The organism is Novosphingobium sp. (genome assembly GCF_027486195.1).
Classification (GTDB): domain Bacteria; phylum Pseudomonadota; class Alphaproteobacteria; order Sphingomonadales; family Sphingomonadaceae; genus Novosphingobium.
This window is the reverse complement of sequence record NZ_JAIXPP010000073.1, coordinates 1-115,343: the sequence shown is the minus strand read 5'-3', so window position 1 is coordinate 115,343 and position 115,343 is coordinate 1. Positions and strand designations below refer to the sequence as shown.

General features: G+C 66.2%; 93 protein-coding genes and 1 pseudogene (1 of these 94 running past the window's edge). 60 read left to right on the top strand and 34 right to left on the bottom strand.

Annotation, left to right across the window (positions count from 1 at the left end; genetic code table 11):
* A protein-coding gene (locus Q0071_RS13965; protein ID WP_298170510.1) for a multidrug efflux RND transporter permease subunit crosses the window boundary here: on the top strand, positions 1-1,712 show its 3' portion. 1,480 nt of this gene lie to the left of the window's left edge; 1,712 of the gene's 3,192 nt are visible here — the last part of the coding sequence; the start codon falls outside the window, past its left edge; the stop codon is at positions 1,710-1,712.
* The gene (locus Q0071_RS13960; protein ID WP_298170507.1) at positions 1,709-3,121 is read left to right on the top strand and encodes an efflux transporter outer membrane subunit; all 1,413 of its coding nucleotides are present in this window, start codon (positions 1,709-1,711) and stop codon (positions 3,119-3,121) included. Before Q0071_RS13965 ends, Q0071_RS13960 begins: the two co-directional genes overlap by 4 nt.
* Positions 3,122-3,159: 38 nt before the next feature.
* Here the strand turns inward: Q0071_RS13960 and Q0071_RS13955 are convergent, their stop codons facing one another.
* Positions 3,160-4,071, bottom strand: coding sequence for a LysR family transcriptional regulator (locus Q0071_RS13955; protein ID WP_298170505.1), 912 nt, complete (start codon positions 4,069-4,071; stop codon positions 3,160-3,162).
* A gap of 116 nt (positions 4,072-4,187) precedes the next feature.
* On the opposite strand from Q0071_RS13955, the gene Q0071_RS13950 reads away from it, so the two are divergent.
* From Q0071_RS13950 to Q0071_RS13940, 3 genes are read left to right on the top strand one after another with little or no spacing between them, the layout of a single operon-like run.
* Positions 4,188-5,885: an ABC transporter ATP-binding protein gene (locus Q0071_RS13950; RefSeq protein WP_298170502.1), complete on the top strand. Its 1,698-nt coding sequence runs from the start codon at positions 4,188-4,190 to the stop codon at positions 5,883-5,885.
* On the top strand, positions 5,869-6,975 hold the full coding sequence (locus tag Q0071_RS13945; protein ID WP_366886539.1) for an HlyD family efflux transporter periplasmic adaptor subunit: 1,107 nt from the start codon (positions 5,869-5,871) through the stop codon (positions 6,973-6,975). The genes Q0071_RS13950 and Q0071_RS13945 overlap by 17 nt, the downstream gene beginning before the upstream one ends.
* Before the next feature lie 15 nt (positions 6,976-6,990).
* Positions 6,991-8,436 (top strand): TolC family protein, encoded by a 1,446-nt coding sequence (locus Q0071_RS13940; protein WP_298170499.1) that lies wholly within the window; start codon positions 6,991-6,993, stop codon positions 8,434-8,436.
* 74 nt (positions 8,437-8,510) lie between these two features.
* Here the strand turns inward: Q0071_RS13940 and Q0071_RS13935 are convergent, their stop codons facing one another.
* The gene (locus tag Q0071_RS13935) at positions 8,511-9,566 is read right to left on the bottom strand and encodes a fatty acid desaturase (RefSeq protein WP_298170496.1); all 1,056 of its coding nucleotides are present in this window, start codon (positions 9,564-9,566) and stop codon (positions 8,511-8,513) included.
* A 400-nt stretch (positions 9,567-9,966) separates the two neighbouring features.
* Positions 9,967-10,449 carry a hypothetical protein gene (locus Q0071_RS13930; protein ID WP_298170494.1) on the bottom strand — a complete coding sequence of 161 codons (483 nt, stop codon included), beginning with the start codon at positions 10,447-10,449 and terminating at the stop codon, positions 9,967-9,969.
* A gap of 303 nt (positions 10,450-10,752) precedes the next feature.
* Between Q0071_RS13930 and Q0071_RS13925 the strand changes: the two genes are divergently transcribed.
* Positions 10,753-12,015 (top strand): amidohydrolase family protein, encoded by a 1,263-nt coding sequence (locus Q0071_RS13925; RefSeq protein WP_298170491.1) that lies wholly within the window; start codon positions 10,753-10,755, stop codon positions 12,013-12,015.
* On the opposite strand, the gene Q0071_RS13920 is transcribed toward Q0071_RS13925, so the two are convergent.
* Entirely contained in the window at positions 12,016-12,819 is an 804-nt protein-coding gene (locus Q0071_RS13920) for an acetoacetate decarboxylase family protein (RefSeq protein WP_298170488.1), read from the bottom strand.
* Between the two features lie 128 nt (positions 12,820-12,947).
* Between Q0071_RS13920 and Q0071_RS13915 the strand changes: the two genes are divergently transcribed.
* Together Q0071_RS13915 and Q0071_RS13910 are read left to right on the top strand one after the other, a co-directional pair.
* Complete coding sequence (locus tag Q0071_RS13915; RefSeq protein ID WP_298170485.1) at positions 12,948-13,835, top strand: fumarylacetoacetate hydrolase family protein; 888 nt, start codon at positions 12,948-12,950, stop codon at positions 13,833-13,835.
* Between the two features lie 42 nt (positions 13,836-13,877).
* Complete coding sequence (locus Q0071_RS13910; protein WP_298170482.1) at positions 13,878-14,894, top strand: AraC family transcriptional regulator; 1,017 nt, start codon at positions 13,878-13,880, stop codon at positions 14,892-14,894.
* Between the two features lie 24 nt (positions 14,895-14,918).
* Here Q0071_RS13910 and gabT read toward each other — a convergent pair whose 3' ends face one another.
* From gabT to Q0071_RS13895, 3 genes are read right to left on the bottom strand one after another with little or no spacing between them, the layout of a single operon-like run.
* Positions 14,919-16,214, bottom strand: a complete 1,296-nt coding sequence (gene gabT, locus Q0071_RS13905) for a 4-aminobutyrate--2-oxoglutarate transaminase (protein ID WP_298170479.1) — start codon at positions 16,212-16,214, stop codon at positions 14,919-14,921.
* Positions 16,211-17,620, bottom strand: coding sequence for an NAD-dependent succinate-semialdehyde dehydrogenase (locus Q0071_RS13900; RefSeq protein WP_298170476.1), 1,410 nt, complete (start codon positions 17,618-17,620; stop codon positions 16,211-16,213). Before Q0071_RS13900 ends, gabT begins: the two co-directional genes overlap by 4 nt.
* A gap of 24 nt (positions 17,621-17,644) precedes the next feature.
* Positions 17,645-18,820, bottom strand: coding sequence for an MFS transporter (locus Q0071_RS13895; protein WP_298170473.1), 1,176 nt, complete (start codon positions 18,818-18,820; stop codon positions 17,645-17,647).
* 210 nt (positions 18,821-19,030) lie between these two features.
* Here Q0071_RS13895 and Q0071_RS13890 point away from each other — a divergent pair, with 210 nt between their 5' ends.
* Entirely contained in the window at positions 19,031-20,047 is a 1,017-nt protein-coding gene (locus Q0071_RS13890) for an AraC family transcriptional regulator (protein WP_298170470.1), read from the top strand.
* A gap of 15 nt (positions 20,048-20,062) precedes the next feature.
* On the top strand, positions 20,063-20,896 hold the full coding sequence (locus Q0071_RS13885) for a type 1 glutamine amidotransferase (RefSeq protein WP_298170467.1): 834 nt from the start codon (positions 20,063-20,065) through the stop codon (positions 20,894-20,896).
* A gap of 780 nt (positions 20,897-21,676) precedes the next feature.
* On the opposite strand, the gene Q0071_RS13880 is transcribed toward Q0071_RS13885, so the two are convergent.
* The gene (locus Q0071_RS13880; RefSeq protein ID WP_298170465.1) at positions 21,677-22,531 is read right to left on the bottom strand and encodes a 3,4-dihydroxyphenylacetate 2,3-dioxygenase; all 855 of its coding nucleotides are present in this window, start codon (positions 22,529-22,531) and stop codon (positions 21,677-21,679) included.
* Between the two features lie 153 nt (positions 22,532-22,684).
* On the opposite strand from Q0071_RS13880, the gene Q0071_RS13875 reads away from it, so the two are divergent.
* From Q0071_RS13875 to Q0071_RS13865, 3 genes are read left to right on the top strand one after another with little or no spacing between them, the layout of a single operon-like run.
* Complete coding sequence (locus Q0071_RS13875) at positions 22,685-23,950, top strand: cytochrome P450 (RefSeq protein ID WP_298170462.1); 1,266 nt, start codon at positions 22,685-22,687, stop codon at positions 23,948-23,950.
* 11 nt (positions 23,951-23,961) lie between these two features.
* A complete protein-coding gene (locus Q0071_RS13870; RefSeq protein WP_298170459.1) occupies positions 23,962-25,302 on the top strand; it encodes a glutamine synthetase family protein in 1,341 nt (446 codons plus the stop codon).
* Between the two features lie 11 nt (positions 25,303-25,313).
* Positions 25,314-26,774, top strand: a complete 1,461-nt coding sequence (locus Q0071_RS13865) for an aldehyde dehydrogenase family protein (protein WP_298170456.1) — start codon at positions 25,314-25,316, stop codon at positions 26,772-26,774.
* On the opposite strand, the gene Q0071_RS13860 is transcribed toward Q0071_RS13865, so the two are convergent.
* Positions 26,771-27,436 (bottom strand): TetR/AcrR family transcriptional regulator, encoded by a 666-nt coding sequence (locus Q0071_RS13860; RefSeq protein WP_298170453.1) that lies wholly within the window; start codon positions 27,434-27,436, stop codon positions 26,771-26,773. The genes Q0071_RS13865 and Q0071_RS13860 overlap by 4 nt on opposite strands.
* Before the next feature lie 139 nt (positions 27,437-27,575).
* Between Q0071_RS13860 and Q0071_RS13855 the strand changes: the two genes are divergently transcribed.
* From Q0071_RS13855 to Q0071_RS13795, 13 genes and pseudogenes are all read left to right on the top strand, one after another.
* Positions 27,576-28,757 carry an amine dehydrogenase large subunit gene (locus Q0071_RS13855; RefSeq protein ID WP_298170450.1) on the top strand — a complete coding sequence of 394 codons (1,182 nt, stop codon included), beginning with the start codon at positions 27,576-27,578 and terminating at the stop codon, positions 28,755-28,757.
* Positions 28,757-29,245: a MauE/DoxX family redox-associated membrane protein gene (locus Q0071_RS13850; RefSeq protein ID WP_298170447.1), complete on the top strand. Its 489-nt coding sequence runs from the start codon at positions 28,757-28,759 to the stop codon at positions 29,243-29,245. The genes Q0071_RS13855 and Q0071_RS13850 overlap by 1 nt, the downstream gene beginning before the upstream one ends.
* Positions 29,245-29,847 (top strand): methylamine dehydrogenase, encoded by a 603-nt coding sequence (locus tag Q0071_RS13845; protein ID WP_298170444.1) that lies wholly within the window; start codon positions 29,245-29,247, stop codon positions 29,845-29,847. The genes Q0071_RS13850 and Q0071_RS13845 overlap by 1 nt, the downstream gene beginning before the upstream one ends.
* Before the next feature lie 3 nt (positions 29,848-29,850).
* Complete coding sequence (locus tag Q0071_RS13840) at positions 29,851-30,426, top strand: methylamine dehydrogenase light chain (protein ID WP_298170441.1); 576 nt, start codon at positions 29,851-29,853, stop codon at positions 30,424-30,426.
* Positions 30,423-30,896, top strand: coding sequence for a cytochrome c (locus Q0071_RS13835; protein ID WP_298170438.1), 474 nt, complete (start codon positions 30,423-30,425; stop codon positions 30,894-30,896). The genes Q0071_RS13840 and Q0071_RS13835 overlap by 4 nt, the downstream gene beginning before the upstream one ends.
* On the top strand, positions 30,893-31,372 hold the full coding sequence (locus Q0071_RS13830; RefSeq protein ID WP_298170435.1) for a cytochrome C: 480 nt from the start codon (positions 30,893-30,895) through the stop codon (positions 31,370-31,372). The genes Q0071_RS13835 and Q0071_RS13830 overlap by 4 nt, the downstream gene beginning before the upstream one ends.
* Positions 31,353-31,883: pseudogene (locus Q0071_RS13825) on the top strand (Plug domain-containing protein); the annotation flags it as partial. The gene Q0071_RS13830 and the pseudogene Q0071_RS13825, both read left to right, overlap by 20 nt.
* 114 nt (positions 31,884-31,997) lie before the next feature.
* Positions 31,998-33,620 carry a TonB-dependent receptor gene (locus tag Q0071_RS13820; RefSeq protein ID WP_366886553.1) on the top strand — a complete coding sequence of 541 codons (1,623 nt, stop codon included), beginning with the start codon at positions 31,998-32,000 and terminating at the stop codon, positions 33,618-33,620.
* An 11-nt stretch (positions 33,621-33,631) separates the two neighbouring features.
* Complete coding sequence (locus Q0071_RS13815; protein ID WP_298170429.1) at positions 33,632-35,266, top strand: AMP-binding protein; 1,635 nt, start codon at positions 33,632-33,634, stop codon at positions 35,264-35,266.
* 452 nt (positions 35,267-35,718) lie between these two features.
* Entirely contained in the window at positions 35,719-41,199 is a 5,481-nt protein-coding gene (locus tag Q0071_RS13810) for an AMP-binding protein (protein WP_298170426.1), read from the top strand.
* Positions 41,200-41,319: 120 nt separating this feature from the next.
* The gene (locus tag Q0071_RS13805) at positions 41,320-45,018 is read left to right on the top strand and encodes an SDR family oxidoreductase (RefSeq protein ID WP_298170424.1); all 3,699 of its coding nucleotides are present in this window, start codon (positions 41,320-41,322) and stop codon (positions 45,016-45,018) included.
* Between the two features lie 10 nt (positions 45,019-45,028).
* The gene (locus tag Q0071_RS13800) at positions 45,029-45,961 is read left to right on the top strand and encodes an acetyl-CoA carboxylase carboxyltransferase subunit alpha (RefSeq protein ID WP_298170422.1); all 933 of its coding nucleotides are present in this window, start codon (positions 45,029-45,031) and stop codon (positions 45,959-45,961) included.
* A gap of 2 nt (positions 45,962-45,963) precedes the next feature.
* Entirely contained in the window at positions 45,964-46,365 is a 402-nt protein-coding gene (locus Q0071_RS13795; protein ID WP_298170419.1) for a cupin domain-containing protein, read from the top strand.
* Here Q0071_RS13795 and Q0071_RS13790 read toward each other — a convergent pair.
* Positions 46,362-47,003 (bottom strand): TetR/AcrR family transcriptional regulator, encoded by a 642-nt coding sequence (locus tag Q0071_RS13790; RefSeq protein WP_298170416.1) that lies wholly within the window; start codon positions 47,001-47,003, stop codon positions 46,362-46,364. The two genes, Q0071_RS13795 and Q0071_RS13790, sit on opposite strands and share 4 nt — an antisense overlap.
* Before the next feature lie 103 nt (positions 47,004-47,106).
* On the opposite strand from Q0071_RS13790, the gene Q0071_RS13785 reads away from it, so the two are divergent.
* From Q0071_RS13785 to Q0071_RS13770, 4 genes are read left to right on the top strand one after another with little or no spacing between them, the layout of a single operon-like run.
* Positions 47,107-48,138, top strand: a complete 1,032-nt coding sequence (locus tag Q0071_RS13785; RefSeq protein ID WP_298170413.1) for a VOC family protein — start codon at positions 47,107-47,109, stop codon at positions 48,136-48,138.
* Positions 48,135-48,974 (top strand): fumarylacetoacetate hydrolase family protein, encoded by an 840-nt coding sequence (locus Q0071_RS13780; protein WP_298170410.1) that lies wholly within the window; start codon positions 48,135-48,137, stop codon positions 48,972-48,974. Before Q0071_RS13785 ends, Q0071_RS13780 begins: the two co-directional genes overlap by 4 nt.
* Positions 48,975-48,978: 4 nt before the next feature.
* Positions 48,979-50,439 (top strand): bifunctional 3-(3-hydroxy-phenyl)propionate/3-hydroxycinnamic acid hydroxylase, encoded by a 1,461-nt coding sequence (locus Q0071_RS13775; RefSeq protein WP_298170406.1) that lies wholly within the window; start codon positions 48,979-48,981, stop codon positions 50,437-50,439.
* 49 nt (positions 50,440-50,488) lie between these two features.
* Positions 50,489-51,601, top strand: a complete 1,113-nt coding sequence (locus Q0071_RS13770) for a PLP-dependent cysteine synthase family protein (protein ID WP_298170403.1) — start codon at positions 50,489-50,491, stop codon at positions 51,599-51,601.
* Positions 51,602-51,613: 12 nt separating this feature from the next.
* Here the strand turns inward: Q0071_RS13770 and Q0071_RS13765 are convergent, their stop codons facing one another.
* Both Q0071_RS13765 and mdlC read right to left on the bottom strand, forming a co-directional pair.
* On the bottom strand, positions 51,614-52,138 hold the full coding sequence (locus Q0071_RS13765) for a VOC family protein (protein ID WP_298170400.1): 525 nt from the start codon (positions 52,136-52,138) through the stop codon (positions 51,614-51,616).
* Positions 52,139-52,153: 15 nt separating this feature from the next.
* The gene (mdlC, locus tag Q0071_RS13760) at positions 52,154-53,710 is read right to left on the bottom strand and encodes a benzoylformate decarboxylase (protein ID WP_298170397.1); all 1,557 of its coding nucleotides are present in this window, start codon (positions 53,708-53,710) and stop codon (positions 52,154-52,156) included.
* Positions 53,711-53,908: 198 nt separating this feature from the next.
* Here mdlC and Q0071_RS13755 point away from each other — a divergent pair, with 198 nt between their 5' ends.
* The 10 genes from Q0071_RS13755 to Q0071_RS13710 all read left to right on the top strand — a co-directional run bounded on the left by Q0071_RS13755 (position 53,909) and on the right by Q0071_RS13710 (position 64,846).
* Complete coding sequence (locus Q0071_RS13755) at positions 53,909-54,853, top strand: alpha/beta hydrolase (RefSeq protein ID WP_298170393.1); 945 nt, start codon at positions 53,909-53,911, stop codon at positions 54,851-54,853.
* Positions 54,854-54,878: 25 nt separating this feature from the next.
* A complete protein-coding gene (gene uraH, locus Q0071_RS13750; RefSeq protein ID WP_298170390.1) occupies positions 54,879-55,277 on the top strand; it encodes a hydroxyisourate hydrolase in 399 nt (132 codons plus the stop codon).
* A gap of 103 nt (positions 55,278-55,380) precedes the next feature.
* Entirely contained in the window at positions 55,381-56,283 is a 903-nt protein-coding gene (locus Q0071_RS13745) for a 3-keto-5-aminohexanoate cleavage protein (RefSeq protein WP_298170387.1), read from the top strand.
* A gap of 10 nt (positions 56,284-56,293) precedes the next feature.
* Positions 56,294-57,793 (top strand): carnitine 3-dehydrogenase, encoded by a 1,500-nt coding sequence (locus Q0071_RS13740; RefSeq protein ID WP_298170384.1) that lies wholly within the window; start codon positions 56,294-56,296, stop codon positions 57,791-57,793.
* A 30-nt stretch (positions 57,794-57,823) separates the two neighbouring features.
* Positions 57,824-59,230 carry a cytosine permease gene (locus Q0071_RS13735; RefSeq protein ID WP_298170381.1) on the top strand — a complete coding sequence of 469 codons (1,407 nt, stop codon included), beginning with the start codon at positions 57,824-57,826 and terminating at the stop codon, positions 59,228-59,230.
* The gene (locus tag Q0071_RS13730; protein ID WP_298170378.1) at positions 59,227-60,294 is read left to right on the top strand and encodes an alpha/beta hydrolase; all 1,068 of its coding nucleotides are present in this window, start codon (positions 59,227-59,229) and stop codon (positions 60,292-60,294) included. Before Q0071_RS13735 ends, Q0071_RS13730 begins: the two co-directional genes overlap by 4 nt.
* Entirely contained in the window at positions 60,278-60,844 is a 567-nt protein-coding gene (locus Q0071_RS13725; RefSeq protein WP_298170375.1) for a thioesterase family protein, read from the top strand. Before Q0071_RS13730 ends, Q0071_RS13725 begins: the two co-directional genes overlap by 17 nt.
* A complete protein-coding gene (locus Q0071_RS13720; protein ID WP_298170373.1) occupies positions 60,844-61,992 on the top strand; it encodes an acyl-CoA dehydrogenase family protein in 1,149 nt (382 codons plus the stop codon). Before Q0071_RS13725 ends, Q0071_RS13720 begins: the two co-directional genes overlap by 1 nt.
* On the top strand, positions 61,989-64,070 hold the full coding sequence (locus Q0071_RS13715; protein WP_298170370.1) for an acetate--CoA ligase family protein: 2,082 nt from the start codon (positions 61,989-61,991) through the stop codon (positions 64,068-64,070). Before Q0071_RS13720 ends, Q0071_RS13715 begins: the two co-directional genes overlap by 4 nt.
* The gene (locus Q0071_RS13710; RefSeq protein ID WP_298170367.1) at positions 64,067-64,846 is read left to right on the top strand and encodes an enoyl-CoA hydratase-related protein; all 780 of its coding nucleotides are present in this window, start codon (positions 64,067-64,069) and stop codon (positions 64,844-64,846) included. Before Q0071_RS13715 ends, Q0071_RS13710 begins: the two co-directional genes overlap by 4 nt.
* A gap of 99 nt (positions 64,847-64,945) precedes the next feature.
* On the opposite strand, the gene Q0071_RS13705 is transcribed toward Q0071_RS13710, so the two are convergent.
* From Q0071_RS13705 to Q0071_RS13670, 8 genes are all read right to left on the bottom strand, one after another.
* Positions 64,946-66,181: an MFS transporter gene (locus tag Q0071_RS13705; protein ID WP_298170365.1), complete on the bottom strand. Its 1,236-nt coding sequence runs from the start codon at positions 66,179-66,181 to the stop codon at positions 64,946-64,948.
* Positions 66,171-66,911, bottom strand: coding sequence for an aldolase (locus tag Q0071_RS13700; protein ID WP_298170362.1), 741 nt, complete (start codon positions 66,909-66,911; stop codon positions 66,171-66,173). The genes Q0071_RS13705 and Q0071_RS13700 overlap by 11 nt, the downstream gene beginning before the upstream one ends.
* Positions 66,911-68,290 (bottom strand): peptide MFS transporter, encoded by a 1,380-nt coding sequence (locus tag Q0071_RS13695; protein ID WP_298170358.1) that lies wholly within the window; start codon positions 68,288-68,290, stop codon positions 66,911-66,913. The genes Q0071_RS13700 and Q0071_RS13695 overlap by 1 nt, the downstream gene beginning before the upstream one ends.
* Before the next feature lie 95 nt (positions 68,291-68,385).
* Positions 68,386-69,369 (bottom strand): NADPH:quinone reductase, encoded by a 984-nt coding sequence (locus Q0071_RS13690; protein WP_298170355.1) that lies wholly within the window; start codon positions 69,367-69,369, stop codon positions 68,386-68,388.
* Entirely contained in the window at positions 69,369-70,166 is a 798-nt protein-coding gene (locus tag Q0071_RS13685; RefSeq protein ID WP_298170353.1) for an SDR family oxidoreductase, read from the bottom strand. The genes Q0071_RS13690 and Q0071_RS13685 overlap by 1 nt, the downstream gene beginning before the upstream one ends.
* Before the next feature lie 27 nt (positions 70,167-70,193).
* Positions 70,194-70,310: a cytochrome bd-I oxidase subunit CydX gene (gene cydX / locus Q0071_RS13680; protein WP_298170350.1), complete on the bottom strand. Its 117-nt coding sequence runs from the start codon at positions 70,308-70,310 to the stop codon at positions 70,194-70,196.
* 14 nt (positions 70,311-70,324) lie between these two features.
* On the bottom strand, positions 70,325-71,473 hold the full coding sequence (cydB, locus tag Q0071_RS13675; protein ID WP_298170347.1) for a cytochrome d ubiquinol oxidase subunit II: 1,149 nt from the start codon (positions 71,471-71,473) through the stop codon (positions 70,325-70,327).
* Between the two features lie 12 nt (positions 71,474-71,485).
* Positions 71,486-73,075 carry a cytochrome ubiquinol oxidase subunit I gene (locus Q0071_RS13670; RefSeq protein WP_298170344.1) on the bottom strand — a complete coding sequence of 530 codons (1,590 nt, stop codon included), beginning with the start codon at positions 73,073-73,075 and terminating at the stop codon, positions 71,486-71,488.
* A gap of 84 nt (positions 73,076-73,159) precedes the next feature.
* Here Q0071_RS13670 and Q0071_RS13665 point away from each other — a divergent pair, with 84 nt between their 5' ends.
* From Q0071_RS13665 to Q0071_RS13655, 3 genes are all read left to right on the top strand, one after another.
* Entirely contained in the window at positions 73,160-74,686 is a 1,527-nt protein-coding gene (locus Q0071_RS13665) for an ATP-binding cassette domain-containing protein (RefSeq protein ID WP_298170342.1), read from the top strand.
* 5 nt (positions 74,687-74,691) lie between these two features.
* Positions 74,692-76,278 (top strand): ATP-binding cassette domain-containing protein, encoded by a 1,587-nt coding sequence (locus tag Q0071_RS13660; RefSeq protein WP_298170340.1) that lies wholly within the window; start codon positions 74,692-74,694, stop codon positions 76,276-76,278.
* Positions 76,279-76,362: 84 nt separating this feature from the next.
* Positions 76,363-76,716: an EthD domain-containing protein gene (locus tag Q0071_RS13655; protein ID WP_298170339.1), complete on the top strand. Its 354-nt coding sequence runs from the start codon at positions 76,363-76,365 to the stop codon at positions 76,714-76,716.
* Between the two features lie 8 nt (positions 76,717-76,724).
* Here Q0071_RS13655 and Q0071_RS13650 read toward each other — a convergent pair whose 3' ends face one another.
* Both Q0071_RS13650 and Q0071_RS13645 read right to left on the bottom strand, forming a co-directional pair.
* Positions 76,725-77,402 (bottom strand): TetR/AcrR family transcriptional regulator, encoded by a 678-nt coding sequence (locus Q0071_RS13650; protein WP_298170337.1) that lies wholly within the window; start codon positions 77,400-77,402, stop codon positions 76,725-76,727.
* A gap of 91 nt (positions 77,403-77,493) precedes the next feature.
* Positions 77,494-78,339, bottom strand: coding sequence for an AraC family transcriptional regulator (locus Q0071_RS13645; RefSeq protein ID WP_298170335.1), 846 nt, complete (start codon positions 78,337-78,339; stop codon positions 77,494-77,496).
* A 132-nt stretch (positions 78,340-78,471) separates the two neighbouring features.
* Here Q0071_RS13645 and Q0071_RS13640 point away from each other — a divergent pair, with 132 nt between their 5' ends.
* Genes Q0071_RS13640 through Q0071_RS13630 form a run of 3 tightly spaced genes read left to right on the top strand, consistent with a single transcriptional unit; the run spans position 78,472 to position 83,011 of the window.
* On the top strand, positions 78,472-79,281 hold the full coding sequence (locus Q0071_RS13640; protein WP_298170332.1) for a phytanoyl-CoA dioxygenase family protein: 810 nt from the start codon (positions 78,472-78,474) through the stop codon (positions 79,279-79,281).
* Complete coding sequence (locus Q0071_RS13635) at positions 79,278-80,840, top strand: alpha-amylase family glycosyl hydrolase (RefSeq protein ID WP_298170330.1); 1,563 nt, start codon at positions 79,278-79,280, stop codon at positions 80,838-80,840. The genes Q0071_RS13640 and Q0071_RS13635 overlap by 4 nt, the downstream gene beginning before the upstream one ends.
* Entirely contained in the window at positions 80,837-83,011 is a 2,175-nt protein-coding gene (locus tag Q0071_RS13630) for a GH92 family glycosyl hydrolase (protein ID WP_298170327.1), read from the top strand. Before Q0071_RS13635 ends, Q0071_RS13630 begins: the two co-directional genes overlap by 4 nt.
* Here Q0071_RS13630 and Q0071_RS13625 read toward each other — a convergent pair.
* Entirely contained in the window at positions 83,008-83,868 is an 861-nt protein-coding gene (locus Q0071_RS13625) for an enoyl-CoA hydratase (RefSeq protein WP_298170324.1), read from the bottom strand. The two genes, Q0071_RS13630 and Q0071_RS13625, sit on opposite strands and share 4 nt — an antisense overlap.
* A gap of 147 nt (positions 83,869-84,015) precedes the next feature.
* Between Q0071_RS13625 and Q0071_RS13620 the strand changes: the two genes are divergently transcribed.
* Complete coding sequence (locus Q0071_RS13620; protein ID WP_298170321.1) at positions 84,016-84,804, top strand: SDR family oxidoreductase; 789 nt, start codon at positions 84,016-84,018, stop codon at positions 84,802-84,804.
* A gap of 128 nt (positions 84,805-84,932) precedes the next feature.
* On the opposite strand, the gene Q0071_RS13615 is transcribed toward Q0071_RS13620, so the two are convergent.
* From Q0071_RS13615 to Q0071_RS13605, 3 genes are all read right to left on the bottom strand, one after another.
* Entirely contained in the window at positions 84,933-86,657 is a 1,725-nt protein-coding gene (locus Q0071_RS13615; RefSeq protein WP_298170318.1) for an amidohydrolase family protein, read from the bottom strand.
* Between the two features lie 4 nt (positions 86,658-86,661).
* Complete coding sequence (locus tag Q0071_RS13610; protein WP_298170314.1) at positions 86,662-87,066, bottom strand: MAPEG family protein; 405 nt, start codon at positions 87,064-87,066, stop codon at positions 86,662-86,664.
* Positions 87,067-87,156: 90 nt separating this feature from the next.
* Positions 87,157-88,728, bottom strand: a complete 1,572-nt coding sequence (locus tag Q0071_RS13605) for an AMP-binding protein (RefSeq protein ID WP_298170311.1) — start codon at positions 88,726-88,728, stop codon at positions 87,157-87,159.
* 132 nt (positions 88,729-88,860) lie between these two features.
* Between Q0071_RS13605 and Q0071_RS13600 the strand changes: the two genes are divergently transcribed.
* Positions 88,861-90,318, top strand: a complete 1,458-nt coding sequence (locus tag Q0071_RS13600) for a DUF87 domain-containing protein (protein WP_366886520.1) — start codon at positions 88,861-88,863, stop codon at positions 90,316-90,318.
* Between the two features lie 9 nt (positions 90,319-90,327).
* Here the strand turns inward: Q0071_RS13600 and Q0071_RS13595 are convergent, their stop codons facing one another.
* Entirely contained in the window at positions 90,328-92,679 is a 2,352-nt protein-coding gene (locus tag Q0071_RS13595; RefSeq protein ID WP_298170306.1) for a TonB-dependent receptor, read from the bottom strand.
* Positions 92,680-92,965: 286 nt separating this feature from the next.
* Between Q0071_RS13595 and Q0071_RS13590 the strand changes: the two genes are divergently transcribed.
* The 4 genes from Q0071_RS13590 (at position 92,966) to Q0071_RS13575 (ending at position 97,238) form a co-directional block, all read left to right on the top strand.
* Complete coding sequence (locus Q0071_RS13590; protein ID WP_298170304.1) at positions 92,966-94,195, top strand: LLM class flavin-dependent oxidoreductase; 1,230 nt, start codon at positions 92,966-92,968, stop codon at positions 94,193-94,195.
* Position 94,196: 1 nt separating this feature from the next.
* On the top strand, positions 94,197-95,072 hold the full coding sequence (locus tag Q0071_RS13585) for an alpha/beta fold hydrolase (protein ID WP_298170301.1): 876 nt from the start codon (positions 94,197-94,199) through the stop codon (positions 95,070-95,072).
* On the top strand, positions 95,072-96,043 hold the full coding sequence (locus Q0071_RS13580) for a 3-carboxyethylcatechol 2,3-dioxygenase (protein WP_298170298.1): 972 nt from the start codon (positions 95,072-95,074) through the stop codon (positions 96,041-96,043). The genes Q0071_RS13585 and Q0071_RS13580 overlap by 1 nt, the downstream gene beginning before the upstream one ends.
* 88 nt (positions 96,044-96,131) lie before the next feature.
* Positions 96,132-97,238 carry an NAD(P)/FAD-dependent oxidoreductase gene (locus Q0071_RS13575; protein WP_298170295.1) on the top strand — a complete coding sequence of 369 codons (1,107 nt, stop codon included), beginning with the start codon at positions 96,132-96,134 and terminating at the stop codon, positions 97,236-97,238.
* Here Q0071_RS13575 and Q0071_RS13570 read toward each other — a convergent pair.
* The gene (locus Q0071_RS13570) at positions 97,228-98,145 is read right to left on the bottom strand and encodes an SMP-30/gluconolactonase/LRE family protein (protein ID WP_298170292.1); all 918 of its coding nucleotides are present in this window, start codon (positions 98,143-98,145) and stop codon (positions 97,228-97,230) included. The genes Q0071_RS13575 and Q0071_RS13570 overlap by 11 nt on opposite strands.
* 130 nt (positions 98,146-98,275) lie before the next feature.
* Between Q0071_RS13570 and Q0071_RS13565 the strand changes: the two genes are divergently transcribed.
* Both Q0071_RS13565 and Q0071_RS13560 read left to right on the top strand, forming a co-directional pair.
* Positions 98,276-99,037 (top strand): glucose 1-dehydrogenase, encoded by a 762-nt coding sequence (locus Q0071_RS13565; protein WP_298170289.1) that lies wholly within the window; start codon positions 98,276-98,278, stop codon positions 99,035-99,037.
* A gap of 25 nt (positions 99,038-99,062) precedes the next feature.
* Entirely contained in the window at positions 99,063-100,154 is a 1,092-nt protein-coding gene (locus Q0071_RS13560) for an alkene reductase (protein ID WP_298170286.1), read from the top strand.
* Here the strand turns inward: Q0071_RS13560 and Q0071_RS13555 are convergent, their stop codons facing one another.
* Positions 100,155-102,965, bottom strand: coding sequence for a LuxR C-terminal-related transcriptional regulator (locus tag Q0071_RS13555; RefSeq protein ID WP_298170283.1), 2,811 nt, complete (start codon positions 102,963-102,965; stop codon positions 100,155-100,157).
* A 219-nt stretch (positions 102,966-103,184) separates the two neighbouring features.
* Here Q0071_RS13555 and Q0071_RS13550 point away from each other — a divergent pair, with 219 nt between their 5' ends.
* From Q0071_RS13550 to Q0071_RS13525, 6 genes are read left to right on the top strand one after another with little or no spacing between them, the layout of a single operon-like run.
* Positions 103,185-103,859, top strand: coding sequence for a response regulator transcription factor (locus tag Q0071_RS13550; protein WP_298170280.1), 675 nt, complete (start codon positions 103,185-103,187; stop codon positions 103,857-103,859).
* Positions 103,856-104,881 carry a HAMP domain-containing sensor histidine kinase gene (locus Q0071_RS13545; protein WP_298170277.1) on the top strand — a complete coding sequence of 342 codons (1,026 nt, stop codon included), beginning with the start codon at positions 103,856-103,858 and terminating at the stop codon, positions 104,879-104,881. Before Q0071_RS13550 ends, Q0071_RS13545 begins: the two co-directional genes overlap by 4 nt.
* Positions 104,882-104,910: 29 nt before the next feature.
* Positions 104,911-106,023, top strand: a complete 1,113-nt coding sequence (locus Q0071_RS13540) for an efflux RND transporter periplasmic adaptor subunit (protein WP_298170275.1) — start codon at positions 104,911-104,913, stop codon at positions 106,021-106,023.
* A gap of 13 nt (positions 106,024-106,036) precedes the next feature.
* Positions 106,037-109,114, top strand: coding sequence for a CusA/CzcA family heavy metal efflux RND transporter (locus Q0071_RS13535; protein WP_298170272.1), 3,078 nt, complete (start codon positions 106,037-106,039; stop codon positions 109,112-109,114).
* Positions 109,107-109,406, top strand: a complete 300-nt coding sequence (locus Q0071_RS13530) for a DUF3240 family protein (RefSeq protein ID WP_298170269.1) — start codon at positions 109,107-109,109, stop codon at positions 109,404-109,406. Before Q0071_RS13535 ends, Q0071_RS13530 begins: the two co-directional genes overlap by 8 nt.
* Entirely contained in the window at positions 109,403-110,677 is a 1,275-nt protein-coding gene (locus Q0071_RS13525; protein ID WP_298170266.1) for a TolC family protein, read from the top strand. Before Q0071_RS13530 ends, Q0071_RS13525 begins: the two co-directional genes overlap by 4 nt.
* A gap of 9 nt (positions 110,678-110,686) precedes the next feature.
* Here the strand turns inward: Q0071_RS13525 and Q0071_RS13520 are convergent, their stop codons facing one another.
* From Q0071_RS13520 to Q0071_RS13500, 5 genes are all read right to left on the bottom strand, one after another.
* Complete coding sequence (locus Q0071_RS13520) at positions 110,687-112,348, bottom strand: NAD(P)/FAD-dependent oxidoreductase (protein WP_298170263.1); 1,662 nt, start codon at positions 112,346-112,348, stop codon at positions 110,687-110,689.
* Between the two features lie 79 nt (positions 112,349-112,427).
* Positions 112,428-113,540, bottom strand: coding sequence for an NADH:flavin oxidoreductase (locus Q0071_RS13515; RefSeq protein WP_298170260.1), 1,113 nt, complete (start codon positions 113,538-113,540; stop codon positions 112,428-112,430).
* Between the two features lie 20 nt (positions 113,541-113,560).
* A complete protein-coding gene (locus Q0071_RS13510; protein WP_298170257.1) occupies positions 113,561-114,364 on the bottom strand; it encodes an alpha/beta fold hydrolase in 804 nt (267 codons plus the stop codon).
* A 26-nt stretch (positions 114,365-114,390) separates the two neighbouring features.
* Entirely contained in the window at positions 114,391-114,852 is a 462-nt protein-coding gene (locus tag Q0071_RS13505) for a nuclear transport factor 2 family protein (protein WP_298170254.1), read from the bottom strand.
* Positions 114,852-115,343: acyl-CoA dehydrogenase family protein (locus Q0071_RS13500; RefSeq protein ID WP_298170251.1), on the bottom strand; the 492-nt coding region annotated here is incomplete at its 5' end. The genes Q0071_RS13500 and Q0071_RS13505, both read right to left, overlap by 1 nt.

Genomic DNA, 115,343 nt, shown 5'->3' with positions numbered 1-115,343 from the left:
CGCTCGCCGCGCTGATCCTCAAGCCCAAGAGCCACGAGGAAACCGCACCCCCGGCAGGCTGGCGCGGCCTGCCGGTTCGCTTTGCTCGCGGCTTCAACAACGGCTTCGAACGCCTGTCGGTGCGCTACGGCAAGCTGACCGCGCGGCTGGTGCGCGCGCTTGGCATGATCGGCATCGCCTATGTGCTGCTCCTCGCCATCGCCGGCTGGCGCTTCTATGCAACGCCGACCGGATTCATCCCCGCGCAGGACCAGAGCTACCTGATCGGCGTCGTCCAGCTGCCGCCGGGTGCCTCGCTCCAGCGCACCGACGAGATCGTACAAGCGGCCGCCAAGATCGCGCGCGAAAATCCGGCGGTGAAGACCACCATCGCGTTTGCCGGCTTCGACGGCGCGACCTTCACCACCGCGCCGAACGCAGGCGCGATCTTTATCACGCTCAAGGATTTCGACCACCGCACCGCCTCGTCGGATCAGGTCGCGAACGAACTGCGCAAGGCCTATGGCGCGATCACCGCGGGCAATGTTCTCGTCGTCCCGCCGCCCCCGGTGCGCGGCATCGGCACCGGCGGCGGCTTCAAGATGATGATCGAGGACCGCTCGGGCGCAGGCTACGCCGCGCTCGAAGGTGCCGCCTTCAAGATGATGATGGCCGCCAATCAGGAACCCGGGCTCAATTCGGTCTTCACCACCTTCAACACCAAGACCCCGCGCCTCAAGGCAGACATCGACCGCGAGCGCGCCGAGCAGATCGGCGTGCCGGTCGAGCGCGTGTTCTCCACGCTCGGCACTTATCTGGGCAGCACTTACGTCAACGACTTCAACTTCCTCGGCCGCACCTTCCGCGTGACGGCGGAGGCAGACGCGCCCTACCGCGACGATATCGGCGATATCCTGCGGCTCAAGACCCGCTCGGCCTCGGGCACGATGGTGCCGCTCGCTGCGGTAATGACGCTCAAGAACGATAGCGGCCCCTACCGCGTCGTGCGGTTCAACCTCTATCCCGCCGCCGAATTGCAGGGCGATACCACGCGCGGCTTCTCCTCGGGCCAGTCGCTCACCACCATGGACAAGCTAGCTAAGGCCAACTTGCCCGCCGGGTTCACCTATGAATGGACCGAACTTGCCTTCCAGCAGCAGCAGGCGGGCAACACCGGCAGCCTCGTCTTCGGCCTCGCGGTGATCTTTGTGTTCCTCCTGCTCGCCGCGCAGTATGAAAGCCTCGTGCTGCCGCTGGCGGTGATCCTGATCGTGCCGATGTGCCTGCTCGCTGCCATCGTCGGCGTCGGCCTGATGGGGCGTGACAACAACATCCTCACCCAGATCGGCCTCGTCGTGCTGATCGGCCTCGCCGCCAAGAACGCGATCCTCATCGTCGAATTCGCGCGGCAGGGCGAGGATGATGGTCTTGAGGCCCGCGCCGCCGCCGAACGCGCCGCGCACCAGCGCCTGCGCCCGATCCTGATGACCTCGATCGCCTTCATCCTCGGCACCCTGCCGCTTGTCATCGCCACAGGCCCCGGCGCGGAAATGCGCCAGGCACTCGGCATCGCGGTGTTCTTCGGGATGATCGGGGTGACCGGCTTCGGCCTCCTCTTCACGCCGTCGTTCTACATCATCAGCCGCAATTTCGGCGAACGGGTCGGCGCCATGCTGCGCCGCAAGCCCAAGCCAGTTGACGAGCTTCCAGCCGCTCCGGAGAGCGAGGCATGAAGCGTCTCGCCGCGCTGATCCCTGCGCTTCTCGTTGCTGCCTGCGCCGTGGGGCCAGACTACAAGCGCCCCGCCGCGCTGCCGCCGGAACAAGTGCGCCTCACCGAAGCGCTCGAAAACGGCACGGTCACGCCCTCGCCGCTGCCGGACCAGTGGTGGCAGTTGTTCAAGGATCCGGAGCTCGACCGGCTCGTCACGCAGGCGCTGGCAAAGAACACCGATCTGCGCGTCGCCGCCGCCAATCTCCAGCGCGCCCGCGCAGCGCTCTCCGAAGCGGGGGCCGCGCGCCTGCCCACCTCGACCACCAGCGCGCAATACAGCCATAGCCGCCAGGTCATCCCCGCCTTCGGCCGCGCGATCACCAACGATTTCTTCACGGTAGGCTTCGATGCGTCCTACGAAGCCGATCTCTTCGGCGGGGTGAGCCGTTCGATCGAAGCCGCGCGCGCCGATGCGGCTTCCGCGCAGGCTGCCGTCGATGCCGCGCGCGTTGCCGTCGCCGCTGAAACGGCGCGCGCCTATGCGTCGGCCTGCGGTTTCGGCGAACAGGCCGACGTCGCGCGCGAGACCGAGGCGCTTCAGGCCCGCACGCTCGAACTCACCGAACGCCGCCTTTCCGCCGGCAGAGGCAAGCGCAGCGAAGTCGATCAGGCCACCGTCCTTGTCGAGCAGGCCCGCGCGCAGGTGCCCGTGTTCGAAGCCGAGCGCCGTTCCGCACTTTATGCGCTCGCAGTCCTCACCGGCGATCCCCCCGCCGCGATCCTGGGCAGCGCGGCGGCCAAGTGCCGCACCGTGCCCGCAGCGAGCGAACCGCTCCCCGTCGGCGATGGTCAGGCCCTCCTCGCGCGCCGCCCGGATGTGCGCCAGGCCGAACGCACGCTGGCCGCCGATACCGCGCGCATCGGCGTCGCCACCGCCGCGCTCTATCCCTCGATCAGCTTGCTCGGCAGCGTCTCGCTCGGCGCCACGCGCTTCAGCAATCTCGGCAATTCAGGCTCGGTCGGCTATTCCGTCGGCCCGCTGATCAGCTGGAACTTCCCGCTGAACGGCGCCGCGCGCGCCCGCGTCCGGCAGAGCGAAGCGACCGCGCAAGGCTCGCTCGCCCGCTTCGACGCCGCTGTTCTCAACGCGCTCAAGGAAGCCGAACAGGCCCTCGCCCGCGCCGGCGGGGCCACAGCCCGCGAAGATGCGCTGCGCCGCGCAATGATCGCCAGCAGCGATGCCGCCCGCCTTTCGCGCACCCGCTTCGACTACGGCGCGGACAGCTTCCTGCAACTCCTCGACGCCGAACGCCAGCGCGCCCAGACCCGCGCCGCGCTCGCCCAGGCCGAAGCGGACCGCGCCGACGCCCAGATCAGCGTGTTCAAGGCCCTCGGCGGCGGCTGGCAGGCCGCAAGCACCGCCCCCTGATCTTCGTCATTCCCGCGCAGGCGGGAATCCAGAGCGGCTCAACCCAGTTCCCGCTCCAGCATCCGGCGGGCCGAGCGCTGCACATGTTCCGCAATCACGCGAAACGCCGCTTCCATGCTCGTGCCGCGCCGCCAGGCCAGCGCCACCGACCGGTGCGCCTTCCAGCCTTCCACTTCGACGACGCTCAGCCCCGAAAGTCCGCCCACGTCGCTCTGCAAATAGAGCCGCGGCAGCACCGTGAGGCCAAGGCCCGAGGCCGCCATCATGTGCAAGCTATCAAGGCTCGTGCCTTCGTAGTCCGGGCTCAGCGCCATGCCATGGGTCTCGGCAATCTCGCGCGTTTCGCGGTGCAGGTGATGCCGCGTATCAAGCGATAGCAGCACTTGCCCCGCCAGTGCCGAAGACTCCACCGGACCGCGCGCCAGCGGGCTGTCCACTGCCGCCACCAGATCGAGCGGCTCACGGAACAAGGGCTCGATCTCGAGATCGTCGCCCCGGATCGGCAGCGGCCCCAGCATCACGTCAAGCTCCCCGCGCGAGACCTGCAGCGCCTGCTCGTCGGGAATCCCCTCGCGCACATAGAGCCTGAGGCCCGGTGCCGCGCGGTGGAGGTCGGCGATGATCGGCGAGAGCAGATAGGGCCCCAGCGTCGGCGTCGTCCCCAGGCGCAAGGTGCCGGTGAGGCCCGTCGCGGCGCTGCGCGCCAGTTCCTCGATCCCGCGCACTTCGCCCAGGATCCCGCGCGCCTTGGAAACGATGCTCCGCCCGATCGGCGTCAGGATCGCGCCGGTGGTGGACCGGTCAAGCAGCCGCACCCCCAGCCGCTCCTCCAGCGCCTTGACCTGCTGGCTCAGCGCCGGCTGCGAAACGTGGCTGATCCGCGCGGCCTCGGCGAACGAGCCTTCGTCGGCAAGCGCGACGAGATACTGCAACTGGCGGATGGTGGTCATTGAGGACCATAACCACAGGTTATAGTCTCCAGACAAGAGTTGTAATTGGCGCTGCGGTGCACAATGGCTTAGACAGGCATTACCGTTTCGGAAAATCAGAGCTCTCAGGGAATTTCATGGCTGCACCAACGCGGGTCGAACTGCGCGATGCAATACGCTGGCTGGCCGAAATCATCGGGCCAGATGCCGGCTATCTGCGATTGGCAGCGGTATACGGCATAGCCATCGGCTTGCTGTCGCTCGCCACGCCCATTTCAGTTCAGCTGCTCATCAACAGCGTCGCCTACACCGCACTGCCAGCACAGTTGTGGACGCTCGCTGTCCTCCTCTTCACACTCCTCTTCGTCGTCGCGATGCTTTCGGCGCTGCGCGTCTACATCATGACGCTGTTCGAGCGGCGCCTGTTTGCCCGCATCGTCGCCGAGATCACCATTCGCGCGGTTCATGCGCGCGATCCCTTCTTCGGCGATGCGCGGCGGGCAGACCTGTTCAACCGCTTCTTCGATCTCACCGTCGTGCAGAAATCGGTGCCGAGCCTGCTGATCGGCGGCTTCACCATCGTGCTGCAATCGGCGGTCGGCCTGATCGTCACCAGCTTCTATCACCCGTTCTTCCTCGCCTTCAACGTGGTGCTGCTGCTCGCGCTCCTCGTGATCTGGCTGCTGTGGTCACGCGGCTCGATGACTAGCGCGGTCGCCTTGAGCCACGCCAAGCACGATACCGCGCGCTGGCTCGAAAGCGTCGGCGGCTCCAACGGCTTCTACAAGTCGAGCCGCCATGTCGGCTTCGCGATGGACCGGTCGGAGGCGATGACCGCCAACTACATCGCCAAGCACAAGGGCTACTTCCGCTACAGCTTTGCGCAGACGCTGGCGTTCTTCACGCTCTACGCCACCGCCTCGGCCGCGCTCCTTGCGCTGGGCGGCAACCTGATCCTCGCGGGCGAGCTCACCATCGGCCAGCTCGTCGGCGCCGAGCTCATCCTCTCCAGCGTGTTCTACGGCGTCGGCCAGCTCGGCTGGTACCTCGATACCTTCTACGATCTCGTCGCCAGCTGCGAGGAACTCTCGCTGCTCTATGGCATCACGCAGGAAAAGCTGCCGATCCCCAGCACCCAGGGCCCGCGCGACGGCGCGATTGCGCTGCGCGACGTCAAGCTCGGCGAAACGCACCTCAACTTCTCGCTTCACGCCGGCGAGCGCGTCGTCACCGTGCCCGAAGCCGGGGTGGAGCGCACGCTTTCGATGCTTCTCAAGCGCCATGTCGCGCCCGATCACGGCCTTGTCACTGTCGGCGGCTCGGATCTCGGCGGGCTCAACATGTACATGTTGCGCTCCGAAATCATCGTGCTTGACCGGCCGACGATCGTCGAGGTCACCATCCGCGAGTACCTCAATCTCGCGATCTCCGATGCAACCTCGGAGAGCATCCTCGATGCGCTCGATGCGGTCGGCCTCAGCGAACGCATCGCCAGCCTGCCCGATGGACTCGACACGCCGCTTGCCAATTCGGGCTGGCCGCTCACCGTGGGCGAGGTAATGGAGCTCAAGCTCGCCAACGCGCTGCTTGCCTGCCCCAAGGTGCTCGTGCTCGCGCCGGTGTTCGATGTCATGCCGCCCGCGCAGCTGTTCGGCGTACTCGAACGGCTCAAGGCCGCCGGCACCACCGTGATGCTGTGCACCTCCCGCCCCGGCTCGTTAGCGCTCGATGGCTGGCTCTGGCTCGGCAAGCAGGAACAGCTCCGCTTTGCCTCCGCCGCCGAACTGCAGGCCCATGTGAAAGAACGGGAGGCCGCACGTGCCCTATCGGCTTGAACACATCGAACATTTCCCCACGCTCGCCCGCATGAAGGCGCCGCGCGTGGTGGTCATCACCGCGTGGATGGTCGCTCTCGCGATCACCGCCGCCGCGCTGGTCATGGCCTTCGTGCCCTGGGTGCAGACCGCCAATGGCGACGGCCTCGTCGTCGCGCTCAATCCCGATGACCGCTCGGCAGACGTCTCCGCGCTCGTCAGCGGGCGCATCACCGAATGGTACGTCAAGGACGGCGAACTGGTCGCAGCCGGGCAGCCCATCGCCCGCGTGGTCGATCTCGATCCTGATTACCTCACCCGCCTCGCCGCCGAACGCGCGCAGATCGAAGCGGAAATCGGCTCGGTCACCCAGTCGCGCGCCACCGCCATGCTCGATGTGAACCGTGCGCAAGCGCTGTTCCGCGAAGGCCTGATCGCCCGGCGCGATGTCGAACTCGCGCAGATCAAGGTCGCCGAAGGCGGCGCCAAGCTCGCAGAATCGCGCGCCAAGCTCCAGCGCATCGACGTGCAGCTGGCCCGCCAGTCCAGCCAGCTCGTGCGTGCGCCGCGCGCCGGCCGCGTGCAGACCGTCAACGCCGGCCTCAGCGGCGGCGTCGTCTCGCCCGGCTCGGTGCTCGCCACAATCGCCCCCGAAACCGCGACCCGCGCCGTCGCGCTCTACATCGATGGCCGCGATATCGCGCTGGTGCGCCCCGGCCAGCAGGTCCGCCTCGAATTCGAAGGCTGGCCGGCCATCCAGTTCAGCGGCTGGCCCTCGGTCGCGCAGGGCATCTTCGATGGCCGCGTGCGCGCCGTCGATCCCACCTCCGGCTCGGGCGGCCTGTTCCGCGTCCTCATCGATCCCGCGCCCGGCCAGCGCCCCTGGCCCGACCTGCGCTTCACCAAGCTCGGCGCCAAGGTGCGCGGCTGGATCCAGATGGAAACCGTCTCCGTCGGCTACGAACTGTGGCGTCAGCTCAACGATTTCCCGCTTGAATTCAGCAAGGACATCAAGGCCTCGATCAGCGGCAAGGATGCCAAGGGCGGCGATGGAGACAGCGTCTCGAAGGACGACGACGCCACCGTGCGCAAGGCGGGCAAGCCCAAGTGACGGGACCCCGCTAACATGCGCCTGATCCGACCTGTCCTCGCCGCGCTCGCGCTCGGCTGCGCATGGCCGCTCGCCGCGCAGCTGCCCGCCGATCCGGCACCGGCGGCGAGCCCCGCGTCCGGTCCCCTCACGCTGGGCGAAATCCTGGCGAGCTCCGCCGCGCAGGCACCCCAGATCGTTGAGGCGATGGCCCGCGTCCGCCAGGCGGAAGGCCGCGCGCTTTCCGCCGAAGGCGCGTTCGACACCGTGTTCGATGTCGATGCCGGAAGCCGCGTCCTCGGCTACTACTCAGGCTCGTATCTCGAAGGAAAGGCCACCAGACCCCTCACGGACAACGGCGGCTCGATCTACGGCGGCTACCGCGTCAGCAGCGGCACCTTCCCGATCTACGAAGACAAGGCCTATACCGACCGCCTTGGCGAACTGAAGATCGGCGGCCTGTTCTCCCTCCTGCGCGACCGCGCGATCGACGAGCGCCGCGGCCGCATTGCCATGGCCGCACGCGATATCGATGCCGCGCGCCTCGAACGCGAGATGGTCGCGATCGGCGTCCAGGCGCGCGCCGCCGCCAATTATCAGAACTGGGTCGCCGCCGGCCTGCGCCTCAAGGCCTATCAGGCCCTCCTCGATCTCGCCGAACAGCGCCGCGCCGGCATCGCCCGTCAGGTCCAGCTCGGCGCGCGCCCTGCCATCCTCCTCACCGAGGCCGACACCAACATCGTCCGCCGCCGCGCGCTCGTCGTCCGGTCCGAACAGGAATTCGGCGCCGCCGCCAACGCGCTCTCGTTCTTCTACCGTGACGAGAATGGCGAGCGCATCCTCGCCGGCCCCGAACGCCTGCCCGCCAGCCTCCCCGGCTTCCGCCCCACCCGCCCCGGCCAGCCGATTGACCGCCCCGACGTCCAGACCATCAGCGCCCGCCTCGCCCAGTCCGAACTCAAGCTCGCGCTCGCCGAAAACGAGCTGAAACCGCGGCTCGATCTGCGCGGCGAGCTGTCCTACGATCTGGGCAGGACCGGCCCCGGCGGCAAATCCCGCGATGGCGAGGAAGCCATCGTCGGCGTGCGCCTCACCGTCCCGCTCCAGCGCCGCAGCGCCAAGGGCAAGATCGCCGAGGCCCGCGCCGAAATCGATGGCCTGCGCACCCGCCAGCAGCTCGTGCGCGAACAGATCGCGGTCGAAGTCAAGGGCATCGGCATCGCCGTCGATGGTGCCGCCAAGACCGCCCGCCTTGCAGATGATGAAGCCCGCCTCGCCGACGACCTCGCCGCCGCCGAACGCCGCCGCTTCGATCTCGGCGCGAGCGACTTCTTCCTGCTCAACATGCGTGAAGAGGCTGCAACCGACGCCCGCGTCCGCCTCCTTGATGCGCAGGCCCGCGCGGCCCTTGCTGGCATAGACCTTGCCGGCGCGACCGCAGACCGCGCCGCGCTCGGCCTGCCGGACGGGCCGCTTCCTTAAGCAGCGCTAGTACGAAAAAGCCCCTCCCGCCTGCGGGAGGGGTCTGGGGTGGGCAGCCGCGCAGCGCCCGCGGATCACACAGAGCCCGCCGCCTCGCGAAACGAAACCATCCCGCGCCGGTCCTCGTCCCACAGCGCCAGCCGCAATGTTCCGCACGCCTGCAGCGCGTTGAACCGGTTCAGATCGCGCAAGGCCGGATGCTGTTTCAGCACTTCAGGCAAGCGATAGAAGGGGATCTGGCTCGATAGATGATGGACATGGTGGATCCCGATATGCCCCGTGAACCAGCCAAGAATGCGTGGCAATTCAAGGTACGAACTGCCCAGCAATGCAGCATCGTAGAACGACCAGTCCGCCCGCTGCTTCCAGTACGCGTCCTCGAACTGATGCTGCACGTAAAACAGCCAGACCCCCAGCGATGCCGCACACAGCAGCACAGGGAAGAACACCAGCGCCGTCACACCAAACCCGAAAAAATAGAGCGGCAAGGCCAGCACCAGCGCGGTCACCGCATTGGTGGCCATGGCGCTCACCCAATAAGTCCAGCCTTCGTTCATCAGGCCGATCGGCAACCGGTGGCGCAGCAGGAACAGATAGGCTGGCCCCAGTCCCAGCAGCACCGCCGGATGACGATAGAGCCGATACGCGAACCGTCCCAGCCAGCTACGCTCCCGATACTCGCGCACCGTCAGCATATCCACATCGCCGAACCCGCGTGCCTCGAGATTGCCGGTGCCAGCGTGGTGCAGCGCATGCGAGCGCCGCCAGCAATCATAGGGCGTAAAGGTCAACACGCCCAGCGCGCGACCGATCCAGTCATTGCTGGTGCGGTTGCGCAAGAAGGCACCGTGCCCGCAATCATGCTGGATGATGAACAGCCGCAGCAGAAACAGCCCGGCCAGCGGAGTCGCCGCCAGTGCCAGCCAATAGCCCGCTTTCACCGCAATCGCGATCAGCGCAAACAAGGCCATGAACGGCACCAGCGTGATCGCCAGTTCCCACCCGCTGCGTATGGGGACCGGATCGCGGAAGGCCTGCAAATCGCGCGCGAGCTGCCGCGGATCAATCGGCGCAGCGGCAGTGCGCTCGATAAGGGATTCGGCGGGCTTCTGGAGTTCTAGTACGGTCACCTCGATCAGCTAACCGCCCCCGCGGAATTTGTCACCCCGCTTCAAGGTGCGGTCCACAGGCACTAAGGGCGGAAGTCCAGACCTCCCCCCACGTCATCCCTCCCCATCGCCCCGTGCTTGACACGGAGCTTGGCTTTCGCATTCGCGCCCCTCCCCCCAATGGCCGTGCCGGGCCATCCGTGGTTCCGGTGCAATGACAGCTAACGGGGAGTGCCTTAGGGAACGCAGATGGCAGCATTTGGCGGGAAGCTGGCGGTCCAACTTTTCGTTTTCGTCATTCCCGCGAAGGCGGGAATCCAGTTCCCACGTTTCAGCTTGAACCCGCTTATCGTTCCGGTGCGCCATGCCGCTCTGGATTCCCGCCTTCGCGGGAATGACGAGGGTTGGGGTGTTCTGGTGGTTAGTTGACCTTCGCGGCAGAGCGAATGAAGTGACCCTTGATAAAGGTCCAACGTACCCGGTGCGGCGGAGCGATGCCGCTGTCGCCTTCAAAGATTTCGATCACTGGCCGACCATTTGCGTCGGACAGAAAGTTGGGTCTACCCCGGCTGGATAGTTCGACAACTTTCTGCACGCTGGTCCCAGCCACCGACCAAACCATCACGCGATAGGCTGATCCTCCGGACCAGATGGAGAACACTAAGCCGTTCTGATCACGAGAAAACAGCCCTAGGGGCGCATCACCGGTTGTCTCGCGATAGTGAATCGCCTTTGCGCAGTTTTCAGTGCAATCAATCGCAATCTGGTAGCCACCGGTAAGTCCTTCCGTGACCTGTACCGTAAATGCTGATGCATCTGCCTCAACCCTCAAGGCCGCGACCACCGACGCGGCGGTCGCATCAATGGGCAGCAGCGATACGACGAAGAGGAACAGTCTCATCATGTGAGGCTACCACCTCACGCGATGTCCGCAATGGGGTCGCTTACAGAACGGCAGCATTTGCCACGAAACACCGCAAAGCCGACCGCACCGCAATGGGCAGGACAGCAAAGCCTGCCCAGCGCCCCTGTCCTACAGCATCGCTCTGCGATACACTCCCCGCATGATCAGAAACCCCTGCAATTCCGTCACCCGCTCGGCCCCGCCGGCCGCCAGCGCCCCCGCCGGAAAAGCCCCCGCGAGTTTCTCCTCTGGACTGTGTCAACTGTGTCAACCTGACCTGAATTCAAACGGAGCGCACCGCGCATGAAGGCCCATCTCACCACCGCGCTCGCGCTTGTCCTCGCCCTCCCCGCCGCCGCAGGCGCTGCCGAACCGCAGCGCACCCTGCTCCGCCCCGCAGCTGTGTTCGATGGCACCGATCCCGCGCCCCATCTCGGCTGGCAGGTGCTGGTTGAGGGCGACAGGATCGCCGCCGTCGGCCCCAACCTCACCGTGCCGCCGGGCACCGCCACCGTGGACCTCCCCGGCCAGACCCTCATGCCCGGCCTGATCGAGGGCCACGGCCACTTGTTCCTCCACCCCTACAACGAGACGCCGTGGGACGATCAGGTCCTCCACGAGTCCCTCGCCCTGCGCACCATCCGCGCCGCCAAGGCCGCCGAAACCACGCTGCGCGCTGGCTTCACCACGGAGCGCGATCTTGGCACTGAAGGCGCGGGCTATGCCGATGTCGGCCTCAGGAAGGCGATCGACGGCGGCCTCACCCCCGGCCCCCGCCTCCTCGTCGCCACCCGCGCCATTGTCGCGCAGGGCGCCTATGGCCCCAAGGGCTTCGAACCCGGCGTCGCCGTCCCGCAGGGCGCCGAGGAAGCGAGCGGTGTGGAGGGCGTTGTCCGCGCCGTCCGCAATCAGATCGCGGCGGGCGCAGACGTCGTGAAGCTCTATGCCGATTACCACTACCGCCCGGGCGAGCCGAGCCTGCCCACTTTCAGCCAGGCCGAAATGGATGCCGCCACCGCCGCCGCGCACGATGCGGGCCGCACGGTCGCGGTCCATGCCGTAACGGCGGAAGGCATGCGCCGCGCCATCAATGCCGGGGTCGATACCATCGAGCACGGCGATGAAGGCACGCCCGCCGTGTTCAAGGCCATGGCCGCCAAGCGCATCGCCTTTTGCCCCACGCTCGCCGCCGGGGAGGCCATCGCGCGCTATCGCGGCTGGACCGATCCCGAACACCCGCCCGCCGGCGTCGCCGAGGGCCGTACCGCCTTCCGCACCGCGCTCGCTGCCGGGGTTCCGATCTGCATGGGCGGCGATGTCGGCGTCTTTGCCCACGGCGAGAACGTGCGCGAAATGACCTCGATGGCCGCCGCCGGGATGAGCCCCGCCGCCGTCCTCATCGCCGCCACCTCGGGCAATGCGCAGGCCTTCCACCTTACCGACCGCGGTGCGGTCAAGCTCGGCCTGCTCGCCGATCTGATTGCTGTTGAGGGCGACCCGACGCGCGATCTTTCCGCGCTTGCCCGCATCAAGCTGGTGATGAAGGGTGGTGCGGTAGTCCGGTGATCAGACGAGGTTGTTCCGCGCAAGCGTGGTGCCTGCCCGCCACGAAACGCCGACTTCGTGCCAGTACCCGGCGATCTTCTCCTGCGGCGCGATATCGAGCAATTCCTCGACCGGGGAATCGAAGTACGTGAGATCGAAATCGCCCTTGAAGCAGCGGCCGAAGTCCACGTCGTAGCTCGACATGGTGACCACTTCGTCGAGGCTCTGGGTGCCGTCGGTCTCGATCGCGGGCATCCAGCGGTTGTGGACCATTGGCAGGCCGTTGACGAAGCCGGGCTTTTCCGCCGCCTCGGTGATGGTGAAGCGCCCCTCGGCCAGCCGCCGGTCGAACGCCGCCAGCGTCACGCCGAACGTGCCGCCCGGCTGCAGGCGCGGGCCAGCCTTGCCGACGTAGACCGGGCGGCTCATCTGGATCGAGCCGAGCTTCTTCGGATACCCCTGATGCTGGCCGCGCAGCATCGCGAATTCCTTGTCCACCCAGATATAGACGCAGCGCGACCAGGTCTTGCCCTGGAACTGGCACCGCACCACGATGAACATCTCCTTGTACTGCACCCGCACCGGATCAAGGATCTGCAAGGGATCGTCGGAGGTCGATTGCCAATCCGCCCAGATCGCCGCGACCGCGCCGGGATCTTCGTCGGCCAGCGTGAAGCCCTCGGGCAGCAGCGCCGCAATCTTCGCAGGGTCAGTGCGGTATTCCAGCGTGATGAGCTCGCCCGAATAGTGCCACGGCACCGGCGGTACGATGCTCGCCTTGCCGCTCGGCGTGCGGGGATAGAACAGGCCCTTCAGGTCGCTCATCATTACCTCGTCTCGATGCTGTCACCTGCTTCTAGCGCCCCCGCCCCGCCAAGCTTGGCCGCAGCGGCCAATGCCTGTGGCGCGTGAGGACGCTAAGGCTTATCACAAATGGAAACGAGGGCCTCACGATGACCACCGAATACCGCCGCATCCTGCTCGATGGCTATCCCATCCTGACCACCCGCCACGGCGACGAGCTTGTCACCAAGGACGGGCGCAGCATTGGCGTCGATGAAGCAGTACATCTGGCGCCCTGCAACCCGAGCAAGATCATCTGCGTCCATCTGAACTACATCAGCCGGGTCAAGGAGTTCATCACCAAGCTCCCCGCCGCGCCGACCTACTTCCAGAAGCCGCTGACCGCGCTCAACACCCACAAGGGCGCAGTCGTGCGCCCAGAACGCTGCAAGTACCTCAACTACGAAGGCGAAATCGCCATTGTCATCGGCAAGAGCTGCCGCAACATCTCGCCGGATGAGGCCGCCGACTACATCCTCGGCTACTCGGTCGCCAACGACTACGGCCTCCACGATTTCCGCGATACCGACGCCGGCTCGATGCTGCGGGTGAAGGGATCGGACACGCTCTGCCCGATCGGCCCCGGCCTCGTGACGGGCTGGGATTTCCGGAACAAGCAGATCCGCACCATCGTCAACGGCGAAGTCCGGCAGGACGGCAATACCAGCGAGATGGAGTGGGACATGCACTACCTCGTCGCGGATATTGCCCGCACGATCACGCTGGAGCCGGGCGACGTGCTGCTTTCGGGCACGCCTGCCAACAGCCGGCCGGTGCAGCCGGGTGATGTGGTGGAAGTGGAAGTCGAAGGGCTCGGCAAACTCACCAACACCATCGTCCATGGCCCCACCCCGATCCGCGACGATTGCGGCGCGCAGCCGACCGAGTCCGAGGAAGTGATCTCCACCGCGATGGGCGGTGACTGGGAATTCCGCGGCAAGCGCGCGGCGGGCGGCCAGGGCGCGGCGTTCTATGAGTCCGCGCTCGACAAGAAGTAGCCGCGCCTTGCCTGCACGGTCGCTGCTGATAGGCTAGGTCGCATGGCCGAACCCCAGATCGCCGCGCAGTTTCTGCGCCACGTGGCCAATTGTGTCGAGCTGACCGGCCATTCGGCGGCGGGACTGCTGGCGCGCATCGGCGTGACGCGTGAGGTGCTGGAAGATCCGGACGGGCTGATCCCGCTGGCAAGCTTCGTCTCGTTCTTCGAGGACGCGGCGGAACTGGTGCGGAACCCGCACTTCGGGCTGCATGCCGGGCGGCTTTCGGGATCGGACAGCCTCGGTCCGCTCAGCTTCCTGTTCCTCAGCGCGCCAGACCTGCGCACCGCGTTCACCAGCTTTACCCGCCACCTTGCAACCATGCAGCAAGCAAGCCGGAACCAGTTCGCTGATGAAGGCGGCTGGGCCACGTTCTCCTACGGCGTGCTCGATCAATCGCTCACGCGGCGGCGGCAGGATGCAGAATACTCGATAGGCGCGATGGTCAGCCTTGCGCGGCAATTCACCGGCGGCGAGATCGAGCTGCGCGAGGTTCGCTTCGAGCACGAACGGGTGGGAGACTACGCGCGCTACCGCGACTTCTTCGGCTGCGACGTGTTCTTCGAGCAGGACTGCAACGCGATTGCGATGGATGGGCGCTATCTCGATGCACGCGGCCGGGTGCTGAGCCCGAGCCTCCATCCGATCCTCGAGGAACATCTCCAACGGTTGGCCGGTCGCGGGACGGCGGCATCGCTGTCGGAACAGGTCCGCGCGATGATCGAGCAGGCACCGCTCGATGCACCGCCCGACCTTGCCGAAGCGGCCCGGCGGCTGGACCTTTCCGTGCCCACCTTGCACCGCCGCCTGACCGCTGAGGGCACAGGCTGGCGCAAGCTGGTGCATGAACACCGCATGGAAACCGCCGCACGCCTGCTGCGCAACAGCCGCCGCAATGTCAGCATGATCGCGCTCGACGTTGGCTTTGCCGAAAGCGCGAGCTTCACCCGCGCCTTCGCCCGCCATTTCGGCGTTCCACCGGGACGCTACCGAAAGGGAGAGGGCGCGGCGCAAAAATAGGGACAGTCCCTATTTCCAATCTGGTTATCCAGCCACGCGACGCATCAGTCCGCTCAGCCGGTCCATGGCTTCGTTCAGCAGATCATCGGGCATGGTCAGTGCCGGCAGGAAGCGCACGACGTTGCCGCGCATCCCGCAGGAGAGCAGCAGCAGCCCGTCCTTCGCGCCTTCCTGGACGATAGCCTTGGTCAGCTCAGGATTGGGCCGGTCCGGATCGCCATCGTGGACAAGCTCCATTGCGATCATCGCGCCGGGGCCGCGCACATCGCCGATCACGCGCATGCCGCCCTGCTGCAGCGCGCGAAGGGTGCCCTTGATCGTGTTGCCGATGGTGACCGCGCGTTCGCAAAGCCCATCCTCGGCGATGATCTTGAGCACTTCCAGCCCCGCCACGCAGCCGAGCGGCGAGCCGCCATAGGTGCCGCCGAGGCCGCCGGCATCGGGTGCGTCCATGATATCGGCGCGGCCCATCACGCCCGAAATCGGGAAGCCGCCCGCCATGGCCTTGGCGATGGTCATGATATCGGGCGTCACGCCGGTCGCCTCACGCACCCAGTCCATCGCGAAGAGGCGGCCTGTGCGCGCGAAGCCCGACTGGACCTCGTCGGCAATCAGGAGGATGCCGTGCTTGTCGCAGATATCGCGCAGGGCGCGGAAGAAAGCGTAGGAGGCGGTGTAGAACCCGCCCTCGCCCAGCACCGGCTCGAGCACGATGGCGGCGACTGCGGCGGGCTCGATCGTCGAGGCGAACAGCGCTTCGAGCGCGGCTACGGCCTGCTTTTCGTCAAAGCCGTGGTAGGGGATCGGGAAGCGGGTGTGGAACACATCACCGGGCAGCGGGCCGAACCCGGCCTTGTAGGGAAGCACCTTGCCGGTCATCGCCAGCGTGAGCAGCGTGCGGCCGTGATAGCCGCCCTGGAAGGTGATGATGCCGCGCCGTCCTGTTGCCATCCGCGCGATCTTCACAGCGTTTTCCAGCGCTTCCGCGCCGGTGGTCAGGAAAATCGTCTTGACCGGGCCTTCGATGGGCGCCGCCGCGTTGAGCTGCTCGGCCAGCGAAATGTAGCTCTCGTACGGCGTCACCTGAAACGAGCAGTGCGAGAACTGGTCAAGCTGGCGCTTCACCGCATCGACAATGCGCGGGTCGGAATGGCCGGTGTTGCACACCGCGATGCCGGTCGCGAAGTCGATATAGCGGTTGCCGTCTGCGTCAAACGCTTCGGCATTCACGCCGCGCTCGAAGAAGCGCGAGTGGATCGAGGAGACCCCGCGCGGCACGGCGGCTTCGCGGCGGGCCCAGAGGTCCTGATTGCTGGTCATCGGCCAATTCCCCCCATGAGGCAGTATTTGAGTTCGAGATATTCATCGAGGCCATGGCGCGAACCTTCGCGGCCAAGGCCGGACTGCTTGATGCCGCCGAACGGCGCAACTTCGGTCGAGATGATGCCGTCGTTCACGCCGACCATGCCGTATTCGAGCGCTTCCATCACGCGCCAGACGCGGCCCAGATCGCGCGCGAAGAAGTAGGCGGCGAGACCAAAGGGTGTGTCGTTCGCTCGGCGAACGGCGTCATCCTCATCGGCGAAGCGGATCAGCGGCACCACGGGGCCGAAGATTTCGGAGCTGGCAATCGCCATGTCGCCGCGCACGCCGGAGAGGAGCGTCGGCTCGAAAAAGCCGGGTCCGGCGTTCGAGCGGTTGCCGCCCATCAGCGCGGTGGCGCCGCTCGCCAGCGCGTCGGCGACAAGGCTTTCGACCTTGTCCACTGCGGCCGCATTGATCAGCGGGCCAATGGTCGTGCCGGGGGCCGCACCATCGCCGACAACCAGCGCGGCGACCTTCGCGCGCACCTTCTCGACAAAGGCATCGTAGACGCCGTCCTGCACCAGCACGCGGTTGGCGCAGACGCAAGTTTGCCCGGCGTTGCGGAACTTGGAGGCCATCAGGCCATCCGCGGCGGCATCGAGATCCGCATCATCGAACACGATGAACGGCGCATTGCCGCCGAGTTCGAGGCTGAGCCGGGTGACGTTTTCCGCCGCCTGCGCCATCAGGATCTTGCCGACGCGGGTCGAGCCGGTGAAGCTCAGTTTGCGCACTTTGGGATGCCGGCAGAACAAGGTGCCGACGCCCGCCGGATCGTTGGAGGGGGTAACGCGGAACAGGTCTGCGGGCACCCCTGCCTCGCGCGCCAGTGTTTCCAGCGCGAGGGCAGACAGCGGCGTCGCCTCGGCGGGCTTGACCACGATCGAGCAGCCCGCGGCGAGCGCCGGGCCAACCTTGCGGGTGATCATCGCGATGGGGAAGTTCCACGGCGTGATCGCGGCGCAAGTGCCAACCGGCTGCTTGATGGTGAGGACGCGCTTGCCCGCCGCGAAGGTTGGCACCGTTTCGCCATAGGCGCGCTTGGCTTCTTCGGCGAACCACTCGATGAACGAAGCGCCGTAGGCCACCTCGCCGCGCGCTTCGGCGAGCGGCTTGCCGCATTCGGCGGTGATGAGCGCGGCGAGTTCCTCCTGCCGTTCCATGATGAGGCCGTACCAGCGGCGCAGCACGGCTGCGCGGGCCTTGGCTGTTTCGGCTGCCCAGGCGGGGCGTGCGGCATCGGCGGCATCGATGATCGCGGCGATCTCGGCGGGTGCATAGTCGCGCACGGTGGCGATCAGCGCGCCGGTCGCCGGGTTATGGACAGCAAGGCCGGTGCCTTCGGGCACGGTTTCAAACACGCATGAGCTCCTCTTGAAACGGAATCAGGTTGGAAGCGCGGATAGCGCCTGATGCTTGCGAATGGGAACCAGCAACAGTGCATAGCTTACGATGAACAGCGCCACGCAAAGCAATTCTGCCGAGCGGTAGCCGCTGCCATCAAGCAGCTGCGCCGCGATCAGCGGCCCGCCGCCGAGGCCGATCATCTGCATCATGATCGCGAACGACATCATCCGCCCGCTTTCATCGAAATCGCAGACGCGGCCAAGGATGAACGGCAGCACGAAGTTCCACAGCACGTTGAAACCGCACACACCGACCACGAAGAGCATCAGCGTGGGCTTGCCGATCAGCAGCGTGATGCTCGCCGCACCAGCAAGGATGCCGAACGCGATGGCACCATTGCGGCTGATGCGCCCCGCGAGGAACACCGAAGCGAGCGCGCCGCCAACGGCGAGGATCTGCGAGAGGAACAGCGCGTCTGCGACAGACTGCTCGGCCAGCCCTGCGCCGATGCCGACGAGGAACAGGACCGCCCAGGCGATCCCTTGCGCGATGTTGTAAGCCAGCACCCCGGCCAGTGCGACGACCAGCATCGGCGTCGCCAGTTGGCGGGCTTCGGGATTGACCATTTCCTCGGGCGAATAGGCGTGCGGCAGGAACGGCAGAGTAGCGAGCGAAGCCAGCGAGAGCACCGCGAAACCGATGAACATGCCGTCAAGGCCATGGCTGCCCAGGAATTCCGGGAGATACCACAGCCCAAACGCGCCATAGGTGAGCAGCAACGTGAGATAGAGCGCGAGGTTGCGTTCGGCGCGAATGGTCACGCCGACAAAAGTGAAGCTGATCGAGGTGATCGTCCCCTCGCCGAGCCCTGTGACAAAGCGCGCAATCTCGAAGGGGCCGCCCTGCGGGGCACCGAGCGAGGCAAAGTTGCCGAGTGCTGCAACGACAAGTCCCGCCGCCACAACCCAGCGCCAGTTGATCCGCGTGCCCCACACCGCCATGAAAATCGTCGCCAGCGCGACCCCCAGCATCTCGACGCCCGCGAGGTTGACCGCAGTCGCCTCGTCCACATGAAGCTGCGTGACATAGCCTTGCACCACGCCCGGCTGGATGATGAACGAGAGCACGCCGATCGTGCCGAGGATCACCGCGCAGAGGATCGCCGGCCAGCCATTGACGTCAATGTCGCGCCGCGCGGGCGTTGCGTTCGCCATCTGCCGTTTGTCTCCCCGTCTATCCCCGGTGCCCTTGCATGGCAGGGGCGCGCCCGCTTGGCAGGATCGGACATTCCGGCCGCCGCGTCCATGCCCAAGCCCACGATTATTTGGATCATGATTTGATGATTTGGATCAATATCCCTAAGCTGCGAATCGCTTAGCCTCGCAGCACAAGAACACGCCTACGCGTGCCCCCGGGGAGACAGCATGGCACCAGCGACCGTACGCGCCGCCGCAATGAACGGCTGGGAGAGCTTTCTGGAAGACCGCGCCGCCGCGCCCGTGCTGGGCGATGGCCCGCTGGCGGATGAGCTGCAGCCAGAATCCATGCCGCTGGCGGAATTTGTCCGCTTCTCGGAAGCCGTTGTCGCCCGCACCCGCGATGTGGCGATCCCGTGGCTGGCCGGGGGCAACTACGATCTCGCCGCGCTCGGACCGCTGGGCGATGCGATCAACTCGGCAGGCCGCGTGGGTTCGGCCCTGCGGCGGCTGGTGGACTACTTTTCGCTGTTGCAGGACTGCACGGATATCCGCCTGGGGCTTGAGGACGACATGGCCTCGGTCAGCTACCGTATCCTCGATCCCGATATCTGGCCGCGCCACCATGATGCGATGTTCACGCTGGGGATCGTCAGCCAGATCCTGAAGCGCGGGCTCCATGGCCACTTGGGCGGGCACTGGGACAAGATCGAGTTCGCATTCGAGGCGGAAAGCCACGAGATGCGCGGCGATATCGGCAAGGTGGTCTGCGCGCCCTGCACCTTCGGCGCGGATACCAATCAGATCCGCTTTCCCGCCGCGCTGCTCGACCTCGCACTTCCGGCGCAGGCCAATCCGCCGGTGGCGGATGTGCGCCAGCTCACCCGCTCGATCGTCGCCAAGCGGCGCGAGACCCCGCTGGTCGACCGGCTGAGCCAGATGGTGCTGCGCGATCTCAATTCCTGCGCCATCGAGCAGGAACGCTTTGCCCGCGAGATGGGAATGTCGAGCCGCACCTTGCGCCGCAAGCTGACCGAGCAGGGGAGTTCGTTCCAGCAGGTGCTCGATGAATGCCGGATGCGGCAGGCCGTGTTCGAATTTCGCGTACGCCCCGATTTGTCGATCGCGCAGATCGCGCTAAGGCTGGGCTATGCCGAGCACAGCAATTTCACCCGCGCTTTCCACCGCTGGAGCGGGATTTCCCCGCAAGCGTTCCGGACGAACCTGGCCGGCACGGCGCACTGATTTTCAGGACAGACCATGACCCGACTGCTGCTGCTTGAAGGCAACACCGCGCCCAAGCGCGCCCGCGCCCATGAACTCGGCGTGCGCACCTCGAGCGAGATCTATATCGAGGCGATTGCCGCGCATTACCCCGATATTGCACTCGACGTGCTGAACGGCGCGGATGAAGGCGAGACGATCCCCGGTGGGCGCACGTGGTCCGACTATGCGGGCTTTGTCGTCACCGGCTCGGCACTCCATGCCTATGATGCAGAGTTTGCGGTGACCAACCAGATCGCGCTGCTGATCGAGGCGGCGGAGGCGGGCCTGCCCATCTTTGGTTCGTGCTGGGGCTTGCAGATCGCGGCGGTCGCGGCGGGCGGCGAAGTCGCCTTCAACCCCAAGGGCCGCGAAGTGGGTTTTGCGCGCAAGATCCTGCTGAACGAGGCTGGCCGCGCGCACCCGATGTTTAAGGGCAAGGCCCCTGTGTTCGACGCGCCCTGCATCCATTATGACGAAGTGATCCGCCTGCCCGAAACCGCGACGCTGCTCGCTTCCAATGCGCACAGCGAAATTCAAGCGGCGGTGATCCCGCTGGCCAACAGCGAAGTCTGGGCGGTGCAGTATCACCCCGAGTTCGATCTCGGGCAGCTCGTGCAGCTCTACACGCTCTACGCCGAAGACATGGTCGCGCAGGGGTTCTTTGCCGATATGGCTGAACTGGTGACCTACCGCGAGAAGCTGGCAACGCTAGCGGCCGATCCGGCAAATTCCGGTCTCGCATGGCAGCTTGGCGTTGACGAGGATGTGTTGGACAACCGCACCCGCCGCGCGGAAATCCTCGCCTGGATCGAGGCGAAGGTGCTTTAATCGACCAATCCGCTAGCATACAAACCTTCGTCATTCCCGCGAAGGCGGGAATCCAGAGCGGCAAGCGCGGCGTTTGGAGCTCTGGATTCCCGCCTTCGCGGGAATGACGAAGGTGTGTGGAGGTGCGCCGCGATCCCGGAGGCACACAACCCTTGACAAAATGAACCATATAGGTTATACGCCCCGCCCAGATCGGGAGCAGGCTTGGCCGGCCTCGCCCTCGCTCCTTTGGCCGTAACAGGCCAACGCGACCGGTGCGGGCTGCGGGTTCAAGGTGGGGCGGTTTCCCCAAAGTCCTTGGCCAGGCACTTACCGCGCCAGCACAGGATCATGGCTCCCGTCCCGCTTCTGCCGGACGCGAGCAAAGACCGGCACGCCTGCGAGCCGCTACCCCGGTCCCGGGCCATGATCGACACAAATGGCTGCGCCGGACCTCTTCCGCAGTCCGGCCACTCGCACCCGGCGGAATACGACGCCCCTCCCGCAGCACCTGTGCAGGTGCCGCACCGGTCGCGCGATCACTCCCCATTGCCCGAACAGCCCACCGCCGCGCCGCCAAATCCAACAGCCGCACTGCATTCAGGTTTCTCGCAGAGACGCAAAGGCGAGCAGAGGGCGCAGAGACGTCCTGCTGCGCCGCAGGCGCTCGTCCAGAATCGCCATGCCCAGAGCCGCTACGCGGCGGTGCCCCAATCACACCCTCTTCGCGCCCTCTGCGTGCCTCCGCGTCTCTGCGCGAAACGCCTTCTTCTTGAACCCGAAACGCTCCGGAACCAAACCCTACATATCAAACCAAACATGCACCTGGCTGGTCCCGGTCGCGTTCTCATAGTCCGAAAACTGCCGGCCCCTGGCCTTCCATTCGTGCCCGCCGCAGGCCGCCGCCATCATCAGGTAGTGACCGAAGCGCGCCTCAGGCGCGTGGCGGAGGTAGTCGGGCATCGTGTCAATCACTGCAGCGTGATTGCCCTCGGCAAACCAGCGCAACCGCTCAAGATCCGCCTCGCGCGCCACGGGCGAGGAAATGTGGATGGGATCGGAGGCTTCGTGCTGCGCGATCTGGTCGAAGGGCCAGAAGCGGTGGCTCATCGAGCCGCTGGCAATGAGCACCACGCGCTTGTCGGATTCGCGGATCGCCTGCCCGATCCCTGCGCCGACGCCGAGGAAATTGTGCGGCTCAGCCGAATAGGCGTGGCTCACCGAAATCCACTTTTCCTCGCCTTGCAGGAAGGTCGAGAGATTGACCGTGGGATAGTGCATCGGGAGGTAGGGGTCATCGTTCGCCGTGGTACGCACCCCGTGCTCGGTCGCGCGCTGCGCCATTGCGGCGGCGAGTTCGGGGCAGCCCGGAATATCGTAGGGAATCTGCTTCATGCCGCGCGGCAGTTCGTCCGATGTGAAGAGCCCCGTCCGGCGCGCGTGCGCGGCGATGCAGAACTCCACGATGGTGAACCAGTGCGTATCGAACAGCACGATTACATCGGGCTTCAGCACATCAAGCACTTCGCTCTTCAGCCGCCGCAATCCGGGCACGAGGCTGATTTCCTTGCCCTCGTTGAGCTCGTAGCGGTCCGCCTCGGACATCATGATGGTCGGCGCGTGTGCAACGAGCCCTGCTCCGATGATCTCACCCATGTTGCGGTTCCTTGTGCTGTGATGAGCGCTCAATAGGCCCGCTGCGCGCGGACAAGAAGGCCCCCAAGCCGGACACAGCGCACTCTGTCCGGTTATGCCAAGTCCCTCGGCCCAAGGTGGGACTAGCACGGCAATCGAACAGGAGAGGTTCCCATGCCATTTGCATTCTCGCGCCAGGCTGACGCGCACGTCGATCTGTCCTCGCTCGATGCCTTCAACGACGGCGCCCCTTTCGAAACCTTCGCGCGGATGCGCCGCGAAGTGCCGATGGCGTGGTCTGAAATGACGAGTGGCGAGACGGGCTTCTGGTCAGTAACGCGCCATGCCGATCTGCTCGAGCTCAACCGGCAGGCCGATCTCCTCTCCTCAGCGCGCGGGATCCGCATGGAAGACCAGACCATGGAGGAAGTCGAGGCGCGCAAGACCTTTCAGGAAACCGATGCGCCGCATCACCGGGGCTTTCGCGCGCTCGTTTCCAAGGCCTTTGCCAAAGGCACCGTTGCCCAGTTCGAGGACCAGATCCGCAAGATCGTGACCGAACTGCTCGATGTCGCGCTTGAGGAAGGCGAGTTCGACGCGGTCGACCGCATCGCGCGGCGCTTGCCCATGCAGATGCTGGCGCAGATCATGGGCGTGCCGCAGGAAGACGGCCCGTGGCTCGTCGAAAAGGGCGATGCGCTGATTTCCAATGCGGATCCGGACTATACCGATTTCGTCGTCGACCAGCTCGATAGCGATGCCTACCGCATGCTCCCGTTCCGCTCGCCGGCGGCGATGGACTTGTTCGACTATGCCAACAAACTGCTCGACCGCATGGATGCGGGCGAACAGATCGGCGTGCTCAATCTGGTGCGCGAGCCGACCAACAGCGGCGCGCAAATGTCGCGCGACGAGTTCCGGAATTTCTTCTGCCTGCTGGTGGCGGCGGGGAACGACACGACGCGCTACTCGATCTCCGCCACGATCCATGCACTGGCGAATGATCCGGCGCTGCTCGGCCAGTTGCAGCGCGGGGAATTTCACAGCTGGGAAGCGGCGGCGGACGAAATGATCCGCTATGCCTCGCCCACAACCCATTTCCGCCGCACCGCGACCCGCGATTTCACCTTCCATGACAAACAGGTGCACGAAGGCGACAAGGTGCTGCTGTGGTTCATTTCCGGCAACCGCGACGAGATGGCGATTGCCGATCCCTATCGCATCGACCTGAGCCGGGAGCGCAATCCGTTCCTCTCGTTCGGCCAGGGCGGCCCGCATATCTGCCTCGGCATGTGGCTTGCCAAGCTTGAAGTCGCTATCGTCATGCAGGAACTGGCCAAGCGCCTGACCGCCATCGAACAAGTGCGCGATCATGCCTTTTTGCGCAGCAATTTCATTCACGGCATAAAGCATCTGCCGGTACGCGTAAAAGCGCGCTGAAGGGGAGAGAGATGAACCGCATGTCCAAGATCGAACCGCAGCAGGTGCGCGCCGAGAGCTTCGAACCCAAAGCCTTCGAAAGATGCCGGATTCTCTTCGCCGACCAGCTCAATCTCGCGCGCGGCAAATATGTGCCGATGAGCGAGGCGGCCAAGGGCCATGCGCGCATGTGCGTCGGCACCTTTGCGGTGACCTATGACAAGGCGCTGGTCGCAGCACCGGGCGGCGGGCTGCTGACAGGTCTGCCCGATATGGAAGTGACCTTCGATCCCGCGGAAATGCGCCCCTCGTGGGAGGCAAATACGCAGATCGCGCTGGGCGCGCTGCGCTTCAAGGGCGAGCCGTTCGCGCTGTGCGGTCGTTCTGCGCTCGCCCGCGCGATCGAGGCGTGGCGGGCGCGCGGACTTGATCCGATGGTGGGCATCGAGATGGAAGCCTATGTCTTCCAGCGCGCGCCGGACGGCTCGTGGGTGCCCTATGACACGCCGGGCGGGTTCGTTTACGGCACCGGCCCGTTCGCCGATCCGGCTGGCCTGATCGAGGAAGTCTGGGCGACGGCGGCGGCCTGCGGCATCCCCATCGAATCCATCAATGCCGAATTCGATGCGCCGCAGTTCGAGCTTACCCTGCGCTATGCCGATGCGATGAAGGCGGCGGACGATGCCTTCCTCTTCCGCCAGATGGCGCGCGAGGTGCTTTACAAGCGCGGCTACCTGCTCTCGTTCCTACCCAAGCCCTTCGCCGAAAAGAGCGGCAGCGGGCTGCATTTCAACCTCAGTTTCACCCAGGCGGACGGCAGCAATGCCTTTGCGAACGATGTGGCGAGCGGCACGCTTTCGCCCACGATGCAGGGCGCGATCGCCGGAATGCTGCAGCACCACGAGGCTCTGTCCGCGATCATGGCGCCGCTCACCCAGAGCTATGCAAGACTCCAGCCTGCCAGCCTTTCCGGCTATTGGGCCAACTGGGGCATCGATCACCGCAGCGTGACCGTGCGCGTCTCGGCCGAGACCGGCCCTGCCGCGCGCATCGAGCACCGCATGGCAGACTGCGCCGCCAGCCCCTATTTCGCAATGGCCGCGATGCTGCAGGCAGGTCTGCTCGGTCTCGACAACGGCTACGAACTGCCGCCGGAGGAAGTGAACGACGGGCTGGAGACGATCAGCACCGATCGCCACACCCCGCACGATCTCGGTGCCGCGCTCGATGCGCTGGAGGCGGACACGGTGCTTTCCGGCGCGATCGGGCAGGATCTGGTCGACAACTTCATCGCCATCAAACGCGAGGAAGTGCGCATTCTCGAAGGCAAGTCGGCCGAGGAACAGCTCGCCTACTACCTCCACTACATCTGACGGGAAGCGCCATGCGCGAACGCATCGATATCGGCGGCTTTGCCGTCTCGCCCGACCATTTTATCGGCGGCAAGCGGGTCAGCTCGCCCGAAACGTTCGAGACGCGCTGTCCGTTCGAGTGGGACCGCAAGCTGGCCGATATGGCGCGCGGCGATGCGCAGACGGCGGTCCTTGCTGCAGAAGCAGCGAGCGCAGCATTTCCAGCCTGGGCAGCACTGACTGCGGCTGAACGGGGCGCATATCTGCACCGGCTGGCGGACCTGATCGAGGCCAATGTCGAAAAGCTGGCCACGGTCGAATGCCTCGACATGGGGATGCTGCTCGAAAGCCTGCGCCTGCGGGTGATCCTGCGCGGCGCGACGAATTTCCGCAACTATGCCGATCTGGCGACCGATCACGAAGAACGAGTCTGGTCCTCGCGCGGCACGCTCAACCGGGTGATCCGGATGCCTGCTGGCCCGGCGCTGATCATCACGCCGTGGAACGCGCCATTCATGCTTTCAACGTGGAAATGCGCGCCTGCGCTCGCCGCTGGTAATACGGTGATCCTCAAGCCCGCTGACTGGTCGCCGCTCTCGGCCTCGATCCTCGGTGACCTGATCGCGGAAGCGGGCTTTCCAGCGGGCGTGTTCAACATCGTGCAGGGCCTTGGCGCGGAGCTTGGCAATGCGCTGACGTCCGATCCGCGCATCAAGCGCATCAGTTTTACCGGCTCCGTGCCGACTGCGCGGGTGATCGGCAAGGCGGCGGCAGAGAACATCGTGCCCTTCACCGCTGAGCTTGGGGGCAAATCGCCGCTGCTCGTGTTCGCGGACGCCGATATCGATGCTGCGGCAAAGAAGGCGGCGGGCCAGTTCGATGACAGCGGGCAGGTCTGCATGGCCGGCACGCGCATCATCGTCGAGGACAGCGTGAAGGACGAATTCCTCGCGAAATTCCACGCCTACACCGACGCGCATGTGATGGGCGACAGCCGCGATCCCGCGACCACGATGTCTGCGCTGATCCATCCCGTCCACGCGGAGCGCGTCCTCGGCTTCATCGACCGCGCCCGGGCGGCGGGCGATACCATCGTGCGCGGCGGCAAACGCTGGAAGGAGGGCGCGAACTGGATCGAGCCGACGCTGATCGTGCCGAAGGACAACCAGAGCGAAGTCGTCCAGAGCGAAGTCTTCGGCCCCGTCCTGACCTTCCAGACGTTCAAGGACGAAGCCGAAGGTGTGATGCTAGCCAATTCGACCGCCTATGGCCTCTCCGGCATAGTCTACACCGGCAGCGAAGAGCGTGCCCAGCGCGTTGGCCGGGCCGTGCGCGGGGGCACGGTGTGGGTGAACACCTTCCTGGTGCGCGATCTTACCGCGCCATTCGGCGGCATCGGCATCTCTGGGATCGGGCGCGAGGGCGGCGATTATGCGCTCGATTTCCACTCGGACCTCAAGACGCTGCAGATCCTCGAAGGCAGCGTCGCCTAGGCCGGGTTGAAGCTGCGCACGATATCGATGAAGGAGCGGACCGCGATATGCTCCACCGCCGGCATCCGCTGCGCAAACGGCATCTGATACCCGGCGAAAACGGTAAGCCCCTCCATGGAGGCGGAGATGAACAGCGCAAGGTCAAGACGCGCCACTTCCGGCAGATCGGGGCGCATTTCCGCGATGATTTCGACCAGTGGCGCGCGGGCGCGGTCATAGAGTTCGTGGACGCGTTCGTAGACGAAGGCATCGTGGTTCGCGAGCGCCCAGAGCTCGGGAAACAGGCGCGTCGTCTTCTTGCTGCCGATATCCTCGATGATGAGACTGCACAGACGCGTGAGGCGTTCTTCCGGTGCAAGGCCGGGGGCATGGACAATCGCGCCGAACTCGACCTCGTAACTGCTGATCACCGCATTGAGCAATTCGCGCACGAGATCCTCGCGCGTCGGGTAGTGATAGGTGAGATTGCCGAGGCGCATGCCGCAAGCCGCCGCGATCCGGCGCATCGACATGGCGCGGTAACCCTCTTCGATCAGGATATGCAGCGAGGTGCGCAGGATGAGTTCGCGGGTCTCATACCCCTTGGCATATCCGCCGTCGCGATCGGGCATCATCAGGTCGGTCACCAGCTTCGGGATACCGTCCATATCAGTCTCCGGCATGGCGAAGTGCCATTTGAACATCCTAACCCAGGTTGAATTTATGTCCATCGTCCAATTTAGGACAGTTGACAATTTTATGCTGGTTGGGCCATTTTGCGGACGGGAAAGCGGGGTCCGCCCGTTTCGAAAGGGAAATAGAATGCGATTGATCGCACCCGTTTTCGCATCTGCGCTGTGCCTCTCCGCTGTTCTGGCCTCACCCGTCATGGCGGCCGAAAACCGTTTCCCGCAGCCACTGGCCGAAGAAACCCTCCCCAGCGTCGCAAAGCTGCCCGCCACATGGCCGCAAAGCTGGGTCACGATCCACGATTTCCACTTCAACGCGATCATCGATGGCCGCATCGCGGTGGTTGATACGGCCGATACGGTCCAGCCGCTCAAGGGCCTCGTCCGCGCGTCGCAGTTTGCCAACTTCCTCATCGCGAAGGATCGCGGCGAACTCTACACCGCCGAGACGTTCTACACCCGCCTGACACGCGGTGAGCGCACGGACGCGATCACCATCTGGGATGCCTCGACGCTGCAGCCCAAGGGCGAGATCGTGCTGCCCGGCGGCAAGCGCCAGCAATCGGTTACTTATCCGCACCTGTTCCAGCTGACCAACGGCGGCAAATGGGCACTCGTGGCCAACTTCACGCCGGCCCAGTCCGTCACCGTGGTCGATCTGGCCGCGCGCAAGGTGCTGGGCGAGATCGATCTGCCCGGCTGTTCGCAGATTTATCCCACCGGTGAGCGCGGTTTTACCAGCCTCTGCGCCGATGGCTCGCTTTTCAGCGTGGCGCTCGATGCCAATGGCGCGGCCGCTTCGTCGAAGTCGGTGCCCAAGGTGCAGGATATCGACAACCAGGCGCTGTTCGGCACCCCGGCCATGGTCGGCACGACAGCGTGGTTCGTCAGCTTTCATGGCATGATCCAGGGCTTCGATCTTTCGGGCACCGTCGCCAAGCCCCTCCCCGGCAGCTTCAGCGTCGGCACAGCCGATGGCGGATCGCCGGAATGGCGTCCCGGCGGCTGGCAGGTCATCAACGCCGATGCCGCGGGCAAGCTCTATGTGCTGATGAGCCCCTACGGCAAGGAAGGCAGCCACAAGGACGGCGGCAGCGAAGTGTGGGTGGTCGATCCAGCCAAGAAGGCCCGCACCATGCGCATTGCGCTGAAGGGCCAGTCTGTCGCCATTGCCGTGACGCGTGAGGCGACACCGCATCTCGTGGTCGCACAGGCCGGCGGTGCGATCGACATCTATGATGCGGCAACGGGCGCCTTCGTGCGCACGCTTGGGGCCACCGTCGCGGCCAATCCGATCGTGATCCAGGTGCCCTGATGGCCGCATTGGTCCTCTTCTGCGCGGGCCTGCTCGCGGCCTCGGCCTTGCACAAGGTTCTGGCCCGTGATCGGCTGGCTGAGGCGACCGCGCGGCTCGTTGGCGTCGGCGCGGTGCCGGGTCAGCTGCTGCTGGTGCTTGCCGGGACGCTGGAACTTGTGGCCGCCGCCTGCCTGCTGGCTGCGCCGCTGCGCCTTGCCGGCGCGGTCATCGCGGCGCTGGTCTGGGGCACATATGCCCTCGCCCTTGCCCGCCGCCGCGGCGAAACGCTCGATTGCGGGTGCGATCTTGCTGCGCGCCCCAAGCCCGTCAGCACGGCGCAAGTGCTGCGCGCGGGCGGTCTCGCGCTGCTGGCCGCAGGCGTTGCCCTGTTTCCGGACGCGCCGCTCACGCTCGATGCCCCGTTCGCGGCGGCCGGGCTCCTTGCACTCTACCTTGGCGCCAGCGAACTTCTCGCGATCCCGGCGCCGCAATGGAAAGCAGCCTGATGCTGACAAGTCAGATCCTCCTGTGGGCGGCGGTCATCGGCCAAGCCCTGCTGATCGCCGCGCTCGCGCGTCAGGTCGGCATCCTCCACGAACGCATCGCCCCGGCCGGCGCGCTTACGCTGCACCAGAAGGTTGCGCTGGGCGAAAAGGCCACACCGATGACGCTGGCAGACGTGAACGGCGCAGGCGTTGCCATCGGCGGGACGCGCGATGGTCGCAGTCAGCTTCTGTTCTTCGCCTCGCCCGATTGCCCGATGTGCAAATCGCTGCTCCCCGTGGTGAGGAGCGCCGCGCGCGCCGAGGCTGGCTGGCTCGATATCGTGTTGGCGGGCGACGGCAGCAAGTCCGGCTATCTCGCGATGGCGCGCGAACACGGGCTGGAGGCACTGCCGATGGTTCTGTCCGAAGCGCTGGGCCGCGCGTTTGGCGTTTCCAAGTTGCCCTATGCCGTGCTTCTCGACGAGGAAGGCCGCGTCGCCTCGCTCGGCCTCATCAATAGCCGCGAACATCTGGAAAGCCTGTTCGAGGCAAAGGAACGGGGCGTCGCCTCGATCCAGGAATTTCTCTCTCGCCGCCAGGCGCACAACCATCAGGAGGCCTGACCCATGGCGCGTTTCGACAAGCTCACTGAAAACCTCGCGCGCGGGATTGCCCGTGGCACCTCGCGCCGTTCGCTGCTCGCCTTTCTGGGCGCGGGGATGACCGGCGCGGCCTCCATCCCGCTCCTGCCCGTTGCCCGCGCGGCAACCCCGGCCCCGGAAGCGCCGCACGGCGCACACGGCGCGGGCGCTGCCCGGCCTGCCGTTGTCTCCGGGCTGGAGCAGGATCCGGGCGATCAGTCGTCTTGCGATTACTGGCGCTACTGCGCCATCGACGGGTTCCTCTGCTCATGCTGCGGCGGCTCGGTCAACACCTGCCCGCCGGGCACCGAAATGTCGCCCATCACCTGGATCGGCACCTGCACCAACCCAGCCGATGGCCGCGCCTATGTCATCAGCTACAACGATTGCTGCGGCACCTCCTCTTGCGGGCAGTGCCTGTGCAACCGCAACGAAGGTGATCGCCCGCAGGTCCGGCCGCAATCGAACAACGATTACAACTGGTGCCTCGGCTCGGAGAGCTCGGTCTACAATTGCTCGGTGGCGGCGGTCATCGGCGTAGCGCTACCGGCGGCCAAGTGAAGCGCGCGGCCGCCCTCGCCCTCGTCGCTGGCGGCGCTGCGGCCCTCGCCGGCCTGACGCTGCCGGTCCACGCGGCTGCAGATGGCGCGGCGATCTATGGCCGGTGCGCAGCTTGCCACACCAAGACCGGTGCAGGCGTGCCCGGCGTCTTCCCGCCGCTTGGCGAGGACTTCCGCGTCATGGCATCAAGCGATGCCGGGCGCCGCTATCTCGCACTCGTCGTCACGCGCGGGGTCAGCGGCCCGATCAAGGTCGGCGGCAAGCCCTATGCCGGGGTGATGCCCGCGCAGGCGACGCTCGATGATGCCTCGGTGGCGGCGGTGCTCAACCATGTCGGTACCGAGATTGCCAAGACCGGACCCGCCTTCAGGCCTTTCGCCGAAGCCGAAGTGGCGACAATCCGGGCGGGCGGCGCTTCGCTTTCCGCGCAAGATGTCGGCAAGCTCCACGCCGCTGCGGGCGGCCAATGAAGCTCGGCCGCCTTGCCCTTCTCGCAGGCCTTCCGCTTGGCCTTGGATTGGCGGCAAGCGCGGCAGTGAAAGCGGATGAGGCGGCCATTCCCGGCGTGCGCGATGCCTATCAGGCCCGCACCGACTATCAGCTCAAGTGCCAGGGTTGCCATCGCCCGGATGGTGGCGGCGATGACCATTCGAACCCGCCGATGCGCGGCATTGTCGCGCGCTTCCTCAGCGTGCCGGGCGGGCGCGAATTCATCGGCCGCGTGCCGGGTGTCGCCACGGTCGATCTGCCCGATGACCGCCTGGCCAATCTCGTCAACTGGACCTTGTTCCGGTTCGATCCGGCGCATGTGCCGCAGAATTTCCAGCCCTACACGGCCGAGGAAATCGGGCGCCTGCGCCAAAACCCGCTCCGCCTGGAACGCGCCGCCATGAGAGCGCGTCTGGTGGCCGGTTTTGCCAAGACGCATGAGCATCAATCACAATAATCAGCGAAGTTTGAAAAGAAGCGAGGGAAAACCCATGAGGACTGTATTTCTTTCCAGCGCCGCGCTGGCCGCGCCGATGGCGTTGATGCTGGCGGTGCAACCCGCCTACGCTCAGCAGGCAGCACAGGCGACGACCGGTACCGAGGCGCAAGACTCCGGCGAAATCGTCGTGACCGCCGCCAAGCGTTCGGAAAACCTGCAGTCCGTGCCGATTTCGGTTTCGGCAATCGGCGGCGAAGCGCTGTCCAAGTCGCGCATCACCAGCGTAGACAGCCTCGTCAACAAGGTCGCCAACCTCCAGCTGACCTCGACCGTGGGTGACAACACCCCGATCTTCGCGCTGCGCGGCGTCTCGATGTCGGACTTCAGCCTCAACCAGTCGAGCCCGGTCGCGACCTATTACGACGAAGTCTACTAGGGCAACTTCGCGTTCCTCGGCATCGCGCTCTACGATATCGAGCGCGTCGAGGTGCTGCGCGGGCCGCAGGGCACGCTCTACGGCAAGAACACCACCGGCGGTGCGGTCAACCTGATCAGCCGCGATGCCAAGCTCGGCGAAACCAGCGGCTATTTCAATGCTGGCTACGGCAACTACAACCGCGTCGATCTCAACGGCGCGGTCAACGTGGCACTGGGCGAGAAGGCCGCACTGCGCATCGCGGGCACGTATGCCAAGGCGGATGGCTGGTTCAAGAACGTCAACCCCGGCTTTCCCGATCTCGCCAGCACCGATGAATGGGGCCTGCGCGGCACGCTCAAGCTGGAGCCGAGCGACCGGGTGAAGATTACCCTGCGCGCCTCGCACAGCTTCCAGAACCCGCAGAACTACGGGATTTACGCCCAACCCGAAGCGGTCAACCGCCCCGGCCTCGGCCAGTTCCAGATCGCCTCCAACGTGCGTGACAAGCGCCGCGCGGTGACCACCTCGGTGGCGCTCACCGTGAACTACGATGTTTCGGATACGCTCGCCGTCACCAGCATCACCAGCTATGACAAGGGCTCGCTGTTCTTCAAGGAAGACACCGACGGCATCACCGCCAGAAACCTTGAAGTGCCCTACTTCGACCGGGCCAGCCAGTTTGCGCAGGACCTGCGCCTGACCAGCAATACCGGCGGGCCGTTCGATTTCATCCTCGGCGCCTATTTCAACCGCGAGAAGGTCTACAACCAGACCACGCTTGAGGTGTTCAACGATACCGACGTGAACGAGGACGGCGTGATCAACGCGGCGGATTGCGCTGCGGGCCTGCCGGTGGCCTGCAAGGTCCGCAACCAGTTCGATCAGGTCAAGAAGAGCTTCGCGCTCTACACCGATCTCAAGTACAAGCTCACCGATGCACTGACCGTGCGCGGCGGCCTGCGCTATACCCACGACGATGGTGAGCAGACCGGCTTCTCGTCCGATGCGCTGGGCGTTGACGACAGCTTCGTCGCGAACCTCATCCCGCTCTCGAACTTGCGCTTCAAACAGAACAACCTCTCGGGCAAGATCGGGCTGGATTACAAGCTGGCGAGCGGCGATCTGCTCTACGCCAGCGTCAGTCGCGGCTACCGTGCGCCCAGCTTCAATGCCCAGGCCTTCTTCACGCCGACCGAACTCGGCGTCGCCAAGGCTGAACAGGTCACCGCGTTCGAGGCCGGTGCAAAGACCCAGTTCTGGGATCGCCGCATCACGCTCAACATGGCTGCGTTCTACTACACCTACAAGAACCAGCAGTTCATCAACGTGAACCCGGCCGATGCCTCGCAGCAGCTGCTCAACATTCCCAAGTCCGAGCTCTACGGCGCCGAGGCCGAGCTGACCGTGCGGCCCAGCGATACCTTCACCTTCCACGGCGGGCTTGGCCTGCTTTCGACGAAGATCAAGGAAGGCATCGTCAGCGGCATCAACGTCTCCGGTAACCGACTCTCCAATGCGCCTTCGCTGACCTTCAACGCGAGCTTCGACTGGACCGTGGTACAGGGCGGCTTCGGCGCGTTCTCGGTCCACCCCGAAGTGGCCTATCAGGCGAGCCAGTTCTTCGAGAACATCAACATCCCGCGCCTGCGCCAGGAATCCTACGCGCTCTTCGGCGGCCACATCGATTGGAACAGCAACGACGGGCGCTACAGCCTCTCGGCCTGGGCGCGCAATCTGGGCAACAAGTTCTACTTCACCTCGCGCATCGATCTCACCGGCTTCGGGCTCGATTACAACCACATCGGCAATCCGCGGATGTACGGCGTAACCGCAGGCGTTAAGTTCTGAGTACTGCGGGCGTGCACGGTTTGTCCTATGCCAAGGGGCCGACCGAGGTACCCCTGCTCGATACCACCATCGGCACGGCGCTGCGCCACGCGGCGGAGCGCTGGGCCGATGGCCTGGCCCTTGTATCGCGCCATCAGGGACTGCGCTGGACCTGGAGCGAGCTCGATGCGGCGGTAGACCGCGTCGCGACGGGGCTGCTACGGCTCGGGGTCACGGCGGGAGACCGTGTCGGCATCTGGGCACCCAACTGCGCGGAATGGACGGTGATCCAGTTTGCCACCGCGCGGATCGGGGCGATCCTCGTCACGATCAACCCGGCCTACCGGGTCAACGAAATCGAATACGCGCTCAACAAGGTCGGCTGCAGCCTGCTCGTCACCGCGGTGCGCTTCAAGACCAGCGACTACCTTGCGATGCTGCGTGAGATCGGCCCGGCCAAGCTGCCCCATCTGCGGCATATCGTGACCATCGGCGCAGACGCGCATGAAGGTTTCCTGCCGTGGGATACGCTCGACACAACAGCCGATGCAGACGAGCTTGCCGCAGCGGGCGCTGGCCTGGGTGCTGATGACGCGATCAATATCCAGTTCACGAGCGGCACGACCGGTTTTCCCAAGGGCGCCACGCTCACCCACCGCAACACCCTCAATAACGGCTACTTCACCGCGCAGACCATCGCGCTGACGGAGGCGGACCGCATCTGCATTCCGGTGCCGCTCTACCACTGTTTCGGCATGGTGCTGGGCAATATGGCGGCGCTGACCAGCGGCGCGGCGATGGTCTATCCCGGTGAGGCGTTTGATCCGGCGGCTGTTCTGCAGGCCGTGGAAGCCGAGGGCTGCACCGCGCTTTATGGCGTGCCGACAATGTTCATCGCGGTGCTCGGCCAGCCTGCGCTGGATACGACCGATGTCTCCACCCTGCGCACCGGCATCATGGCAGGCTCCCCCTGCCCCGTAACGGTGATGCGGCAGGTGATCGACCGGCTCTGCATGCGCGAAGTCACCATCGGTTACGGCATGACCGAAACGAGCCCGCTGACCACGCAGACCGCTCGCAACGATCCGCTGGAAGAGCGCGTCGGCACTGTCGGGCGGGTCCATCCCCATGCCGAAGCGAAGATCGTCGGGCCGGATGGGCAGACCCTGCCGATCGGCGAGCAGGGCGAATACTGCTCGCGCGGCTATGCCGTCATGCTCGGCTACTGGGACGATCCGGCCAAGACCGCCGAGGCAATCGACGCCGATGGCTGGATGCATTCGGGCGATCTCGCCACGATGGACGCCCAAGGTTATGTGCGCATCACCGGCCGCATCAAGGACATGATCATTCGCGGCGGTGAGAACATCTACCCGCGTGAGATCGAGGAGTTCCTCCTCACCCACCCGCATGTAGCCGACGCGCAGGTCTTCGGCGTGAGCGACGAGAAGTACGGCGAGGAAGTCTGCGCCTGGGTGATCGCCCGCGCCGGCGCCGCGCTGGGGCCGGACGACATCCTCGGCCACTGCCGCGGCCGCATCGCGCACTACAAGGTCCCTCGCCATGTCCGCGTGGTCGAAAGCTTCGCGATGACTGTCACGGGCAAGGCGCAGAAGTTCGAGATGCGCCGCATGATGGAAGCTGAGCTCGGACTTTCCGCCCGCTGAAACCGCGCAAATGTGCGTCTATGCTGCAACAGACGGCGTAATTCGCCCGGTTCGTCGCACATGCCCCAAGGGGCATTTCCCGAGGACCATTTCTAACCGCAATCTACGATTTCGGTGCGTGACGGTCGGAGTGAGCGGGTCGGGAAAGGGATAACGGAAAGTTACATTCGGGAAAAAATTGCGCCACTTATCCTGTGGATAACCCTTATCGGAGGGCTTGTCTCGACCTCCAGCAATTAACCCATTTGGATATTTAATTGCTGTTCCAGCGAACCAGCATGCTCAACGCCTCTGTTTCGGACATGGTGCGAGAAACAAACGATATTTCGCATTCAGTCCAGATTTTCGTTGTTTCTTGCGCATTCGTGCGCGCCCGCGTGATGATATTGCCAAGACTGCGATGTTGAGGCTCCCTGTCGCTTCAACACCAAAAAGGGAGAGGCGATTCGGTCATGACCGAGGGCCAAGTTATCGAGAAGGCCCCGCAGGCCGAAATCAATCCGGTGCGTACTCGCGCGGATTGGGAAGCCATGCGCGCTGCTGCGCTCGCCGATCCCGGCGCATTCCACGGCGATATCGCCGCGCGGCGCATCCACTGGTTCGTTGCCAATTGCGGGCCTGACGGCGCGTGGCTCACCAAGGACGATGCGGGCACCTGGGCCGGATGGGATGCCGCCACCGGCGCGCCCGTTACCCCCGAACTCCCGGCAACCTTCGCGCCCTGGACCAGGGCGTTTGACGACAGCACCCCGCCCCACTGGCGCTGGTTTACCGGCGCGCGCACCAATGCTGCGTTCAACGAGATCGACCGCCATGTCCTTTCGGGACACGGCGCCGAAGCCGCGCTGATCTTCGAGGGCGACCGCTGGGACATGGCGGCGGACGGCGGGCGCGGCGCGCCGGTCGATACCTTCACTGTCAGCCGCAAGCGCCTGCTGCTTGAAGTTGCCAAGTGCGCCATCGCCTTGGAGGGCCTCGGCCTCAAGGCGGGCGATCGCATCGCGCTCAACATGCCGAGCATCGTGCCGCAGATCTTCTGGACCGAGGCGGCCAAGCGGCTGGGCATCGTCTACACAGCCGTTTTCGGCGGCTTCAGCGACAAGACCCTGTCGGACCGCATTGCCGACGCCGGTGCGCGCGTCATCGTGACGTCTGACGGCAGCTACCGCAACGCGCAGGTTGCCGCCTTCAAGACGGCCTATACCGACCCGGCGCTCGACAACTATGTGCCGGTGAGCACCGCGCTTGCCGTTCTCGCCGCCACCGACCTCGGCCTTGATGCGGCGGACGCTGCCGTCATCACCGATACCGTTGCGGAAACGCTGGCGGGCGAAGTCACCGTCGAGCGCTCCGATGTCATGCGCGGCGTTGGCCGTGCGCTCATCAAGCTCGGCGAATCCGGCCGCATCGGCGCCAGCGATGCCGCGCGCGTGCGCCTTGCCATCGCCTCCAGCCTCGTCACCCTGCCGCCGCGCGTCGATACCGTGATCGTGGTGCGCCACACCGCGCAGCCCGATATCGTCTGGCGCACCGAGCGCGATCGGTGGAGCCACGAACTCACCGACGCAGCGCTCGAAACCATCCTCGAAAAGGCCAATGTCGCAAGCGAAGATGCGCTGATGGCGCTGCCTGACGGAGAGTTTGTCCGGGCGATCTGGGCCAGCTCGAAGCCGCTTCCGGTCGATTCCGAATATCCGCTGTTCTTCATCTACACCTCGGGCTCCACCGGAAAGCCCAAGGGCATCGTCCACGTTCACGGCGGCTACACCGCCGGCATCGCGGAATCGATGCGGGTCGCCTTCGATGCGCGCCCGGGTGACACGATGTTCGTGGTCGCCGATCCGGGCTGGATCACCGGACAGAGCTACCAGATCTCCGCCTCGCTTCTGTCGCGCGTCACCACGGTCGTTTCCGAAGGTTCGCCCGTGTTCCCGCATGCGGGCCGCTTCGCCTCGATGATCGAGCGCCACAAGATCACGATCTTCAAGGCGGGCGTCACCTTCCTCAAGTCGATCATGTCCGATCCGTCGAACCTCGCGGATGTGCAGCGCTATGACATGAGCGCGCTTCGTGTCGCGACCTTCTGCGCCGAGCCAACCAGTCCCTCCGTGCAGGCCTTCGGCATGGAGAACGTGACCCGGCAGTACATCAACAGCTACTGGGCGACCGAGCACGGCGGCATTGCCTGGACGCATTTCTACGGCAACGCCGATTTCCCGCTCAAGGCCGATGCCCACGCCTTCCCGCTGCCGTGGATCGTTGGCGAAGTCTGGGTGGAAGACGAAGCCGCCACGCCCGGCAAGAGCCCGTTTACCCGCTCCGGCAGTGAAGGTGTCGCCTGGCGACGCGCCGAACCGGGCGAAAAGGGCGAGATCGTCATCGCCGCCCCCTATCCCTATCTGGCCCGCACGATCTGGGGCGATGCTCTGAACTTCAACGTCAAGGACGGCACCGTTCAAGGCGACTGGAAGGGCGATGCCGGACGCTGGGAATCCGGCTACTGGAGCCGCTGGCAGGGTGCGTGGGCCTATACCCAGGGCGATTTCGCCATCGCGCATGATGATGGCTCGTTCTCGTTCCATGGCCGCTCGGATGACGTCATCAACGTTTCGGGCCACCGCATGGGGACCGAGGAAATCGAAGGCGCCGTGCTGCGCGACAAGGCGCTCGATCCCAATTCACCGGTCGGCAACGTCCTCGTCGTCGGCGCGCCGCACCGCGAGAAGGGGCTGACCCCGCTCGCCTTCGTCGTCCCCGTGGCGGGGCGCAAGCTCACCGAGGAAGACCGCCAGCGCCTGTTCAATCTCGTCCGCACCGAAAAGGGCGCCGTCGCGGTACCGGCCGATTTCATCGAAGTCAGCCAGTTCCCCGAAACGCGTTCGGGCAAATACATGCGCCGCATGGTCCGCGCGCTGGTCGAAGGCGGCGAACTGGGTGACGTCACCACCTTGCGCAACCCGGAAAGCCTGACCGAGCTCAAGACCGCGATTGACGCGTGGCAGCGCCAGCAGCGCCTTTCGGAAGAGCAATCGCTGTTCGAACGCTACCGCTACTTCCTCATCCAATACAATGCAGTAGCCCCCGGCAAGCGCGTCGCCACCGTCACCGTTACCAACGCGCCGGTCAACGCGCTCAACGAACGCGCGATCGACGAACTGGTGATCGTGGTCGAGCACCTCAGCCGCAAGGACGATGTCGTCGCGGTCGTCTTCACCGGCGAGGGCACATCCTCGTTCGTCGCGGGCGCGGATATCCGGCAGATGCTGGAGGAAATCCACAGCCACGACGAAGCGCTGGTCCTGCCCAACAACGCGCAACTCGCCTTCCGCAAGATCGAGATGATGGGCAAGCCATGCATCGCAGCGGTTCAGGGCGTCGCGCTCGGTGGCGGAATGGAGTTCGCGCTGGCGTGCCACGTCCGCGTGGCCGAAACCACCGCGCGTTTCGGCCAGCCCGAAATCCGCCTGCGCCTTCTGCCGGGCTATGGCGGCACGCAGCGCCTGCCGCGCCTCTTGGCAGACCGCCACAGTGCAACCGGCGTACGCGATGCGCTCGATCTCATCCTCGGCGGGCGCAGCATCGATGCTGCGCAGGCGCAGGAGATTGGTCTCGTCGATGCGCTGGCCGAAGGCCACCGCGATGCGCTTGCCGAAGCCCACGCCATGGTGCGTGAATGGGTGAAGCGCGGGGCGGAAAGCCCGCTGGGCAAAGCCTTCGCCGCGCGCGAGGAAGCGACCGTGCTGTGGGAGAAGCCCTCCACTGTCGATCTCGATACCGTGCTTGAGGACGATTTCCTGCAGCGCATCCTGCGCCAGCTCGATTGGGCAGGACGCGGCACAGCGGGTGCCCGCGCGCTCGATGCGGTGCGCACCGGCCTTGCCTCCGGCATGTCCGCTGGTCTCGCCCGTGAGGCAGCACTGTTCGCCGAAGCGATCATCGATCCCGAAGGCGGCAAGACCGGCATCCGCCAGTTCATGGACAAGGTGGCGCCCCCGCTCCCGGTGCGGCGCGACGGCGTGTGGATCGACGCCGAGCATGAGACCCGCGCGGCAGAGCTGGAAGCGGGTGGCGATCTGCTGCCTGTCGGTGCGCCATTCTATCCCGGCGTCACCGCAATCCCCCCGTACCAGTATGCTTTCGGCATCGCCCGCGATCCCGATACCGGCGCCCCGCGCTTCGGCCCGCCGTCGACTCACGAGCGCGAGCTGATCGTCAAGGTGCCCGAGCCTGCGCCCAACGAAGCGCTGCTCTACATGCTGACCAGCGAGGTCAACTTCAACGATATCTGGGCGCTAACGGGCATTCCCGTCTCGCCGTTCGATAGCCACGAGGAAGACGTCCAGATCACCGGCTCGGGCGGCATTGCGCTCGTCGCCGCGCTCGGCAGCGAGACGCGCTCGGAAGGCCGCGTGAAGGTCGGCGATCTCGTCACCGTCTATTCCGGCACCAACGATCTGCTCTCGCCCGCGGTCGGCAACGATCCGATGTACGCGGATTTCTCGATCCAGGGCTACGAGACCGAAACGGGCAGCCACGCGCAGTTCCTGACGGTGCAGGCGCCGCAGATGCACAAGGTCCCGCCAAACCTGACGCTGGAGCAGGCGGGGAGCTATGTGCTCAACCTCGGCACGATCTCGCGCTGCCTGTTCACCACGCTGCAGATCGCACCCGGCCGCACGCTCTTTGTCGAAGGCGCCGCCACCGGCACCGGGCTCGATGCCCTGCGCTCCTCCGTGCGCACCGGCCTGCAGGTGACGGGCCTCGTCTCCAGCCCTGACCGCGCCGCGTTCATCACCGGCCAGCAAGGTGCAGTTGGCGCGATCAACCGCAAGGATCCGCGCTTCGCCGATCTCTACACCACGGTGCCAGAAGACGCCGAGGCCGCGCGCGCCTGGGAATCCGCCGGTGCATCATTGGTCGAGGAATACAAGGCGCTCAACGGCGGCAAGCTGGCGGATTACGTCGTCAGCCATGCCGGCGAGACGGCGTTCCCTCGAAGCTTCCAGCTTCTGGCGGAAAACGGCACGCTGGCCTTCTACGGCGCGTCCTCGGGCTATCACTTCAGCTTCATGGGCAAGCCCGGCAAGGCGAGCCCCGAAGAGATGCTGCGCCGTGCCGCTCTGCGCGGCGGCGAAGCGGTGCTGATCTACTACGGTCCCGGCTCCGACGCGCTGCTTGATGACATGGGCCTCGAAATCATCGAAGCCGCGCGCCGCTTCAACGCGCGCAGCGTCGTCGCCACCACCACCGACGGCCAGCGCGAATTCCTCGGCTCGCTCGGCCTTGAAGATGCCATCGAAGGCATCGTCAGCCTGGAAAGCATCCGTCGGCGCGAGGGGGACAATTTCCTTTGGCCCGACACGATGCCGCGCCTGCCCGATGCCAAGGTCGATATCGAGGTCTTCAAGGCGGCGGTGCGCGATTATCAGGACCGCGTGATGAAGCCGTTCGGCTCGGCCATCGGCAAGATCCTGCGCTCGCCCGATAACCCGCGCGGCGCGCCCGATCTGGTTTTCGAACGCACCGGACAGGACACGCTCGGCGTCTCGACCTCGCTGGTGAAGCCCTTCACCGGACGGGTCGTCTTCGCTGAAGACCTCACCGGCAGCCGCTTCACGTTCTATGCGCCGCAGGTCTGGACCCGCCAGCGCAAGATCCTCATGCCCACCGCGTCGATCCTCGGCACGCACCTCTGCAATGCCTTCGAGGTTGCGCGCATGAACGACATGATCGCGGCAGGGCTGCTCGAAGTCACCGAGCCCGAGGTTGTCGGGTGGGACGGCCTGCCCGAAGCCCACCAGTCGATGTGGGACAACCGCCACTCTGGTGCGACCTATGTCGTCAACCACGCCCTCCCCGCCATGGGCCTGCGCAGCCGCGACGCGCTGCTCGAAGCCTGGGCCGTCCGGGAAGCGGAAGGCGGCAATGCATAGCCGAAGACAACGAACGATCGCACCGCGCTAGCGCGGCGCACACCTTCCAGCTGCCCTCCCCAGGCCTAGTACCACCTCAAACCGGCGCAGCACTTCGCGCGCATTCTTCAGGAGAGTGACATGGCCAAGGCAAAGACTATCGCCACCGCGCCGCTCGCAGCGCAATTCGCCTCTGGCAGGCTGGCAGGCAAGATCGCACTTGTGACCGGCGCTGCCGGCAATCTCGGCGGCTATATCGTGCGCCACTACCTCGCCGAGGGCGCCACCGTCGTCATGACTGGCCGCACTGCGGCGCGCCTCGAAGCTGCCGCTGAAGCGATGCGTGCGGCCAGCGGCGTCGATGCCACACGCCTTGCCACGGTCATTCTCGATGGCGGCAATCCGCAGTCCGTGCGTGATGGCTTGGCCGATGTCGTCAAGCGGTTCGGCCGCATCGACATCCTCGTCAACAATGCAGGTTCGGCTGGCCCCAAGCAGCCGATCGAGCAGCTTCCGTTTGACGAGGAGGAGCTTGCCGCCCTCCAGAAGCGCGGCTCGACCGATACAGAAACCGTCCCCGCCGCGATGCGCAACATCTTCGGTGTCGCGTGGAACCTTGCCCGCACGGTTGCTGCGGCGATGCCCGAGGGCGGCTCGATCATCAACGTCTCGACGATCTTCTCGCGCACGCCCTACTATGCGCGCGCGGCCTATGTCGTCCCCAAGGCGGCGATGAATGCGTGGTCGCGCGAGCTTTCGCTTGAACTTGGCCCACGCGGCATCCGCGTCAATCTCGTGTTCCCCGGCCCCATCGAAAGCGAGCGGATCCGCACCGTCTTCGCCGCGATGGACACCATGCGCGGCGACGAACAGGGCACCACGGCGAACACTTTCTTCGACATGATGTCGCTGGAGCGCAGCACCGGCGGCGCGCCCAAGGCCAAGACCTTCCCGGTGCCGGACGACATCGCCTCGACCTGCGTGTTCCTCGGCAGCGACGAATCCTCCGCCTACAACGGGCACGATTTCGAAGTGACCCACGGCATGACCGTGCGCAAGGAAGAGCGCTCGACCTACCTCGCGCGCCCCACCATGCGCTCGATGGACGGCGCAGGCCTTGCGATCCTCATCGCCGCCGGTGAAGGCTGGGAAGAGGCGCTCGAGATCGCCAGGATCCAGATCAATTGCGGCACCAATGTGCTGCTCGGCGTGCCGCGCCAGGCCGACGTCGCCATTGCGCAGGCCCGCGCCAAGGCGGAAGGCATAGGGGACGCGCTCACCATCGTGCGCTTCAACCGTACCGAGCCCGCCACGATCGAGGCCGCGCTTGCCGCCTACACCGAGAACAACACGCCAATCACCGGCGCAATCTTCATGCCGGTGTTCGGCCCGGGTGAATTCGGCGGCCGTCTGGTCGATGCCGAGGACGACATGATCGACACCTTCATGGATGTCGAACTCGTCGGCGCGATGGCGCTCGCCCGCACGCTCAGCCGCTATTGGAAGCGCCATGGCTCGCTGCTGCAGCCGCCGCGCTTCATCTTCATGTCGAACGCCAGTGACGGCAAGGACAACGTCTACGGCAACGTGCTGCGCGCCGCGATCGAGCAGCTGATCCGCATCTGGCGCGATGAGAGCGAGATCGACGTCGCCCATGGCCGCCGCCGTCAAGGCGAATGGGGCAACCAGATCGTGCGCTTCTCCAATGCGGAAAGCGAGAACACGCGCTTTGCCGCCGGGCACGCCGCGCGCGTGCTGATCAAGGAAAGCAAGATCGCCGAAGTCACGCTCTACGTGCCGCGCAGCATCGGTGAGGCAACGGGCGCGCGCAAGGCGATGGCGGGCTTCAGCGAGAACATCACCGGCCTGCACCTCGGCAAGGTGGCGCTGATCACCGGCGGTTCGGCGGGCATCGGCGGCCAGGTCGCACGGCTCCTCGCGCTCGCAGGCGGCAAGGTCATGATGGTGGCGCGCCGCGAGAGCGAGCTTGCAGTCGCCCGCGCGCGCATCGTCAGCGAGCTGGAGGATATCGGCTTCGCAGGCGTCGAGCGCCGCGTGCAGACCATGGCGGGGATGGACGTCAGCAATCTCGACAGCCTCAAGGCAGCCGTCGACGCCACGATCAAGGCCTTCGGGCGGATCGACTATCTGATCAACAACGCCGGCGTTGCGGGCGCGGAAGAGATGGTCGTCGACATGAGCCTCGACGCGTGGAACTACACGCTCGACGCCAACCTCATCTCGAACTTCACGCTGATGCACCACGTCGTGCCGATCATGAAGGCGCAGGGGTCGGGCTACGTGCTCAACGTCTCGTCCTACTTCGGCGGCGAGAAGTACCTCGCGGTCGCCTATCCCAACCGCGCAGACTATGCCGCCTCCAAGTCCGGCCAGCGCGCGATGGTGGAATCGATGGCGCGCTACCTCGGGCCCGAAGTGCAGTTCAACGCGATTGCGCCCGGCCCTGTCGACGGCGACCGTCTGGCGGGCACCGGCGGCAAGCCGGGCCTGTTCGAGCGGCGCGGCAAGCTGATCCTCGCCAACAAGCGCCTCAACGCGATCCATGCGGCTGCGGTCAAGTCGCTCCGGCGCGGGGTGCGGGTCGAGGCGCTGCTCAGCCGCCTCGCGCGCAACGATACCGTGCGCATGTCGCACGATACCAACAATCCGCGCGAAATCCGCGAGCTGGCGCTGGCCTGCGCGCGCGAGGGCGACGGTGTGTGCACCTGGGACCGGTATCTGATGACGCCGGATATCGCCGCCAAGCTCGTCTCGCGCCTGCGCGGGGCCGGCTACTTCCTCGATTCACCGGAATGGGGCGAGCGGCCCGATACGCCTGAGGCAAACCGCGATTGGCTGCTCAAGACGCCGCCGGAAGACGAGCCCTTCCTCCCCGGCGACAAGATCGCGGTCGAGGCCAAGAAGGTCGGCACCGGCGTGCTCTCGCAGCTCTTCCTCGGCAAGATGCCGACCGAGACCGACGTGGCGCAGGCGACGGTGTTCTTCCTCGCCGACCGCGCCGTCTCGGGCGAAACGTTCATGCCTTCGGGCGGCCTCAGCGTCGAGCGTTCGACCACCGAACGCGAGCTGTTCGGCAGCCCGAAGCAGGAACGGCTCGATCAGATGCGCGGCCGCACCGTGTGGATGATCGGTGAGCACCTCACCGACTACCTCGCCGAGACGGCGCGCCAGTTCATCGCCGATTGCCATGTCGCGCGCGTGGTGATGATGACTGGCACCGAAGGCGCGTTCATTGCGCTCAAGGACCAGCTCGACGATATCGAGAACCCGCCGCTTGAATACGTCGGGCTGGACGGCGGCATCGAGGCTGCGATGGACGAGGCCCTCCGCCAGTGGGGCCATCCCACCACGATCGTCTCGACCCCCATGCAGCCGCTGCCGAACCGGCTGTTCGCGACCGATGCGCTGCTCACGCCGGAGGAATTCCGAGGGCTGGTGGGCGACAATCTGACCAATCATTTCCGCGTCGCCCGCAAGGCCTCGCTCTATGATGATTGCCAGCTCGTCCTCGTCTCGCCCGACGTGCCGATGGGTGACAAGAGCCCGGCCTTCGCGCTCGCAAACTTCATCAAGACGACGCTGCACTCGTTCACCGCCACGCTTGCGGTGGAGAACGAGCGTCTGGTCCACGGCGCGCCGGTCAACCAGATCAACCTCACCCGCCGCGTTCGCTCGGAAGAACCGCGCGACCTTGACGAGCATATCGAAGAGGTCCGCCGGTTTGCCCGCGCCGTGCTGCTTGTCGGCACCCCCCTCCCCGATGCCGAGGATTCACGCTATCGTGCGCGCATCTATCGCGGGATGTCGATGACAGTGTGACCGGGACGGTTTGATGGAATACCTGTCGTTCGAAAAGCCGATCGAAGCTCTCGCGAAGCGCGCTGCTGCGCTGCGCGAGAGCGGAAGCGGCGAGGCGGAAGCCTTGATGCTCGACGAGCGGGCGCATCGCCAGCTCGCCGATCTCTACGCACGCCTGACGCCCTGGCAGCGCACGCAAGTGGCGCGCCATCCCTCCCGGCCGCACTTCATCCACTATATGCAGGGCCTGTTCGAGGAATTCCTGCCGCTGGGCGGCGACCGGCTTTATGGCAATGATCAGGCCATCATCGGCGGCTTCGCGCGGCTTGGCGGGCGCGCAGTCATGGTCATCGGCCATGCCAAGGGCGAGGACACCGCCACGCGCCTCAGGCACAATTTCGGCATGGCCCGGCCCGAAGGCTATCGCAAGGCGATCCGCCTGATGGAAATTGCCGACCGCTTCGGCCTGCCAGTCATCACGCTGGTCGATACCCCCGGCGCCTTCCCCGGCGTCGATGCGGAAGCGCGCGGGCAGGCCGAGGCCATCGCGCGCAGCACCGAGAAATGCCTTGAAATCGGCGTGCCGCTGGTTGCCGTGATCGTCGGTGAAGGCGGCTCGGGCGGCGCAGTCGCGCTCGCCTCGGCCAACCGAGTGCTGATGCTCGAACATTCGGTCTATTCGGTCATCTCGCCCGAAGGCTGCGCCTCAATCCTGTGGCGCGGCAATGATCGCGCCCCCGATGCGGCCGAGGCCATGAAGATGACCGCGCCCGATCTCATGCAACTCGGCGTGATCCACCGCGTCATCTACGAACCGGTCGGCGGCGCACACCGCAACCATGCCGAAACGATCAAGCGCCTCGGCACCGCGCTGCGGGCCGAACTGCAGGACCTCACCTCGCTGAACGCAGACGAACTGCGCCAGGACCGCTGGTCGTTCTTCATGAAGCTCGGTTCGATGTAGGCATGCCGGCAAGTCCGATCGAGAGCGACCGTGAGGCCCGCGAAACGCTGGAACACATGCGCGGCGGCCCCGGCAGCGTCATCGTCCGCCACTTCCGTTTTGATGGCAAGGGTGCGCCGACGCGCTTCCTGATCCTGGAAATTCCACCCGGCGCGGCCGAAGGCAGCCATGTCCACTATGCCGATGATCGCAACGGCACCGGCGCCTACGAGGAATTCTACTACGTCATCTCGGGTCGCGGCCTCGCGACCTTGGGTGATGAAACCTATCCGGTCGCTGCGGGTGACTACTGGCATGCCCCGCTCGATATGGCACGCGGGCTTGCCAATGCCGATCCGGCGGAGGTGCTGAAGGTGCACCTGACCGTTGTGCTGCGCGATGTGGCCAAAGCCGAGCCCGCCTAGAGCCCCCGGCAGGCCGCCTCGGCAATCTCCCTGGCGCGCTCCGGTGTCGCCCCGAGCCCGGTGAGCCCCAGAACCAGCATCGCGCCGAGCGCCCTGCGCGCGGCTTCAGGGCTGGGCTGCTGCTCCACCAGGTTCGCCATCAGCACCTGACACAGGCCCAGCCAATAGAGCACCCCGCCCTCCCGGGCCTCTTCGCGCACCAGTCCGCCAGCGATGGCCGCAGCCATGTCGCCCGCCAGTCCGCGATTGAGCGGGTGGCTGCTGAGGGTCGAGTTCGCGTGGCTGCGCAGCAGCACGATCGTGCGCTTGGGCTCGGCCAATGCGAAGATCGCGCCGGTGCGCATGCCGCCGCCAATCCGGACGAGCGGATCAGCAATGCCGTCATTGGCCGCAGTGATGCGCCCCTCAAGTTCAAGCCGAACCTCGTCGCCAATCGCAGAAGCGAAGGCAGCTTTGTCCGCAAAGTGGTTGAAGAAGCTTCCCTTTGCCACGCCTGCCCGCGCCACGACTTCGTCGATCGGTATTGCATCGATCGGCTTTTCGGCCAGCAGTTCAAAGCCGGCGGCGATCAGCGCGCTGCGGGTGCGCGCGGCCCTGGGGGACAGCGTTGGGGGCGAAGGGGCGGGATGCGATGCCATGCCCCTGTATACTTGACTATATGGTCAAAAGCAAGTTATTTGACCATATAGTCAACTGCGACTCGCGTGGAGCCCATGCGCGAGCCAGCCGGGAGAGAACGCCATGCCGGTGATCGCGCCGATCATCAGAATAGTGGACGTTGCACATGTCCGCTTCGCCGCGCCCGATCTCACCATGATGCGCGGCTTTCTGAATGACTTCGGCTTCGAGACTTTCGAGGAAGGCGGACGGCTTTATGGGCGCGGCTGCGATGGCCGGGCCTTCGTCCATGTGACCGAGCCCGGTGAGGCGCGCTTCCTCGCCGTGGGCCTGCGTGCTGCCTCGCTCGCCGATCTGGAAACGCTTGCGAGCGCCGAAGGGGTGCCTGTCGAGACGCTGGAGGAGCCCGGCGGCGGCCATGTCGTTCGGCTGGTCGATCCGGACGGCCACCGGGTCGAAGTCGTTGCCGGACAGGATGTCCGCGCCCCCGCACCGCCCCTCACCGATCCGCCGCGCAACACGGCGGCGGCCAAGCCTCGCCTTCGCGCGCCTTTGCGGCTCAGGAACGCGCCGGCCCATATCCAGCGCATCGGCCATGCCGTCCTGCGCGTCCGCGATTTCCGCTCATCGGAGGCGTGGTACAAGGCGCGCTTCGGCCTGATCACTTCGGACGAGGTGGAAGCCGCAAAAGGCGTCCCTCTGGGCGCCTTCCTGCGCTGCGATCGCGGCGATGTGCCCAGCGATCACCACACGCTCTTCCTCGCCGAACTGCCCGGCCCGCCGGGCCTGCTTCACGCTGCTTTCGAAGTCGCCAATCTCGATGACCTCATGCTCGGCCACCAGCACCTCAAGGCGGCGGGCCGCAAGCCCGCATGGGGCGTGGGCCGCCACATCATGGGCAGCCAGATCTTCGATTACTGGCTCGATCCGTTCGGCAACGAGCTTGAGCACTGGACCGACGGAGACCTTTTCACCGCCGCCGATCCGCCGCAGAAGCAGACTTTTCAGGCGCTGCTTGCAGTACAGTGGGGTTCGCCCCATCCCATGCAGGCTGGCCGCCTTGCCCCGCCGGCCGGCCTCGTCGGCTTCCTCATGGCGCTGCGCCTGCGCCTGGCTCGCCTTTTCCGCCGCAAACCCGAAGGAACCCCCACATGAAGCTCGCCACATTTACCGCCGACGGCCATACCCGCACCGGGATCGTTGTTGACGACAAGATCATCGACACCGGCATCGACGGAACGATGATCGACCTGATCCGCGATTGGGATGCAGTGAAGGACGATCTGGCCGTAAAGGCAGCTGCAGGGGGCGGCATTCCGCTGGCCGATGTAACGCTCGAAGCACCAGTCCAGCGGCCGGGCAAAATCTTCGCAATCGGCCTCAACTATGCTGACCATATTGCTGAATCCAATATGAAGACACCGGAACGGCAGGTGTGGTTCACCAAGGCACAGACCAGCGTAAATGCCCCCTATGCCGGGATCGAGATCACCAAGGACCAGATGACCACCGACTATGAAGTCGAGCTCGTCGCGGTGATCGGCAAGGGCGGCAAGCATGTGTCCGCCGCTGACGCCTCTGCCGCGATCTTCGGCTACTGCGTCGGCAACGATGTGACCGAACGCATGTGGCAGCACGCCTCGCCGCAATGGTCGCTGGGCAAGAGTTTTGACACCCACGCCCCGATGGGCCCGTGGATCGTCACCGCCGATGAAGTGGGCGATCCCCACGCGCTCGGCCTGCGCTGCTTTGTGAATGGTGAAAAGCGGCAGGATTCCAATACGTCACACCTCGTTTTCAACATCTGGCAGCAAGTCGAGCACCTCTCCGTCGGCATGACGCTGGAGCCCGGCGACTGCCTCTTCACCGGCACGCCCGGCGGTGTCGGAGCCGCGATGGACCCGCGCCGGTTCCTGCAGGCGGGCGATGTCGTGCGCTGCGAGATCGACGGTCTCGGCCACATCGAAGGCACGATGATCGCGGAAGGGTAAGGCCATGGCCTTTGATTGCGACGTCCTGATTGCCGGCGGCGGGCCGACCGGCGTCGTGCTGGCGATCCTCCTCGCACAGCGCGGCGTGAGGGTGATCGTCGCGGAGAAGGCCGGCGACATCTATCCCCTCCCCCGCGCCGCGCACATCGATCACGAAGGCATGCGTATCCTGCAGGAGGCGGGGGCAGCAGAGGCGGTCATGGCCACCTGCCGCCGCGCCGCGCGCTATGAATTCCGCAATGCGCGCGGCGAGGTTCTGCTGTGTTTGGAAGGCTCCGACCGGACCGGCCCCGGCGGCTGGCCGGGTGCCAACATGATCCACCAGCCCTCGGTCGAGCGGGCGCTGCGCTCCAGCCTCGCCACCTGTCCCGAAGCGGCGCTGCACGGCGGTTGGGAGCTCGGCGCCTTTGCCGAGGATGCCGAGGGCGTAACGGCTGAGATCGCCACACCTGACGGCCTGCGCACGATCCGCACGCGCTGGCTGATCGGCGCGGACGGCGCGCGCTCGCCGGTGCGCAAGGCCATGGGCATCGCCTTCGACGATCTCGATTTCGAGGAACCCTGGCTGGTGGTCGATGTGCTCGTCGACGATCCCTCGCGCCTGCCCACGGCCAATCTTCAGATCTGCGATCCCAAGCGCCCGACGACTTGCGTGCTGATGGGCGAAGGGCGGCATCGCTGGGAATTCATGATCCTGCCGGGCGAGACGCCCGAACAGGTGAGCGAGGATGCCTTCATTGCGGGGCTGATGAAGCCGTGGAATGTCGAAGGTGCGGTGCGCATCGAGCGCAAGGCGGTCTATACCTTCCGCGCCCGCATTGCCCGCGTCTGGCGCAAAGGCCGCGTCTGCCTGGCCGGCGATGCCGCGCATCAGACCCCGCCGTTTGCCGGACAGGGCATGTGTTCGGGCCTGCGCGATGCCGCCAATCTCGCGTGGAAGCTCGCCGCGGTGATCAAGGACGGTGCGCCGGAAAGCCTGCTGGACAGCTACCAGCCCGAGCGCGAACCCAACCTGCGCGCGACGATCGCGATGGCGATCATGATGGGCCGCATGGTCTGCACCACCAGTCGCTGGGGCGCCTTCCTGCGCGACACGAAGATGCGCATCGGCCGTGCGCTGGGCAAGCTGCCCACCACGCCGCCCGATTATCCGCCGATTTCGGCAGGCGCAATCCTTGCGGACAGCCCGGGGGCTGGCCGCTACTTCCCGCAGTCCATCGCGCGCGACGGGGCGAAACTGGATGACCGCCTTGGCCCTGGCGCCTGGCTGATAAGCCGCAGCGAGCTTGCTGGAGAAGCCCTCGCCCCCTTTGCCGAAAAGCTGGGAAACTGGCTCGACAGGCATCGCACCGATGCTGTGCTCGTGCGGCCAGACCGCCATGTCTTCGGCGCGGGCGATCCGGAAACATTGCGCGCGGCATGGAAAGCCGCCACCGGCCTTGAGCCGCCCCCACCCCTCGCCTAAGGTCCCTCGCCCAAGCCAGCCCGCGCTGGAACTGGCAGAAGGAACGAGAATGCACGCCCCGCAAACCATGCCCAAAGCGCGGCAGGATCAGCCGTCGGCCCATCAATCCTGGGTCCACTGGGCGATCGGCCGCATTGAGGCCGATTATGCGCGATCTGCCGATACGCACCTGCTCCCGGTGCCGCTTGCCGCACTGCCGGGCATTGCGATCTACCTCAAGGACGAGAGCAGCCACCCGACCGGCAGCCTAAAGCACCGGCTCGCCCGCTCGCTGTTCCTCCACGCGCTGTGCAGCGGATGGATCGGGCCGGAAACGACGGTGGTGGAGGCTTCATCGGGTTCGACTGCGGTGTCCGAAGCCTATTTCGCGCGCATGCTTGGCCTGCCCTTCGTGGCGGTGATCCCCGAGCGGACGGCGCGCGAGAAGATCGCGGCGATCGAAGCGCTGGGCGGCACCTGCCATCCCGTCACCGATCCCGGCACCGTCCACGCGGTCGCCTCCCGCATCGCCGCCGAATGCGGCGGACACCACATGGACCAGTTCACCTTTGCCGAACGCGCAACCGACTGGCGCGGCAACAACAACATTGCCGAGAGCATCTTCACGCAGATGCGCCGCGAACCACATCCCGTGCCGACCTGGATCGTCTGCGGCGCGGGGACCGGCGGCACTTCGGCCACCATCGGCCGCTTCCTGCGCTACTATCGCCACCCCTCGCGCCTGTGCCTTGCCGATCCGGAATCGTCCGCCTTCCACCGCCACTGGTACGACCGCACGCGACACGCGGGCAGCGGCGAGCCTTGCCATATCGAGGGCATTGGCCGCCCGCGTGTCGAAGCCTCGTTCGTACCTAGCGTGATCGACCGTGCGGAAGTGGTCAGCGACAGCGCCTCGATTGGCGCGGCCCGCGCGCTCTCCCGCCATCTCGGGCGGCGGGTCGGCGGTTCTACCGGCACCAACCTTGTCGCCTGCGCGCGTCTCGCGGGCGAGATGGCGGCGCGCGGCGAGGACGGGGCTATCGTCTCGATCCTGTGCGATTCCGGGGAGCGCTATGCCTCCACGCTATTCAGCGACGATTGGCTGCGCGTGCAGGGGCTGGATGTCAGCGCCGACGAGGCCCGCATGACGCGCTTTCTGGCCGAAGGCTGCTGGCAGGAATGACGACTGGCGGCCCTACCAGGGGATGATCAGCTGCTTGCCGTCCCAGTTTTCGGACTCATGGCGGGCCCTTGCATACATCCCGCGAATGATCTCGCTCTCGGGATAGAGTTCGATCATGTGTCCCATCGTGGTGCGCGCATCGATGTAGCAGATCTTCGCGCCGAAGCTGACCACGAACTCGCTCGCCACCGGCATCCCCGCCGCGACATAGCGGTCGCGCGTGCCCTCGTAGTCCTCGCAGAACATCGCCATGTGGTGGATGCCCTGCTGACCATTCGGATACATGTCATGGAACGCGCTCGGGCCGGTGGAAACGAGCTCCACGAGTTCGATATTGAGGTCACCGCTCTGCACGAACACGCCGCGGATGCGGATCGGCTCTGCCGGCGCACCGCGATAGACATGGTCCGAAAGCACGCCCTGCCCGCCCCCGATAAACGGCCCCATGCCGAAGAGCTTGTTGTAGCGCGCGCAGGCGGCCTCGAGGTTGTCCACCACGTGGCAGACCTGAATGAACGCTCCGCTCGGCACTGACATGGCACTCTCCCTCAATTAGTCGACGACGGCCTCCACGAGGGTCGGGACATCGGCGGCAAACGACCACGCCAGCGCCTCGTCGAGTGCCGCCGCCGTTTCCGCCCGCCGCGCTGCCACGCCCTGCGCCTGCGCTAGCGCGCAGAAATCGAGATGCGGCAGCTGCGTACCCGGCAGCGATTGCATGCCGAACTTGCGGCCGAAGCTGTGGAGCGCCTCGTAGCGCCCGTTCTTGATGATCACGAAGCTGACCGGCGTGCCCAACTGCGCCGCGGCATGAAGGCCCTGGATCGCGTACATGCTGGCGCCGTCACCCAGCACCGCGACGACCTTGTCGCCGCGGCGTGCAAGTGCGGTGCCGATTGCGGCGGGGAGGCCGTAGCCGAGACCGCCGCTGGCCGTTGTGTAGAACGTGTCAGGTTCGGTGATCGGCAGGCGTTCGTGCATCGCGCCACGACTGGACGCGGCTTCCTCCACGATGATCGAGCCCGCAGGGCGCAGCGCTGCGATCTGTTGCAGCACGTAGGCATCGGTCATCACGCTGCCATCCAGCCTCGGCAGCGGCGCAGTCGGCGGCAGCACATCGCGCCGCACCGGCGCGGCGGCGGCGAGCAGCGTATCCAGCGCAAGCCGGCAATTGGCCACCACGGCATTGCCATCGGGCAGCCACGCCGCATGGACCGAATTATCACCAATTAACCAGAGGCTTGCGCCCTCCGGCACATGCGGCCCAAACCCCTCGACATGATAGAGCGACATCGGCCCCCCCAGCACGAGGATCAGATCGTGCCCGGCAAGGCTCTCGACGATCGCCTCGCGCCCGGCGGTCAGGAAGCCCCGAAACAGCGGGTGGTTTTCGGGAAAGCTGCACTGCGAGGCTAGCGGTGCGACCCAGACGCCCGCACCGTGGCGCTCGGCGAGCGCGATGACCTGATCCCAAGCCCCGTCACGTCCGGCCCCCGCACCCACCACGATAACCGGGCTCGCGGCCTTCGCCAGCGCTGCCGCCACTTCCGCGAGCGCTGCCGGATCGCCGGGATTGCGCGCGAACATGCGGCGCGCCGGGATCGGCTCGCAGGGCTGATCCCAATCGTCGATGGGCACCGAGACGAACGTGGGGCCCCATGGCGGCTCCATCGCGACATGATAGGCCCGCGCGATCGCGGCGGGCACGTCTTCCGCCCGCGCCGGCTCGCAGGCCCACTTCACGAACGGCTTGGGAAACTCGGTCGCCTGCTGGGCGAAGAGGAACGGCTCGTAGGGCAGGATCGAGCGCGCCTGCTGGCCGGCGGTCACCACCAGCGGCGTCTGGTTCTTGTAGGCGGTGAAGAGATTGCCGAGCGCGTGCCCGGTGCCAGCCGAGCTGTGCAGATTGACCAGCGCTGCGTTGCGAGTGGCCTGTGCATAGCCATCGGCCATCGCGAGCACGACGGATTCCTGCAGACCCAGCACGTAGCGGAAATGCTCCGGAAAATCGCGGAACATCGGCAACTCGGTCGATCCCGGATTGCCGAAGATCGTCGTCATTCCATAGGCTTCAAGCAGGGCGAAAGTCGCCTCGCGAACGGTCGTCATGGTCTCTCCCGAACGTGGCGCCTCCCGGCCACATGCCGGTTGTGCGCCCCGGCCCGCGCAAAAACAACCGCCGCGATGCGCTGCGCCACGGTGCGAAACGCGAGGGCGCCTTGCACCTGCAGTTTGCCCTTGCCGAGTGCCAGCCGCCCCGCAATGAAGAGGGTGAGAGCGCAAAGCCAACCGTACGAGGATGCCTGCATGAACACCCGCCATCTGGTCGATCCGGAACTCCTGCCGCTGATCGATCTGCTGCCCGACAATGCCTTCACGCGCGAGGCTCTGCCCACCATCCGCATCGAATCCGAAGGCCGCTTCGCCTTCGTCGGCGTGCCGCCCATCGCAGCGGAGGTCAAGGTGATCGAGGGCGAAGGCGGTCCGCTGGAGGTCTATTGGTACGATCCGGCTCCCGGAACGAAAGGCCGCGCTGCCCTGCTTCATGTCCACGGTGGCGGCATGGTCATCGGCTCCGCGCGCTCGATGCAGCAGGGTCCGTCAGGCATCGCGGCAGCGCTTGGCATTCCTGTCGCCTCGGTCGAATACCGCCTTGCGCCCGAGCACCCCTTTCCCGCCCCGCAGCAGGATTGCTACGCCGCGCTCAAGTGGCTGGCTTCCAGCGCCGACGAACTCGGCATCGATGCCGCGCGCATCGGCATCACCGGGGAAAGCGCTGGCGGCGGGCTTGCGGCGGCGACCGCGCTCATGGCGCGCGATCTTGGCGGCCCGGCGCTCGCCGCGCAGATCCTCACCTATCCGATGCTCGATCACCGCACCGGCAGCGATCCCTGCCCTTATGGCAACCCGACCACCGGCGAATTCGTCTGGACCCGCGCGCACAACCGCTTCGGCTGGGAAGCCCTGCGCGGGGAATACGCCGCTGACGATGCGCACAAGGGCTGGTTTTCGCCTTCGCTCGCCGAAGACCTTGCAGGCCTCCCGCCAACATGGATCGGCACCGGCAGCCTCGACCTGTTCCTCGACGAGGACCTGGATTACGCGCTGCGTCTGGTGAAGGCGGGCGTCCCGGTGGAGCTTCACTCCTACCCCGGCGCGATCCACGCCTTCAACGCGGTGACCGAAGCCGCTGCCGCCAAGGCCTTTACCCGCGACCTCCTCAGCGCAATCGCGCGCCTGCTGCGAGTTTGAGATGCGAAAGGACTGGAACACCATCATGAAGCGCCTCGCCCCGATCCTGCTGGTCGCCACCACGTTTGGCGCCTCGCCCGCCTCCGCCGCCGAAATCTCCACCCACATCCTCGATCTGGCGCGAGGAAACGGCGGCGCCAATGTTCCGGTCACGCTGGCGCGGCGCGATGCCGCCGGGGCGTGGACCAAGGTTGCAGAGGCCAGCACCGATGCCAACGGACGCGTGCGCAGCTTCGGCCCGAGCGAGAGTTTCATCCCCGGCACCTATCGGCTGCAGTTCGACATGACCCGCTATGCTGCCGGGCCCTCCGCGCCGTTCTTTCCGGAAATCGTGATCACCTTCAGCGTCACCGATGCAGGGGCGCACTATCACGTGCCGGTCGCCGTCAGCCCCTTCGGCTACTCCACGTATCGCGGCAACTGATCGGGCGCGGCATTCCTCACTTGTTTGCAGCTATGCCTATTTCGGCATTCCAATCCGGTGCGCCGCCACTAAGGTCGCGCGCAGGGATGAAAGAGGGAGCCCCATGAATTTCGAGACCTTCATCACCTGCGCCGTGACCGGCTCGGGCAGCACCGCCGACAAGCATCCGGGCCTGCCCATCACCCCCGCGCAGATCGCCGATGCAGCGATCGAGGCAGCGAAGGCAGGTGCCGCGATCGCGCACATTCACGTCCGCGATCCCGAAACCGGCCCAGGATTCGGCAAGGGCAGCCGCGATGTGGCGCTCTACCGCGAAGTGGTCGAACGCATCCGTGCGTCCGACACTGACGTGGTGATCAACCTCACCGCCGGTATGGGCGGCGATATCGTGTTCGGACCGGGCGAAAATCCCTTCCCGCTTGATGAAGCCGGCACCGACATGGTCGGCCCGATGGAGCGGCTGCTCCATGTGCAGGAACTGCTGCCCGAGATCTGCACGCTCGATTGCGGCACGATGAACTTTGCCGAAGCCGATTATGTGATGACCAACACGCCCGGCATGCTGCGCACGATGGCTGCCGAAGTGCAGCGCCTTGGCGTGCGGCCCGAACTCGAAGTGTTCGATACCGGGCACCTCGTGTTCGTAAAGGAGCTGATCCGTGATGGGCTGCTCGATGATCCGGTGATGATCCAGCTGTGCATGGGCATCCCCTATGGCGCGCCGGACGATCCGCTCACTACGATGGCGATGGTCCACCAGCTACCGCCGGGCGCGGTGTTCAGCGGCTTTTCCATCGGGCGCAACCAGCTGCCATTCGTCGCTATGGCAGCGCTTGCGGGCGGCAACGTGCGTGTGGGGCTGGAGGACAACCTCTATCTCGGGCGCGGGCAGCTTGCCACAAACGGCCAGCTCACCGAGCGCGCAGTGCAGATCCTGACCGGCATGGGCGCGCGGATCCTGACGCCCGCCGAAGTGCGCACAAAGCTCAAGCTGCAGAAGCGCTGAGGGACCAACGATGACCCCTGACATTCGCCCAGAGATCAACCGGGTCGGCATCGTCGGCGGCGGCGTGATCGGTGCCGGTTGGGCCGCCCGCTTCGTGCTCAACGGCATCGATGTTTCGATCTACGACCCCGATCCCGAGATCGAGCGCAAGACCACGGCGGTGATCGCCAATGCGCGCCGCGCGCTCACCCGCCTGTTCGGCAATGCGCTACCCGCCGAAGGCACCGTCACCTTCGCAGCGAGCCTTCAGGACGCGGTGCGCGAGGCCGATTTCATTCAGGAAAGCCTGCCAGAGCGCGAGGATCTCAAGATCCGTCTACTGGCGGAAATGGACGCGGCGATGCCTGCCCATGCGGTGATCGGCTCATCCACCTCGGGACTGCTCCCCACCAAGCTGCAATCGGGCATGGCGCGGCCTGACCGGCTGGTGGTCGGCCATCCGTTCAATCCGGTCTACCTTCTGCCGCTCGTCGAGATTTGCGGCGGGGACCAGACCAGCCAGCAGACCAGGGACATCGCCGCCGCGGTTTACACGCGGATCGGCATGAAGGTCCTTCACGTCCGCAAGGAAATCGACGGCTTCATCGCTGACCGCCTGCTGGAGGCCGTCTGGCGCGAGGCGCTGTGGCTGATCAACGACGGCATCGCGACCGCCTCCGAGATCGACGACGCCGTGCGCTTTGGCGCAGGCATGCGTTGGTCGTTCATGGGCACGTTTCTCGTCTACCGGCTGGCGGGCGGAGAAGACGGCATGCGCCACTTCCTCCACCAGTTCGGCCCTTCGATGGAATGGCCCTGGACCAAGCTGATCGGCCCCAAGCTAACTGACGAGCTGATTGACACGATTTCCCGGCAGTCCGACGAGCAGGCGGGCGGCATCGACCTGCGCACTTATGAGAAGCTGCGCGACGATTGCCTTGTCGACCTCACCCACGCGCTGGAACGCAACGATTTCGCCTCGGGTCAGGTCGCCCGCGCGCACCGGGCGCGGCTTGTTGCGACCGGCAAGAGCGCGGCCCCGGCAATTGGCTCGATCCGAGATGACGGGCAGATGCTCACCATCGCGTGCGCCGTCCAGCCCGAATGGATCGACTACAACGAGCACCTCACCGAATACTGCTACCTCAAGCTGTTCGGAGACGGCACCGATGTCGTCCTCGCCGCCATCGGCGCGGGCGCGGACTACGTCGCGGCGGGCCATTCGTGGTACACGGTCGAAACGCATATCCGCCACCTCGGCCAGGCACGGCTAGGCGATGCGGTTGAGGTGCGCACCCGCGTGCTGGCCTGCGATGGCAAGCGGCTCCACCTGTTCCACGAAATGGTGCGCGGGGCCGAGGAAGCCGTGATCGCGACCGCCGAACACATGCTCGTCCATGTCGACGCAGCAGCTGAAAAGTCGGCTCCTGCGCCCGATGCGATGCGCGCGGCTGCCGCAGTGCTCGTGGCGGGGCAGGCGCACCTGCCGCCGTCCGATAGCGTGGGCCGCCAGATCAGGATGCCGGGCTAGCCGCGCGCACTAGGGGGAGACGCAGACCGCATGGCCTTGGTTGAAAGCCGCTCGATCGATTACATCCCCCTCGCCGAACGGCGCGGCAAGGTGCATCACCTGTGGCCAGTGTGGTTCATGGGCGATGCTCACCTTGCCACGTTAGCCACGGGCGCGATCAGCGTGGTGGGCGGGCTGGACCTGTTCTGGTCGAGCCTTGCGGTGATTGGTGGCTGCGCGCTGGGCACGGTGCTGATGGCGCTGCACTGCACGCAAGGGCCGCACCTCGGCCTGCCGCAGATGATCCAGTCACGCCCCCAGTTCGGCTATATCGGCGCGCTGCTGGTGTGGATCGTGGCGCTGTTCACCTACATTGGCTTCAACGCGCTCAACCAATCGCTGGCGGCCAGCACCCTGAAAGAGCTCGTCGGCCTGCCGGAGGCGCCCGCGATCATCGGTTTCGGGTTGGTGGCGGCGCTGGTGGCGGGGATCGGCTATGACGTGATCCACAGCACCCAGCGCGTGCTCGCCTACATCATGCTGGCAGCGCTGGCGGTTTATACGGTCGGCTTCTTCACCGCCTTCGATCTTGGCGCGCTGCTGAAGCCCAGGGAATTCAAGCCCACGCTGTTCCTCGTCCAGTTCTTCGCGGCGGCGGGCTATCAGCTCAGCTGGTCGATCTACGTTTCGGACTATTCGCGCTATCTCCCGCGCGAAGTCGGCATCAAGTCCGCCTTCCTGTGGACCTTCTGCGGCGCCTTTATCGGCGGCACATGGATGATGCTGGTGGGAGCCTTCGCCGGGGCAACCTTTACCGATCCCGACATCGTCGTGGCGCTTCGCCGCAGTGCGGACGCGATGTTCGGCGGCTTCGGCCTGTTCATGCTCGCTGCCAGCTTCTTCGGCCTGATCACGATCACCTCGCTCAATCTCTACGGCTCCTCGCTCACCCTGCTCAGCGTGATCGACAGCGTGAAGCCCATCCCGCTCGGCGCGCCTGCCCGCCTTGCCGCGCTCGTCGTCTGCCTCATCGCCTCGCTGTCGCTCTCGCTCGGCATGGGCGGCAACGTGCTGCACGGGTTCGAGGCATTCCTCGGGGTGCTCGTCTACCTCTTCACGCCGTGGACCGCGATCAACCTGGCGGACTTCTTCTTCGTGCGGAAAGGCCACTATTCGATCCGCGCCATGTTCATGGCCGACGGCATCTACGGCCGCTGGAACTGGCGCGGGCTCACCGCCTATGCGGTGGGGTTCGTGGCGATGATCCCGTTCTTCAAGACCGAGCTCTTTGTCGGCCCGGTGGCGCGCGCGCTGGGCGGGGCGGATGTGTCGATGCTGGTGGGCCTGCCTGTCTCGGCCGCCGTCTACCTCCTGCTCTGCCGCAATCTCGATCTGACCAGAGAGCTGGCGATGATCCCCGAACTCGACCGCAATCTGGAAACGGAGCCGGTGCGGTGATCCGCGGCATCCTGGCGCTGCTTTTGATCGTGCTGGCCGCTCCGGCTACCGCAAAGCCCATCGCTTTTCCAGACCGGTTCGATCCGATCGGCACTCCTGTAGAGAGCTTCAAGACCCGCGAGGGCCGGACGGTCCATTACACCGATACCGGCGAGGCGGGCTGGCGCCCGATGCTGTTCATCGGCGGTGTGGGAACCAGCGCCCGTGCGCCCGAACTGGTCGCCTTCCTCGATACCCTGCGCCGCCGCCTCAAGGTGCGGATCGTGGCTGTCGAGCGCAATGGCCTTGGCGACACTGGCTATGACCCGGTGTGGACCTTCGCCGACTACACCAGCGAGGTGCAGCAAGTCCTCGGCCAACTTGGCATCGGCAAGTTCGCGCTTGTCGCGATCTCCGGCGGCGGGGCCTATGCCGGACACATCGCCGCGGCCATGCCGGAGCGGATCACCTCGTGGCACATGCTCGCGGCCATCGCCTCCGCACCGGCGGACAGCCCGGTCTGCACCGCCGATCCCGCCGCGCTGGAGGGCATGCTGGCAAAGCAGGTCGGTGCTCCGCGCGAATTCTGGGCCATGCCGCCGGATGGTGTCGCGGCCAGAGTCCCCGGCTTTATCGACCGCGCGGCGGATGAAGGCGCCCACGCCTATTTCATCGCGGGACAGCGCGGCGACGCGCGCGCGGTATCCCGCGAGTACCGCAGCTTCTGCAAGGCCCCCGCGCCTGTAACGGCCTTTCCGGCCCCCGCGTTCTTCTACTACGGCGAGGCAGACAAGCTGGTCCCGCCCGCGCAAGGCGAATTCTGGGCCGAAAAAGTCGCGGGAAAAGTCACCTTCCGCCGCTATCCGGGCGAAGGCCACGATGTTCAGTACCGCCACTGGGATCAACTCCTGCTCGATGTTTCGGGTCATAGCGGCAAGACGCTGGTCTGCGCGCAGGGACGCGCCCGGCTGCTGCCCGGCCTTGTCGAACCTGCCGCGCTGCCACAGGGCGACACGCTCGGCATTTGCGCTTGGCAGGGCCGCAAGACCGCCCCAAGGAAGCCGGACCATGCCGCCCATAAGTGATGACAAGACCCACGGCCTCACCACCCCGCTCGAAGGCGTGGCAGCCGAGCCCTTCCAGCCCGGCGAGGCCATTCCAGCCCCGCTGCGCCTGATCCGCCCCACCGTCCCGCACGAATGGGTCGATTACAACGGGCACATGAGCGAATCGTGCTATCTCCTTGTTTTCGGAGATCAATCGGACGCCTTCTTCCGCAAGATCGGCATCGACGAGGCCTATCGCGCTGGCGGCCATTCGCTGTTCACCGTGCAGACGATGATCTTCAACCTCGCCGAAGCGCACCTCGGCGATCCGCTCGATCTGGCGCTGCAACTGATCGACGCGGACGACAAGCGCCTCCACATCTTCCACACCATGCACCACGGTGAGACAGGCGAACTGCTGGCGACCGGCGAACAAATGCTGGTGCATGTCGACATGACAGCGGGGCGCTCCGCCCCCATCCCGCCCGAGCTTCACGCGCGGGTGCATGCCGTGCTCACCGCGCACGCCAGGCTGGAGCGCCCCGCGCAAGTCGGCCGCTCCATAGGTATCAGACGGGACAAGACGTGATGCATTTCGAACTTTCCTCCGAACAGCAGATGCTGGTCGAAACGGTCCGCCGCTTTGTGGAGACCGAGCTTTATCCGCACGAGAAGATGGTCGAAGAGACCGACAGCGTGCCGGACGATCTTGCCGCCGAAATCCGCGCCAAGTCGCAGGCGCTCGGGCTCTTTGCGGTCAACATGCCCGCGGAACTCGGCGGCGGCGGGCTCGGCACTTTCGATACGACGCTGATGGAGCGCGAACTGGGCCGCGCCAGCTACGGCCTGCAGATGATGATCGCGCGGCCCAGCAACATCCTGCGCGGGTGCGAGGGCAGCCAGATCGAGGAATACCTCCTCCCCACGATCCGGGGCGAACGCCACGATTGCCTTGCCATGACCGAGCCCGACGCCGGCTCCGACGTCCGCTCGATGCGCACCTTTGCGAGGGCCGACGGTGATGACTTCGTGATCAACGGCTCCAAGCACTTCATCAGCCATGCCGATGTCGCCGATTTCGTGATCCTCTGCGCTGCGACCGGAGAGGCTGGCGGCAAGAAGACGATCAGCTGCTTCCTCGTCGATTTCGACACGCCCGGCCTTACCCGGCGGCGCGGGCCCAAATGCGTCTCGCACCGGGGCTATCACCAGTGCGAGCTCATCTTCGAGGATTGCCGCGTGCCCGCCTCCAGCCTCCTGGGTGAGCTCGACAAGGGGTTCGAGCTGATGGGGCAGTGGCTGGGCTCCACGCGCCTTCAGGTTGCCACCACCTCGGTCGGGCGCGGCCAACGCGTGCTCGAAATGGCGACCCAGTGGGCCGCAACCCGCAAGCAGTTCGGGCAAGCCATCGGCAAGTTTCAAGGCACCGGCTTCAAGCTGGCGGACATGAAGACCGAGTTGGAGGCCGCCGAACTCCTCACCTTCCGCGCCGCGTGGAAGGACGATCAGGGCACCATGACCGATACCGACGCGGCCATGGCCAAGCTCTTCGCCTCCGAGGCACTCGCGCGCGTGACCGACAACGCGCTCCAGATCTTCGGCGGCATGGGCCTGATGGATGAGCTCCCCATCGAACGCTTCTGGCGCGACGCCCGCGTGGAGCGCATCTGGGACGGCACCAGCGAGATTCAGCGCCACATCATCAGCCGCGCGCTGCTGCGCCCGCTGGAGGCATGACTTCGGATAGACTTTCGCGCCTGCTGCGCCCGCGCAGTCTGGCGATTGTCGGCGGCAAGGCGGCTGAGGAAGCCGTGCGCCAATGCCGTGCGCTGGACTTTGCCGGGCCGATCTGGCCGGTAAACCCGAAACGCGCGGAGATGGGCGGCTTGCCGAGCTTTGCCGAAATGGCGGCGCTGCCAGAGGCGCCGGACGCGGTGTTCATCGCCGCCCCCGCGCCAGCCACCATCGCGCTGGCAGGGGAGCTGGCAGGGGCTGGCGGCGCTATCTGCTACGCCGCAGACTTTGCCGAAAGCGGTGAGGAAGGCCGTGAACGGCAGGCCGCGTTGCTCGCCGCCGCGCAGGGCGTGCCGCTTATCGGCCCCAATTGCTACGGCATGCTCAACCTGTTTGACCGCGTGGCGCTCTGGCCCGACCAGCACGGCTGCCTGCCCATTGACTGTGGCCCAGATGGTCAAAGGGGCGTCGCCATCGTCAGCCAGAGCGGCAACCTCGCGCTCAATCTCACCATGCAGGCGCGCGGATTGCCCATCGGCTATGTCATCTCGGTCGGCAATTGCGCCGATGTGACCCCGGCCGACCTCATCGAAGCCCTGATCGCAGATGAGCGGGTGAGCGCCATCGGTCTCCATCTCGAAGGCCTCGGGCGGCCCGCGCGCTTCTCCGAAGCCTGCCTTGCCGCGCGCGCGGCGGGCGTGCCCATCGTCGCGCTCAAGACGGGCGCTTCAGCCAAGGGCGCGGCGCTCACCATGTCGCACACCAGTTCGCTCGCCGGGGCCGATGCGCTGTGCGATGCGCTGTTCGTGCGCTACGGGATCGCCCGCGCGCACGATCCTGCCACCTTCCTCGAAACGCTCAAGCTGCTGCATGTCGCGGGCCCCTTGCGCGGGCGGCTGATCACCAGTGCCAGCTGTTCGGGCGGCGAAGCCTCGCTCACCGCCGATCTGGCCGAGGCCGCCGGGCTGGAGACGCCGGACTTTCCCGCCGCCACGCAGGCCGCGCTGGAAGAAGTCCTCGGCCCGCGCGTCCATGTCGCCAATCCGCTCGATTACCACACCTATATCTGGGGCGACGAAGCGGCGCAGACGGCCTGCTTCGGTGCGATGATGGGTGCGGGGTTCGAAGCCTCACTGCTGATCCTCGATTTCCCCCGCGCCGATCGCTGCACGGCTGCCGATTGGGACGTGACCCTCGCCGCCTTCCGCGCCGCGTCGCGTGCGCACCCGGCACGGCAAGGCACGGTGCGCATCGTAGCGAGCAGCCTTGCCGAAACAATGCCCGAACCCGTCGCCGCCGCGCTCCTGGCCGATGGCATCCTCCCCGCCGCTGGTCTTGCCGAAGCGCTGCGCTCCATCGCCGCTGCCGCTGCTATCGGCGAGGCGTGGGCGCGCCCTGCCCCCGCCGCGCTTGCCGAACAGCCCCTGCCGGGCGCAGGCGATGCCAGGATGTGGGACGAAGCGCGCAGCAAGGCCGCGCTCGCTGCCGTCGGCGTACCCGTGCCGCGCGGGCGCGTGCTCAGCCGAGCGGACCTTGCCGAAGCTGCATTGGCTGCGCCTTTCCCGCTTGTTCTCAAAGCGGTAGGTGCCGATCTTGCCCACAAGACCGAAGTGGGCGGTGTCGCGCTCGGCCTCACCAGCCGCGAGGCGATCCTTGCTGCCGCAGATGGCATGGCAGGACTCTCGGACGAATTCCTGATCGAGGAAATGGTAGGCGGTCCAGTGGCTGAACTGATTGTGGGCGTTGGCCGCGATCCGCAGTTCGGCTTGTTTCTCACCATCGGCGCTGGCGGCATTTTCGTCGAGCTACTGCGTCAGACAGCGCAGGTCCTCCTTCCTGCCAGCAGCGCCGATATCGAGGATGCGCTAGCCGGCCTGCCGCTTCACAAGCTGCTGACAGGCTATCGCGGCAAGCCCGGCTGCGACATGCCGGCGCTGGTCGATGCCATCGCCCGGATCGCCGCATGGGCCATGGACCATGCGGACCGCCTGGAAGAAATGGACGTCAATCCGCTGCTTGCGCTGCAAAGCGGTGCCGTTGCGGTGGACGCACTTATCAGGATGAGGGATGCTCAGCCATGACCGCAGTAAAGCTCGACCGGCGTGACGGCATCCTGATCATCACGCTCGACCGGCCCAAGGCCAATGCCATCGACGTGGCCACCAGCCTCGAACTTTACGCTGCGTTCAAGGCGCTGAACGACGATCCCGGCCTGCGTGTGGGGATCGTCACTGGCACCGGGCGTTTCTTTTCCGCCGGTTGGGACCTCGGCGCCGCCAATGATGGTGAGGCAGTCGATGCCGATCATGGCCCCGGCGGCTTTGCTGGGCTCACCGAATACTTCAGCCTCACCAAGCCGGTGATTGCGGCGGTCAATGGCCTTGCGGTCGGCGGCGGGTTCGAGCTGGCGCTGGCGGCTGACCTGATCGTGGCGAGCGAGACCGCGAAGTTCTGGCTGCCCGAAGCGCAACTCGGCATGCTTCCCGATTCCGGCGGCCTGCTGCGCCTGCCCAAGACAATCCCGGAGCGGATCGCGCGCGAGATGATCCTGACCGGGCGGCGGATGGATGCGGACGAGGCCGCAGCGCTGGGCCTTGCCAGCCGCGTCGTGCCGGGCGACGCGCTGATCGAAGCCGCGCTCGAACTGGCGACGATCATCGCCCGCTCCGCCCCGCTCGCCATCACGGCGGCGCGCGATGTCCTTCGCGATACCGCCGGTATGGAGGTGGAAGCGGGCTACAAGCTGATGCGCAGCGGCGCGATCCCATCTTACCAGGCCATGCTGCAATCGGACGATGCGCTTGAAGGTCCGCGCGCCTTTGCCGAAGGCCGCGCGCCGGAGTGGAAGGGCCGCTAGAGCGTTTTCGAAGCAGGTGGAATCACCTGCTGGCTCGGAAAACGCGGTAAAACAAATGCCTGGAGCAGCCGGTCCGAGGCAATCGGATCGGAATCTGCTCTAGGCCGCGTCCCAATCGACCGGAGCAACGCGCGGCAGGATGGCCAGCCAGCCAATCAGGCCAAGTACGTTGACCAGCCCCGCCAGCAGGAACGCTGTGCCGTAAGAGCCGCCGCCCGCGTCGATCAGCACGCCCGCAAAGAACACACCGATGATGCCGGGCATGTTGCCCATCATGTTCTGCACACCCACCCAGCGTGCAGCGGCAGCGGGGCCGCCCATGATCTGCGGGATCATGAAATAGGCGGGCGACGAGAACCCGAGGAAGATCTCGTAGACGAACAGCAGCGCGATACAGGTCCCGATCGGCATGAACGGCATGGCCAGCATGCAGCCAAGCCCCGCCAGATGCGCCGCCGCCAGCGGCAGCTTGAGCGTGAACGAGGGCGACCAGCCGCGCTGGATCAGCTTGTCGAACGCCCAGCCCGCCAACAGCGCGGCCAGCGCGTTGACGAGATAGGCGCTCGAGACGACCGTCGCCATGTGCTCCTTGGAAAAGCCGCGCTGCATCTCAAGGTACATCGGCAGGTAGCCGAGGATGAAATACCAGTTCCAGTTGCCCGCAAAGTGCCCCAGCGAAGCGCCCCACAGTGCCCGGCGCGAGAGGATCTGACGCATGGTCACCCGCGGCTGGCCGGGCGTTTCAGCCGGTTTCGCCTCATGAATTCGCACCCGGCTCCACGGGATGAGCCACAGCAGCGAGACCGCGCCGAAAATCAGGAACGTGGCGCGCCAGCCCCAGCGGGCCATCATGAACCCGCCTAGCAGTGTGCCCACCGCCGGGCCGACAAGGTAGCCGAAGCCGATCAGCCCGTTGGCCAGCCCCATCTGCGCCTTCGGCACATTGCTGGCGATGATCTTCGAGGTGGTGGTGAAGGCCACGCTCTCGCCCATGCCCAGCATCAGGCGCAGCACGAACAGGCCATAGAAGCCTTGCACGAAGCCCGTCATCAGCGTGGAAACCGACCACAGCAATGCGCCCAGCCCCAGCACCAGCTTGCCGCCGAGCCGATCTGACAGAGCGCCGGCCGGCAGCTGGCAGAAGGCATAGGCAAAGTAGAACCCTGCCGCGAGCGCGCCATATGCAGTCGCACTGAGGTTCAGGTCGGCGCGGATCTGCGTCGCGCCCGTGGCGAGATTGCCGCGGTCGATGTAGTTGATGAACAGGCTCGTCGCCATCAGGCCAACGAGCACGAGTGGTGCGGTTATGCGGCGCGCGCCTGCCTCACTGGGCATAGTCTGAACCCTGCCGGTCCAGCATGCGCTTCAGTGCCGCGAAGTGCAGCTCGATGCGGTCCAGCCCTTCGACCTGGGCGGAGCTGGTGTATTGCTCGACCGTGGTCCCCAGCACCGGTTCGTCCACCAGCCGCAGCCGCTGCCCGCTCGATTGCGCGAGAATCTGGGTCATTGCTGCGCGCTCGAAGAAATAGAGCGTGTTGAAGGCTTCGGCGACACTGCTGCCTGTCGTCACCACGCCATGATTGCGCAGCAGCAGCACCGCCTTGTCCCCCAGTGCCGCCGCCATGCGCCGGCCCTCGCCGCTGTCCAGCGCCAGCCCAGCATAATCACAAACTGCTATAAGCCCGGCAAAACCGATCGCATTCTGGCTGGCCATCAGGAGTTCGGGCTCTTCCAGCAGGCTGAGCGCTGTCGCATAGGGCATATGCGTGTGCATCACGCAGCGCACATCGGGCCGGGCCGCGTGCAGCGGCGCGTGGATATGGAAGGCGGTGTCCTCTACCGGCCCCTTCCCCGCCAGCTTGTTGCCCTCAAAATCCACAACGAGGAAATCGGAGGCCCGGATCTCCGACCAGTGCAGGCCGAATGGCGCGAGGAAGAAACGGTCGGTGTAGCCCGACACCAGCAGGGTGAAGTGGTTGTCGATACCCTCGTGATAGCCGTAGTGCACCGCCAGCCGGTGGCTCGCGGCAAGGTCAACCCGCGCCTGCCACTCGGCCGCGTCCATCAGCGCGCAGGTTCCGGCGCGCCGTCAAGCTCGCGGATCAGTGGCTTGCGCAAAAGCAGGATCACCGCCGCGCCAACCACGCCGATGGAGGCATCCAGGGTCCAGAATGCGGAGGGGCTCATCGTATCGAAGTAACTGCCAACCCACCCCGCCGTAACGTGCGCGGCGAAAGGCGAAAGGAAGGCAACCCCCATCAGCGTCGAGGCGACCCGCGGAGGTGCCGCCTTGCTCACGATCGCCATCGTGGTGGGCCAGTAGTACATCCAGCCCAGCCCCATGATCAGCCAGCCCGCAACGGCCCAGAACGCACCTACGCCGTGCTCCTGCGTCACGCCAAGGTTGGAAAACGCGAAGAGCAGCGCGGCAAACGCAACGATGGCCGTGCCGATGCCCTGCTTGGTCACGTTGGCCGGTTCCTGTCCGCGTTTGGCCTGCCAGCTCCACAGCGCCACGAGGATCGGCGCGGCAAGGATCGATCCGAACGAATCCATGCCGGCGAACCAGCTCGAAGGCACAGTGCCGAGCGGGGTCGCGAGATTGACCCACTGGTCGACCCACAGGATGCCGATGCTCCACACCATCGGATAGGTGATCTCGGCGGGAAAGGTCAGCGCGATAACGAAAATCAGCACCGCCACCCGGCGACGCTCGGCCGGCGTGAGCGGCGGTGCTTTCTCGCGCGCGGTCGCCCCTGAGCTCGATTTTGGCGGCTTGGGATCGGGCAGATGGCGCTGGCCGAGGATGTAACCGACCATGGCCACCAGCATGAGCACTGCCGCCACCGCGAAGCCGGCATGAAAGCCCCAGATCGCTGCAACGAGGCCGGTCGTCACCGGACCGCTGGCCGCGCCGATGTTGATGCCGGTCGCGAAGATCGTGTAGCCCTGTGAGCGGCGCGATTCATCCTCGCGCGGATAGAGCGTGCCGACTTGCGCCGAGATATTGCCCTTCAGGAAGCCCGATCCGAGTATCAGCAGCAGCAGAGCGAAGACGAAGCTCTCGTAGAACGACATCGCCGCGTGCCCGGCGGCCATCAGCAGCACGCCAAGCAGCACGGTCCGCTTGGGGCCCAGTACCCGGTCGGCCACCCAGCCGCCGATGATGGGCGTGAAATAGACCAGCCCCGCGTACCAGCCGTAGATGATCGAGGCGAAGGCGACATCGCTCATCGGCCCGTTGAAACTGAGCCCATGGCGCAGTGCGGCAAGCCCGAGCACCTTGTCGGCATGGAGCGGAAGCAGTTCCTTCACCATGTAGAGCGTGAGCAGCGCGGACATCCCGTAGAACGAGAAGCGCTCCCACATTTCGGTGAAGGCGAGGTAGTAGACACCCTTGGGATGGCCGGCGAATTGTTCGAACTGCTGCTCTTCGGCCGCCATTATCCTGTCTCACCCCCGGCTTTCGCGTGCATCGGTTCGCGCGTGCGATCGTGTAGGGGATGGGCGAAAGGCTGCCCATCCGTCAATCGCGAAACTCAGCCAATCGTGATTACGCTGTTCCCGATCAGTCGACCGGATTCGACGACTGCGTGCGCTCTGGCGCTTTCGGTGAGATCGAATGTGGCCGCAATCGCGTGCTGCAACGCGCCAGCTTCCAGCGCGGCGGTCAATCTCGCGACGGTCGCCGCCCGCTCCTTCGCGGAAAGCAGATAGACCAGCAGCATCCGCAGCGTCACATGGCGGAACATCAGCGGATAGAAAGGCAGCTTCGGCTCGGCATCGGCCATCGAGCCATAAGCCGCGATCACTCCGCCATCACCGATCACCGCCGAGGTTACTGGCAAATTGCCGCCGAACTCCACTTCGACCACGCGGTCGACCGGACGCCCCGCGTTGGCGGCAAGGATCGCCGCCGCGACATCGCCGTCGCGGTAGTTGATCACCGCATGCGCGCCCGCTGCTGCGGCCGCCGCCGCCTTTTCAGGCCCGCTGACCGTCGCGATCACGCGCGCGCCGCCCCAGCGCGCAAGCTGGATGGCATAGTGCCCCACCGCGCCCGCGCCGCCCGTCACCAGCACGGTCTGCCCGGTGACGTCACCATCGGCGAACACGGCATGGCATGCGGTCGAGCCCGGAATGCCAAGGCATGCGCCTGCCTCGAAACTAGTGCCCTGCGGCAAGGGAACGGCCTGCCCTTCCGGAAGGCAAACGAACTCGGCGCAAGTGCCAAAGGACCGCCGATAAGCCGCATTCCACACCCAGACCCGCGTCCCGATCCGCGCCGCCGATACACCCTCTCCGACAGCCTCGATCTCACCCGCACCATCGGAATGGGGAATGACGCGCGGGAAGGCGATCGGCCCCCGCACGCCGGAGCGCGATTTCACATCGGACGGATTGACGCCCGAGGCATGCAGACGCACCCGCACTTCGCCCGGTCCCGGCTGCGGCGTCTCGATATCGCCCAGCCGCAACACTTCGGCAGCAGGCCCCGTTTTCTCGTACCAGACAGCGCGCATCAGGCCTCCATATCCAGCGACAGGCTTTCGGTATGGCCGTCGATTGCGATCGGCTGGCCGGAAATCCGCGCCCCAGCGGGCGAGATCAGATACTGCACCATCGCGGTCACATCCTCGCGCGTGGCGAAAGCGCGCAGCGAGGTCTGCCGCTTGTACTCATGCTCGACCTCGGCGATCGTCAGGCCGCGCTCTGCCGCGTCGGCGGCTATCACGCGGTCGATGCGGGGGCCCTCGACACTGCCTGGGCAGATCGCGTTGACGCGGATGCCTTCGGGGCCGAGTTCCATCGCGAGCGTCTTGGTCAGCCCGATCAGCGCCCACTTGCTGGCCACATAAGGCCCCCGCAGCGGGCAGCCGAACAGGCCCGCAGTCGAACTCATGGTGATGATGGCGGAGCCCGGCGCGCGCTGGCGCAGCAGTGGAATCGCGCGGCGCGTCATCAGGAACATGCCATTGAGGTTGACGCCGATGGTGGCGTTCCACGCATCGACAGGCTGGTCCTCGAACCGTGCCGTTGGCCCGGCAATCCCGGCGTTGTTGACAAGAAGATCGATCCCCGCAGCCCCGCGCGCCAGCAGATCGCCTTCCACCCACGCGTAGAACCGCTCGACCGATGCGGCATCGCTGACATCGCAGACCATCGCGGCGAGGCCATCGTGCTCAGGACCAAGCGCCGCAACCGCTGCCGCATCCTGATCCCCCGCATAGACCAGCCAGCCATCGGCGCAGAGCGCTTCGGCAATGGCGAGGCCGATGCCGCTCGCCGCAGCCGAAATGACGGCAATGCGCCGCTTCATCACCCCTACCCCCGTCTCGCCCGCAGTTCAGTCCTGCACGGTCCTGTCACCGGCCGGGTCCGAATGGAACTCGTGCCAGATGCCATTGAGGATTGCGACGCTTACGGCAAGGCCAAGGCCGAGGATCCAGGCAAAATACCACATGCGGCTTGTTCCTATCAGTACATATCGGGATTGAGGCGGACTTCCTCGGCGCCCACCCGGCCGAACATCACGCGGTAGGCCCAGGTGGTATAGGCCAGCACGATCGGCAGGAAGACGAGCACCACCACCAGCATGATGAACAGCGTGAGGTGGCTGGAAGAGGCGTTCCACACCGTGAGGCTGGAAGCGGGGTCGATGGAACTGGGCAGGATGAACGGGAACATCGAAAGGCCGACAGTGGCGATTATGCCCATGACTGCGAGCGACGACCCGCAAAAAGCCAAGGCATCGCGCCGCATGCGCAGCCCGGCCAGCGCCACGAACGGACCGAAAAGGCCGAGAACCGGTGCGGCCATCATCCAGTGATGGTCCGCAAAGTTGGCAAGCCACCCACCCGGCACCGCCACCGCGCGGGCCAGATGCGGATTGGATGGCCCACCCGTATCGACCATATCTGCCACACGGAAGCCAAGACCGCCCCAGGCGACATAGGCGCCGCCTGCCGCAAACAGCACGAACGCCGCACCGGCCGCCACCGCGCCATACCGCCGCGCGCGGAACTGCACCGGCCCGGGCTCCAGCTTCATCGCCAGCCAGCCTGCGCCGTGCATCACCAGCATCGCCACCGAAAGCAGCCCGGCAAGCAGGCTGAACGGGGTGAACAGGCCCAGCAGCGAGCCCTCGTAGAACGTGCGCAGGTCGCTATCGAGCCGGAACGGCGCGCCCAGCAGCACGTTGCCCACCGCCACACCGAAGACGAGCGCAGGCACCAGCCCGCCGGTGAACAGCGCCCAATCCCACCGTGCGCGCCACGCCGGATCGGAATGCTTGGAGCGGTACTTGAAGCCCACCGGTCGCAAGATCAGCGCCGCCAGCACGAGAAACATGGCGAGGTAGAATCCCGAGAAACTCACCGCATAGACATAGGGCCAGGCCGCGAAGATCGCTCCGCCACCGAGAATGAACCACACCTGGTTGCCTTCCCACGTCGCGCTGACAGTATTGATCACCATCCGCCGCTCAAGATCGTTGCGCGCAACGAACGGCAGCAGCGCCATCGCGCCAAGATCGAATCCGTCGGTCAGGGCAAAGCCGATCAGCAGCACCCCGATCAGCACCCACCAGATCAGCCGCAGTGTCTCGTAATCAAGCGGCAGCGCCATCGCGGCTCTCCTTCATTCGGCCGGAACGCTGTGATAGGGGCTCGGCGCTCCGGGCGGGGGCACCGGATCGCGGCGGGGCTGCCACGGCGTGTATCCTTCCGGCCCCTTGCGGATCGCTGCGAGCATGAGCCTAACCTCGATCACGGCCAGCACGCTGTAAAGCAGGGTGAAGCCCGCGATCGTCGTCCATATCTGCCCGGTAGTCAGGCTCGATGCTCCGAGGAAGGTCGGCAGCACACCATCGACCGCCCAGGGCTGGCGTCCGATCTCGGCCACCATCCAACCCAGTTCGATGGCGATCCACGGCAGCGGGATCATTACGACCGCCGCGCGCAAGAACCACTTCGCATCGAAGCGGCGGGTATTGGCAAGCACCAGCGCGGTCGCAAAGAACCCGATGAAGAGGAAACCCAGCCCCGCCATGCCGCGAAACAGCCAGAACAGCGCGGGCACGTTGGGCACGGTCGACCATGCCGCCTTGTCGAGCGCGCCGCGGTCCGCTTTGCGCGGATCGGCGACAAAGCGCTTCAGCAGCATCGCATAACCAAGATCGGCCTTGGCGCTTTCGAACTGCGCGCGCGCAGCAAGGTCCTTGGGGTTGGTCTTGAGCTTTTCCACCGCGTCATAAGCAATCAGCCCGTGCTCGATGCGCGTGCGCGCATGCGCAACCAGCGGGTAGATGCCCTCGACCTGCCCGGTCAGGCTGCGCGTGCCGATAATGCCGAGCACGTAGGGGATCTTGATCTCGAACAGCGTCTCGCGCCCGGTGTTCGAAGGCAGCCCGAACACGGCGATGCCCGCCGGTGCCGGCTCGGTGTGCCATTCAGCTTCCACCGCCGCGAGCTTCATCTTCTGGTTGTCGGTCAGCGTATAGCCGCTCTCGTCGCCCAGCACGACGACCGACAGCGCCGAAGCAAGCCCGAACGCGGCCGCCACCGCAAAGCTGCGCTTGGCGAGTTCCAGATGCCGTCCCTTGAGGAGATACCAGGCGGAAACACCCAGCACGAACATGCTCGCCGTTACATAGCCCGCGCTCACCGTGTGAACGAACTTGGCCTGCGCGACCGGATTGAACACCACCTCGTAAAAGTTCGTCACTTCCATGCGCATCGTGACCGGATTGAATTCGGCGCCCACCGGGTGCTGCATCCAGCCGTTGGCAATGAGGATCCACAGCGCCGAAAGGTTCGAGCCGAGTGCGACCATGAAGGTGGTGAAAAGGTGCTGGCGAGCGCTCAGCTTGTCCCAGCCGAAGAACATCAGCCCCACGAAGGTCGCCTCGAGGAAGAAGGCCATCAGCCCCTCGATCGCCAGCGGCGCGCCGAAAATGTCGCCCACATAGTGCGAGTAGTAGGACCAGTTGGTGCCGAACTCGAACTCCATGGTAAGGCCCGTCGCCACGCCGAGAACGAAGTTGATCCCGAACAGCTTGGCCCAGAAACGGGTGATATCCCGCCAAATCGGGCGGTCGGTCATCACATAGACACTTTCCATGATGACCAGAATGAACGACAAGCCGAGCGTGAGCGGCACGAACAGGAAATGGTACAGCGCGGTCAATGCGAACTGCAGCCGGGATAGTTCCACCACTGCCATATCCATCGCATGTGCCCTTTCGCGGCTGCGGCATGGCAGCGATCCCGAGTCTGTTGCTGCCGCCTTCATCCAAATAAACGAATCCAAATCATGAGGATAGCCAAAGCGGCAGGCTTCGCCTGGACATCCGATATCATCGGGGCGAGCGTCTTCGCATGGGGCGCGGCAAGTGCGCTCGAAGCGCAGCTGCAAGGCACGGCGGGCATCGCCGCCGGTGCCGCGCTCATGTTGCTCGGCGGCCTGCTGCGGCTTGCCAGCCAGTACGGCGCGCAGGTCATCGGATTCGATGCAGGCCGCGCGCTGGCCCGCCTGCGGCGCGGAGAGCTGTTTCCCCGGCTGCTCGCGATCGCCGGACCCTCTGCGCCTGCGCTCGGCGCTACCGCGACGCTGGGGATCGACCATGTCGCCGCCGAACAGGCGCGGGCCGCGCGGTTCGATCCAGTGCGCAAGTCCGCCACGCTTGCCCCCGTGCTCGTCGTACTCGTGGTCGCGTTGCAGAGCCGGGTGGCCGCGCTGATCCTGTTTCTCACGCTGATCCCCTTCGTGATCGGCATGATCCTCGCCGGCGGCGCCGCGCGGCAGGCGGCGGACCGGCAGATGGCGGCAATCACTGCACTGTCCGCGCTCTATGTCGACCGCATCCGGCACCTGCCGATCATCCGGCATTTCGCTGCGGAAGACCGCATCGCCCGCCAGGCCGGCGGCGCCGCGCAGGATGTGGCGGAGCGCACCATCGCGGTCCTGCGCGCGGCTTTCCTTTCAAGCGCGGTGCTCGAATTCTTCGCCGCGCTGAGCGTGGCTTTGGTTGCGGTCTATTGCGGGTTCAGCCTGCTCGGCCTGCTGCCGTTCACCCCGCCCGAACAGCTCGATTACCGCGCGGCGTTCTTCGTGCTGGTGATGGCGCCCGAATTCTACCTGCCGATGCGCCGCCTCGCTGCCGCGTACCACGAGAAGCAACTGGGCGAAGCAGCCGAGAAGGCGCTGGAGGAGGTTCCCGAACCCGTGCCCCGCCCCGCCGCATCCAGCCAAGTCGCGCTACGCGACGTGGTCGTCGCCTGGCCCGGCCACCGCATCGGCCCGATCAGCTTCGAACTGGGGGCGCGCGGCCTTGTCTGCGTGACCGGGCCGACCGGCAGCGGCAAGACCAGCCTCCTCGCCGCGATTGCCGGGCAGGTCGCGCCCAGCGAGGGCATGCTCGCAACCCTGCCGGCAGAGGCCATCGCATGGGCCGGGCAAGTGCCACTGCTGCTGCCAACGACGCTGGACGACAACCTGCTGCTCGGCCGGCCCGATGCTGCCGCAACGGACGTAGCGGAAGCCGCGCGCGCAGTCGGGCTGGATGCCCTGCTCGCGCGCCGGGCGGATGGCCTTGCCACCGCGATCGATCACCACGGCGCTTGGCTTTCGGGCGGCGAGCGGCGGCGGCTCGGCCTTGCCCGCGCGCTGATCGCAGACCGCGCGCTGCTGCTTGCCGACGAGCCGACGGCGGACCTCGACACGGCCAGCGCCGAACGCATCATCGCGCTGCTGGTGGCAGAAGCGCAGAAGCGCGCGGTGATTGTCGCCACGCATGACGAGCGCCTTGCCGCCGCCGCCGATCAGGTGATCGCGCTGTGATCACGGTGCGCTTTCCTCTTCCGCTCCCGCCGCGCGTCAGGAGCCGCATCGTGCTCGGCTTTGTGGCGGCGTTCGCAGCCGGAGTCGGCGGCCTTGTGCTGCTGGCGCTTTCGGGCTGGTTCCTCACCGCTGCCGCGCTCGCGGGGGCAAGCGGCGCGATGGCCATCGCGGGGTTCAACTACCTGATCCCCAGCGCCGCGATCCGCGGATTGGCAGTGGTGCGCACCGCCGCGCGCTATGGCGAGCGGCTGTGGAGCCACGAGGCCGCGCTCCATGCGCTGGCGGGCCTGCGCAGCACTCTGTTTGCCCGGCTCGCCCATGCCGAAGGCCGCAGCGCACCGGACCTCGCCAGCGGGGATGCGAGCGCTCGGCTGATCGGCGATATCGCAGCGCTGGAAGATCTTGTCGTGCGGCGGCCCGGCATTCCGGCGGCCTTCGGCACGATGCTGATCGGGCTTGGTGCCGTGGCGCTGGCGGGATGGCTGGCGGCGCTGCTGCTTGTGGCCGTCCTGGCACTCTTGCTCACCGCGCTCGCCGCGTTGCCGCCCCGCCTGAGCGCCGCGCCGGCCGCCGAAGCGGCAGAGGCGACCGCGCGGCTGCGGCGCATGCTGGTAGACTACGCCGCAGCGCGCAACGAGATCATCACGTACGGATTGGCAGACCGCGTCACCGCCCTGCTGGTCGCCGAGGCCGACCGGCTCGATGATGCACAGCGCAAGCTGGCCCGGATCGAGGCGGCGAGCAGCGGGTTGCTCATCCTCGCCAGCGCGCTGGCCGCCGCCACGACGCTGCTTTCCAGCGCAGCCTCGCCGCCGCTGACCGCCCTCGCCATGCTGGCGGCGACAGCGAGTATCGAGGCGGTTGCCGCCATCGCCCGCTCCAGCGCGCGGGAAGCCGCCGTCGCCGAAGGCACGGAACGGCTGCGGGTGCTGCTCGCCCTGCCTGCACCGCAGAGCGAGCCGACCGTCGCCGCAGCGCCTGCCACGCTGGGCCTTGACACGGCGGACTTCGCGCCGGGCAGCCGCATTGCGCTGACCGGGGCATCGGGATCGGGCAAGACGCAGGTGATCGAGGCACTGGCGGGGCTGCGCGCCCCTGCACACAGCCTCACCCTTGGCGGCACTGCAGTGGCGGCGCTGCCGGGTGCGGCCATCTGCCAGCAGGTCGCGCTTGCGCCGCAGGAGCCGATGCTGATCGCCGGCACGGTTGCCGACAACCTGCGCCTCGCGCGGCCGGGGATCGACACGGCGGCCATGGAGCAGGCGCTGCGCACCGCGCAGCTGTGGGAGCGGATCCAGCGCATGCCGCAGGGCCTCGATACCATGCTGGGCGAGGATGGCGGCATTCTCTCTGGCGGTGAGCGCAAACGCCTCTCGCTGGCACGGGCACTGCTGGCGGATCGGCCCTGGCTGCTGCTCGACGAGCCGACCGAGGGCCTCGATTCCGCGACCGAAGCCGCGCTTGTCGCAGCGCTCCGTGCCTGGCTGGATGCAAGGGGAGCCGGCCTGCTGATAGCCTCGCACCGCCCGGTGCCGCTGGCATTGGCGCAGGCTCAGGTTCCGGTCGAGCGGGTTGCCCCCGCAGCCGGATAGCCCGGCGCCGCCGGCCTAACCTATTCGCCAGCCGCACCAGTGCCGCCGATCGGATAGACTGCCCCCATCGAAGGGGAGGCCCACATGACAGTCACCGTCCTCACTCTGCTCAAGCGTCGCCCCGACATGAGCAAGGCTGATTTCATCGCCTATTACGAGACCCACCATCGCCTGATCGGTGAGAAAGTGCTCGGCCCCTGGGCGATCCGCTATGAACGCAAGCACCTTCACCCGATGGATGGCAGCGACATCGAGCACGACTTCGACGTGGCGATGGAGATCGAATTTGCCGACGAGGCGGCGATGGCCGCATGTTTTGCCGCGCTGGCCGAGCCCGAGACACGGCGCGAGATAACCGAGGACGAGGAGCGCCTGTTCGACCGGCCGCGCATGCGCGTCTACCGGGTGGAGCAGCACCGTTCCGTGATGCCGGGCTGAGCGGCGCTTCAGACCACCAGAATGCCGGCGTAGACCTGACGCAGCACTTCGTTCGAAAGTCGCTGGGTCCGCCGCGTACGCGCTTCACCGAATACTGGCTGCTGCAGAAGCAGGCCCATGTGCAGCACGTTCACAAAGTCGCTGGCCAGCTTCATCTGTTCCCACTGATCGCGCCAGTGCGGGAAGGCCTCGATCATCTCGGTAATCCACACCTCATCGTAACGGCGCGCGACAGGGCCGAAGAACTGATCGAGTTCCAAGTCCGTGCGCGCGGCGACGGCGAGTTCGAGGTAGGCGGAGTATTCGCGGGTCTGCACGCTGCGCCAGTGGGCTGCCGTGGCGATCTCCAGCCGCTCGCTTTCCGAGGCATGCTGCATCTTCGTAAGATAATCTTCGAGAAACAGGCGCATGCGTTCGAAGAACACGTGTTCGACGACAGCGCCAACAAGGTCCATGCGGGTGGGAAAATGGTGATGCATCGCCCCGCGCGAGACGCCGGTGCGCTCCACCACATCCTGCGTGGTGAGCCCGGAGTAGCCCTCTTCGACAAGGCAATCGATCGCCGCCTCAACGATGCGCAGCCTCGTGCGCGCGCTCTTCTGTTGCTGCCAGCGCGCCGGCTCCGCGCTGCGGCCGCCAGGCAGCAGGGCATCGAGAACGCGCGTCTTTGTCGTCGATCCGGTCACTGGCCTGCCCCTGCCCCGTTTGCGCCCGCTTGCCCCGGCCCCCATCCTGCCCTGGGCTCACATGTCGAAAAACCAAGTATTCCGGGTGATCCTACTCGTTCGATCTCCTGCCAGCCAGCAGCATCTTGCGGTGCGTGGATGGGCTCACGCCGAAAACGGCACGATAGCACTGCGAGAAGTACGCGTGTGATTGGAAGCCGGTGCGATAGCCGATCTGCGAGACTGGCAGGTCTCCGGTTGCGAGCATCCGCGCGGCTTGCTGGAGGCGCAAGCGCGTCTGGTAGGTGACGAACCCGCTGCCAAAGGTGCTGGTGAACCGGCGCGAGAAGTAGGAAGGCGAGAGCGCGCAGAGCGAAGCGGCTTGGGTTAGCCCAAGAGGCTTTTCGGGAAAGCGTTCCCAATGCTGGAGCAGCGGGCGAAAGGGGGACAGGGCAGCCGTTGGCCCGGTGCCTCGCCCGCCATGCGCCCCGAACGCGTCCTTCAGCGCAAGCACAAGGGCCTCGAGGATCACGCGCACCTGCGCTTCAGGGGTATCGTCCGCGAGGCTGCCCGCAAGCCAGTCCAGCAGCAGCGCCATGCGCTGCGCGCCAAGCGAACCGGGCGTGGCCGCGCAGGCGACTTGCGGGAGCGCGGGGAGACCGGGATCGACGGCGAGCGGATCGAACTGAACAAGCGTCCAGCAGCGTTCGCCGGGCGCAAAAGCAAAGTCGTGGATCGCCATGCCGGGGGCATAGAGGACCGAGCCCGGCGAGAACGGCCATTCGCCCGCTTCGCTGATGAAGCTGCCGCTGCCTTGCTCAAGGAACACGAGTTCGGCAGGGCCGTGGAAATGGAGGAACCGGTCGGGCACCGGCGCGCCGCGTGGCTGGTGAACCCGCTCAAGGCGAACCGAACGTCCGGGCGGGAGGGCGACAGGTTCGGACAGTGCGGGCAGCATGACAAGATATTGATAGCTTATCGCCGGAATTGTCGCAATCGTGCCGGATGGTGGGAGGAAACGCTACAGGTATAGTCTGGCAAGCGGTCCAGTGCCGGACCGCCCCCCTGCAAGACGGAAAGCGCGCCTGCCATGCTCGATCTGCCCTACGCTGTCCCGCACGACCTGATCGAGCGCTACGCGCGCGAGGGCTTCGTGCGCCTGCCGGGCCTGCTCGATGCAGAGACGCTGGGGCACTACGGCGAGGAAATCACCCGGCTGACGCTCGCGCTCAATACGCAGGACAAGCCGCTCGAAGAGCGCGAGACCTATGATCAGGCGTTTCTGCAAGTGATGAACCTCTGGCGCTCGTCCGAGCTGGCACGCCGCTTCGTGTTCGGGCAGCGGCTGGCCGGGGTTGCGGCGCAACTGATGGGCGTGAAGGGCGTGCGCCTCTATCACGACCAGTCGCTTTACAAGGAGCCCTCCGGCGGGATCACCCCGGCGCATGCTGACCAGTATTACTGGCCGCTCGCCAGCGACCGGGCAATCACCGCGTGGATCCCGCTCCAGCCCGTGCCGCTCGAAATGGGGCCGCTGGAGTTCTATTCCGGGAGCCATCATAGCGAGCTCGGCCGCAATCTGCCGATTTCGGACGAAAGCGAGGCGCGGATCACCGCCGAAATGGAAGCTCAGGGGCACCCGATAGACCGCGCGGCCTATGCGCTGGGCGATGTCAGCTTCCATGGCGGCTGGACCTTCCACCGCGCTGGGCCAAACCTTAGCGAAAGGCCGCGTTCAGTGATGACGATGATCTACATCGATGCAGAGATGACCGTGGCCGAGCCGGTCAATGCCATGCAGAGGACCGATCTGGCACAGTGGCTACCGGGGCTCGCGCCGGGCGATCCTGCCGCCTCGCCGCTCAATCCGGTGCTGTTCGATGGCGGACTGGCTCGATGAAGTGGGGCATCGCTCTCGCGGCCCTGCTGGCCCTTGCCGCGCCGGCCGAGGCACGACCCGTCTCACCACCGCCGGAGATGGTCTACCACATTTTCGTGCGCAGCTTTGCCGACAGCAATGGCGACCGGCAGGGCGATCTCATCGGCATCCGCCAGCGGCTCGATTATCTGCAGCGGCTGGGGGTGACGACGGTGATGCTGACGCCGCTCTATCCCTCGCAATTCTACCACAACTACTTTGCCGACGATTTCGAGGGGATCGATCCCGAATTCGGCACCATGGCGGATTTCGCGGCGCTGGTGCGCGATGCACATGCGCGGGGGATGAAGATCGTGCTGGACGAGGAAATCCAGTACGTTTCAGACCGGCATGAATGGCGCACCGCTTCTGCCGGGCACCCTGAGAGCGCTTACGGCAAGTTCCTGCTCTATCGCGACGGCACGAACACCACGCCGGTGCCGACCTTGCTGGGAACCAATGATTTCATCGTCTGGCCGGGCCAGAAGCGGCAGGTGTTCACCGTCAATCTCGCCGAGCCCAAAGTTCAGAGCTACTTCGCGCGCTACCTTGCCCGCTGGGCCGATCCTGATGGCGACGGCGATCCTTCCGACGGGGTGGACGGCTTTCGCATCGACCACATGATGGACGATCTCGACAACGCGGGCGTGTTGAAAGACCTCCTGGCCGGTTTCTGGGCGCCGATCATCACGAAGCTGCACGGCCTCAATCCGAAGCTGACGATCATTGCCGAGCAGGCCGATTGGGGCGACGGCACCGCGTTCTTTGCCAAGGGCAAGGTCGACCGGGTCTTCGCGTTCCCGATCTGGCACGCGGCAGGCAAGCTCGATGCGGCGGGGTTCGCGGCAGCCATTGCAGGATCGAACACGGCCGTGCCGGCGGGGCGGAGCCAGCTCGTGTTCGTTGAGAACCACGACACGCCGCGCTTTGCCCATGGTGCGGCGCGGCGGGCGGAGATCCTTCGGCTGGGCGCAGCGATCACCCTGCTCACGGGGTGGGTGCCGAGCCTCTACTACGGGCAGGAAATCGGCATGTCGGGCACGCAGACCGATGACTATGCCGCCAAGGGAGACCAGCCCGCCAATGCCGACGCGCGCGACATTCCGCTGCGGCAGGCCTTCCGCTGGGTGCCCGATCCGATGGCGGCGGAGAATGCGGCCTGGTATCGCCAATACCCCGAGGCCTATCACACGCCCGACAGCAACGGTCCGGGCGACGGGGTCTCGGTGGCGGAGCAGGCCGGGCGGCCGGGCTCGCTGCTCGAAACCTACCGGAAGCTGGCAGCCTTGCGGGCGCGCTGGCCGGCGCTGGGGCATGGCGAGACGCGGGTTGTGGCGCAGGAGAAGAACCTCGTGCTGATCGAGCGGCGGGCAAAAGCGGGCAAGGCGCTGGTGCTGTTCAACTTCGGCGGTGCGGACGAAAGCGCCAGCCTGCCGCTGCCAAGCGGTGCGGTGCGGCGCTATGGCGAGGCGCGGCGGAACGACGCAGGCCGCCTCGCAGCGCCGCCCTATTCCGCGACTGTCTGGACCACGGCGCCGTGATCGATCGCCGCCAGATGCTGGCGCTGACCGCAGCGGCGGGGGCATGGCCACTCGTGGGCCGGGCGGCGGAGGACCGCGCGGGCCTTGTCGATCCCTTCATCGGTACGGACGGCACCGGGCACACCTTTCCCGGCCCGAGCCGCCCCTTCGGCATGATCCAGCCCGGACCTGACAACGCCGCCTCAGGCTGGGAGTATACCTCCGGCTACCAGTACCGCGCGCCGCGCATTCTCGGCTTTTCACAGAACCGCGCGAGCGGGACGGGCATTCCCGAACTCGGTGATGTCCTGCTGCAACCCTGCCTTGATCGGCGCGAAGACCTTGCCAGCAGCTATGCCAAGGCCAGCGAAGTTGCGCGACCGGGCTACTACGCGGTGACGCTGGCGGACAACGGCGTGCGGGTGGAACTGACCTCCAGCTTGCGCAGCGCCTTCCACCGCTACCGCTTTGCGCGCAGCGGCCGGGTGTGGGTGCTGGTCGATCTGCAGCATGGCCTTACCTTCAGGACGGACCGTCAGCCGGTGCAGTCAGTCGCCAATACCTTCAGCGCCGATGGCTTTGAAGGCGAGGCCCTTCGGCAGAACTGGACCTCCCGGCACGTGGCGTGGTCGGCCCAGTTCAACCGGCCCATTGCCGAGGTCGAAACCCTGCCGCCGCGCGCCGGAGACGCCGCGCCGCGCTATCTGCTGGGCTTCGATCTGGGCGAGGACGCCACCCTTCAGGTGCGCATCGGGCTTTCGACGACCGACCGGACCGGCGCACGGCGCAATCGTGACGAGCGCGGCGGGTGGGACTTCGACGCTATCGCAACTGAAAGCCGCAGCGAATGGAGCGCCCTGCTCGACCGGGTACGCATCGATGCACCCGCGCCGCAGCAGCGCATCCTGGCAACCGCGCTCTACCATCTGTTCCTGCATCCTTCGGTCGTCAGTGACGTTGATGGCCGCTGGCGCGGGCCGGATGGCAAGCTGCGGCAGGTGACAAAGGGCCTGCGCTATTCGACGCTCTCGCTGTGGGACAGCTTCCGCGCGGCCAATCCGCTCTACACGCTGCTGGTGCCCGAGCGCGTCGACGATTTCGTGAGCACCCTGCTCGATCACTGCGATGCAGCTGGGCGGCTGCCGAAATGGCCGATCTGGGGCGGCGAGACGGGCACGATGATCGGCGAACCGGCGCTGCCCGTGATCGCCGATGCCTGGGCCAAGGGCTTTCGCGGGTTCGATGGCAAACGCGCGCTCGCGGCCATGGTCGCGACCTCCACGCGCGATGCCAAACCGCTCTATCCGGGCGACGATTCCCTCTCGGTCTGGTCGATATACGACCGCTACGGCTACTACCCCTTCGATCTCGTAGCCGGCGAGGCGGTTTCGCGCTCGCTCGAAGCCGGGATTGGCGATGCGGCGACCGCGCGCATGGCAGCCATGCTGGGCGAGACCGTCCTCACCCACCGCTTCGATGCACGCGCGGCAGGCTGGCGCCAGTTGATCGATCCCGAAACGCGCCTTGCCCGCGGGCGCGACAGCAAGGGCCACTGGCGCACGCCGTTCGACCCACTTGCGCCCACATCGCCGCTCAACAATCCGGGCGATTACACCGAAGCCAACGCCTGGCAATACACGTGGACGCCGGCGCTGCATGATACGCGCGGTTTGATCGAGGCGTGGGGCGGCAAGGCTGGGCTCAAGACCATGCTCGACCGCTTTTTCTTCGGCCTGCCCGCCACGAAAGGCGCCGAATACCTCGGCCAGGAAGCGATGATCGGCCAATATGCGCACGGTAACGAGCCGAGCCACCACATCGCCTGGCTCTATGCCTTCACCGACAGCCCGGAGACCGGCCACCGCCTGATCGCTCGGATCGCGCACGATTTCTATCGCGATGTCCCGGCCGGGATCATGGGTAACGAAGACGCCGGACAGATGAGCGCATGGTATATCTTCGCGGTACTCGGGTTCTATCCGGTGGATCCTTCGAGCGGCACTTATGTCGCCGGGGTGCCGCTGGTACGCCGCGCAACGATTTCGGTTCCCGGCCGCCGTCCGCTGGTGATCGAAAGCTGTGGCACGGGCGACAGGCTGCGCGCAGTTCGCATCAACGGTCAGCCGCTGCCGCCCACCCGCATTCCGCACAACAAGCTGGCAACCGGCGGCCGGCTGGTCTTCGAGCTTTAGTCCTTCCGGCTCGCCCGCGCCTCGCGCTTGATGATCTCCAGCCCTTGCGGATCGACAAGCTGGCCATAGAGCGCGAAATTGTTGGCATGGCCGAACTGGTGGAGATTGAAGGCGGACTGGATCGCGTTCCACATGCCCTGTGCGTCCATCGACTGGTTGACGCTCATCTTGGCAGTCTTAAGGCCGATAGCCGGGCGCGAGGCGATCTTTTCCGCCATCTTGAGCGTGAAGCTCTCAAGCTCGGCGCGGGGCACAACTTCGTTGACCATGCCAAGCGTCTTGGCCTCCACCGCGCCGATCGGCTCGCCCGTGAACAGCATCTGCTTGGCCTTGCGGTGGCCGAGTTCGAACGCGTGGACGAAGAATTCGTGCCCGTTCATGCCGAATGCCACCACCGGATCTGAGAATTCGGTGTCATCGGCGGCGATGATCAGGTCGAACGGCCAGATCAGCATGAGACCGCCGGCAATCGCCTTGCCCTGCACAGCCACGATGATCGGCTTGGGCAGATTGCGCCAGCGCCAGCAGAAGCCGAGGTAGATTTCCTGCTCGCGCGACATGTGGCCCTGCGGCCCCGGACTACGATAGCCGCCAAAGCCAAGGATCGGCGGGCGAAGATCACCGATACGGTCGCGGTCGCCCAGGTCATGCCCGGAGGAGAAGTTCTTGCCGTCCGCCGCGAAGATCACGACGTTCACCTCGTCATCGTCCATCGCGATATCAAGCGCGTCGTTGATTTCGTAGAGCATGCGCAGCGACTGCGCGTTGTGCTTGTCAGGCCGGGCCAGCGTGATCCGGGCGACGCGGTCTGCGGGCCTGTCGTAACGGATGTCCTCGAATGCCGGCGTGTCACGCATGATAGTTATCCCTTCCTGTTGCCCCTTCGGCGGCGCATTTGACACGGTAATGCACTGACGGCGCGGGCCTGTCCGCCCGCATATTCGCCAGTTTACGCAGCCGCCATGAGGCAGGATGCCACGCAGCGAACGTTTGGGGATTTGACGATGGATCTGGGAATTGCGGGCCGCAAGGCACTGGTCAACGGCGGCAGCGCCGGGATGGGGCGCGGCGCCGCGCTGGCATTGGCGCGCGAAGGCGTGGAAGTGTTCATTTCGGCGCGCGGCAAGGCGCGGCTGGAGGCAACCTGCGCCGCCATTGCCGCCGAGACTGGCGCCAAGGTGCACGCGATCGCAGCCGACCACGCCAGCGACGAGGGCCGTGCCGCGATCCTCGCTGCCTGCCCCGATCCCGACATCCTCGTCGCGACCTGCGCCCCGCCGCCCTTCACCGGCGATTTCCGCGACGTCTCGCGCGAGCAATTCGAACGCTCCGTCGCGACCGCGCTGCTCAGCCCGATCGACTACATCAAGGCGGTTTCAGTGCCGATGGTCGAGCGGCGCTGGGGCCGGATCGTCAACATCAGCACCGGGGCGGCCAAGTATCCGGCCGCAATGCGCGTCCTTTCCGGCCCTCCGCGCGCGGCGCTCGCCAACTACTGCCATGCGATTTCCAAGGAGCTCGCCCGCTTCAACGTGACGGTCAATTCCGTGCTGCCGGGGATGCACCACACGCCCGGGATCGAGGAAATGATGAGCCCGCGCGCGGCGGCAAACGGGCGCACCTATGACGAGGAAGTCGCGTCCTTCGTGAAAGCGGTGCGCATTCCCGCCGGTCGCTTCGGCGATGCCGAAGACCTGGGAGCGCTGGTGGCCATGCTGTGCAGCGCGCAGACGAGCTTCCTCACCGGCCAGTCGCTGGTCGTCGATGGCGGGATGGGCACCTCGATCTTCTAACGCTCAAGCCCAAACTTTCGTCATTCCTGCGAAGGCGGGAATCCAGAGCTGCAGGCACTGCACTATCCGCCCTGGACCCCCGCCTCCGCGGGGGTGACGAGGGAGTTGTGGGGCGAAACGAGTTTGGCTCAGGCCACCGCCCGGTACCCCGCCCCGCGGATCAGCTTGCCCGGCCGCGCGCCGGTCGATTGGTCGAAGCGCCGGATAACCTCACCGACCACAATGGTCGCTTCGTAGCCGTTCGCGCGCTGGTGCAGGCGGCGTCCGCCCGCAGGCAGATCGCGCACGACTTCGGGCAGATGCAGCGAGAGGCCGTCGAGGTCGATCACGTTCAAATCGGCCCGCGCGCCCACCTTCAGTAGGCCGCGATCATCAAGCCCGACCGCCCGCGCCGCCTTGCGGGTGAGCATGTGGACGGCATCGGCCAGTTCCAGCTTGAGCGGCCCCGCGCCTTTCACGAACTGGGTGAGCAGGTAGGTCGAATAGCTCGCATCGCAGATCGCGCCGTAATGCGCGCCGCCATCGCCGAGGCCGGGAACGCAATAGGGATGGCGCAGCATCTCGTGCGCGCTGTCCAGCGTCGCGTTCTCGTAGTTGCCCAGCGCGGCCAGGAACAGGCCGAGACCGTTCGTTTCCAGAAGCCGGTCGTAGGCGATCTCCTGCGGCGTGCAGCCGCGCGCGGCGGCCTGCCCTGCCATGCTCATGTGCGCAGGCGGGGCATAGTCCGGCGGATTATCGAGCGGGAACAGCCAGCGCCAGTTGCGCGCCAGCGCGTTGAACGGGTGCCCGGGGGCAAAGTCCTCGCTCAGCAAGGCCTCGCGCAGGGCCGGATCGCGCATCGCGGCGACTTGTTCGGGAATCGAAAGGTGCGCGATCTTCGACCAGCTCGGGCAGAGCACGAAGGGATGCACCGTGAGCTCCAGCCCCGCGATCAGGCCGATCGGACGCGGCATGACCTGAGCGTGGGCCACTCCGCCCGCCGCATTGGTCGCCTCCAGCTTTTCGAGCACCCGCCGCCAGCGCGGCGGCGCATCGTTGCCGGAGGCGAGCGTGAACGTGGCGGGCCGTCCGCTGGCGGCAATCACCCGCTCGATCACGCGGTATTCCTTGTCCCACCCGACGAAGGCATCGAGCACGACCTGGAACGTGCCTGCCCCCACATCCCCCATGCCGCGCGTGATCGCTTCCAGTTCGGCAATATCGGCATCGAAAGTGGGGATCGCGCCGCCATCGGCGGTCTTGTGGATCGAGAGGCGCGAAGTGGCAAAGCCGATCGCGCCTGCGCGCATCGCCTCGGCCGTCAGGTGCCGCATCAGTGCAAGGTCCGCCTCGGTCGCCGGTTCGCGCGCCGCACCGCGCTCGCCCATTGCATAGACGCGCAGGGGCGAATGCGGCAGGTAGGCGGCGATATCGATATCGCGCTTTCCGGCAGCGACCTTGTCGAGATACTCCGGGAACGTCTCCCAGTCCCACGCAAGCCCTTCGGTCATCACCACGCCGGGGATATCCTCGACGCCTTCCATCACGTTGATCAGCATTTCGTGATCGGCCTTGCGGCAGGGCGCGAAGCCGACGCCGCAATTGCCCATGACTGCCGCAGTCACCCCGTGCGCAGAGGAAGGCGAGAGCTCTTCGGCCCAGATGCACTGGCCATCGTAATGCGTGTGGACGTCGATGAAACCGGGGGTGACGATCCGGCCTTTGGCGTCGATTTCCTCTGTGCCGCGCCCGCCGAAAGCGCCGATGGCAGCGATGCGCCCGCCCGCGATGGCGAGATCGCCCTCGATCAGATCGCCGCCGCTTCCGTCGGCAATCGTGCCGCCCCGGATCACGATGTCATAATCGGCCTGCATGGGCTTATCCTCCCTGAACCACGCGTACGATCCCGCCGATCAGCGAGCCGAGCACGAACGTGTAGATCGGCGGCATCGAGATATAGAGCGGGATCAGCCGCTTCTCGGCCGCCTGATGATAGCCGCGCGCATAAAGCACCCGCATGAAGGGCCAGATCGCGCCGATCCCGGCGGCCCAATACGGGCTCACCACATAGGCGAAGAGCCACATGCCGGGCAGGAACAGCACGAGATGCTCCAGCGTGTTCTGATGCGCGCGGACGTAGCGCTCGTATTCCTCGGGGCCGCTATGCGAGGGCACCGCAATCTTGAACCGCCCGCGCGCCAGCCCCGCCATCAGCAGCGTGAAATAGTAGGCCAGCAGCGCCAGCGCGCTGACGATCACGACATAGACGTATGGATCGATCATGATTGCCGGCGCGCCTCTTCCCTTGTGCTTTGGGCAGAGGCTGACGCCGGGAGGGCTGCGCGGCAACTCGCATTTTAGGGACCAATCTGGTCACACCGTCCCTGCACTCTCGCGGGCCCGCAGTTCTTCCTTCAGCGCGGCCTTTGAAATCTTGTTCGCGCCGCTGAGCGGCATCGGCTGGTCGCGGATCTCCAGTGTGCGCGGGCACTTGTAGTGCGCAAGGATGTTCCGGCAGTGGTCGATAAGCTCGCGCTCCGTCGCCGCCATGCCCGCCTTCAGGGTCGCGACGGCATGAACCGCCTCACCCCAGTGCTCGTGCGGGCGGCCGAATACGGCGCATTGCGAAACCGCCGGGTGCGCGGACAGCGCGTTCTCGACCTCGAGCGAGTAGACGTTCTCGCCCCCGGAAATGATCATGTCCTTCAGCCGGTCGATCACGAAGAGATAGCCCTCATCGTCGAAGTAGCCGATGTCACCGGTGTGCATCCAGCCGCCACGCAGTGCCTCTGCGGTGCGTTCGGGCTGGTTCCAGTACCCCAGCATGACGTTCGACCCGCGTGCGACGATCTCGCCGGCCTCCCCGGGCGGAAGCAGACGGTCCTGCGCATCGACAATGCCCACTTCGGCGAACATCACAGGCCTTCCCGCCGACCGCAGGCGGCCGCTTGCCCACCGCTCGGGCAGATGGTCGTAGCAATCGAGGATGGTCACCACCGGCGAAAGTTCGGTCATGCCGTAAGACTGAAGAAAGCCGACATGGGGCAGCGCCGCCATGATTTCCCTGAGCAGCGCTTCGGGCATTGGTGCAGACCCGTAGGAAAGCACGCGCAGCGAGCTGAGATCGGCTTCGATCAGCGCCGGATCGTCGAGCATCGCGCGCAGCATTGTCGGCACGAATGTGGCGTGGGTGACGCCCGTCCACTCGATCGCCGCTATGACTTCACCCGCGACAAAGCGCGGCAGCAACACGTGGGTGCCCGCAGCGTGGGTCACCGAAAACACCCGGGCCGCGGCTGCGACATGGAACAGCGGGCCGTGATGCAGATGGACGATATCGGGTCCGAAACCGAGTTCGCCGTAGGTGTTCGCGGTATTGGCGACGAAGTTGGCGTGGCTCAGCATGACGCCCTTCGCCGCGCTCGTGGTGCCGCTAGTGTACATCAGGACGGCAAGATCATCGCCGCCGCGCCCCTGATCGGGCAGGGGTGCGGTTTCCTCGACAAGGCCTTCAAGGCTGCGCATTCCGGCGGGCGCATCGCCCTCTCCCGCGTGGAGAAGCGGCACAGCGCCGCCCGCCGCCGCCAGCAGATCGCCGCCAAGGTCGCAGAAATCATCGCCCAGCACGATCACGTCCGGCTTGCAGTCCGCCACTTGATCGCACAGCTCGCATAGCGCCAGCCGGTGGTTGAGCGGAGTGATCGCCCCACCCGCATGGATCGCGGCGAAGAAGCATTCCAGCGAATGGTGGCTGTTGAGCGAAAGCAGGACGACACGCCCGCCGGTTGTCAGGCCAAGCGCCTTGAAGGCTCCAGCCAACCGCGCGACGCGGTCCGCAAAGGCATTCCAGCTGAACGACTTGGCACCATCGATGACAGCCACGCCATCGCCGCGCATATGCACCGCGTGCCGCAGGGCCTGCCCCAGACTGACCGACTTGTTCACGCCGCGAATCTCCCTCTTTCGCCTTGCTCTACGAGCTTCGCTGCCGAGGCAGGAGCTGTTCAATGTGGCAGCGCGCCGTTATCACCGCCTAAGCCTGCTTACGGGTATTGCCCCGCGCGGCGCAAACGGGCCATGCGGCGCGTGATGACACTCAAGGTAGACATGGGATTCGATGGTGCCGGGGGTGCGGCACTGGTCGATCTGGAGGAGCTGCTGGCGACCCGCCTGCTCGTCCAGGGCAATTCCGGCTCGGGCAAGTCGCATCTGCTGCGCCGCTTGCTGGAGAAGAGTGCCGGGCAGGTCCAGCAGGTCATCATCGATCCCGAGGGCGATTTCGTCACGTTGTCCGGCCCCTATGGCCATGTCTCGGTAGAGGCGATCGACTATTCCATTGGCGAGATCGCGCACTTTGCGCGGCGCTGCCGGGAGCACCGCACTTCCGTGGTCCTCAGCCTTGAAGGGCTGGAGATGGAAGGGCAGATGCGCTGCGCCGCCGCGTTTCTCTCCGGCCTCTTCGATGCCCCGCGCGAGCACTGGTTTCCCGCGCTCGTGGTGGTTGATGAAGCGCAGATCTTTGCCCCTGCCGCCGGCGCGGAAGTGAGCGAGGAAGTCCGCCGCGCTTCACTGGGCGCGATGACCAACCTCATGTCGCGCGGGCGCAAACGCGGGCTTGCCGGGATCATCGCCACGCAGCGCCTCGCCAAGCTTTCCAAGAACGTGGCGGCAGAGGCGAGCAACTTCCTGATGGGCCGCACGTTCCTCGATATCGACATGGCGCGCGCCGCTGATCTGCTCGGCATGGAGCGACGGCAGGCCGAATCCATCCGCGATCTGGCGCGCGGCACCTTCCTCGGCCTTGGCCCCGCCATCGCGCGGCGTCCGGTGATGCTGCGGATCGGCCCGGTCGAGACATCTGCGCGCAGCAGCAGCCCGGTGCTGGTGCCGCTGCCCGATGCGCCCGCGCCCGACATGCGCGAATTCCTGCTGGCAGGGCTCGACGAAGCGCCCCTCCCCCCGCCGGCCCCGACACCGCGCCCCCAGCCGGCCACGCTCGTGCTCGAAGAACTGGCGCGCATGCCGATCGCGCCGGTAGCCGAAGAGCCGCTCGAACCGGTCGAACCCGAACCGATCATGGTCGCCGCCCTGCGCGCGATCGGATCGGACGAGGAAGCGACCGGCAAGACGACCGCGGTGCTGTTTCAGGACTTTCAGGTTCGCTGCCGGATGCACGGCCTGCGGCAGGCCCCGCTCGATCTCGCCAGCTTCACCCGCCGTCTGGCTGCCGCCCGCGCCGGCATTTTCGAAGGGCTGGAGGACGAATGGGCGCCAGCACTCGAAGCTGGCCGCCGCGTGCCGGATGACATGCTGGGCGCCTTCCTCCTCATCGCGCGCGCCGCCAGCGAGGGCCGCCCTTGCCCCAGCGATCAGGAACTGGCGCTTGTCTATGGCACCAGTTCGCTCGGGCGCGCGCGGCGGGTGCTGAGCTACATGGAAGAGCGCGACATCATCGTGGCGCGCACCGACCTTTCGGGCCGCCGCTCGATCACGATCCCCGCGCTGGGCTGGACGACTTCACCCACCGAACCTTGAGCCCCCGCGTCAGAACCGGTAGCCCAGCCGCACGTACCAGTTGCGGCCGTTGGCATAGTTGCGTCCGGCATATTCGGGCACCGATCCGAAGAAGCCGGTAACCCAGTAAGTCTTGTCGAACACGTTGTTGAGGCCGGCGGTCAGCGTCACCCGGTCATGCGCGGTCTTGAAGGTCACGCTGGTGTTGGCGACGGCATAGGCGGGCACGATCTCGGAATCGAGGTTGGCAACGCCGAGGCCGTTGAACTGCTTGCCGACGCCATCGACAGAGCCGGTCAGGGCCAGGCTGCCGAGATTGCCGATGGGCTGCTCGAACGTTGCGCCCACGCTGAAGCTGTAGTCCGGCGCGGCCACCGGCTTGGCGTTGAGGCCGGGGGCGAAACCATAGAAATCGGGCGCAAAGATCGGATGGGCTGGGTCCGCGCGGGTATACTTCGCATCGAGCAGGCCGAGGTTGCCGTAGAATTGTAGTGCGCGCACCGGGGACCAGTTGATCTCGAGTTCGAGGCCGTTGATGCGCTGGTCGGACAGCGCGACCGTCTGCGGCGAAATGAGGTCGGCGTGGTTCTTGAACTTGCTGCTGAAGGCCGTGAGGTTTGTTCGCAGCGTCCGGCCAAACCATTCGGCCTTGATCCCCGCTTCGAAGGTCTTGACCGTTTCAGGTTCCAGGTAGTTCGAAGCCGGCCCGGGGCTTGTTGCACGGTCTCCCTCGAGATTGCCCGCCTTGTAGCCTTCGGTATAGGTTCCATAGAGCAGGATATCGGGGGTCGCCTGCCAGTTGAGGCCCACCCGCGGGGTGAAGCGCGAAAAGTCGCGTGCCGGGTTGACCGGGAAGCCGGGATAGCGGGTCAGGTTGTCCTCGAAGCGGGAATCATACGCGATCTTCTTCTTGTCCCAGGTCTGCCGCGCGCCGCCGATCAGCGAGAGGTTCTTCACCAGCTCCCAGCTCGCATCGAAGTAGACCGCATAGCTCTTCGAATCGAGGTTGGTGTCCTGATAGGAACCACCAAACCGCTCGGTGTAACCGGGGTGAGCGACCGGCGAGAACTCCACCGGCACGCCGATGGTCGAGCCATACTGCAGCTGGTGCCACTGGTTGCTGAAGTAGTAGAGCCCGGCGGTGTACTTGAACGTCTCCGCGATCGAGCCGGTCAGCTGGAATTCCTGGCTGAACTGCTTGTAGTCCTCGTGCGTCTCCACCGTGCTGCCGATGGTGACGCCAAAGATCGTCGAGCGCGAGCTGCGCCCGCTGAGCTGGGTGACATAGTCGCCGGTGTACTTGCGAAAGCCGCTGATCGACTTGAACGTACCGAGCCCGGTTTCAATGCTGCTCTTGAAGACGATCCCGTAGCCATCATAGTGCGAGCCCGGCCACTTGCGGAAACCGCCCTGCGCGGTGAGCGGTTCGAACGAACCGCGATTGGGGCCATAGAGCGGACGGAAATTCGATGTGCCGCTTTTCGAGAGCAGCTGCGCCAGCGACATGGGATTGTCGGGCACGATCGGGGTCGAGAGATTGGTGCCGTCGTCCTGCTTGTATCCGTCGACATTGAGCTCGAACTCGACCCCCGGCCCGGCCTGCCACAGGCTCGAAAAGCGCGCGCCATAGTGCTTGGTGCGCGAAACGTCGTCGCTCAGGACCTTGTTGGCGTTGTCGACCAGCTTCATGAAGCCGTCGTTCTGCGTGAGGTAGGCATCGAGCTTGATCGCCAGTTTGTCGGCAATCAGAGGAATGGAGACGTAGCCCTTGATATCGCCGCGGTTGTTGCTGCCGACCGCGCCGGTGAGCGAGGCCTGCACCGCAGTCAGATCGGGACGGCGCGGGATGAACTTGATCGCGCCGACCGTGGCGTTGCGGCCATAGAGCGTGCCCTGCGGCCCGCGCAGCACTTCAACCCGCTCGAAGTCGATCTGGTCGATATAGGCGGCGGCGGTCGACTGGAGGTAGATATCGTCGACGAACACCGCGACGGCGTTTTCCGCGTTCCAGTTGTTGTTCGCGCGGCCCGCCCCGCGCAGGTAGAACTGCGGCGCGGAGAACGAGACGGTGTTACGCGGCGCCTGAAAGTTGGGGACCACCGACGACATGTCCATCACGCTCTGCACGTCGCGGCGCTGCAGCTGCGCCCCCGTCAGCGCGGAAATGGCGATCGGCACTTCCTGAAGCTTCTCGCGCCGCTTGCGGGCCGTGACGATGATTTCCTCGATCCCGCCTTGCGCACTGCCCGTGCTTGCCTGCGCCGTATCGGCGGCCTGCTGCGCGAGTGCTGGCGCGGCGGGCAGGAAAGCCAATCCGGCGACTGCGGCTCCGGCGAGCAGCGGCCAATGGCTACTTGGCGACTTGGCGGATGGAATGGTCACGGCAGCGCTCTCCCTCGATTGTTTTTCTCGATTCGACGATTCTTGATGGCGCAGGCGCGGAAACGGCTCACCTTACTTTTGGATAGCTTGCACCTTCGGACGAATTGCGCGGCCCGATTCCGCCCCGAGCGCGATGCGGCCTTGCGCCCGACAGCACCGGCACCGCGCTGATTCTGGCCGAAAGAAAGGTGGCTTTCGCCGCGCCCCGGCGTCTCTTCCCGCATCAGGACTGCCAGATCCGGGCAGCGCAGACCGCTGCTGCAGAACGCCATGTTGGGAGAACACTATGGAAGTCGCATTCTTCATCCCGCCGACCGTGGGTTCACGGGAAGAACTCATGCAAGGCCTCGCCGGGCGGCGCACCGATCTCTATCAGCGCATGCTGAAGGACCTGACCGAGATCGCCCAGTTCATGGACGAGTACGGCTATTTCGGCATGGGCTTTACCGAGCACCACCTCTCGGTCGAGGGCATGACGCTGTCGAACAGCCCCTCCATGCTGGGGCTCTACCTTGCCAATCAGACCAAGCACCTCAATTTCGGCGCGCTGGGCTATGTGCTGCCGGTGCACGATCCGCTGCGCGTCGCCGCCGAAGTCACCATGCTCGATCAGATGACGCAGGGCCGAGCCTTTGCGGGCTTTGCGCGCGGAGTGCAGACGCGCTGGATCAACACCATGGCGCAGCACCGCTACAGTCTGGCCGACAACATCACCGATCCCAAGCAGTACGACGATGACCGCCGCAAGCTGTTCTACGAGCACCTCGAGATCATCCTCAAGGCCTGGGACAACGACACGTTCTCGCACAAGGGCGATTTCTGGACGATCCCGGCGCCGAAAACCGCCTGGCCCGGCCAGCGTATGAGCCGCGAGATGGGCGGGGGCAGCCTCGATGCCGATGGCAACCTCGTCGAAGTCGGCGTCGCGCCCGCGATGTACAACCGCAAGCGGCCGATCATGTTCGAGCCCTTCTCGGTCAGCCACAGCTCGATCGAGACGGCGGCTTCCAACGGCCTCATCCCGATCGGGATCATGTGCGATCCCGAAATCGTCTCGCAGCAGATCGATGCGGCGCAGCGCGGCTGGGAGAAGGCAGGCGTCAGCACGCGGCGCGGCGAGAAGCTGGGCTTCGCGCGCTACATGATCGTGGGCGAAACCGATGCCGAGGCGATGGAGTTTGCAGAACTCGCGATGTTCGAGTGGACCTACTTCTTCGCGCAGTTCGGCTTCAACGCGGTGCTGGCGAAGCAGGGCGAGGACTGGCGCGACATCCCCTCGACCATCCCCGAATTCATCAAGCGCGGCATCCTGTTCTGCGGCAGCCCCGATACGGTGAACCGCCAGCTCGAAGCGGCGCTGAAGACGATGCCGATCGATTACCTCTGGCTGTTCACGCCCAACGAGTTGCTGCCGCAGAAGATGATGATGAAGCACCTCGATCTGATGACCCGCAAGGTGCTGCCCAACTTCACCGACAAGATCGGGCCGAACATCCACCGCAAGGCCGCAGCCTGAGATGGACTACGCCAGTCTTTGGGGCGATGTGCACCGCTCGGCGTTCGAGCAAGGCTATCTCGACGCCGGCGGGGTGCGGACCCGCTTCATCCGCGCAGGGGATCGCTCTGCGCCCAAGCTGATCTTCCTCCACGGGACGGGCGGCCATGCCGAGGCGTTCCTGCGCAATCTCCATGCCCATGCCGCGCATTTCGATACGGTGCTGATCGACTATCTGGGCCACGGCTGGACCGACAAGCCGGACGTGGCCTACGAAATGCCGGACTACGCCGCACACCTTGCGGCCACGCTCGATGCGCTGGGGTTCGCCAGCGCATCGATCTGCGGCGAATCGATGGGGGGCTGGATCGCGGCGTGGTTCGCGATCCACCATCCGGACCGGGTCGACCGCCTCGTGCTCAACACCATGGGCGGCGCGACGATGAACCCGGCGGTGATGAAGACCGTCTATGACATGACCCTTGCCGCGGTCGAGGATCCGGAAACGCTCACCCGGCCCCGGCTCGAATGGCTGATGGCCGACCCATCCGTCGTAACCGACGATCTCGTTGCCTGCCGCACCCGGATCTATGCGCAGCCGGGGATGAAGGAAGCGATGCGCCGCATCCTGTGCCTGCAAGTGGAGGAACCGCGGCGGCGCAACCTGATGACTCCTGCCAACATGGGCCTCATCAAGGCGCCGACGCTGGTAATCTGGACCAGCAAGGACCCCACCGCCTCGGTCGAGACCGGGCGCGAGATCGCGAGCTGGATTCCAGCTTCCGAATTCGCCGTCATGCAGAACTGCGGGCACTGGCCGCAGTACGAGAAGCCGGAGGAGTACAACCGGCTCTCGCTGCAATTCCTGCTGGGCGGACGCGGCGAAGGGGCTGCCTGATGCCGGCTCAAGTGCTGTGCATGAGCCATGGCGGGCTCATGAACTTTCCCGATCTGCTGAGCGCCGAGGAGGACGCAGAAGTTGCTGCCGAAATCGCCAAGGCCCGCCGCGCGGTGGCGGACTTCGCGCCCGATCTCGTGATCAAGTTCGGCAACGATCACAACAGCGGCTTCTCGCTGAAGCTGATGCCGGCCTTCCTCGTGGCGTTACGCGCCCGCACACTGGGTGACTTCGGCACAACGGCCAAGCCGCTGGCGGTGCGCGAGGATGTGGCGCGCGCGCTGGTAAGCCATCTGCACGGCGCCGGTGTGGATGTCGCCACGTCCTACGATGCTCTGTTCGACCACGGGATCGTCATGGCGCTCGACAAGCTGTTCGACAATGCCGCCAGCGTGCCGGTCGTCCCCGTTTTCACCAATTGCGGCGGCGATCTGCGCCCGCCGCTGCGGCGCTCCAAAGCGCTGGGCCGAGCCATCGGCGTCTATTTGCGCGATGAACGGCCCGATCTGAAGGTGCTTTTCCTTGGTTCAGGCGGGCTCTCGCACGATCCGCCGCTGCCCACCTTTGTCTCCGCGCCGCCCGAAGTGCAGCGCCGGATGATCGAGGGCACCACCTGGACGGAGGAAGCGCTGGCCGTCCGCACCGCCAACGTGATCGCGGCCGGGCGCGAACATGGGCGCGGCGAAGGGCCGCTGCAATCGCTGAACCCGGCGTGGGACACATGGTTGCTGGACCGGTTCACCGCAGGCGATCTTGCCGCCATTGTCCGGCAGAGCGACGCCGAGGTGATCGCGATGGGCGGGCGCGGCGGAAGCGAGATCCGCAACTGGATCGCCGCATTTGCTGCGTTCGGCGAATATGGCCGCGGCCTCAGCCACATTGAACAGCGCTACTACCGTGCATTGCCGAGCTGGATCACCGGCTTCGGCCTGATCCGCGCGACCACCGAAGCCGAGACCGGCAGGGGATGATCCCTTTGCCGCACACGCAAGCCGTGCTCTACATCCTCCCGGATATGAGCCGCACCGCCTCACGCCAGCCTGACCGGGCAGTGCCTGCATGAGCGAACGCGTCGATTGCGTGGTGATCGGTGCGGGCGTGGTGGGCCTTGCCTGCGGCGCGGCGCTGGCAGCAGCGGGGCGCGAAGTGCTGGTGCTCGAACGGGCGGGCCTGATCGGCAGCGAGACGAGCAGCCGCAATTCCGAAGTGATCCACGCGGGCATCTACTATCCGCCCGGCTCGCTCAAGGCCCGGCTCTGCCGCGAGGGCAAGGCGCGGCTCTATGCCTATTGTGCCGAGCGGGGGGTGCCCCATCGGCGGCTGGGCAAGATCATCGTGGCAGCCGCGCCCAAGCAGGTCGCCCGGCTCGAAGCGATCCGGGCGAATGCCTGCGCCAATGATGTGACCGATCTGGAATGGCTGACTGCTGCGGATCTGGCCCGGCTCGAACCGGCGATCACCGGGCACCAAGCGCTCTTCTCGCCCTCCACCGGGATCATCGACAGCCATGCACTGATGCTCGCGCTGGAAGGCGATCTGGCGACCCATGGCGGGATGGTCGTGCTGGGTGCGCCAGTCGAGGGCGGGGTCTGCGGTGAGGAAGGCATTTCGCTATGGGTTGGCGGCGTAGAGCCCATGGAACTGACCGCGCGGACGGTCGTTAATTGCGCCGGGCTCCATGCCCCGGCGCTGGCCGCACGGCTGGACGGCCTTGCGCCGCAGCATGTGCCGCAAGCCTACTATGCCAAGGGCCACTACTTCCGCCTGAGCGGCCGCGCGCCGTTTGCGCACCTTGTCTATCCCGTGCCCGAGCCGGGTGGCCTCGGCATCCACCTCACGCTCGACATGGGCGGGCAGGCCAAGTTCGGGCCGGATGTGAGCTGGACCGAAACCGCCGACTACAGCTTCGATGAAAGCCGGTTCGCCCGGTTCGTGGAGGCCATCCGCACCTACTATCCCGCACTCGATGCCGAGCGGTTCCATGCCGACTACACCGGCATCCGCCCCAAGATCGCCGGACCCGGCATGCCGGACGCCGACTTCCGTATCGATGACGCGGGCGTCCACGGCGTGCCGGGGCTCGTCAACCTGTTCGGCATCGAATCCCCGGGCCTGACCGCAAGCCTCGCCATCGCCGACGAGGTCGCGGCGCGCCTCAGGCGTTGAAATTGAGCCGCTGGCCCGGCCGTGGCCAGCGCATCTTCACAAGCTGCCCCGCGCCCGAAAGCGTGATCCATGCCGTCTGCATGTCCTCGCCGCCAAAGGCGATGTTGGTGGTGGCGGGATCGCCCGTTTCGACCAGATCGACCGACCGGCCCTCGGGCGAAATCACCCGGATGCCGCCAGTCGCCAGCGCGGCGACGCAGACATTGCCGTTCGCTTCGATCGCCATGGAATCGTAGAGTTCAAAGCCGGGCGCGCCATAAAGCAGGGCATCGGGATTGAGCAGCCCGGCGGGAACCTCGACCACGCCCGGCGCCGTTACCCTGTAGTGCCAGACCCGGCCGACCATCGTTTCCGAGACGTATAGCGTCCCCCCATCGGGCGAAAGGCCGATGCCATTGGCGTGGCTGCACGGATAGACCTGCTCGCTGATGTAGGAGCCGTCGCAGCGTGCGTAGTAGACCGCGCCGACATCCTCGTGGCGGGCATAGCGCTTGCCGTTGTCGGTGAACCAGAACCCGCCGTGCGCATCGAAGACGATGTCGTTGGGGCCCTTGAGCGGCACTTCGCCGCAATGGGTATAGAGCGTCTCGACCGCGCCATTGGCGAGATCGACGCGCTGGATGCTGCCGCCGGTGTAGTCCGGCGGGGTTAGACCGGGGAGCAGCGCGCCGTTCACTTCGTGCCATTCGAAGCCGCCGTTGTTGCAAATATAGGCCTTGCCATCAGGGCCGATTGCCGCGCCATTGGGGCCGCCGCCGGTTTCGGCCACGACCTCCACCGTTCCGTCCGGCCAGGCGCGGCTGAGCGTTCCGCGCGCGATCTCGACGAACAGCACGCTGCCATCGGCCATCACGATCGGCCCTTCCGGAAACAGCAGGCCGCTGGCGATCACTTCGAACTCGGTCATGTTGCTCTCCCGTGCTTTGTCCAGAGCGGCGCTAGGCTGCGGCCGGGATGGATTCACCCGCTGAAAGTTAGGTGCCCGGCGCGCCGGGTGCGCTACGCTGGTGCCAAAGCAAGCAAGGGGAGAGCGCGCGATGGCAGGGCAACTGAACGGGAAAGTGGTCATCGTGACCGGCGCGGGCAGCGGGATCGGCCTTGCCGCCGCGCAGCACTTTGCGGCCGAGGGCGCGCGGGTGATCGCGGCAGGGCGCACGCTGGCAGCGGTCGAAGCGGCGGTGCAGGAGATTGCGGCGGCGGGCGGGACTGCGGTTCCCTGCCGCGTGGATGTGGCGCTGGCGGATGATTGCAAGGCGATGGTCGACTTTGCCATGTCCCAATTCGGCCGGCTTGATGGGGCGTTCAACAATGCCGGGATCGACGGACCGCTTGTGCCCGCAGCAGACTATCCGGAGGACGCTTTCGATGCGGTGATCGCCGCCAATCTCAAGGGCGTGTGGAACTGCATGCGCTTCGAGATCCCTGCCATGCTGGTGGGCGGCGGCGGCGCGATCGTCAACAATGCCTCGAGCCTTGCCGAACTCGGCCAATACAACATGGTGGCCTATTGCGGCGCCAAGGCGGGCGTACTCGGCCTGACGCGCGGGGCAGCGCTCGATTACGGAGCGCAGGGCATCCGGGTAAACGCGCTCTCCCCCGGCGTGGTCGAGACCCCGATGATGACCAGCCAGATGGCAGCCTATGACGGCCTGCGTGACATCCTGCTGGCACGGCACCCGATCGGCCGACTCGGCGCGCCGCTCGAACTCGCGCGCGCGGCGGCATGGATGCTCTCGGACGAGGCCAGCTTCATGCTCGGCGCCAACGTGGCTGTCGATGGCGGCTACTGCGCGATCTGACGCCGCGACCACGGAAGGAGGCACCGTGTACTACCCTGCGCTGTTCACCCCCGTCACGCTCGGCACCCACGCCTTGCCGAACCGCATTGCCATGGCCCCGATGACCCGGCTGCGCGCACCCGATGCAATGCCCAATGCGATCATGGCGGAATACTACGCGCAGCGGGCCAGCGCGGGCCTCATCGTTACCGAATGCATCATGATCTCGGACACCAGCGCTGCCTACATGGGCGCGCCGGGCCTCTATGCCGACCACTTCATCGAGGCCTGGCGGCAGGTGACCGATGTGGTCCACGCGGCTGGGGGCAGGATCTTTGCGCAGTTGTGGCATTCAGGCCGGGTTGCCCACGCCTCGCTCATGCCCGGCGGGCAGGCCCCGCTGGCACCGAGCGCGATTGCGGGCGTGGGCGAGCTTCACACTCCGCTCGGCAAGCAGCCACTCTCGACCCCCCGCGAACTGGCGATCGAGGAAGTCGCGGGGCTTGCCCGCGCGTTCGGCAAGGCGGCTGACCGCGCGCGGCAGGCCGGATTCGACGGGATCGAGATCCACGGCGCCTTCGGCTACCTCGTCGACCAGTTCCTGCGCGATGGCAGCAACCGCCGCATCGATGCCTATGGCGGCACCGCGCGCAACCGGGCGCGCTTCCTGCTCGAAGTGGTCGCGGCAGCGCAGCAGGCTTTCGGCGCCAATGTCGGGGTCAAGCTGTCACCCGCCAGCCGCGCGCACGGCATGGATGACAGCCGCACTGCCGAGACCTTCGCCGAGGTCCTCGCGCTGCTAGGTGATGCCGATCTGGCCTACCTGCACATGATGGAGCCGCTGGCTGGGGACGATCAGCCTGAGCTGCTGCTCGCCGCCCCCTGCGCCTTCGCGCGGCGGCACTTTGGCGGCACGCTTATCGCCAATGGCGGATTTTCCGGAGAGACCGCGGCGGCTCTGGTTGATCAGGGCGGTACCGACCTCGTGTCCTTCGGCCAGCCCTTTATCGCGAACCCCGATCTGCCCGCGCGCCTCCGCGCCGGTGCGGCGCTCGCGGTGCCCGATTACAGCACCGTCTATGGCATCCCCGGCCAGCCGCCGGAGCAGGGCTACACCGATTATCCTGCGATGGCATGATCAGCGGATCAGGCCGAGCTGGCGCGCCTTGAAAGTCGCTTCCGAGCGGCGGTTGACGCCCAGCTTGGCGTAGATCTGCTGGAGATACCATTTGACCGTGCCAAGCGTGAGGCCGGTCTCCTCGGCAATCTGGCTGTTCATCATCCCCATCGAGATCATCAGCAGCAGTTCGGATTCGCGGTCGTTGAGCGAATCGTACTGGCCGCCCAGTTCGTCGATATCGACCGCCGGGATGGCCAGCGTGCTATTGCCGCTGAGGAGGTGCTGCAACTGGCCAAGATAGGGCACGATCTCGCTGTCGCCCCCGCCAGCAGTGAGCCGCATCTGCTGGAGCTGCACGCGCACGGCCTCGTTGCTGTCGAGGAAAGTGCGCAGCAGGCCCGCCTTGGCGCCGAACTGCAAGCCGGTGCGCAAGGTGCGGTGTGCCGATTTGGATTCGCCCATCACGATCTGGACCTGGGCAAGCAGGATGCAGAAGCGCGCGCCAAGGCGGATGCACCCCCGGTCCGAAAGGAACCGCAGCCACCGCCCGAGCAGCGATTCCGCCGCCGAGAGGTTGTTCTCGATCTGGGCAACGATGGCGGCGGCAAAGGCCCGTGCCGCGGCTGCCGTGGTCATGCCGCGCGCGGGTGCGAAGCGTTCGATATCCCCGGTCAGATTGCCCAGCGCCCCGATCCGGCGCACGTCGGCGACCTCACCCGCCGAGGCCAGCAACTGCAGGCGCTGCGCGACGAGAAACGCGCTGAGCCGATCGAAGCCCCGCGCGACGCCGATCTCCTCGCCCTCATCCAGCACCCGCAGCGCCGCGCCGACCGAATCCAGCGCCGCGATGCGCACCCGCGTCTGGTATCCTGCAACCAGCTGATCGACGAGGCCGGTCTGCCCGGCGAGCGGCAGGAACTCCTCCGTAAGCGCCCGCGCGCCGTCGATATCGTTGCTCTCGTAGAGCACTTCGGAAAGATGCAGTGCGGGCATCGCCGTGGTCGGATTGGTGCGCCCGACGATCTCGGTTGCGGTGTCGAACGCGCCTTGAAAGATGGCCCGCGCGCGTTCGAGCTGGCCGATCTGGAGATAACCCGCACCGATGATGCAATCGTGCCAGATCGATCCCCAGCGGTTGCCGTAATCGACGAAAACGGCGCGGGCACGGCTCGATGCGGCCAGCGACCGGCAATCGAATTGTTCGCGCTGCGCATAAATCAGCGACGTCTGCGTCACCGCGTCGTCGAAAGCGGTGTATTTGCCCTCCATCTCCAGCCATTGCCGGGCCAGCGCTTCGGCAGGCACCATCTCGTCGCGCAGGATGGCCAGCTGCATCTCGCAATAGACCTGCTTGCGCAGCACTTCATCGACATCGAGCCCCGCGTCGCGCCACTTCGCGGTGCGCGCGCCGTTCGTCAGATTGGCGCGCACGCTTTGCAGAATCCGCCGCGCTTCGCTGAAGTGCCACGACAGGGTCAGCGAATAGACCTGATCGAGCTGGAGCGCCGGATAGTCGCCCAGCAGTTCCTGCGGCAAGCTCGAGCCATAGCGCACCAGTGTCGCGCCGCGCCCGGATTCGACCAGCGCCGTCGACACGCGCGAGAGGATGTCTGCCGCAATCTCCGGGTTCTCGGTCGCGAAGGCATGGCGCGCCGCGCGGCCGGGAAAGCCCTTGTGCTCGAACCATTCCGCCGCCGCCCGGTGCAATTCTGCCTCGCGGCCCGGAGCGGTGCGCGCGCCGATCGCCATCATCGCGTCGCTGAACAGGCGGTGGAAGCGGAACCACCCGGACTGGCCCACGCGGCTGATGAAGAGCTGCCGTGCCTCCAGCTCGTCGATCATGCGCACGCTGTCTTCGCGGCCCAGCGCCGCATCGCAAAGTTCGGCTGAAAACTCGCCGATGATCGCAACATCGCGGGCGAACGCGGCAATGTCGGCCGGCAGGCGCGCCAGCACTTCGTCGCGCAGGAACTCCTCGACCCCGATACTGGTGGCCGAGGTCATTTGCGGCAGGCGGGGCCGCTGGTCCTGGCGGAACGACAGCGCGGCGAGCTTGAGGCCGACCACCCAGCCCTCGGTCCGCTCGAAGACCTGATCGACGAATGCCTCGTCGAAGGGCTCGCTCGATGTCTGCATCAGGAAGCGGCGCACTTCCTCCCGGTCGAACTGGAAATCCCGCGCGGAAAGCTCGGCGCTTTCCCCCAGCGCGCGCAGCTTCGCCAGCCGGATGCTCGGCTTGCTGCGCGAACTGACGACAAGGTGGAGGCAGCCACTCCCCGCATTGGCGAGCAGGCTGATCACCTGCAGCACGTCCGGGTTCGTCACCTCGTGCAGATCGTCGATGATGAGGACGACCGGCTGGCCGGTGGCTTCGATCGCATTGACGATCGCGGTCGAGGTGATGCGCAAGTCCACGTCCATGCGGTGCTCGATCACGCCGTGCAGGGCGCCGCGCAGCGCCGGGATGTTGTGATCGATCGTCGCGACGAGATGGTGCGCGAACATGTTGGGATCGTTGTCGAGATCATCGACCGTGAGCCAGGCCGCCGCGATCCCTCGCTCCCGCAGCTTGAGGTACCATTCGCCAAGAGCGGTGGATTTGCCGTAGCCCGCCGGCGCCGTCACGACCGTCAGCGTCACATCGAGTGCGCGTTCGAACTTGGCGACAAGCGGCTGGCGGGCGATGATATCGCTGAGCCGCAGGCGCGGCGGTGCGATCCGGGTGGCAAGCAGCGCGCTCGGCCCGCTCCACGCAGCAGAACTTTCGCCCTGCCCCGAAGTGCCGGTCCCGGCCGTGGCCGGTCTTCCCGGATTTCGCGATCTGGCCACTGCAGTCATTTCCCCCGTAGACCGCATGTCTCTGCAGCTCCCTAGGCAGCGAGTATAGGTCTCGCGCCGGTTTCTTGTCAGCACCCAATACCGCGAGCGCGGATGCAGGTTGCCAGCCGAAAGTTAGGTGCGCGGCGAAGACGGGCACTGCCCCCGATGCCGTCAGCCTCCCGTCAGGCTCGCTTGCTATTGCCCCCCGGCTGATGAAAGCAGGGTGCCATGGCGCGGGTTCTGATCATCGAGGACAACGAACGGCTGGCTGGCCTGATCGCCGATGGCCTCGGCGCGCAGGGCCATGTCTGCGACGCGGTCCATACGCTGGCGGCGGCGGAGGATGCGCTGGCCGGCACGCTGTTCGATGGGATCGTGCTCGATCTGGGCCTGCCTGATGGCGACGGCGTGGACTGGATGCGCGCGCAGCATGGGCCGCGCCCGCCGATCCTCGTGCTCACCGCCCGCGATGCGCTGGAGGATCGCATACGCGGACTTGATGCCGGGGCGGACGACTATCTCCCCAAGCCCTTTGCGATGAGCGAACTGGCCGCCCGCCTGCGCGCACTGCTGCGGCGGCCCGGCGGGCGGCAGGATGCCGTGCTTGCCCTCGGCAACCTGGCATTCGATCCGGCCAGCCAGCGTGTGACGGTTGCCGGCACCACGCTGGAGCTGACGCGCCGCGAGGCCGCCCTCATCGAACTCCTGCTGCGCCGCGCAGGGCAGGTCGTGCGCCGGGCGGTGATTGAAAACAGTCTGTACACGTTCGACGAAGCCGTCACGCCGAACGCGGTGGAAGCCACGATCTCGCGCCTGCGCCGCAAGCTTGAGGAGGCCGGGGCCGCGCTGGAACTCCATACGATCCGGGGCGTAGGCTATATGGCGCGGGCGCGCGGCGCATGAGCCGGCCGCCCTCGATCGTACGGCGGCTGACGGCGAGCCTCGCCTGGGTGGGCGGGCTCGGCGCGCTGCTGCTGCTGATCGTGATCGGCATCGAGTACCGCATCTCGTTCAGCAATCTCGGCGACCACGATGCATTCGCCCGCGCGATCCATGAACTGAGCGAACACGTGCTGCTGCCGATGGCGGTGCTGATCCTGCCGATGGCGCTGGCCGGGCGCTGGGCGATCAAGAGCGGGGTGCGCCCGCTGATCGATGCCGCAGCGCAGATCGATGCGCGCGCCGGGGAAACCCGCGGAGTGCGCGTGGATACCACCGATTTTCCGATCGAGGCGCGCGCCTTTGCCGATGCGATCAACCGCGTGCTCGGACGGATAGATGGCGCGGCGGCGCTGCACGAAGCCTTTGCCGCCGATATCGCACACGAACTGCGCACGCCGCTTACGTTGCTCTCGCTCGAGCTCGACCGGCTTGAACATCCCGATGCCGGACGCATGCGCGGGGATGTCGCGCGGATGCGGCGGCTGATCGACCAGCTCATGCTGCTTGCCCAGATCGACGCCGATCACGCCGCACAGATCGCGCCCACGCCGGTCGATCTCGGCGATGTTGCGGGAGACGTGATCGCCCAGCTCGCGCCGATCGCGCTCGACCGGGGGATGCGGCTTGCGCTCGAAGCGGATGCGCCGGTCATGGTCATCGGGCGGCGCGAGGCCATTGGCGCGGCACTGCGCAACCTGATCGAGAACGCGCTGCGGGCGAGCCCTGCCGGAGGCTGCGTCACGGTGCGCACCGGCGCGGGCGGAATGCTCGCGGTGCGTGATGAAGGCCCGGGCCTCTCCGCCCAGCAGCTGGCGACCCTCACGCAGCGCCACCGCCGCGCCGATCATGCCAGCCGCGATGGCGCAGGGCTTGGCCTCGCGATTGTCGAGCGGATCATGCGCGCCCATGGAGGCACGCTCGAAACCAGCGTGACGGCGCGCGAACTGCGGCTGCAGTTTCCGCCCGCCGCCTCGTCAGACTGACGTCAGCTTTTCGCACTAGGGCCCGCACCATGAAGCAGAATTCCTGGATACTTGGCGGCGCCGCCGCCGTACTGCTGGCTGGCGGGGGCTGGTGGTGGATGGCCTCGCACGCAGCGGGAACGGCCGCCCCCGCCGCCAATACCGCGCCCGCAGCGGCGAAGGACGGCATGATCCCGCTGACCGCCGAACAGATGCACGCGCTGGGCCTCACGCTGGCGGTTGCTGCCTCCGCGCAGACGATGCCGGTGGCGGAACTGCCGGCGCAGATCATGCCCCAGCCCAATGCGCGCGTGGCTGTCGCCGCGCAGTTTCCCGGCGTCATAACGCGTATCTTCGTCGTAGCCGGACAGGACGTGGCCGCCGGCCAGTCGCTCGCCACCGTTGCCAGCCGCGACATGGTGAGCCTCACCGCCGAACTCGCCCGTGCCCGCGCGCGGCAGAGCGTGACTCGCGCGCAGGCAGCGCGGCTCGGCCAGCTTGCGCGTGAAGGCATCATCGCCCCCGCCCGCGCTGACGAAGCCGTCTCGCTCGCGCGGCAAAGCGACATCGACGTGGGCGAGCAGGCGCGGCTGATCGGGCTGGTTCCGGGCGGACGCGCGGGCGGTGCGGGCTATACCCTGAGCGCACCGATCAGCGGCAGGATCAGCGCAATGAGCGCGGAGACCGGCAAGGCGGTTGATCCGGCCATGGCACCTTTCGTGATCGATGGCGGCGGCCCGTTGCAAGTGACCGCGCAGCTGCCGGAGCGGCTGCTGGGGGCGGTCAAACCCGGCATGATCGTGCGCATCGGCACGGTTTCCGGCACAGTGACTGCGGTCGGCCAGTCGCTCGATCCCGCAACCCGGTCGGCCACGGTGACCGCCACGGTTCCTGCCGGGAGCGCAACAGCGGGCAGCGCCACCGCGATCGGCATCGAAGGCCCCGCCCCCGCGGGCGCCGTGCGCATTCCCGTTGCGGCGCTGAGCGAGATCAATGGCGGCAAGATCGTGTTCGTCGCCGTGCGCGGCGGTGTCAGGGTGCGGCCTGTCACGGTAAGCGGCCAATCGGGCGAAAGCGCGGTCATCACCAAAGGCCTCGCCCCCGGCGAACGCGTCGCCGCGAGCGGGGTGAGCGAGCTCGCCACCCTCGCCGGCGCCAACTGATCGCGCGGCCGGAATGCTCCGCGAACTTCTCGCCAAGGCGCTGTCCTACCGCCTCCTCGTGCTGGCCGCCGCGTTGGTGGTCGCCGGGATCGGCGGCTGGACTTTTGCCAACCTGCCCATCGATGCCTATCCGGATATCGCGCCGACCCAGGTGAAGATCATCCTCAAGGCGCCCGGGATGACGCCGGACGAGGTCGAGACCCGCATCCTCGCACCGATCGAACAGGAAATGCTGGGGCTGCCCAAGCAGGGCGTGCTGCGCGCCACCGCCAAGTATGCGATTGCCGATATCACCATCGACTTCATCGACGGCACCGACATCTACTGGGCACGCCAGCAGGTGAGCGAGCGGCTGGCAGGTGTGATGGGCGATCTTCCCGGCGGGGTCAGCGGCGGTCTTGCTCCGATTTCCACGCCGCTGTCCGAACTCTTCATGTTCACCATCGATGGCCCGCAAAGCCTCGAAGCGCGGCGCACTGTGCTCGACTGGACGATCCGCCCGGCCCTGCGCACCGTCCCCGGCGTGGCAGATGTCAACGCGCTGGGCGGCTACGTCCGCACCTTCGAAGTGCGCCCCGATCCGCTTGCGCTGGGCGCTGCGGGGCTGACCATGGCCGATGTGAAGGCTGCGGTCGAAAGCGGCAACCGCAACGACGGCGCGGGCCGCCTCGCCAATGGCGAGAACGCGCTGATCGTGCGCGCTGTTGGCGCCATCCGCACGCTCGATGATCTGCGCGCGCTAGTGCTCCGCGCTCCGGGCGGCCGCGTGCTGCGGCTGGGCGATGTGGCTAGCGTCAGCAACGGCAGCCTCACCCGCTACGGCGCGGTCAGCGCCGATGGACGCGGCGAGACGGTCGAAGGCCTCGTCATCGCCCTGCGCGGCGCGGATGCGCGAAAGGTCGTCACCGGCGTCAAGGCCCGCCTCGCCGAACTGCAGCATAGCCTGCCGCCGGGCATGAAGATCACCACCTTCTACGACCGCTCCGACCTGATCGACCGCGCGGTCGGCACGGTGGAGGAAGCGTTGCTCGAAGCGACCATCCTCGTCGTGGTGCTGCTCGTGGTGTTCCTTGGCGATTGGCGGGCCGCCGCGATCGTGGCGACCACCTTGCCGATGGCGGCGCTGATCTGCTTCATCCTCATGCGCAGCTGGGGCCTCACCGCCAATCTCATGAGCCTTGGCGGCCTAGCCATTGCCATCGGCATGCTGGTCGACGGCGCGGTCGTCGTCGTGGAAAACGTGGTCGAGCGGCTCGGCCAGGCGCGCGGCGAGGACCAATCCCCGCGCCTGCACCATGTGTTCCGCGCGACCAGCGACGTGATCGTGCCCGTCTCCGCCGGCCTCCTCATCATCGCGCTCGTGTTCCTGCCGCTGGTCTCGCTCGAAGGCCTCGAAGGCAAGCTCTTCGCTCCTGTCGCGCTGACGATCATCTTTGCGCTCGTCGCCGCGCTGCTGCTGGCGCTGACGCTCGTGCCCGTGCTCGCCTCGCTCGGCCTCAAGTCCGGCGCGCATGGCGAACCGTGGATCATGCGCTGGCTGACGCCGCGCTACCGCGCGCTGCTGGCCGCCGCCTTCGCCCGCCCGAAGTTCGTTTATGGCGCTGCCGGTTTGGGCCTTGCCGCCGCAGTCGTCGCCTATGGCGCGGTGGGCAAGACCTTCATGCCGCAGATGGACGAGGGCAGCGTGATCGTCCAGTTGGTCAAGAGCCCGTCCATCGGCCTGCCCCACTCTGTCGCCGGAGACCTTGCCGCGCAGCGCCTGCTCAAGGCGAAAGTGCCCGAAGTCGACCGCGTGATCTCGCGCGTCGGCGCGGACGAACTCGGGCTCGATCCGATGGGCCTCAACGAGACCGACACGTTCGTCACGCTGAAGCCGCAGAGCGAATGGCGCGGGAGCAAGGAAGCTATCATCGAGGACATGCGCCACGCCATGGCGCTGCTGCCGGGCATCGGCGCGAGCTTCACCCAGCCGATCGAGATGCGCGTTTCCGAAATGCTCACCGGCTCGCGCGGGGATCTTGCGGTCAAGATCTTCGGCCCTGACGGCGCGACGCTCGGCAAGCTGGCAGGCCAGGTCGAGACCATCCTCAAGGCAACGCGCGGCGCGACCGAAGTGATGACCGTCGCCAACGACCGCGTCGACTATCTCCAGATCGATATCGACCGCCTTGCCGCCGGGCGCGCGGGGGTTTCGGTCGATATGATCGAGGATACCCTGCGCGGCCAGCTGGAAGGCGTGCGCGCGGGGATCGTCGCGGAAGGCAACCGCCGTATCCCCATCGTGCTGCGCGGAGCCGATGGCGTTCAGGCCAATCCCGCCGCTTTTGCCGATACCCTGCTGCGCGGCGCGGATGGCCAGACCGTGCGGCTGAGCGATGTTGCGCATGTCCGCCCGGTCGCAGGCCCGGTGAAGATCGATCACGAAAACGGCTCGCGCTATGCCCTCGTGCAGGCCTTCGTCTCGGGCCGCGATCTTGTCGGATACGTCGAGGACGCCAAGGCCGCCGTGCAAGCCAGGGTGCCGATGCCTGCCGGATACCGCGTGGTGTGGGGCGGGCAGTTCGAGAACCAGCAGCGCGCGGCCGCGCGGCTTTCGCTGGTGGTCCCCGCCGCGCTGCTCCTCATTTTCTTCGTGCTCCTCGCCACATTGCGGTCGCTGCGCGCGGCGCTGCTGATCCTCGTCAACATTCCCTTCGCGATGGTCGGCGGCATTGTCGCGCTATGGGCGGCGGGCCAGTATCTTTCGGTGCCCGCATCGGTCGGCTTCATCGCGCTGCTTGGCATTGCGGTGCTCAACGGGCTCGTTCTCGTCTCGTACTTCCGTCAGCTGCGCGCGGAAGGAACGCCGATGGCCGAAGCAGTCCGGCTCGGTGCCGAACGCCGCCTGCGCCCTGTGCTGATGACGGCGAGCATCACCGCCTTCGGCCTCGTGCCGCTGCTGTTCGCCACCGGCCCCGGCTCCGAGATCCAGCAGCCGCTCGCGATCGTGGTGATCGGCGGGCTGGTCAGCTCGACCCTGCTCACGCTCGTGCTGCTGCCGATCCTGTTCGAACGCTTCGGCGAAAGCCCCGAGGAACGCGCCAATGGCTGACGTACTGCTCACGCTCCACTGCGCCGCCGCTGATGCCGAAACCATCGGCGAAGCCTTGCGCGGCGCGCTCAAGGCCCCTGTCCACGTGCGGGCCGAAGCCGTGCTCGGGCTGGACTTTTCCGATGCAACCACCGCCGAGCGTGTCACCGCGCGGCTGGACCGGCGGGCCATCGAACTCGTGCTGGCGCAAGCGGACCTTCCCGAAGCGCTCGCAGCGCTCGGCCGCATCCGGCGCAGCGGCGCGGTGCGCTGGTATACCAGCCCGGTGCTTGAACGGGGGCGCGTGGCATGATCCGCCTTACCCTCTTTGCCGCACTACTCCTGCCCGGCCTGGCACTTGCACAGACAGCGCCCCCGCTTGACCAGCGGGCGGACCTGCCCCCCGCGCCCCTCGTCAGCGAAGCGCTCGACAGCTACCCCGGCGTGCTTTCCGCTGCCGCTCGCATCGATGCCGCGCGCGCGCAGGCCGGTGCGCTGGCGCGGGGCACGCAGGAAGTCTCGATTTCTGCCACGGCCCTCAACCGAAGTGTCGACCGCGAGGGCAACTTTGCCGAGTTCGATGCGACCGTGTCGCGGCCCTTCCGCCTTCCCGGCAAGGCCAGGCTCGACCGCAAGACCGGCGCAGCAGGCGTGAGCTTCGCGCAGAACCAGATGGCCGATGCCCGCCATCAGGCCGCACTCGCCCTTTCGCAGCAATGGTTCGATTGGGTCGAGGCAGGCGCCCTGGCCGCAAGCGACGCCGCCAACATCAACCATCTCGAACGCGCGCTGGCGGCTGTCGAGCGGCGTGCGGCGCTGCGCGATGCCGCCGCGCTCGATGTCGATCAGGCCCGCGCCGCCCTTTCGCGCGCACGCGGCCAGCGCGCCGATGCCCTCGCCCGCGCCGCCGAGGCCCGCGCGCGCCTTGCCGCCACGTTCCCGAGTATTCCCCTGCCCCCCGATCCCCCCGCGCCGACAATGCCGGCCGAGCCGTCGATCGGCTTCGATACGCTGGCCAAGCTGGTCATCGAGCGCAGCCACGAAATCGGCGCGGCACAGGCCATGGCCGACCGCGAGGGCTTCGCCGCCGATCGCGCCCGCGCCGAGCGCCATGCCGACCCTTCCTTTGGCGTGCGCGCCTTCAGCGAGCGCGGGGGGATGGAACGCGGGCTCGGCGTCGTCGCGACGATGCCGCTCGGCGGCGGCTACCGGCGCTTTCAGGCAGAGGAAGCAGCCGCCAATGCCCGCGCCGCCGCGCAGGACCTTGCCGGGGTGCAGCGCTCAGTCGCGGCCATGGCGGCGGCAGACCGCGCGCTTGCCGAAACGCGGCTGGCGGGGTGGCAGGCGCTGGCGCAAACCGCAAAGGCAGCCGATGCCGTGGCCGATCGCACCATTGCTGGCGGCAAGCTCGGCGCCATCGATCTGGCCGACGTCCTCTTCGCCCAGCGCCAGGCCAGCGACGCCCGGCGCGAGGAAATCGCCGCGCGGATGGCGGCGCTGCGCGCGATCCTCAAGCTCGAGATCGATTCCCACGTGGTGTGGATCGACGCCGACGACCATGGGGACGCCAGCGCCGCGCCGTGAGGCTGCCGGTCAGCGGAACTCGAGCTCCGGAAAGCCTGCCGCTGCCGACTGGTCCATCGCGTCGTAATAGAAGTTCGCGCCGCCGAAGTAGATCAGCACGCGCGCGCCCTTGTCGGCACGGTTGGCGCCCATCATCCACGAATTGACCTTGTCGCCCTGCGCCATCAGCGTCTGTGCGTGGATGTCGGCGGTCTGCTTGGTCCAGGCAGCCTCGGCCTCGGCCTTGGGCCAGAACGTGGCATGGCCCTCATGCTCCATCTTGCGGATGCAGGCGGTGATCCAGATCACGTTCTGCTCGATCGAGGTCGGCAGGTTGGCGAAGGGCGCCTGCGGGCCGGTGACCATGAACATGTTGGGGAAGTCCGCCACGCAAACGCCCATGATGCTGCCCGAAACAGTGCCCCACTTCTCGTTCAGCGTCTCGCCGCTGGCGCCGATGATCGGGAAGGCTTCGAGCGCTCCTGTATAGGCCTTGAAGCCTGTCGCCAGCACGATGATGTCGAACTCGTAGTCCTTCGCCGTCGTGCGCACCCCGGTTTCGGTCACTTCGACCAGCGGCTCGCGCTTCTTGATATCGACGAGGTGCACGTTGTCGCGGTTGAACGCTTCCAGATAGCCGTGATCGAGCGGCGGCCGCTTGGCGAAGAGCGGGTAGTCGTCATAGGTCGGGCAGAGCAGGTCGGCGAGTTCGGGATCGTTGACCCGCGCCTTCATCTTGCTCGTGATGAAATCACCGGCGAGCTTGTTGGCCTCCGGGCTGGCGAGCAGATCGTCGAAGGTCTCGAACACCCAGCGGAAGCTGCCGTTCCAGTTCTCCTCGAAGATACGCTGGCGCTCCTCGGGGGTCGCATCGAGCACGTTGCGCCCCACCGGGCTGTCGAAAGCCATGCCGAACACGTGGTTGCGGCACTTGGCGATGATCGCGTCGTAGTTGTCCTTGATCTCCTTCTCCCACTCCGGCGTCATCGGGCGCTGCATGGCGGGGAGGATGTAGTTGGGCGTGCGCTGGAACACCGTCACGTCGGCGGCTGTCTTGGCGAGTTCGGGCACCATCTGCACCGATGTCGCGCCTGCGCCGATGACGCCAACGCGCTTACCGGCATAGTCCAGCCCTTCCGGCCAGCGCGAGGAGTGGAAGATCGGCCCCTTGAAGCTGTCGAGGCCCTTGAGCGCGGGAATCTCGGGCTGAGAAATCATGCCCATTCCGCTGATGAAGTATTTGCAGGTAAACGATTCCCCGGTCGCGGTCGTGACCTGCCACCAGCCCTTGTCCGCCAGATAGCGCGCCTCGGCAATTTCGGTGTTCAGCTGGATGTGCGGCATCATGTCGCACTTGTCGACGACGTAGCGCATGTAGGCCTGCGTCTCGGCGCGGCCCGGATAGCGCTGGGTCCACTTCCACTCCTGCAGGATCTCCTTCGAGAAGGTCAGGCAGTAGTAGTAGCTCTCACTGTCGGTCGCCGCGCCCGGATAGCGGTTCCACGCCCAGGTCCCGCCCACGTCCGAGGCGCGATCGAACACGCGGATCGAAAGCCCTGCCTCGCGCAAGTAGTGAATGAGGGCGATACCGGCAAAGCCCGCACCGATGGCAATGGCGTCGAAGTCCGGCCGGTCGGCGCCGGTGGTTGCGGAAGCCGCCCCAGCCTCTGGGGCAATGGTGGTGGTGGTCATCGGTCATCCTCTCCTTGCGGCCATCGCATGCAGCCGCGATAGGTTCAAAATCAGTGTGTTGCAGGGCAATCCTGCGTGTTCAGTAGAGTGTTTCCATGCAGGCCTTCGAATAAGGCTTCAGCTGGTCCACCGCCCCGGCGCGCACTTTCTGCAGCCAGTTCGGATCGGCCAGCAGCGCGCGGCCCACGGCGACGAGATCGAAGTCCCCGCGCTCGAAGCGCCGCACCAGTTCATCCATGGACTTGAGCGTCGGAACGGACTCGCCCGCAACAAAGTCTTCCATCAGATCGCGGTCGAGCCCGACCGAGCCAACGGTGATCGTCGGCTTGGCAGTGATGTGCTTGGTCCACCCGGCAAGGTTGCGATCATCCTCTTCGGGGAAGGCAGCTTCCCAGAAGCGCCGTTCGGAGCAGTGGAAGATATCCACCCCGGCGTCCGAGAGCGGCGCGACCCAACGCTCCAGCTCGCCCGGATCCCGCGCGATCTTGGCGTCGTACTGGTAGGTCTTCCACTGCGAAATGCGGAAGATGATCGTGAAGTCCGGCCCGACCGCCGCGCGCACCGCCGCGACGCAATCGGCGGCAAAGCGCCCGCGCTGCGCAATGTCATCGCCGCCGTAGCGGTCATCACGCTTGTTGGTCGCCGTCCAGAAGAACTGGTCGAAGAGGTAGCCATGTGCGCCATGCAGCTCGACCGCATCGCAGCCGATCCGCTGCGCTTCGAGAGCGCCGCGCGCGAAGGAGGCGATCACTTCGTCGATATCGCTGGAGGTCATCACGCGTCCGCCCGGAATGTCGGGACCGACAAGGCCCGAGGGGCTTTCGAGCGGCGGATGGGGCGAATCCGGCCAGTTGAAGTCCTCGCACCCGCCGACATGCCAGAGCTGCGGGATCATCGCCCCGCCCGCGCGGTGGACACCGGCGGTGGCGCGCGCCCAGGCCGCAAGGCCTTCCTCGCCATGGAAGGCGGGCACCGTATCGGCTGCGACAGCGCCGGGCCGGTCGACGGCCACGCCCTCGGTGATCACGGCGGCCACCCCGCCTTCGATGCGGCGGCGGTAGTAGTCTGCCGATTCCTGCGAAAGAATGCCGCCCGGCGCGAAATAGCGCGACATCGGCGCCATCAGGAAGCGGTTGGCCAGATGCAGCGACTTGCAGTCAAACGGCGTGAAAAACGGATCAAGTGACGTCATCGTAGTCATCTCGCCTCAGGTCAGAGCTTGGCCAGGAAATCGCGGAGCGCGCTGTTGTACGCCTCGGCATCCTCGATGAAGGGCGCATGACCGCAGCCCTCGATCAGCGCGAGCGTACCGTGCGGCGCCATTTCCGCAGCTGCCTTGCCCACGCCCGGATCGAGGATCGCGTCCGCGCCGCCGACGATGGACAGCAACGGCACCGGCAGCGCCTTCAGCGCCGCGCGCTGGTCCACGCGGCCCAGATCCATCAGAGATTCGATCACGCCCGGCCCGCTGTCGATGAAGGCGGCCCACATCCAGTCGACCATGGCTTCGCTCACCGGCTTTGCGCAGACGCCGCCCGCCAGCCCGCGGAAAAATGCCGCGCGGTCGCCACTGAGGGCTTCCTTCGTCGCTTCGAGTGAGCCCGGCTCACCGCCATAAGGGAAATCGTCCGATTTGATGAACCGGGGCGCCGCGCCGCAGGTCAGCACCACGCCCGCGCAGGCCGCGCCCAGAAGACCGGCGGCTTCCACCGCCACCGCGCCGCCCAGCGACCAACCGTTGATCACGACCGGCTTCTCCGTGCAGTGGCGCACAATGCCGGCGACATCGGCCGCGATGGCCGCAATCGAAACATCATCGAAATCGCGGTCGGACTGGCCGCAGCCCCGGTGATCGACCACGATCACCGCATGGCCCGCTGCCTTGAGCGTCTCGACCGTGCCCGCCCAAAGCCGGCCGGACATCGCCCAGCCGTGAATGAGGACAACCGGCATGCCGGCGCCGCGATGGTGTTCATAGTAGACCGAACGGCCTTCGCCGCAATCGAACCGCGCCATCGTTTCTCTCCCAGATTCGCCGCCCGCTATTGCGGTGCGGAAAGCGTTATGCCCGTCAGCGGGCTGAAATGCTGCATGGTCACCTTGCGCCGCGCGATCTTCCACACGCCCTCACGCCGCTCGAAGCGGTCACGATAGGTCGCCGCCACCGTCTGTGCCTGGCCGTCGATGCTGTTGCCGATGCAATAGACGTCGCAGATGCCCGTCATCACGTCAGCGCTCTCCGGCGTCACCCGCAAGTTGGTAGTGTAGTGGGTCGAATCCCTCCACGCCGGCCAGAGAATGTCCTCCACCGCATGGACTACGCCTTCATGGCCCACGAAATCGCCGAACGGTGGGCCAATTTCCCACACCGCGTCCGGCCACCAGATTGCGAGAAAGCGCCCCATGTCGCGCTTGTCGAAACCGAGGCAATAGTCGGAGGTCAGGTCTTGGAGCGCGAGCCTGGATTCCAGCAGATCAAGGCGCTGTTCGAGCGTTGTCGCCATCACTCGGCATCCTCTTCAAGATAGGGCGCAAACTTCGCCAGCGCAGCCTCGCGCGTATGGGGAACGAAGTAGGTCGGCCACTGGCCGGGCGCCGGATCGACGCGGCGCAGGATGTCCTTGGCAACCGAGACCTTGTGGACTTCGGTCGGTCCATCGACGATCCCCATTTCCGGCACGTACTGCCACATGTCCATCAGCGGCGTTTCGTTCGACATGCCGAGCGAGCCGTGGAGGTGCAGCGCGCGGTAGACCACATCGCGCAGCACGCCCGGCATCGCCGCCTTGATCGCCGAAATCTCGCGGCGCACGCGGTGGGTATAGCCCTTGTCCTGATCCAGCAGCCACGCGGCATAGAGCACGTGGAGGCGGAACTGGGTGATCTGGGTGTAGCTGTCGGCGATGCGCTCCTGCACCATCTGCTTGTCGGCCAGCCGCTCGCCCTTGGTCACGCGGCTGACGGCGCGCTCGCACATCATGTCGAGCGCCTTGTT

Coding starts and splice junctions, on each gene's coding strand:
- Q0071_RS13960 (WP_298170507.1), top strand. CDS start 1,709: ATGAAGCGTCTCGCCGCGCTGATCCCTGCGCTTCTCGTTGCTGCCTGC.
- Q0071_RS13955 (WP_298170505.1), bottom strand. CDS start 4,071: ATGACCACCATCCGCCAGTTGCAGTATCTCGTCGCGCTTGCCGACGAA.
- Q0071_RS13950 (WP_298170502.1), top strand. CDS start 4,188: ATGGCTGCACCAACGCGGGTCGAACTGCGCGATGCAATACGCTGGCTG.
- Q0071_RS13940 (WP_298170499.1), top strand. CDS start 6,991: ATGCGCCTGATCCGACCTGTCCTCGCCGCGCTCGCGCTCGGCTGCGCA.
- Q0071_RS13930 (WP_298170494.1), bottom strand. CDS start 10,449: ATGATGAGACTGTTCCTCTTCGTCGTATCGCTGCTGCCCATTGATGCG.
- Q0071_RS13925 (WP_298170491.1), top strand. CDS start 10,753: ATGAAGGCCCATCTCACCACCGCGCTCGCGCTTGTCCTCGCCCTCCCC.
- Q0071_RS13920 (WP_298170488.1), bottom strand. CDS start 12,819: ATGAGCGACCTGAAGGGCCTGTTCTATCCCCGCACGCCGAGCGGCAAG.
- Q0071_RS13915 (WP_298170485.1), top strand. CDS start 12,948: ATGACCACCGAATACCGCCGCATCCTGCTCGATGGCTATCCCATCCTG.
- Q0071_RS13910 (WP_298170482.1), top strand. CDS start 13,878: ATGGCCGAACCCCAGATCGCCGCGCAGTTTCTGCGCCACGTGGCCAAT.
- gabT (WP_298170479.1), bottom strand. CDS start 16,214: ATGACCAGCAATCAGGACCTCTGGGCCCGCCGCGAAGCCGCCGTGCCG.
- Q0071_RS13895 (WP_298170473.1), bottom strand. CDS start 18,820: ATGGCGAACGCAACGCCCGCGCGGCGCGACATTGACGTCAATGGCTGG.
- Q0071_RS13890 (WP_298170470.1), top strand. CDS start 19,031: ATGGCACCAGCGACCGTACGCGCCGCCGCAATGAACGGCTGGGAGAGC.
- Q0071_RS13885 (WP_298170467.1), top strand. CDS start 20,063: ATGACCCGACTGCTGCTGCTTGAAGGCAACACCGCGCCCAAGCGCGCC.
- Q0071_RS13880 (WP_298170465.1), bottom strand. CDS start 22,531: ATGGGTGAGATCATCGGAGCAGGGCTCGTTGCACACGCGCCGACCATC.
- Q0071_RS13875 (WP_298170462.1), top strand. CDS start 22,685: ATGCCATTTGCATTCTCGCGCCAGGCTGACGCGCACGTCGATCTGTCC.
- Q0071_RS13870 (WP_298170459.1), top strand. CDS start 23,962: ATGAACCGCATGTCCAAGATCGAACCGCAGCAGGTGCGCGCCGAGAGC.
- Q0071_RS13865 (WP_298170456.1), top strand. CDS start 25,314: ATGCGCGAACGCATCGATATCGGCGGCTTTGCCGTCTCGCCCGACCAT.
- Q0071_RS13860 (WP_298170453.1), bottom strand. CDS start 27,436: ATGCCGGAGACTGATATGGACGGTATCCCGAAGCTGGTGACCGACCTG.
- Q0071_RS13855 (WP_298170450.1), top strand. CDS start 27,576: ATGCGATTGATCGCACCCGTTTTCGCATCTGCGCTGTGCCTCTCCGCT.
- Q0071_RS13850 (WP_298170447.1), top strand. CDS start 28,757: ATGGCCGCATTGGTCCTCTTCTGCGCGGGCCTGCTCGCGGCCTCGGCC.
- Q0071_RS13845 (WP_298170444.1), top strand. CDS start 29,245: ATGCTGACAAGTCAGATCCTCCTGTGGGCGGCGGTCATCGGCCAAGCC.
- Q0071_RS13840 (WP_298170441.1), top strand. CDS start 29,851: ATGGCGCGTTTCGACAAGCTCACTGAAAACCTCGCGCGCGGGATTGCC.
- Q0071_RS13830 (WP_298170435.1), top strand. CDS start 30,893: ATGAAGCTCGGCCGCCTTGCCCTTCTCGCAGGCCTTCCGCTTGGCCTT.
- Q0071_RS13810 (WP_298170426.1), top strand. CDS start 35,719: ATGACCGAGGGCCAAGTTATCGAGAAGGCCCCGCAGGCCGAAATCAAT.
- Q0071_RS13805 (WP_298170424.1), top strand. CDS start 41,320: ATGGCCAAGGCAAAGACTATCGCCACCGCGCCGCTCGCAGCGCAATTC.
- Q0071_RS13795 (WP_298170419.1), top strand. CDS start 45,964: ATGCCGGCAAGTCCGATCGAGAGCGACCGTGAGGCCCGCGAAACGCTG.
- Q0071_RS13790 (WP_298170416.1), bottom strand. CDS start 47,003: ATGGCATCGCATCCCGCCCCTTCGCCCCCAACGCTGTCCCCCAGGGCC.
- Q0071_RS13785 (WP_298170413.1), top strand. CDS start 47,107: ATGCCGGTGATCGCGCCGATCATCAGAATAGTGGACGTTGCACATGTC.
- Q0071_RS13780 (WP_298170410.1), top strand. CDS start 48,135: ATGAAGCTCGCCACATTTACCGCCGACGGCCATACCCGCACCGGGATC.
- Q0071_RS13775 (WP_298170406.1), top strand. CDS start 48,979: ATGGCCTTTGATTGCGACGTCCTGATTGCCGGCGGCGGGCCGACCGGC.
- Q0071_RS13770 (WP_298170403.1), top strand. CDS start 50,489: ATGCACGCCCCGCAAACCATGCCCAAAGCGCGGCAGGATCAGCCGTCG.
- Q0071_RS13765 (WP_298170400.1), bottom strand. CDS start 52,138: ATGTCAGTGCCGAGCGGAGCGTTCATTCAGGTCTGCCACGTGGTGGAC.
- mdlC (WP_298170397.1), bottom strand. CDS start 53,710: ATGACGACCGTTCGCGAGGCGACTTTCGCCCTGCTTGAAGCCTATGGA.
- Q0071_RS13755 (WP_298170393.1), top strand. CDS start 53,909: ATGAACACCCGCCATCTGGTCGATCCGGAACTCCTGCCGCTGATCGAT.
- uraH (WP_298170390.1), top strand. CDS start 54,879: ATGAAGCGCCTCGCCCCGATCCTGCTGGTCGCCACCACGTTTGGCGCC.
- Q0071_RS13745 (WP_298170387.1), top strand. CDS start 55,381: ATGAATTTCGAGACCTTCATCACCTGCGCCGTGACCGGCTCGGGCAGC.
- Q0071_RS13740 (WP_298170384.1), top strand. CDS start 56,294: ATGACCCCTGACATTCGCCCAGAGATCAACCGGGTCGGCATCGTCGGC.
- Q0071_RS13735 (WP_298170381.1), top strand. CDS start 57,824: ATGGCCTTGGTTGAAAGCCGCTCGATCGATTACATCCCCCTCGCCGAA.
- Q0071_RS13725 (WP_298170375.1), top strand. CDS start 60,278: ATGCCGCCCATAAGTGATGACAAGACCCACGGCCTCACCACCCCGCTC.
- Q0071_RS13720 (WP_298170373.1), top strand. CDS start 60,844: ATGCATTTCGAACTTTCCTCCGAACAGCAGATGCTGGTCGAAACGGTC.
- Q0071_RS13715 (WP_298170370.1), top strand. CDS start 61,989: ATGACTTCGGATAGACTTTCGCGCCTGCTGCGCCCGCGCAGTCTGGCG.
- Q0071_RS13710 (WP_298170367.1), top strand. CDS start 64,067: ATGACCGCAGTAAAGCTCGACCGGCGTGACGGCATCCTGATCATCACG.
- Q0071_RS13705 (WP_298170365.1), bottom strand. CDS start 66,181: ATGCCCAGTGAGGCAGGCGCGCGCCGCATAACCGCACCACTCGTGCTC.
- Q0071_RS13700 (WP_298170362.1), bottom strand. CDS start 66,911: ATGGACGCGGCCGAGTGGCAGGCGCGGGTTGACCTTGCCGCGAGCCAC.
- Q0071_RS13695 (WP_298170358.1), bottom strand. CDS start 68,290: ATGGCGGCCGAAGAGCAGCAGTTCGAACAATTCGCCGGCCATCCCAAG.
- Q0071_RS13690 (WP_298170355.1), bottom strand. CDS start 69,369: ATGCGCGCTGTCTGGTACGAGAAAACGGGGCCTGCTGCCGAAGTGTTG.
- Q0071_RS13685 (WP_298170353.1), bottom strand. CDS start 70,166: ATGAAGCGGCGCATTGCCGTCATTTCGGCTGCGGCGAGCGGCATCGGC.
- cydX (WP_298170350.1), bottom strand. CDS start 70,310: ATGTGGTATTTTGCCTGGATCCTCGGCCTTGGCCTTGCCGTAAGCGTC.
- cydB (WP_298170347.1), bottom strand. CDS start 71,473: ATGGCGCTGCCGCTTGATTACGAGACACTGCGGCTGATCTGGTGGGTG.
- Q0071_RS13670 (WP_298170344.1), bottom strand. CDS start 73,075: ATGGATATGGCAGTGGTGGAACTATCCCGGCTGCAGTTCGCATTGACC.
- Q0071_RS13665 (WP_298170342.1), top strand. CDS start 73,160: ATGAGGATAGCCAAAGCGGCAGGCTTCGCCTGGACATCCGATATCATC.
- Q0071_RS13655 (WP_298170339.1), top strand. CDS start 76,363: ATGACAGTCACCGTCCTCACTCTGCTCAAGCGTCGCCCCGACATGAGC.
- Q0071_RS13645 (WP_298170335.1), bottom strand. CDS start 78,339: ATGCTGCCCGCACTGTCCGAACCTGTCGCCCTCCCGCCCGGACGTTCG.
- Q0071_RS13640 (WP_298170332.1), top strand. CDS start 78,472: ATGCTCGATCTGCCCTACGCTGTCCCGCACGACCTGATCGAGCGCTAC.
- Q0071_RS13635 (WP_298170330.1), top strand. CDS start 79,278: ATGAAGTGGGGCATCGCTCTCGCGGCCCTGCTGGCCCTTGCCGCGCCG.
- Q0071_RS13625 (WP_298170324.1), bottom strand. CDS start 83,868: ATGCGTGACACGCCGGCATTCGAGGACATCCGTTACGACAGGCCCGCA.
- Q0071_RS13620 (WP_298170321.1), top strand. CDS start 84,016: ATGGATCTGGGAATTGCGGGCCGCAAGGCACTGGTCAACGGCGGCAGC.
- Q0071_RS13615 (WP_298170318.1), bottom strand. CDS start 86,657: ATGCAGGCCGATTATGACATCGTGATCCGGGGCGGCACGATTGCCGAC.
- Q0071_RS13610 (WP_298170314.1), bottom strand. CDS start 87,066: ATGATCGATCCATACGTCTATGTCGTGATCGTCAGCGCGCTGGCGCTG.
- Q0071_RS13600 (WP_366886520.1), top strand. CDS start 88,861: ATGCGGCGCGTGATGACACTCAAGGTAGACATGGGATTCGATGGTGCC.
- Q0071_RS13590 (WP_298170304.1), top strand. CDS start 92,966: ATGGAAGTCGCATTCTTCATCCCGCCGACCGTGGGTTCACGGGAAGAA.
- Q0071_RS13585 (WP_298170301.1), top strand. CDS start 94,197: ATGGACTACGCCAGTCTTTGGGGCGATGTGCACCGCTCGGCGTTCGAG.
- Q0071_RS13580 (WP_298170298.1), top strand. CDS start 95,072: ATGCCGGCTCAAGTGCTGTGCATGAGCCATGGCGGGCTCATGAACTTT.
- Q0071_RS13575 (WP_298170295.1), top strand. CDS start 96,132: ATGAGCGAACGCGTCGATTGCGTGGTGATCGGTGCGGGCGTGGTGGGC.
- Q0071_RS13570 (WP_298170292.1), bottom strand. CDS start 98,145: ATGACCGAGTTCGAAGTGATCGCCAGCGGCCTGCTGTTTCCGGAAGGG.
- Q0071_RS13565 (WP_298170289.1), top strand. CDS start 98,276: ATGGCAGGGCAACTGAACGGGAAAGTGGTCATCGTGACCGGCGCGGGC.
- Q0071_RS13550 (WP_298170280.1), top strand. CDS start 103,185: ATGGCGCGGGTTCTGATCATCGAGGACAACGAACGGCTGGCTGGCCTG.
- Q0071_RS13545 (WP_298170277.1), top strand. CDS start 103,856: ATGAGCCGGCCGCCCTCGATCGTACGGCGGCTGACGGCGAGCCTCGCC.
- Q0071_RS13540 (WP_298170275.1), top strand. CDS start 104,911: ATGAAGCAGAATTCCTGGATACTTGGCGGCGCCGCCGCCGTACTGCTG.
- Q0071_RS13535 (WP_298170272.1), top strand. CDS start 106,037: ATGCTCCGCGAACTTCTCGCCAAGGCGCTGTCCTACCGCCTCCTCGTG.
- Q0071_RS13530 (WP_298170269.1), top strand. CDS start 109,107: ATGGCTGACGTACTGCTCACGCTCCACTGCGCCGCCGCTGATGCCGAA.
- Q0071_RS13525 (WP_298170266.1), top strand. CDS start 109,403: ATGATCCGCCTTACCCTCTTTGCCGCACTACTCCTGCCCGGCCTGGCA.
- Q0071_RS13520 (WP_298170263.1), bottom strand. CDS start 112,348: ATGACCACCACCACCATTGCCCCAGAGGCTGGGGCGGCTTCCGCAACC.
- Q0071_RS13515 (WP_298170260.1), bottom strand. CDS start 113,540: ATGACGTCACTTGATCCGTTTTTCACGCCGTTTGACTGCAAGTCGCTG.
- Q0071_RS13510 (WP_298170257.1), bottom strand. CDS start 114,364: ATGGCGCGGTTCGATTGCGGCGAAGGCCGTTCGGTCTACTATGAACAC.
- Q0071_RS13505 (WP_298170254.1), bottom strand. CDS start 114,852: ATGGCGACAACGCTCGAACAGCGCCTTGATCTGCTGGAATCCAGGCTC.